Origin of the sequence: Lentzea sp. NPDC005914 (assembly GCF_040629405.1) — a bacterium.
GTDB lineage: Bacteria > Actinomycetota > Actinomycetes > Mycobacteriales > Pseudonocardiaceae > Lentzea.
Window position 1 is genome coordinate 167,319 of record NZ_JBEXVQ010000008.1, and the last position, 114,808, is coordinate 282,126.

111 protein-coding genes (2 of these 111 only partly in view) are annotated in these 114,808 nt (G+C 68.0%); 64 read left to right on the forward strand and 47 right to left on the reverse strand.

Translation table 11 applies throughout. The annotated features are described in order from the left end of the window. The 3 genes in view from ABZ345_RS13910 to ABZ345_RS13920 are tightly spaced (at most 9 nt apart) and all read left to right on the forward strand, a layout consistent with a single transcriptional unit that may run on beyond the window. Window positions 1-705: the 3' portion of a hypothetical protein gene (locus ABZ345_RS13910; RefSeq protein WP_359847099.1), read on the forward strand. Its footprint begins 60 nt before the window's first position; only the last 705 of its 765 coding nucleotides appear in the window; its start codon lies off the left edge, out of view; its stop codon occupies window positions 703-705. A gap of 9 nt (window positions 706-714) precedes the next feature. Continuing rightward, entirely contained in the window at window positions 715-2,583 is a 1,869-nt protein-coding gene (locus ABZ345_RS13915) for a fumarate reductase/succinate dehydrogenase flavoprotein subunit (RefSeq protein WP_359847101.1), read from the forward strand. Next, window positions 2,580-3,326, forward strand: a complete 747-nt coding sequence (locus tag ABZ345_RS13920; protein ID WP_359847104.1) for a succinate dehydrogenase/fumarate reductase iron-sulfur subunit — start codon at window positions 2,580-2,582, stop codon at window positions 3,324-3,326. Before ABZ345_RS13915 ends, ABZ345_RS13920 begins: the two co-directional genes overlap by 4 nt. On the opposite strand, the gene ABZ345_RS13925 is transcribed toward ABZ345_RS13920, so the two are convergent. Further along, window positions 3,316-3,957: a response regulator transcription factor gene (locus ABZ345_RS13925; protein ID WP_359847107.1), complete on the reverse strand. Its 642-nt coding sequence runs from the start codon at window positions 3,955-3,957 to the stop codon at window positions 3,316-3,318. The two genes, ABZ345_RS13920 and ABZ345_RS13925, sit on opposite strands and share 11 nt — an antisense overlap. A 135-nt stretch (window positions 3,958-4,092) precedes the next feature. Here ABZ345_RS13925 and ABZ345_RS13930 point away from each other — a divergent pair, with 135 nt between their 5' ends. The 3 genes from ABZ345_RS13930 to ABZ345_RS13940 are packed head-to-tail and all read left to right on the forward strand — an operon-like array spanning window position 4,093 to window position 5,198. Then, window positions 4,093-4,371 carry a hypothetical protein gene (locus tag ABZ345_RS13930; RefSeq protein WP_359847110.1) on the forward strand — a complete coding sequence of 93 codons (279 nt, stop codon included), beginning with the start codon at window positions 4,093-4,095 and terminating at the stop codon, window positions 4,369-4,371. Between the two features lie 12 nt (window positions 4,372-4,383). After that, the gene (locus tag ABZ345_RS13935; protein WP_359847113.1) at window positions 4,384-4,749 is read left to right on the forward strand and encodes a hypothetical protein; all 366 of its coding nucleotides are present in this window, start codon (window positions 4,384-4,386) and stop codon (window positions 4,747-4,749) included. After that, a complete protein-coding gene (locus ABZ345_RS13940) occupies window positions 4,734-5,198 on the forward strand; it encodes a hypothetical protein (RefSeq protein WP_359847116.1) in 465 nt (154 codons plus the stop codon). The genes ABZ345_RS13935 and ABZ345_RS13940 overlap by 16 nt, the downstream gene beginning before the upstream one ends. 49 nt (window positions 5,199-5,247) lie before the next feature. Here the strand turns inward: ABZ345_RS13940 and ABZ345_RS13945 are convergent, their stop codons facing one another. The 4 genes from ABZ345_RS13945 to ABZ345_RS13960 form a co-directional block, all read right to left on the reverse strand. Next, the gene (locus ABZ345_RS13945) at window positions 5,248-6,117 is read right to left on the reverse strand and encodes an amino acid ABC transporter permease (protein ID WP_359847119.1); all 870 of its coding nucleotides are present in this window, start codon (window positions 6,115-6,117) and stop codon (window positions 5,248-5,250) included. Next, the gene (locus ABZ345_RS13950) at window positions 6,114-6,761 is read right to left on the reverse strand and encodes an amino acid ABC transporter permease (protein ID WP_359847123.1); all 648 of its coding nucleotides are present in this window, start codon (window positions 6,759-6,761) and stop codon (window positions 6,114-6,116) included. The genes ABZ345_RS13945 and ABZ345_RS13950 overlap by 4 nt, the downstream gene beginning before the upstream one ends. 76 nt (window positions 6,762-6,837) lie before the next feature. Next, window positions 6,838-7,731, reverse strand: a complete 894-nt coding sequence (locus tag ABZ345_RS13955; protein ID WP_359847126.1) for a glutamate ABC transporter substrate-binding protein — start codon at window positions 7,729-7,731, stop codon at window positions 6,838-6,840. 39 nt (window positions 7,732-7,770) lie between these two features. Continuing rightward, window positions 7,771-8,499 carry an amino acid ABC transporter ATP-binding protein gene (locus ABZ345_RS13960; RefSeq protein ID WP_359847524.1) on the reverse strand — a complete coding sequence of 243 codons (729 nt, stop codon included), beginning with the start codon at window positions 8,497-8,499 and terminating at the stop codon, window positions 7,771-7,773. A gap of 159 nt (window positions 8,500-8,658) precedes the next feature. Between ABZ345_RS13960 and ABZ345_RS13965 the strand changes: the two genes are divergently transcribed. Both ABZ345_RS13965 and ABZ345_RS13970 read left to right on the forward strand, forming a co-directional pair. Then, entirely contained in the window at window positions 8,659-9,333 is a 675-nt protein-coding gene (locus tag ABZ345_RS13965) for a response regulator transcription factor (protein WP_359847129.1), read from the forward strand. A 66-nt stretch (window positions 9,334-9,399) separates the two neighbouring features. After that, on the forward strand, window positions 9,400-10,785 hold the full coding sequence (locus tag ABZ345_RS13970) for a HAMP domain-containing sensor histidine kinase (RefSeq protein WP_359847131.1): 1,386 nt from the start codon (window positions 9,400-9,402) through the stop codon (window positions 10,783-10,785). 188 nt (window positions 10,786-10,973) lie between these two features. Here ABZ345_RS13970 and ABZ345_RS13975 read toward each other — a convergent pair whose 3' ends face one another. Next, a complete protein-coding gene (locus tag ABZ345_RS13975) occupies window positions 10,974-11,864 on the reverse strand; it encodes a TAXI family TRAP transporter solute-binding subunit (protein ID WP_359847134.1) in 891 nt (296 codons plus the stop codon). 81 nt (window positions 11,865-11,945) lie between these two features. On the opposite strand from ABZ345_RS13975, the gene miaB reads away from it, so the two are divergent. Genes miaB through ABZ345_RS13990 form a run of 3 tightly spaced genes read left to right on the forward strand, consistent with a single transcriptional unit; the run spans window position 11,946 to window position 14,723 of the window. Further along, window positions 11,946-13,412: a tRNA (N6-isopentenyl adenosine(37)-C2)-methylthiotransferase MiaB gene (miaB, locus tag ABZ345_RS13980; protein WP_359847137.1), complete on the forward strand. Its 1,467-nt coding sequence runs from the start codon at window positions 11,946-11,948 to the stop codon at window positions 13,410-13,412. Beyond that, a complete protein-coding gene (locus tag ABZ345_RS13985) occupies window positions 13,409-13,876 on the forward strand; it encodes a hypothetical protein (protein WP_359847140.1) in 468 nt (155 codons plus the stop codon). The genes miaB and ABZ345_RS13985 overlap by 4 nt, the downstream gene beginning before the upstream one ends. Window positions 13,877-13,934: 58 nt before the next feature. Then, window positions 13,935-14,723 (forward strand): ricin-type beta-trefoil lectin domain protein, encoded by a 789-nt coding sequence (locus ABZ345_RS13990; protein ID WP_359847143.1) that lies wholly within the window; start codon window positions 13,935-13,937, stop codon window positions 14,721-14,723. Between the two features lie 56 nt (window positions 14,724-14,779). On the opposite strand, the gene ABZ345_RS13995 is transcribed toward ABZ345_RS13990, so the two are convergent. Continuing rightward, entirely contained in the window at window positions 14,780-16,141 is a 1,362-nt protein-coding gene (locus tag ABZ345_RS13995; protein WP_359847146.1) for a DUF349 domain-containing protein, read from the reverse strand. A gap of 170 nt (window positions 16,142-16,311) precedes the next feature. On the opposite strand from ABZ345_RS13995, the gene ABZ345_RS14000 reads away from it, so the two are divergent. From ABZ345_RS14000 to dapF, 3 genes are read left to right on the forward strand one after another with little or no spacing between them, the layout of a single operon-like run. Next, complete coding sequence (locus ABZ345_RS14000; RefSeq protein WP_359847149.1) at window positions 16,312-16,992, forward strand: hypothetical protein; 681 nt, start codon at window positions 16,312-16,314, stop codon at window positions 16,990-16,992. Beyond that, window positions 16,989-17,897, forward strand: a complete 909-nt coding sequence (gene miaA, locus ABZ345_RS14005) for a tRNA (adenosine(37)-N6)-dimethylallyltransferase MiaA (RefSeq protein WP_359847152.1) — start codon at window positions 16,989-16,991, stop codon at window positions 17,895-17,897. The genes ABZ345_RS14000 and miaA overlap by 4 nt, the downstream gene beginning before the upstream one ends. Further along, a complete protein-coding gene (gene dapF, locus ABZ345_RS14010) occupies window positions 17,885-18,694 on the forward strand; it encodes a diaminopimelate epimerase (protein WP_359847155.1) in 810 nt (269 codons plus the stop codon). The genes miaA and dapF overlap by 13 nt, the downstream gene beginning before the upstream one ends. Window positions 18,695-18,716: 22 nt before the next feature. Here dapF and ABZ345_RS14015 read toward each other — a convergent pair whose 3' ends face one another. Together ABZ345_RS14015 and ABZ345_RS14020 are read right to left on the reverse strand one after the other, a co-directional pair. Beyond that, window positions 18,717-19,598, reverse strand: a complete 882-nt coding sequence (locus ABZ345_RS14015) for an SMP-30/gluconolactonase/LRE family protein (RefSeq protein ID WP_359847158.1) — start codon at window positions 19,596-19,598, stop codon at window positions 18,717-18,719. Next, complete coding sequence (locus tag ABZ345_RS14020; RefSeq protein ID WP_359847161.1) at window positions 19,591-20,832, reverse strand: MFS transporter; 1,242 nt, start codon at window positions 20,830-20,832, stop codon at window positions 19,591-19,593. The genes ABZ345_RS14015 and ABZ345_RS14020 overlap by 8 nt, the downstream gene beginning before the upstream one ends. Before the next feature lie 54 nt (window positions 20,833-20,886). Here ABZ345_RS14020 and ABZ345_RS14025 point away from each other — a divergent pair, with 54 nt between their 5' ends. The 3 genes from ABZ345_RS14025 to ABZ345_RS14035 are packed head-to-tail and all read left to right on the forward strand — an operon-like array spanning window position 20,887 to window position 23,829. After that, window positions 20,887-21,387 (forward strand): helix-turn-helix domain-containing protein, encoded by a 501-nt coding sequence (locus tag ABZ345_RS14025; RefSeq protein ID WP_359847163.1) that lies wholly within the window; start codon window positions 20,887-20,889, stop codon window positions 21,385-21,387. A gap of 25 nt (window positions 21,388-21,412) precedes the next feature. Next, complete coding sequence (gene hflX / locus ABZ345_RS14030; RefSeq protein WP_359847166.1) at window positions 21,413-22,873, forward strand: GTPase HflX; 1,461 nt, start codon at window positions 21,413-21,415, stop codon at window positions 22,871-22,873. A 35-nt stretch (window positions 22,874-22,908) separates the two neighbouring features. Beyond that, window positions 22,909-23,829 carry a hypothetical protein gene (locus ABZ345_RS14035; protein WP_359847169.1) on the forward strand — a complete coding sequence of 307 codons (921 nt, stop codon included), beginning with the start codon at window positions 22,909-22,911 and terminating at the stop codon, window positions 23,827-23,829. 8 nt (window positions 23,830-23,837) lie between these two features. Here the strand turns inward: ABZ345_RS14035 and ABZ345_RS14040 are convergent, their stop codons facing one another. Both ABZ345_RS14040 and ABZ345_RS14045 read right to left on the reverse strand, forming a co-directional pair. Beyond that, window positions 23,838-24,455, reverse strand: coding sequence for a hypothetical protein (locus ABZ345_RS14040; protein WP_359847172.1), 618 nt, complete (start codon window positions 24,453-24,455; stop codon window positions 23,838-23,840). Between the two features lie 21 nt (window positions 24,456-24,476). Next, complete coding sequence (locus ABZ345_RS14045) at window positions 24,477-25,592, reverse strand: cytochrome P450 (protein WP_359847175.1); 1,116 nt, start codon at window positions 25,590-25,592, stop codon at window positions 24,477-24,479. A gap of 109 nt (window positions 25,593-25,701) precedes the next feature. On the opposite strand from ABZ345_RS14045, the gene ABZ345_RS14050 reads away from it, so the two are divergent. Next, on the forward strand, window positions 25,702-26,430 hold the full coding sequence (locus ABZ345_RS14050; RefSeq protein ID WP_359847179.1) for a helix-turn-helix domain-containing protein: 729 nt from the start codon (window positions 25,702-25,704) through the stop codon (window positions 26,428-26,430). Here ABZ345_RS14050 and lexA read toward each other — a convergent pair. Beyond that, entirely contained in the window at window positions 26,427-27,083 is a 657-nt protein-coding gene (lexA, locus tag ABZ345_RS14055) for a transcriptional repressor LexA (protein WP_359847527.1), read from the reverse strand. The two genes, ABZ345_RS14050 and lexA, sit on opposite strands and share 4 nt — an antisense overlap. Before the next feature lie 255 nt (window positions 27,084-27,338). Between lexA and ABZ345_RS14060 the strand changes: the two genes are divergently transcribed. The 3 genes from ABZ345_RS14060 (at window position 27,339) to ABZ345_RS14070 (ending at window position 31,234) form a co-directional block, all read left to right on the forward strand. Further along, on the forward strand, window positions 27,339-27,611 hold the full coding sequence (locus ABZ345_RS14060; RefSeq protein WP_359847181.1) for a hypothetical protein: 273 nt from the start codon (window positions 27,339-27,341) through the stop codon (window positions 27,609-27,611). 271 nt (window positions 27,612-27,882) lie between these two features. Further along, entirely contained in the window at window positions 27,883-28,353 is a 471-nt protein-coding gene (gene nrdR, locus ABZ345_RS14065; RefSeq protein ID WP_359847184.1) for a transcriptional regulator NrdR, read from the forward strand. Between the two features lie 64 nt (window positions 28,354-28,417). After that, entirely contained in the window at window positions 28,418-31,234 is a 2,817-nt protein-coding gene (locus tag ABZ345_RS14070) for a vitamin B12-dependent ribonucleotide reductase (protein WP_359847186.1), read from the forward strand. A gap of 58 nt (window positions 31,235-31,292) precedes the next feature. On the opposite strand, the gene ABZ345_RS14075 is transcribed toward ABZ345_RS14070, so the two are convergent. Beyond that, on the reverse strand, window positions 31,293-31,868 hold the full coding sequence (locus ABZ345_RS14075) for an HNH endonuclease signature motif containing protein (protein WP_359847189.1): 576 nt from the start codon (window positions 31,866-31,868) through the stop codon (window positions 31,293-31,295). A gap of 84 nt (window positions 31,869-31,952) precedes the next feature. On the opposite strand from ABZ345_RS14075, the gene ABZ345_RS14080 reads away from it, so the two are divergent. Continuing rightward, a complete protein-coding gene (locus ABZ345_RS14080) occupies window positions 31,953-32,504 on the forward strand; it encodes a hypothetical protein (protein ID WP_359847192.1) in 552 nt (183 codons plus the stop codon). On the opposite strand, the gene ABZ345_RS14085 is transcribed toward ABZ345_RS14080, so the two are convergent. After that, complete coding sequence (locus ABZ345_RS14085) at window positions 32,479-33,279, reverse strand: LysR substrate-binding domain-containing protein (protein WP_359847195.1); 801 nt, start codon at window positions 33,277-33,279, stop codon at window positions 32,479-32,481. The genes ABZ345_RS14080 and ABZ345_RS14085 overlap by 26 nt on opposite strands. A 70-nt stretch (window positions 33,280-33,349) precedes the next feature. Here ABZ345_RS14085 and ABZ345_RS14090 point away from each other — a divergent pair, with 70 nt between their 5' ends. Beyond that, complete coding sequence (locus ABZ345_RS14090) at window positions 33,350-34,027, forward strand: SDR family oxidoreductase (RefSeq protein WP_359847197.1); 678 nt, start codon at window positions 33,350-33,352, stop codon at window positions 34,025-34,027. Window positions 34,028-34,060: 33 nt separating this feature from the next. Continuing rightward, complete coding sequence (locus ABZ345_RS14095; protein ID WP_359847200.1) at window positions 34,061-34,942, forward strand: ADP-ribosylglycohydrolase family protein; 882 nt, start codon at window positions 34,061-34,063, stop codon at window positions 34,940-34,942. Here ABZ345_RS14095 and ABZ345_RS14100 read toward each other — a convergent pair. After that, entirely contained in the window at window positions 34,939-35,397 is a 459-nt protein-coding gene (locus ABZ345_RS14100) for a CGNR zinc finger domain-containing protein (protein ID WP_359847202.1), read from the reverse strand. The two genes, ABZ345_RS14095 and ABZ345_RS14100, sit on opposite strands and share 4 nt — an antisense overlap. A 45-nt stretch (window positions 35,398-35,442) precedes the next feature. Between ABZ345_RS14100 and ABZ345_RS14105 the strand changes: the two genes are divergently transcribed. Genes ABZ345_RS14105 through ABZ345_RS14120 form a run of 4 tightly spaced genes read left to right on the forward strand, consistent with a single transcriptional unit; the run spans window position 35,443 to window position 40,323 of the window. Beyond that, window positions 35,443-36,279, forward strand: coding sequence for an alpha/beta hydrolase (locus tag ABZ345_RS14105; protein WP_359847204.1), 837 nt, complete (start codon window positions 35,443-35,445; stop codon window positions 36,277-36,279). A 51-nt stretch (window positions 36,280-36,330) separates the two neighbouring features. Continuing rightward, entirely contained in the window at window positions 36,331-38,817 is a 2,487-nt protein-coding gene (locus tag ABZ345_RS14110; RefSeq protein WP_359847207.1) for a PEP/pyruvate-binding domain-containing protein, read from the forward strand. Next, window positions 38,817-39,656: a tetrahydrofolate dehydrogenase/cyclohydrolase catalytic domain-containing protein gene (locus ABZ345_RS14115; RefSeq protein WP_359847210.1), complete on the forward strand. Its 840-nt coding sequence runs from the start codon at window positions 38,817-38,819 to the stop codon at window positions 39,654-39,656. The genes ABZ345_RS14110 and ABZ345_RS14115 overlap by 1 nt, the downstream gene beginning before the upstream one ends. A gap of 10 nt (window positions 39,657-39,666) precedes the next feature. Then, on the forward strand, window positions 39,667-40,323 hold the full coding sequence (locus tag ABZ345_RS14120) for an EcsC family protein (RefSeq protein ID WP_359847213.1): 657 nt from the start codon (window positions 39,667-39,669) through the stop codon (window positions 40,321-40,323). Here the strand turns inward: ABZ345_RS14120 and ABZ345_RS14125 are convergent. Further along, a complete protein-coding gene (locus ABZ345_RS14125) occupies window positions 40,320-41,078 on the reverse strand; it encodes a DUF4239 domain-containing protein (RefSeq protein ID WP_359847216.1) in 759 nt (252 codons plus the stop codon). The genes ABZ345_RS14120 and ABZ345_RS14125 overlap by 4 nt on opposite strands. Window positions 41,079-41,379: 301 nt before the next feature. On the opposite strand from ABZ345_RS14125, the gene ABZ345_RS14130 reads away from it, so the two are divergent. From ABZ345_RS14130 to ABZ345_RS14145, 4 genes are all read left to right on the forward strand, one after another. Continuing rightward, window positions 41,380-42,360 carry a hypothetical protein gene (locus ABZ345_RS14130; RefSeq protein WP_359847219.1) on the forward strand — a complete coding sequence of 327 codons (981 nt, stop codon included), beginning with the start codon at window positions 41,380-41,382 and terminating at the stop codon, window positions 42,358-42,360. A 187-nt stretch (window positions 42,361-42,547) separates the two neighbouring features. Beyond that, a complete protein-coding gene (locus ABZ345_RS14135; RefSeq protein WP_359847222.1) occupies window positions 42,548-42,730 on the forward strand; it encodes a hypothetical protein in 183 nt (60 codons plus the stop codon). Window positions 42,731-42,873: 143 nt separating this feature from the next. Next, on the forward strand, window positions 42,874-43,302 hold the full coding sequence (locus ABZ345_RS14140) for a CBS domain-containing protein (RefSeq protein ID WP_359847225.1): 429 nt from the start codon (window positions 42,874-42,876) through the stop codon (window positions 43,300-43,302). Window positions 43,303-43,329: 27 nt separating this feature from the next. Then, window positions 43,330-44,283: an MBL fold metallo-hydrolase gene (locus tag ABZ345_RS14145; RefSeq protein ID WP_359847228.1), complete on the forward strand. Its 954-nt coding sequence runs from the start codon at window positions 43,330-43,332 to the stop codon at window positions 44,281-44,283. Between the two features lie 105 nt (window positions 44,284-44,388). Here the strand turns inward: ABZ345_RS14145 and ABZ345_RS14150 are convergent, their stop codons facing one another. Both ABZ345_RS14150 and ABZ345_RS14155 read right to left on the reverse strand, forming a co-directional pair. Next, complete coding sequence (locus tag ABZ345_RS14150; protein ID WP_359847231.1) at window positions 44,389-44,925, reverse strand: SRPBCC domain-containing protein; 537 nt, start codon at window positions 44,923-44,925, stop codon at window positions 44,389-44,391. Beyond that, a complete protein-coding gene (locus tag ABZ345_RS14155; protein ID WP_359847234.1) occupies window positions 44,918-45,265 on the reverse strand; it encodes a metalloregulator ArsR/SmtB family transcription factor in 348 nt (115 codons plus the stop codon). The genes ABZ345_RS14150 and ABZ345_RS14155 overlap by 8 nt, the downstream gene beginning before the upstream one ends. Window positions 45,266-45,447: 182 nt before the next feature. Between ABZ345_RS14155 and ABZ345_RS14160 the strand changes: the two genes are divergently transcribed. Genes ABZ345_RS14160 through ABZ345_RS14170 form a run of 3 tightly spaced genes read left to right on the forward strand, consistent with a single transcriptional unit; the run spans window position 45,448 to window position 47,814 of the window. Further along, window positions 45,448-46,218: a Tat pathway signal sequence domain protein gene (locus ABZ345_RS14160; protein ID WP_359847237.1), complete on the forward strand. Its 771-nt coding sequence runs from the start codon at window positions 45,448-45,450 to the stop codon at window positions 46,216-46,218. Beyond that, entirely contained in the window at window positions 46,218-47,183 is a 966-nt protein-coding gene (locus ABZ345_RS14165) for a DUF3500 domain-containing protein (protein ID WP_359847240.1), read from the forward strand. The genes ABZ345_RS14160 and ABZ345_RS14165 overlap by 1 nt, the downstream gene beginning before the upstream one ends. Continuing rightward, window positions 47,161-47,814, forward strand: coding sequence for an endonuclease V (locus ABZ345_RS14170; RefSeq protein ID WP_359847242.1), 654 nt, complete (start codon window positions 47,161-47,163; stop codon window positions 47,812-47,814). The genes ABZ345_RS14165 and ABZ345_RS14170 overlap by 23 nt, the downstream gene beginning before the upstream one ends. Here ABZ345_RS14170 and lspA read toward each other — a convergent pair. From lspA to ABZ345_RS14195, 5 genes are all read right to left on the reverse strand, one after another. Beyond that, a complete protein-coding gene (gene lspA, locus ABZ345_RS14175; protein ID WP_359847245.1) occupies window positions 47,786-48,271 on the reverse strand; it encodes a signal peptidase II in 486 nt (161 codons plus the stop codon). The two genes, ABZ345_RS14170 and lspA, sit on opposite strands and share 29 nt — an antisense overlap. 63 nt (window positions 48,272-48,334) lie before the next feature. Beyond that, window positions 48,335-48,808, reverse strand: coding sequence for a hypothetical protein (locus ABZ345_RS14180; RefSeq protein WP_359847248.1), 474 nt, complete (start codon window positions 48,806-48,808; stop codon window positions 48,335-48,337). Window positions 48,809-48,841: 33 nt separating this feature from the next. Then, the gene (locus tag ABZ345_RS14185; RefSeq protein WP_359847251.1) at window positions 48,842-51,838 is read right to left on the reverse strand and encodes a glycoside hydrolase family 38 C-terminal domain-containing protein; all 2,997 of its coding nucleotides are present in this window, start codon (window positions 51,836-51,838) and stop codon (window positions 48,842-48,844) included. Next, complete coding sequence (locus ABZ345_RS14190) at window positions 51,828-53,123, reverse strand: 6-phospho-beta-glucosidase (protein ID WP_359847254.1); 1,296 nt, start codon at window positions 53,121-53,123, stop codon at window positions 51,828-51,830. Before ABZ345_RS14190 ends, ABZ345_RS14185 begins: the two co-directional genes overlap by 11 nt. After that, window positions 53,120-53,893, reverse strand: a complete 774-nt coding sequence (locus ABZ345_RS14195; protein WP_359847257.1) for a DeoR/GlpR family DNA-binding transcription regulator — start codon at window positions 53,891-53,893, stop codon at window positions 53,120-53,122. Before ABZ345_RS14195 ends, ABZ345_RS14190 begins: the two co-directional genes overlap by 4 nt. A 99-nt stretch (window positions 53,894-53,992) precedes the next feature. Between ABZ345_RS14195 and ABZ345_RS14200 the strand changes: the two genes are divergently transcribed. The 6 genes from ABZ345_RS14200 to ABZ345_RS14225 all read left to right on the forward strand — a co-directional run bounded on the left by ABZ345_RS14200 (window position 53,993) and on the right by ABZ345_RS14225 (window position 59,853). After that, entirely contained in the window at window positions 53,993-54,292 is a 300-nt protein-coding gene (locus tag ABZ345_RS14200) for a hypothetical protein (RefSeq protein ID WP_359847260.1), read from the forward strand. A 2-nt stretch (window positions 54,293-54,294) separates the two neighbouring features. Beyond that, entirely contained in the window at window positions 54,295-54,867 is a 573-nt protein-coding gene (locus tag ABZ345_RS14205; RefSeq protein ID WP_359847263.1) for a PfkB family carbohydrate kinase, read from the forward strand. Then, window positions 54,864-56,069 carry an extracellular solute-binding protein gene (locus ABZ345_RS14210; protein WP_359847266.1) on the forward strand — a complete coding sequence of 402 codons (1,206 nt, stop codon included), beginning with the start codon at window positions 54,864-54,866 and terminating at the stop codon, window positions 56,067-56,069. Before ABZ345_RS14205 ends, ABZ345_RS14210 begins: the two co-directional genes overlap by 4 nt. A gap of 13 nt (window positions 56,070-56,082) precedes the next feature. Next, complete coding sequence (locus ABZ345_RS14215) at window positions 56,083-56,949, forward strand: sugar ABC transporter permease (protein ID WP_359847269.1); 867 nt, start codon at window positions 56,083-56,085, stop codon at window positions 56,947-56,949. Continuing rightward, a complete protein-coding gene (locus ABZ345_RS14220; RefSeq protein ID WP_359847272.1) occupies window positions 56,946-57,749 on the forward strand; it encodes a carbohydrate ABC transporter permease in 804 nt (267 codons plus the stop codon). The genes ABZ345_RS14215 and ABZ345_RS14220 overlap by 4 nt, the downstream gene beginning before the upstream one ends. Before the next feature lie 85 nt (window positions 57,750-57,834). Next, complete coding sequence (locus ABZ345_RS14225) at window positions 57,835-59,853, forward strand: helicase (protein ID WP_359847274.1); 2,019 nt, start codon at window positions 57,835-57,837, stop codon at window positions 59,851-59,853. Here ABZ345_RS14225 and cutA read toward each other — a convergent pair. After that, window positions 59,836-60,150 carry a divalent-cation tolerance protein CutA gene (gene cutA, locus ABZ345_RS14230; protein WP_359847277.1) on the reverse strand — a complete coding sequence of 105 codons (315 nt, stop codon included), beginning with the start codon at window positions 60,148-60,150 and terminating at the stop codon, window positions 59,836-59,838. The genes ABZ345_RS14225 and cutA overlap by 18 nt on opposite strands. After that, the gene (gene add, locus ABZ345_RS14235; protein WP_359847280.1) at window positions 60,147-61,148 is read right to left on the reverse strand and encodes an adenosine deaminase; all 1,002 of its coding nucleotides are present in this window, start codon (window positions 61,146-61,148) and stop codon (window positions 60,147-60,149) included. The genes cutA and add overlap by 4 nt, the downstream gene beginning before the upstream one ends. A 107-nt stretch (window positions 61,149-61,255) precedes the next feature. Between add and ABZ345_RS14240 the strand changes: the two genes are divergently transcribed. After that, window positions 61,256-63,055 carry a Xaa-Pro dipeptidyl-peptidase gene (locus ABZ345_RS14240; protein WP_359847283.1) on the forward strand — a complete coding sequence of 600 codons (1,800 nt, stop codon included), beginning with the start codon at window positions 61,256-61,258 and terminating at the stop codon, window positions 63,053-63,055. Window positions 63,056-63,238: 183 nt separating this feature from the next. Further along, a complete protein-coding gene (locus tag ABZ345_RS14245; protein ID WP_359847285.1) occupies window positions 63,239-64,282 on the forward strand; it encodes a DUF4192 domain-containing protein in 1,044 nt (347 codons plus the stop codon). On the opposite strand, the gene ABZ345_RS14250 is transcribed toward ABZ345_RS14245, so the two are convergent. From ABZ345_RS14250 to ABZ345_RS14265, 4 genes are read right to left on the reverse strand one after another with little or no spacing between them, the layout of a single operon-like run. Beyond that, complete coding sequence (locus tag ABZ345_RS14250) at window positions 64,252-66,255, reverse strand: S9 family peptidase (protein WP_359847287.1); 2,004 nt, start codon at window positions 66,253-66,255, stop codon at window positions 64,252-64,254. The genes ABZ345_RS14245 and ABZ345_RS14250 overlap by 31 nt on opposite strands. Window positions 66,256-66,261: 6 nt before the next feature. Then, entirely contained in the window at window positions 66,262-67,224 is a 963-nt protein-coding gene (galE, locus tag ABZ345_RS14255; protein ID WP_359847290.1) for a UDP-glucose 4-epimerase GalE, read from the reverse strand. A gap of 36 nt (window positions 67,225-67,260) precedes the next feature. Beyond that, entirely contained in the window at window positions 67,261-68,436 is a 1,176-nt protein-coding gene (gene galK / locus ABZ345_RS14260; RefSeq protein ID WP_359847292.1) for a galactokinase, read from the reverse strand. Next, window positions 68,433-69,128 carry an iron dependent repressor, metal binding and dimerization domain protein gene (locus ABZ345_RS14265; protein ID WP_359847295.1) on the reverse strand — a complete coding sequence of 232 codons (696 nt, stop codon included), beginning with the start codon at window positions 69,126-69,128 and terminating at the stop codon, window positions 68,433-68,435. The genes galK and ABZ345_RS14265 overlap by 4 nt, the downstream gene beginning before the upstream one ends. A 78-nt stretch (window positions 69,129-69,206) precedes the next feature. On the opposite strand from ABZ345_RS14265, the gene ABZ345_RS14270 reads away from it, so the two are divergent. Further along, window positions 69,207-70,058, forward strand: coding sequence for a sulfurtransferase (locus ABZ345_RS14270; protein WP_359847297.1), 852 nt, complete (start codon window positions 69,207-69,209; stop codon window positions 70,056-70,058). A gap of 61 nt (window positions 70,059-70,119) precedes the next feature. Here ABZ345_RS14270 and ABZ345_RS14275 read toward each other — a convergent pair whose 3' ends face one another. After that, on the reverse strand, window positions 70,120-70,725 hold the full coding sequence (locus ABZ345_RS14275; protein ID WP_359847300.1) for a hypothetical protein: 606 nt from the start codon (window positions 70,723-70,725) through the stop codon (window positions 70,120-70,122). A 169-nt stretch (window positions 70,726-70,894) separates the two neighbouring features. Here ABZ345_RS14275 and ABZ345_RS14280 point away from each other — a divergent pair, with 169 nt between their 5' ends. From ABZ345_RS14280 to ABZ345_RS14305, 6 genes are all read left to right on the forward strand, one after another. After that, window positions 70,895-72,067, forward strand: a complete 1,173-nt coding sequence (locus ABZ345_RS14280) for an acetoin utilization protein AcuC (protein ID WP_359847302.1) — start codon at window positions 70,895-70,897, stop codon at window positions 72,065-72,067. Window positions 72,068-72,073: 6 nt separating this feature from the next. After that, window positions 72,074-74,701 (forward strand): GNAT family N-acetyltransferase, encoded by a 2,628-nt coding sequence (locus ABZ345_RS14285; RefSeq protein ID WP_359847305.1) that lies wholly within the window; start codon window positions 72,074-72,076, stop codon window positions 74,699-74,701. Window positions 74,702-74,848: 147 nt separating this feature from the next. Next, a complete protein-coding gene (locus tag ABZ345_RS14290) occupies window positions 74,849-75,682 on the forward strand; it encodes a glutamate ABC transporter substrate-binding protein (protein ID WP_359847308.1) in 834 nt (277 codons plus the stop codon). 31 nt (window positions 75,683-75,713) lie between these two features. Further along, window positions 75,714-76,481: a GntR family transcriptional regulator gene (locus ABZ345_RS14295; protein WP_359847311.1), complete on the forward strand. Its 768-nt coding sequence runs from the start codon at window positions 75,714-75,716 to the stop codon at window positions 76,479-76,481. A 33-nt stretch (window positions 76,482-76,514) separates the two neighbouring features. Continuing rightward, a complete protein-coding gene (locus tag ABZ345_RS14300) occupies window positions 76,515-80,057 on the forward strand; it encodes a hypothetical protein (RefSeq protein WP_359847313.1) in 3,543 nt (1,180 codons plus the stop codon). A 152-nt stretch (window positions 80,058-80,209) separates the two neighbouring features. Then, window positions 80,210-80,551, forward strand: coding sequence for a hypothetical protein (locus ABZ345_RS14305; RefSeq protein ID WP_112263431.1), 342 nt, complete (start codon window positions 80,210-80,212; stop codon window positions 80,549-80,551). A gap of 72 nt (window positions 80,552-80,623) precedes the next feature. Here ABZ345_RS14305 and ABZ345_RS14310 read toward each other — a convergent pair whose 3' ends face one another. From ABZ345_RS14310 to ABZ345_RS14325, 4 genes are all read right to left on the reverse strand, one after another. Continuing rightward, on the reverse strand, window positions 80,624-81,184 hold the full coding sequence (locus ABZ345_RS14310) for a hypothetical protein (protein ID WP_359847316.1): 561 nt from the start codon (window positions 81,182-81,184) through the stop codon (window positions 80,624-80,626). Continuing rightward, window positions 81,177-81,761 (reverse strand): hypothetical protein, encoded by a 585-nt coding sequence (locus tag ABZ345_RS14315; RefSeq protein ID WP_359847319.1) that lies wholly within the window; start codon window positions 81,759-81,761, stop codon window positions 81,177-81,179. The genes ABZ345_RS14310 and ABZ345_RS14315 overlap by 8 nt, the downstream gene beginning before the upstream one ends. Before the next feature lie 69 nt (window positions 81,762-81,830). Continuing rightward, window positions 81,831-83,009 (reverse strand): RtcB family protein, encoded by a 1,179-nt coding sequence (locus ABZ345_RS14320; protein WP_359847321.1) that lies wholly within the window; start codon window positions 83,007-83,009, stop codon window positions 81,831-81,833. 10 nt (window positions 83,010-83,019) lie between these two features. Next, complete coding sequence (locus tag ABZ345_RS14325) at window positions 83,020-83,718, reverse strand: hypothetical protein (protein WP_359847324.1); 699 nt, start codon at window positions 83,716-83,718, stop codon at window positions 83,020-83,022. A gap of 154 nt (window positions 83,719-83,872) precedes the next feature. Between ABZ345_RS14325 and ABZ345_RS14330 the strand changes: the two genes are divergently transcribed. Next, window positions 83,873-85,192, forward strand: coding sequence for an NAD(P)-binding domain-containing protein (locus ABZ345_RS14330; protein ID WP_359847327.1), 1,320 nt, complete (start codon window positions 83,873-83,875; stop codon window positions 85,190-85,192). Between the two features lie 213 nt (window positions 85,193-85,405). Beyond that, window positions 85,406-85,960, forward strand: coding sequence for a chloramphenicol phosphotransferase CPT (gene cpt / locus ABZ345_RS14335; RefSeq protein ID WP_359847330.1), 555 nt, complete (start codon window positions 85,406-85,408; stop codon window positions 85,958-85,960). Here cpt and ABZ345_RS14340 read toward each other — a convergent pair. The 5 genes from ABZ345_RS14340 to ABZ345_RS14360 form a co-directional block, all read right to left on the reverse strand. After that, window positions 85,935-86,762, reverse strand: a complete 828-nt coding sequence (locus tag ABZ345_RS14340) for a radical SAM protein (RefSeq protein ID WP_359847333.1) — start codon at window positions 86,760-86,762, stop codon at window positions 85,935-85,937. The genes cpt and ABZ345_RS14340 overlap by 26 nt on opposite strands. Window positions 86,763-86,976: 214 nt before the next feature. Beyond that, complete coding sequence (locus ABZ345_RS14345; RefSeq protein WP_359847335.1) at window positions 86,977-87,345, reverse strand: heavy metal-responsive transcriptional regulator; 369 nt, start codon at window positions 87,343-87,345, stop codon at window positions 86,977-86,979. A gap of 96 nt (window positions 87,346-87,441) precedes the next feature. After that, window positions 87,442-88,944 (reverse strand): aldehyde dehydrogenase (NADP(+)), encoded by a 1,503-nt coding sequence (locus tag ABZ345_RS14350; protein WP_359847338.1) that lies wholly within the window; start codon window positions 88,942-88,944, stop codon window positions 87,442-87,444. After that, entirely contained in the window at window positions 88,941-89,768 is an 828-nt protein-coding gene (locus ABZ345_RS14355; RefSeq protein ID WP_359847341.1) for an NAD(P)-dependent oxidoreductase, read from the reverse strand. The genes ABZ345_RS14350 and ABZ345_RS14355 overlap by 4 nt, the downstream gene beginning before the upstream one ends. Before the next feature lie 44 nt (window positions 89,769-89,812). Beyond that, the gene (locus ABZ345_RS14360) at window positions 89,813-90,601 is read right to left on the reverse strand and encodes an IclR family transcriptional regulator (protein WP_359847344.1); all 789 of its coding nucleotides are present in this window, start codon (window positions 90,599-90,601) and stop codon (window positions 89,813-89,815) included. A gap of 175 nt (window positions 90,602-90,776) precedes the next feature. Here ABZ345_RS14360 and ABZ345_RS14365 point away from each other — a divergent pair, with 175 nt between their 5' ends. The 9 genes from ABZ345_RS14365 to ABZ345_RS14405 all read left to right on the forward strand — a co-directional run bounded on the left by ABZ345_RS14365 (window position 90,777) and on the right by ABZ345_RS14405 (window position 99,184). Next, window positions 90,777-92,054, forward strand: coding sequence for a sugar ABC transporter substrate-binding protein (locus ABZ345_RS14365; protein ID WP_359847347.1), 1,278 nt, complete (start codon window positions 90,777-90,779; stop codon window positions 92,052-92,054). Window positions 92,055-92,131: 77 nt separating this feature from the next. Then, window positions 92,132-93,022 carry a sugar ABC transporter permease gene (locus tag ABZ345_RS14370; RefSeq protein WP_359847350.1) on the forward strand — a complete coding sequence of 297 codons (891 nt, stop codon included), beginning with the start codon at window positions 92,132-92,134 and terminating at the stop codon, window positions 93,020-93,022. Continuing rightward, a complete protein-coding gene (locus ABZ345_RS14375) occupies window positions 93,019-93,900 on the forward strand; it encodes a carbohydrate ABC transporter permease (protein ID WP_359847353.1) in 882 nt (293 codons plus the stop codon). Before ABZ345_RS14370 ends, ABZ345_RS14375 begins: the two co-directional genes overlap by 4 nt. A 9-nt stretch (window positions 93,901-93,909) precedes the next feature. Next, window positions 93,910-94,812 carry a 5-dehydro-4-deoxyglucarate dehydratase gene (locus ABZ345_RS14380; protein WP_359847356.1) on the forward strand — a complete coding sequence of 301 codons (903 nt, stop codon included), beginning with the start codon at window positions 93,910-93,912 and terminating at the stop codon, window positions 94,810-94,812. Then, window positions 94,809-96,068, forward strand: coding sequence for a glucarate dehydratase family protein (locus ABZ345_RS14385; RefSeq protein WP_359847358.1), 1,260 nt, complete (start codon window positions 94,809-94,811; stop codon window positions 96,066-96,068). Before ABZ345_RS14380 ends, ABZ345_RS14385 begins: the two co-directional genes overlap by 4 nt. Then, window positions 96,065-97,192, forward strand: a complete 1,128-nt coding sequence (locus tag ABZ345_RS14390; RefSeq protein ID WP_359847361.1) for a hypothetical protein — start codon at window positions 96,065-96,067, stop codon at window positions 97,190-97,192. Before ABZ345_RS14385 ends, ABZ345_RS14390 begins: the two co-directional genes overlap by 4 nt. 107 nt (window positions 97,193-97,299) lie before the next feature. Continuing rightward, window positions 97,300-97,737: a hypothetical protein gene (locus tag ABZ345_RS14395; protein ID WP_359847363.1), complete on the forward strand. Its 438-nt coding sequence runs from the start codon at window positions 97,300-97,302 to the stop codon at window positions 97,735-97,737. Between the two features lie 98 nt (window positions 97,738-97,835). Beyond that, complete coding sequence (locus ABZ345_RS14400) at window positions 97,836-98,369, forward strand: hypothetical protein (RefSeq protein WP_359847366.1); 534 nt, start codon at window positions 97,836-97,838, stop codon at window positions 98,367-98,369. Window positions 98,370-98,386: 17 nt separating this feature from the next. Beyond that, complete coding sequence (locus ABZ345_RS14405; protein WP_359847369.1) at window positions 98,387-99,184, forward strand: alpha/beta hydrolase; 798 nt, start codon at window positions 98,387-98,389, stop codon at window positions 99,182-99,184. On the opposite strand, the gene ABZ345_RS14410 is transcribed toward ABZ345_RS14405, so the two are convergent. The 6 genes from ABZ345_RS14410 to ABZ345_RS14435 form a co-directional block, all read right to left on the reverse strand. Beyond that, window positions 99,134-99,526: a glyoxalase gene (locus ABZ345_RS14410; RefSeq protein ID WP_359847371.1), complete on the reverse strand. Its 393-nt coding sequence runs from the start codon at window positions 99,524-99,526 to the stop codon at window positions 99,134-99,136. The genes ABZ345_RS14405 and ABZ345_RS14410 overlap by 51 nt on opposite strands. A 234-nt stretch (window positions 99,527-99,760) precedes the next feature. Then, the gene (locus ABZ345_RS14415; protein ID WP_359847530.1) at window positions 99,761-101,416 is read right to left on the reverse strand and encodes a fumarate hydratase; all 1,656 of its coding nucleotides are present in this window, start codon (window positions 101,414-101,416) and stop codon (window positions 99,761-99,763) included. Between the two features lie 328 nt (window positions 101,417-101,744). Beyond that, window positions 101,745-102,734: a sigma-70 family RNA polymerase sigma factor gene (locus ABZ345_RS14420; protein WP_359847374.1), complete on the reverse strand. Its 990-nt coding sequence runs from the start codon at window positions 102,732-102,734 to the stop codon at window positions 101,745-101,747. A 267-nt stretch (window positions 102,735-103,001) separates the two neighbouring features. After that, complete coding sequence (gene dtd / locus ABZ345_RS14425; protein ID WP_359847377.1) at window positions 103,002-103,427, reverse strand: D-aminoacyl-tRNA deacylase; 426 nt, start codon at window positions 103,425-103,427, stop codon at window positions 103,002-103,004. After that, window positions 103,424-104,878 carry a methyltransferase gene (locus tag ABZ345_RS14430; protein WP_359847380.1) on the reverse strand — a complete coding sequence of 485 codons (1,455 nt, stop codon included), beginning with the start codon at window positions 104,876-104,878 and terminating at the stop codon, window positions 103,424-103,426. Before ABZ345_RS14430 ends, dtd begins: the two co-directional genes overlap by 4 nt. Window positions 104,879-104,903: 25 nt before the next feature. Next, window positions 104,904-106,391, reverse strand: coding sequence for a helix-turn-helix domain-containing protein (locus tag ABZ345_RS14435; RefSeq protein WP_359847382.1), 1,488 nt, complete (start codon window positions 106,389-106,391; stop codon window positions 104,904-104,906). Window positions 106,392-106,445: 54 nt separating this feature from the next. Between ABZ345_RS14435 and ABZ345_RS14440 the strand changes: the two genes are divergently transcribed. Beyond that, entirely contained in the window at window positions 106,446-106,781 is a 336-nt protein-coding gene (locus ABZ345_RS14440; protein WP_359847385.1) for a DUF3099 domain-containing protein, read from the forward strand. Between the two features lie 4 nt (window positions 106,782-106,785). Here the strand turns inward: ABZ345_RS14440 and ABZ345_RS14445 are convergent, their stop codons facing one another. Beyond that, a complete protein-coding gene (locus tag ABZ345_RS14445) occupies window positions 106,786-107,664 on the reverse strand; it encodes a carbohydrate kinase family protein (protein ID WP_359847388.1) in 879 nt (292 codons plus the stop codon). Beyond that, window positions 107,661-108,563 carry a pseudouridine-5'-phosphate glycosidase gene (locus tag ABZ345_RS14450; RefSeq protein ID WP_359847391.1) on the reverse strand — a complete coding sequence of 301 codons (903 nt, stop codon included), beginning with the start codon at window positions 108,561-108,563 and terminating at the stop codon, window positions 107,661-107,663. Before ABZ345_RS14450 ends, ABZ345_RS14445 begins: the two co-directional genes overlap by 4 nt. Before the next feature lie 31 nt (window positions 108,564-108,594). Here ABZ345_RS14450 and ABZ345_RS14455 point away from each other — a divergent pair, with 31 nt between their 5' ends. Together ABZ345_RS14455 and ABZ345_RS14460 are read left to right on the forward strand one after the other, a co-directional pair. Beyond that, window positions 108,595-108,840, forward strand: a complete 246-nt coding sequence (locus tag ABZ345_RS14455) for a DUF3039 domain-containing protein (RefSeq protein WP_045316583.1) — start codon at window positions 108,595-108,597, stop codon at window positions 108,838-108,840. A gap of 433 nt (window positions 108,841-109,273) precedes the next feature. Next, window positions 109,274-114,808: the 5' portion of an RHS repeat-associated core domain-containing protein gene (locus ABZ345_RS14460; RefSeq protein WP_359847394.1), read on the forward strand. It continues 3,363 nt past the right edge of the window; only the first 5,535 of its 8,898 coding nucleotides appear in the window; the start codon lies at window positions 109,274-109,276; the stop codon falls past the right edge of the window.

Here is a 114,808-nt window from a genome sequence, read left to right on the forward strand (position 1 = left end):
CTGACGACATTCGTCGGCCTGCTGCTCATCTCGATCTACGCGGCGTTCCGCACGTTCCAGGGGGACTACTACTGGGTCGACCAGTACCACTACCTCACACCGATGTACTCGCCGTGCCTCACCGAGGAGTGCCTCCCCGCGGCATCCCACTTCGGTCAGTGGTTCCCGGCGCTGCCCGGCTTCCTCACCCCGCCGGTGATCATCATCCCGTTCCTGCTGGGCTTCCGGATCACCTGCTACTACTACCGCAAGGCCTACTACCGGGCCGCCTGGGCGTCACCGCCCGCGTGCGCCGTGGCCGAGCCGCACAGCAAGTACACCGGTGAGACGAAGTTCCCGCTGATCGCGCAGAACCTGCACCGCTACTTCTTCTACGCGGCCTCGATCCTGCTGCTGATCAACATCTACGACGCGGTCCTCGCGTTCGGCACCGGCGTCGGCCTGGGCAACATCATCCTGCTGGCCAACGTCGCGCTGCTCGGCGCGTACACCCTGTCCTGCCACTCGTGCCGCCACATCGCGGGCGGGCGGCTCAAGCACTTCTCCAAACACCCGGTCCGGTACTGGATGTGGACGCAGATCTCGAAGCTGAACAACCGGCACATGCTGCTCGCGTGGGCCTCGCTGATCTTCGTCTGCCTCACCGACCTGTACGTCGCGCTGGTCGCCTCGGGAACGATCTCCGACCTCCGCTTCATCAACTAAGGAGTGGTTTTGCCCGAGCTGGAAAGGCATTCGTTCGACGTTCTCGTGATCGGCGCGGGTGGTGCCGGTCTGCGAGCCGCGATCGAGGCCCGTGAGCACGGCCTGCGCGTCGCCGTTCTCTGCAAGTCGTTGTTCGGCAAGGCCCACACGGTGATGGCCGAGGGTGGCATCGCCGCCGCCATGGGCAACGTGAACTCGAGCGACAGCTGGCAGGTGCACTTCCGCGACACGATGCGCGGCGGCAAGTTCCTCAACAACTGGCGGATGGCCGAACTGCACGCGCAGGAGGCACCGCAACGGGTCTGGGAGCTCGAGACCTACGGCGCGTTGTTCGACCGCACGAAGGACGGCCGGATCTCGCAGCGCAACTTCGGTGGTCACGAGTACCCGCGTCTCGCACACGTGGGCGACCGCACCGGGCTCGAACTGATCCGCACGCTGCAGCAGAAGATCGTGTCGTTGCAGCAGGAGGACTTCAAGGAGTTCGGCGACTACGAGGAACGCCTGCGCGTGTTCCAGGAGTTCACCGTCACCGACCTCGTGAAGGACGGCGACCGGATCGCCGGCGCGTTCGGCTACTGGCGCGAGTCCGGCCGGTTCGTGATGTTCGAGGCACCGGCGGTGATCCTCGCGACCGGTGGCATCGGCAAGTCGTTCAAGGTCACCTCGAACTCCTGGGAGTACACCGGTGACGGCCACGCGCTGGCACTACGCGCGGGCGCCTCGCTGATCAACATGGAGTTCATCCAGTTCCACCCCACCGGGATGGTCTGGCCGCCCTCGGTCAAAGGCATCCTCGTTACCGAGTCCGTGCGCGGTGACGGTGGTGTGCTGCGCAACTCCGACGGCAAGCGGTTCATGTTCGACTACATCCCCGAGGTGTTCAAGGACAAGTACGCCGACAACGAGGAGGAGGGCGACCGCTGGTACACCGACCAGGCCAACAACCGTCGCCCACCGGAGCTGCTGCCGCGTGACGAGGTCGCGCGCGCGATCAACTCCGAGGTGAAGGCCGGGCGCGGGTCACCCCACGGCGGCGTTTTCCTCGACGTGTCGACGCGTCTGCCCGCCGAGGAGATCCGCAAGCGGCTGCCGTCCATGCACCACCAGTTCAAGGAACTGGCCGACGTGGACATCACCGCGCAGCCGATGGAGGTCGGCCCGACCTGTCACTACGTGATGGGTGGCGTCGAGGTCGACCCGGACACCGGATCCTCTTCCGTGGCAGGGCTTTACGCCGCCGGTGAGGTGTCCGGTGGCATGCACGGCTCGAACCGCCTGGGCGGGAACTCGTTGTCGGACCTGCTCGTGTTCGGGCGGCGAGCCGGGGCCGGCGCCGCGGAATACGTGCGAGCGCTCGAATCGAGGCCGACGGTCTCGGAAGCCATTGTCACCGAAGCGCGGGCCACCGCTTTGGCGCCGTTCCAGCAGGAAGGCGGCGAGAACCCGTACACGCTGCACATGGAGCTGCAGCAGTCGATGAACGACCTGGTCGGCATCATCCGGCGTGCGGGCGAGATGGAAGAAGCGTTGCAGCGCCTGGAGAAGCTCAAGGAACGGGCCCAGTTGCTCACGGTCGAGGGGCACCAGCAGTTCAACCCGGGCTGGCACCTCGCACTCGACCTGCGCAACATGCTGCTGGTGTCGGAATGCGTGGCGAAGGCCGCGTTGCTGCGGACCGAGTCGCGCGGCGGGCACACCCGCGACGACCACCCGGGAATGGACGCGGAGTGGCGGCGGAAGCTCTTGGTGTGCAACGTGGACGGTGACGGTGTGAGCGTCGAGGAGAAGCCGCAGATCCCGATCCGGCACGACCTGCTGGACCTGTTCGACCGCAGCGAGCTGGAGAAGTACCTCACGGCCGAGGAGTTGTCATGAGCTACCAGGGGAAGTTCCGGGTGTGGCGCGGTGACGACTCCGGCGGTGCGCTGGAGGACTTCACCGTCGAGGTCAACGAGGGTGAGGTCGTGCTCGACATCATCCACCGGCTGCAGGCCACGCAGGCACCGGACCTCGCGGTGCGGTGGAACTGCAAGGCGGGCAAGTGCGGCTCGTGCTCCGCGGAGATCAACGGCCGCCCGCGCCTGCTGTGCATGACCCGGATGTCGACCTTCCAGGAGGGGGAGACGATCACGGTCACGCCGATGCGGACGTTCCCGATCATCCGCGACCTCGTGACCGACGTGTCCTTCAACTACACCAAGGCGCGCGAGGTTCCGTCGTTCGCGCCGCCGAAGGACCTGGCGCCGGGCGAGTACCGGATGCAGCAGGTCGACGTCGAGCGCTCGCAGGAGTTCCGCAAGTGCATCGAGTGCTTCCTGTGCCAGAACACCTGCCACGTGGTGCGTGACCACGAGGAGAACAAGGAGGCGTTCTCTGGCCCGAGGTTCCTCATGCGGGTCGCCGAACTGGAGATGCACCCGCTCGACACCGCCGACCGCGTCGACCAGGCGCAGGAGGAGCACGGGCTCGGGCTCTGCAACATCACCAAGTGCTGCAGCGAGGTGTGCCCCGAGCACATCCACATCACCGACAACGCGCTCATCCCGATGAAGGAGCGCGTGGCGGACCGCAAGTACGACCCGATCGTCTGGCTGGGCAACAAGCTGTTCAAGCGGTAGAAGCCTGAGGCACGACCAGCCGGGACTCGTAGGCCATCACGACGGCCTGAGCCCGGCTGGTCAGCCGCAGCTTCGTCATCACGCGGTTGAGGTGCGTCTTCACGGTGCCCTCGGTGACCGTCAGCCTGGACGCGATGGCGGCGTTCGTGAGGCCGGTGCCGACGAGCCGCAGCACCTCGCGTTCGCGGCCGGTGAGCTCGTCCAGGCTCACGGAACCCCACGGCGACACCGCGGTGTCACCCCGCAGATACGCCTCGACGAGCCGGCGCATGACCGTGGGACTGAACTGCATCTCGCCCGACGCCACCGCGCTGATCGCGGCCAGCAGCCGGGCGGGCTCCGACTCCTTCAGCACGAACCCGGCGGCACCCAGGCGCAACGCCTCGTGGACGTACACGTCGAGGTCGAAGGTCGTCAGCACCAGCACCCGTGCGGACGTCGCGGCGCGTTTGAGCGCCACGAGCCCGGGCAGGCGGATGTCGAGCAGGATCACGTCCGGCTGGGACGACTCGGCCAGCCGCACGGCGGTGTCCGCGTCGGCTGCCTCGCCGACGACGGTCAGGTCAGGTGAAACGTTGAGCAACGCGACCAGGCCCGCTCTGAACAACGGCTGGTCGTCGACTACGAGCACGCGCGCCACAATGCCCCTCACTCATGTGACGTCACCGCGGTAGATCCCCCCAACCGGGAGCGTACCGCGAAAGTTGACGGTAGATCCACTGTTCGTGCGACGACCCGGTTCTTCCCCGTCGATACGTTCCGCTGCATGCGCACCGCATCGGCCGACCTGCTCGCCGTCCGCACGATCACCGCCGACGGCTCGGACGTCTACCTGCGTGTCACGGCCAGTCCCGTCGACCTGGAGATCCGCTGGTTGCGCGAGGGCGACCTCCGGGTGGCGGGCAGTCCCGTGCTGTTCCCGGCGGGGGACAGGGCTCGCCGGCGCATCGGGACGAACTTCCGCGCGGGCACCACGTTCTACCTCGCGACTGCGGGCAGTGATCAGGACTGGTGCGGTGTCGTCGACTGGAACGTCTACTCCTGAGGGGAACTCCTGATGAAACGTGCACTCGTAGGTCTGCTCGCCGTGGGCTTCGCGATGCTGTCGGCCGCGCCCGCGCAGGCGGCGTCGACCACGATCACGGTGCCGTTCAAGCACAACCAGATCACGTGGTTCACGACCGCGCGCACGATCACCGTCGCGGGCTCCGACATCGACGCCCAGGTCGCTTACGGCGGCATCATGCAGCTCGCCTGGTACAAGTGCGGCGACCGCAACACGCGGGGCGCGTTCGTGCGGATGGAGGAGACCCGCAAGCACGTGGGCACGAACTTCAGGGCGGGCACCAAGTTCTGCCTCGCGTCGAACAGCCCGTACACGGAGGGCACCGTCGGAGGAACGCTGTGGTGGAGCGGCAACTGATCGCACTGCTCGCGGTGGTTCTGGTGTCCGGTTGTGCGGCACCACCAGCACAACCGGCGTTCGTCGATCAGCAGCAGTACGCGAAAGCCATGCGGGACAGCGCTTCGAATCTCACCTGGCCGGACGGCCGCAGGCCGGACCTCGACGTGCTCGCGGAGAAGTCCGGGCCGGGACCGGACAAGGCACCCGCGGGTAGCGAGCGGATCGTCCTCGAGATGACCAACTCGTGCGCCTGGTACCTCGGCTGGGACGACGCGCGCAAACGCGGCGACCAGGCGGCCGAGAGCAAGGCGCTGAAGGTGATGGACGAGGTGCTGCCGAAGTTCTCACCGGAGGACCCGGACGGGCAGCGCTACGCCCGCCAAGCGGCCGCGAAGGCCAAGGCGGGGGACGGCTCGCTGGCCGCGGACTACGTGGCGAACAACTGCGATTCGGTGCTCTGGAAGTGAGAACGGGGCGTGTCCGATGTGGACACGCCCCGTTCTGTTCCGATCCTGGTCAGCCGGCGGCCGACGCATCCATGAGGACGGGCTTTTCCACGTCGTCCGTGTGGATGACCTTCTTGTTGCGGCGGTTGCGCTTCTCCAGGTAGGTCGCGAGCCACGTCAGCAACAGGCACAGTCCGATGTAGATCGCGGCGACCACGATCATCACCGAGATGATCGGACGGCCGAAGTTCACCGCGTCACCACCGATGCGCGTGCCCCACCGCAGCAGCTCCTCGTACGTGATCAGGAAGCCGAGCGCGGTGTCCTTCAGCAGTACGACGAGCTGGCTGATGATGGTCGGCAGCATCGCCCGCAACGCCTGCGGCAGCAGGACGAACGTCATCACCTGCGTCTTGCGCATGCCCAGCGCGTACGCGGCCTCGCTCTGCCCCTTCGGCAACGAGTTGATGCCCGCGCGGAAGATCTCCGCGAGCACCGAGCCGTTGTAGAGCATCAGGCTGATCACGACCGCCGTGAACGCGCTCAGCTTCACCCCGGCCACGGGAAGGCCGTAGTAGAAGAAGAACATCATGATCACGAGCGGGATCGCGCGGAAGACCTCGACGATCACCGCCGCCGGCACGCGCAGCCACGCGTGGTCGGACAGCCGGGCCGCCGCGAAGATCGCGCCGAACGCGAGGGCCAGCACCGCGCCGACGGCGAACGCGCTGAGCGTGTTGCCGATCGCGTCGACCAGGGAGAGCTGGATCTGCTTGTAGTTGATCCAGTCGAGCCGGCGGGAGGAGAACTGGTCGGTGGCGATGAAGCGCATGACCACGTACACCAGCGCGGCGAGCACCGCGGCGATGCCGATGACGGCCATGATCTTGTGACGTGCGTTGGCCTTCGGGCCGGGGACGTCGAACAGCACCATGCTCATCGGGCCACGCTCCACCGCTTCTCGAAGATCTGCTGCACGTACGTCAGCGGCATGACCAGGATGACGAACCCGAGAGCGACCCACAGGAGTCCGAGCAGGACGTTCTCACCCTGCTCCGCCAGCGACTCGCGGATGTTGCCCGCCTGGACGACGGCGAAGCCGGACGCGACCGTCGTGTTCTTCAGCAACGCGATCATGGTGCTCGTCATGGGCGGCACCACCGAGCGCAACGCCTGCGGCAGCACCACGTTGCCCAGCATCTGCGTGAACGTGAGACCCAGCGCGCGGGACGCCTCGGCCTGGCCGACCGGCACGGTGTTGATGCCCGACCGCACGACCTCGCAGACGAAAGCCGCCGTGTAGAGCGACAACGCCACCACGGCCGCGGTGTAGTTGTCGATCTTGAGGATCTCCAGCAGCGGGTAGGCGAAGACGAAGAACACGAACACCAGCGTCAACGGCGTGTTGCGCAGGACCGTCACGTAGAGCGTGCCGATCGCCCGGAACACCGGCACCGGGCTGACCCGCAACGCCGCGAGCAGCGTGCCCAGCAGCAGCGACAGCACCGCGGCGATCGCGAAGAGTTGAAGTGTCTGCCCGAACAGGCGCAGGAACAGTTCTAGGTTGTTGGTGAGGACGCTCATCGGCTTCCTTGTCGTCCGCTTTCAAAGGAACGGCCGGTGGACCCACGTGGGATCCACCGGCCACGTGAGGAGACCGTCAGTACCGGTCGATCTTCGGCTTCTCCGCGGACGAACCCGACTTGCCCAGGGTGCCGTCGTAGATCTTCTGCCACGTGCCGTCGTCCAGCGACGCCTGCAGGATGTCGTTCACCTTGCCGCGCAGGGCCGTGTCCTCCTTGGGCAGGCCGATGCCGTACGGCTCGCTGGAGAACGTCTTGCCGACGACCTTCAGCTTGCCGTCCTCGGCGGCCGCGTAGCCCTTGAGGATCGCGTCGTCCGTGGTGACCGCGTCGACCTCGCCGTTGAGCAGCTTGGTGACGCACTGCGAGTAGCCCTGGAACTCCTCGACGCTGCCGCCCGGCTCGGTCAGCTTCTCGTCGCGGACGCGCTTGGCCGGCGTCGACCCGGTGACCGAGCAGACCTTCTTGCCCTTGAGGGTGTCCTTGCCGGTGATGTCGGTGTTGTCCTTCTTCACCAGCAGGTCCTGACCGGCGACGAAGTACGGACCGGCGAAGCCGACCTTCTCCTTGCGGCCCGCGTTGATCGTGTACGTGCCGACGTAGTAGTCGACGTCGCCGTTGATCAGCGCCTGCTCACGCGCGGCGGACTGGATCGTCTTGAACTGGATCTTCTCGGGGTCGAAGCCCAGCTTCGCGGAGATCAGGCGCGCGATGTCGATGTCGAAACCGCTGTACTTGTTCGTGGTCGGGTCCTTGTAGCCCAGGCCCGGCTGGTCTTCCTTGACACCGACGACGAGCGTGCCGCGCGTCTTGATCTTCTCGAACGTGGGCGAGCCGTCGACCTTGACGTCCTTGGCGACCTCGAACAGGCCGGCGGGCGTGCCCGAGTCGGTCGGGGTGCCCTCCTTGCCACACGCGGTCAGGGCCAGTGCGCCCGTCAGCAGCACCGCCGCAAGGGTGCGAACCCTCATCGTCCTTCTCCTGCCATTCGTTCGAAAGTGGGCTGACTTCTAGTGAGTCAGGATCTTGCCAAGGAAGTCCTTCGCGCGGTTGGACTTCGGGGCCGAGAAGAACGATTCGGGCGTGGAGTCCTCGACGACCTCGCCGTCGGACATGAAGATCACCCGGTCCGCGGCCTTGCGGGCGAAGCCCATCTCGTGCGTGACGACGAGCATCGTCATCCCGTCCTTGGCCAGGCCCGTCATGACGTCCAGGACCTCCTGGACCATCTCGGGGTCGAGCGCGGACGTGGGCTCGTCGAACAGCATCACCTTGGGCTTCATCGCGAGCGCGCGGGCGATCGCCGCACGCTGCTGCTGCCCACCTGAGAGCTGGGCCGGGAACTTCTCCGCCTGGTTGGCGATCCCGACGCGCTCCAGCAGCTCCATCGCGGTCTTGCGCGCTTCGGCCGCCTGGGTCTTGCGCACCTTCACCGGAGCGAGCATCACGTTCTCGACGATGGTTTTGTGTGCGAAAAGGTTGAAGGACTGGAACACCATGCCGACATCGGCGCGAAGGCGGGCCAGTTCCTTTCCTTCGGCGGGAAGTGGCTGCCCGTCGACCTCGATGAGACCGGAATCAATCGGTTCGAGACGGTTGATGGTCCGGCACAGAGTCGACTTACCGGAACCCGACGGCCCCAGCACGACCACGACCTGCCCCTTCGGGACCTCCAGCTGCACGTTCTTGAGCACGTGAAGCGGTCCGAAGAACTTGTCCACACCCGCCACACGAATCATCGGCGGGGCAGAGGCGGCAGTCATCCAGTCCTCCATTTGGGGTCGTCGGCGTTGGCGGAAACCTAGGTGTCCGCCACCACACCAGTCCAGGACATTGAGCAAGACTTAGGGTCTCAACTCTGTCACAGGCAGACATCGGTTGCCCGGGAGGTAGCGAAAGTGCGCGTGCTGCTCGTCGAGGACGACGACAGGGTCGCCGAGGCCTTGGTCCCAGCCCTGACCAGGAGGGGTTTCCACGTGGACCGGCAGGCCACGGGCCGCGGCACGCTCGACCGCCTCACCGGCGTCGACGTGGTGCTGCTCGACCTCGGCCTGCCCGACATGGACGGCGTGACGCTGTGCCGCGCCATTCGCGCGGCCTCGGACGTCGCGATCATCGTCGTGTCGGCCAGAGGGGAGATCGACGACAGGATCCTCGGGCTGCACGCCGGGGCCGACGACTACCTGGTCAAGCCCTACGACGTGGGTGAGCTCGTGGCCCGCGTGCACGCCGTCCGCCGTCGTCGCGGCGCCGATCCCGTCGGGGTGGGAGCGGTGTCCACGGAGGTGTTCGAGACCGGCGACGTGCGCGTCGACCTGGGACGCCACGAAGTCACCGTGGCGGGTGACGCCGTCGCCCTTTCGCGCAAGGAGTTCCAGGTGCTCGCGCTCGTGATGGCCGCGGGTGGCGCGGTGTGCACGCGGGAGCGGATCCTCGCCGAGGTGTGGGGCCGGACGTGGTCCGGCGCGAACCGCACACTGGACGTGCACGTCGCCACGTTGCGGACGAAGCTGGGCCGGCCGGCCCTGCTGGAGACCGTGCGCGGCGTCGGATACCGGCTGGGGCAGGTGTGATCTCGAATGGGTGATCTTGCGAGTGATCTTGCGGCGGCGTGTCGCCGTGGGGTGAGGTGACGGCTCGTGAGGTCTCGACTGCTGGGCGTCGTGCTCGCCCTGATCGTGCTGGTGCTCGTCGGTCTCGGCGTGCCGCTGGGACGGGGTGTGGCGGCCGCGGAACAGCAGGAGATGTTCCTCGACCGCCTCACCGACACCAGCCGGTTCGCGTCGCTGGCGCAGCGGCCGCTGATCGACGACAAACCGATCCTGCTGCGGGCCGAACTGGAGCGGTACACCGAGCTCTACGACATCGGCGTGGCCGTGGTCGCCCGCGACGCGCCGACGGTCCCGCTCATCGCCTCGCGCAACGACCTGGCGCTCGGCGACAGCGCCGTGCAGGACCTCGTGAGCAAGGCCCTGGCCGGGCGCCTGCCGGTCGCGCCGCCGTTGTTCATGCCTTGGAGTGACACCAGACTGGTGCTCGCCGAGCCCGTTCTGGTCGACGGCGAGGTGCGCGGTGCGGTGATCACGTTCTCGCCGACGACCAAGACGCGGTTCGAGGTGCTGGCGTGGTGGGGTTTGCTGCTCGCGGCGTCGCTTCTGGTGCTGGCCCTGGCGGTGCTGCTGGCGTTGCCGGTGGTGCGGTGGACGTTGCGTCCGGTGCAGGCGCTGGACGACGCGACCGGGAAGCTCCTCGCCGCGGTGGTGTCCGGCCGGCCGGTGCCGCCGGTGGGGGCGGAGAGCGGGCCGCCCGAACTCCGGCAGCTCTCGCGGTCGTTCGACCAGATGGCCGCGAACGTGAGCGATGTGCTTGCCGCGCAACGGGCTTTCGTCGCCGACGCGTCACACCAGCTGCGCAACCCGTTGACCGCGCTGAAACTCCGGCTGTCCAATCTGGAGGGTCACGTCGACGCCGAGGCGGAGGTGCACCAGGTCGAGGCGCTGGGCGAGACGGACCGGCTGAACCGGATCCTCGACGAGCTGCTCGCGATGGCCCGCGCGGAGTCCAGCTCCGTCGACCCGGTGCCGGTCGACGTCGACAAGTCCGTGGCCGCGCGGCTGTCGGCGTGGAACGCGGCCGCGACGGCGAAGGAAGTCCACCTCGTGCTCGACGGTGAACGCGTCGGCATGGCCCTCGCGCCGCCGCGTGGCGTCGAGACGATCCTCGACGCGCTGCTGGACAACGCGTTGAAGTTCACCGCCGAGGGCACGCTGGTCGTCGTCGATGTGCGCAAGGACAACGGCGTCGTGCGGCTGTCGGTCGCGGACCACGGGCCCGGGTTGCAGCCCGACGAGCTCGAGCGGGCGACCGACAGGTTCTGGCGCAGTCCGGCCCATCAGAACGTGGCCGGGTCCGGGCTCGGGCTGTCGATCGTGCGCCTGGTCGTCGAGCGCGTCGACGGCGTCGTCCGCCTGGAGTCGCCCGAGGACGGCGGTCTCAAGGTCGTGATCGAACTGCCGGCCGTCTGATATTCGATATATCGCAGCCAGTATCCAATATATCGCCGAGCGTACTCAATATGTCGCGACCCGGTATCCAGTATGCCGCCGCGCGATATCCAATATATTGGACGGCGATATCCGGTATATTGCGTGCCGATATCCACTGTATCGGCAGGTGATATATGGGATATCGGGTATTGGATATCGGGCGGAAGCTAGACCTTGGCGTCGCGGTAGTAGCGCATGGCGCCGTTGTGCAGCGGCACGGGCGATGTCTCGATCGCGGACCGCTGCTCGATCGTCCGCGCCGCCGAGTGGGCCTTCACCAGCTCGGGCTGGCCCTCGAACAGCTGCCGCACGAGCGCCTCGGCCACGTCGTCGGGCATCGACTCCGTGACGAGCAGGAAGTTGCGCACGACGAGCGTGATGACCGGCCCGGACTGCAGGTTGTAGGTCGAGGCGGGCAGTGTCGCGGACCCGTACACGGGATATTGCCCGCGGAAGGGGCCCAACTCGTCCCTCAGGTCGAGCATCCGCACGCCGAGCTCTTTGGTGAGCTGCGTGATGCGCGTCGTCGGCAGCCCGCCCGACCAGAAGAACGCGTCGAGCTTGCCCTCGGTCATCCACTGGGCGGACTTCTCGAGGTCGAGGTTCAGCCTCTGCGGTGTGACGTGCAGGGAGTCCAGCATCCGGTTCGCGATGATCTCGACGCCCGACTCCTGCCCGCCGACCGACACGCGCAGTCCCGACAGTTCGCTGAGCTTCTTCACCGGCAGGTCGGCGCGCACGATGACCTGCAGGTAGTCGTCGTGCATGCGGGCCAGCGCGCGCAACCGGGAGGAGCCCTCCACCTCCTCGAGCGCGTCCGCCTGGGAGAAGCCGACCTGGGCCTGGTTGTTGACCAGCCGGGTGACGTTGTCCTTGGACCCGGCCGTCGCCACGACCTGGGGCCGCACGATGCCGAGCCGCCCGCTCCAGATGTCCGCGAGGCCGTTGCCGAGCCGGTAGTAGACGCCGCCCTCGCTGCCCGTGGCCATCGTGATCTTGACGTCGTCCAGGGTGCTGCTGCAGCCCGTCAGGACCGTTGCGGCGGTCAACAAGCTCACGGCGGCATGCATTCGTCCCAGCACCTGCGCATCGTGCCACGGGGGCGTTCTACGCTTGCACCCGACGAAAGGTTGGTTGCAGTGACCCGCAGTTACCAGATTCGCACGTTCGGTTGTCAAATGAACGTGCACGACTCCGAGCGGCTCGCCGGTCTGCTCGAGGATGCCGGTTACGCGCGGGCCGCCGAGGACGAGCAGGCCGACGTCGTCGTCTTCAACACCTGCGCGGTCCGCGAGAACGCCGACAACAAGCTGTACGGCACGCTCGGCCACCTCGCCCCGCAGAAGACCGCGAAGCCCGGCATGCAGATCGCCGTCGGCGGCTGCCTCGCTCAGAAGGACCGCAGCGAGATCGTCCGCCGCGCCCCGTGGGTCGACGTCGTGTTCGGCACGCACAACATCGGCTCGCTGCCGGTGCTGCTCGAACGCGCGCGCCACAACGAGGAGGCGCAGGTCGAGATCCTCGAATCGCTGGAGACGTTCCCCTCGTCCCTGCCGGCCACCCGCGACTCCGCCTACTCGGGCTGGGTGTCGATCTCGGTGGGCTGCAACAACACCTGCACGTTCTGCATCGTCCCGTCCCTGCGCGGCAAGGAGAAGGACCGCCGGCCCGGCGACGTCCTCGCCGAGGTCCAGACGCTGGTGGACGAGGGCGTGCTGGAGGTGACGCTGCTCGGCCAGAACGTCAACTCCTACGGCGTCGAGTTCGGCGACAGGCTGGCGTTCGGCAAGCTCCTGCGCGCCTGCGGTGAGATCGACGGCCTCGAGCGCGTGCGCTTCACCTCGCCGCACCCCAAGGACTTCACCGACGACGTCATCGCCGCCATGGCCGAGACGCCGAACGTGTGCCACCAGCTGCACATGCCGCTGCAGTCCGGTTCGGACCGCATGCTCAAGGAGATGCGGCGCTCGTACCGCACCGAGAAGTACCTGGGCATCATCGAGAAGGTGCGCGCCGCGATGCCGGACGCCGCGATCACCACGGACATCATCGTCGGCTTCCCCGGTGAGACCGAGGAGGACTTCCAGGGCACGCTCGACGTGGTGCGCAAGGCCAGGTTCTCGTCCGCCTTCACGTTCCAGTACTCCAAGCGCCCCGGCACCCCGGCCGCCGACCTGCCGGACCAGCTGCCGAAAGCCGTTGTGCAGGAACGGTTCGACCGTCTCGTCGCGCTGCAGAACGAGATCACCCACCAGCTCAACATCGAACAGGTGGGCCGCACGGTCGAGGTCCTCGTCGCGACCGGCGAGGGCAAGCGCGACGCCGAGACGCACCGGATGAGCGGCCGCGCCCGCGACGGACGCCTCGTGCACTTCACGCCCGGCGCCACGGCTCCGCGTCCCGGCGACGTCGTCGAGACCGTCGTGACGTACGCGGCCCCGCACTACCTCGTCGCGGACGGCGAACCGCTGACCTGGCGCCGCACCAAGGCAGGTGACCGTTCCGAGGCGGGCATCAAGCCCAAGACCGCGGGCGTCGGCCTCGGCCTGCCGTCGTTCGGTGCTCCGGCGCCGCTGCCCGCCGTGTCCGGGTGCGCGGCCCAGTGAGCGAAGAGGAGTACCTGCGCAAGGAGATCGACGCGGTGGAGCAGCAGGCGGCCAAGCGCATCGATCCCGGCACCGGCGCGTTGACGATCTCGATCGCGGTGCTGGCGTTGCTGGTGTCTCTGGTGTTGCCGTGGGTCGGTGAGACCACGGGGCTGAGCGTCGTGCTGGGTGAGTCGCCGAGTTTCGTGCCCCGGCTGTTCTCGTTCTTCGCGTTCGGCATCGGCGTCATCGGCTCCGGCATCACGCTCGCGGTGCGCCGCTGGGGTCTGGCGTGGGTGTGCACGCTGGGCCTGTTCGCGGGCTCGGTGACGGGTGTGCTGTCGATCTGGACGCAGCAGACGACGACGAGCAACAAGGCGATCGGACCCGGTCCCGGCGCCGGTCTGATCATCGCCGTGATCGCGGTGATCGTGCTGCTGGTGAAGTGGGTGAGGATCGCGGCTTCCCGGCCGCCCCAGCTGTAATGAACAAGAGCACCTTCCCGATTCCTTTCTCGTCAAATGGGAGTCGAGGTGCACTGGGATGGCCGACGCCACGAACACGACCCAAAACGTCGACGGTGGTGCCGCTCAGATCGGCAACGTCGGCCGCGACGTCAACATCACCTTCGCGCCGAAGCGTTCGTTGCTGCTCCGGATCGCCGCGGTAGCTCTCGCCGTGGTGGTCGCTCTGCTCGTGGTCGTCTCGAACCTGGGCAGCGGCACCAAACCCGCCGGTGTGCTGGCGGCGTCGTCGACTCCGCCACTCGCCTCGACGCTCTCGTCCGCGGAGACGACTTCCGTCCCGGTGACGACCCAGCCGCCCGTTGTGCCCAAGGCTCAGCCGCCGAAGCCGCTCCCGCCGACGGTCCCGCAACAACCCGCGGTCCAGCAGCAGCCGGCGGCCACGAAGCCGGCGAACGACGGACCGGGCTACCTGCTGCCGTCCGGAAACGATCAGAAGGCGATCGACTTCTACGACAACCAGTTCCACGACGCGGTCGTGTGGGACCGGCATCCGCCGGGCACGAACCCCAGCTACCAGCCCCACTGGGTGCGCGAGTTCTCCGAGGGCGTCTTCCGCATCCGCAACGAGCAGGTGAACCGCTGCCTGGAGCCGGTGAACGACCCCGAACGCGGTGACCACGTGGTCGCGAACGTCTGCTCGGGCACCGAAGCGCAGCTGTGGCGCGCGCAGACCACCCAGTACGCGAGCGTGAAGTTCGGCGGCTGCCTCAGCGTCGCGAACAACGGCACGTACGACAACGGCAGCTGGCTCTACATCACGAACTGCACCGGCACCCCGGACCAGCACTGGCGCCTCGTCGCCTGAACACGCGGAAGGCCTCCTCTCCCCGGCGCGGGGAGAGGAGGCCTTCGACGTCGGAACTAGCGGGTCGCCAGCGCCTGCTCGGCGGCGGCGAGCCACTCACGCCACTGCGCGGCCTGGGCCTCGGCCTGCTCGGTGCGGCGCTTGTCGCCCGCGGCACGAGCCTTCGCCGCCTGCGCCTCGAACTGCTCCACGCGCTCGCGGAACTGCGCCACACGCGCCTCGGCCTCGGGGTCGGAGCGACGCCACTGCGCGTCGACCGCGCCGCGGACCCTCTCCTCGATCGTGCGCAGCTTGCCCTCGAGCTCGCGGATGCGCTCGCGCGGCACCTTGCCGATCGCGTCCCAGCGCTCCTGGATCTTGTAGAGGGCGTTGCGCGCCGCCTCGAGGTCGGTCGACGGGTCGATGCCCTCGGCCTCGGCGAGCAGCTCCTCCTTCAGCTTCGCGTTCGCCGAGAACTCGGCGTCACGCTCGCTGAAAGCCTCGGAACGCTTCTGGAAGAACGCGTCCTGCGCGGCGCGGAACCTCTGCCACAGCGCGTCGTCGGCCTCCTTGGGCGCACGCCCGGCGGCCTTCCACTCGACCATCAGCTCCTTGTAGCGACCGGCCGTGGGGCCCCAGTCGTCGGAGTCGATGAGCTTCTCGGCCTCTTCGACGAGCGCCTGCTTGGAGGTCTTCGCGACCGAACGCTGACGGTCGAGGTCCGCGAAGTGCGAGCCGCGACGGCGGTTGAACGCGTCGCGGGCCTTCGAGAACCGGCGCCACAGCTGCTCGTCGGTCTTGCGGTCGACGCCGCGGATGGTCTTCCACTCGTCGAGGATCTGGCGCAGCCGGTCGCCCGCGACCTTCCACTGGGTCGACTCGTTCGCGATCGACTCGGCCTCGTCGACCAGCGCCTGCTTGCGCGCGACGGACTGGGCGCGGGCGGCCTCCTTGGCCTCCTTCGCCTTCTCCATGCCCGCCTCGGCCCGCTCCAGCACGTGCTCGACACGGGCGGCCAGCGCCTTGAGGTCGCCGACGACGGCGGCCTCGGCCAGCTGCTCCTTGACGTGCTTCGCGCTGGTCATGGCGTGCTTCGGGTCGCCGGCGCCGGACGCGAGCCGCGACACGAGCAGCTCGACCTCGGTGCGCAGGTCGTCGAACCGGCGCGCGAAGTGCGCGAGGCCCTCGACCGGCTCGCCCGCCTGCCACGACCCGACAGCGCGCTCGCCGTCGTCGGTCTTCACGTACACGGTGCCGTCGGCGTCAACGCGCCCCCAGCGGTCAGGGTGGTCCGACGCCACGGGGACGGCCGGAGGCGTCGCCTGCGGTGCGGTCTCCTTCGGCGTTTCCTCGACTCCACCCTCGGCCGCGACCTCGGCTGCACCCTCCGCGGGGGCGGCCTCCGTCACGACGTCCGGTGTGCTGTCCTGCTCCGACATCGCCGGTTCCTCCCATCTGACGCCCGTGCCTGCCACGGGCGCCCCGCCACTGGCGGGGCCGATGCAATACGGGCGCTGGAGGGTCTCCCGTCCCCAGTTCCCCGCGCGCATTCAAACAGGTCAGAGCTCGACTCGGTACTGGGAGTCCACGATAGGTAGCCTGGTTCGTCGTGATCACCCGTGCCGCGGTGGTGCCGCACCCACCTCTTCTGGTGCCAGAACTGGTCGCGGGAGCCGCCGCCGAAACCGAGTCCGTGCGCGCCGCAACCCTTGCCGCAGCAGGAAAACTGCCCGGTCCATGGGTTGCTGTCGCGGTGGACGACAGCGGGCCGGCCACGGTGGTGCCGCCGCTCTCCGGAACTTTTCTCGGATATGGCGTCGACATACCCGTGACACTCGGGGGTGACACGGTCCCGGACCCCCGAATTCCGTTGCCAGTGCTAATCACCGCGTGGCTCCGGGAACAGTGCGCAGTCGAAGTGTCACGCGTTGAGCTCATACCTCGTGATCTGGCCCCATCCGAATGTGTCTCGTTTGGACAACAAATCGCCGCCGAGTCGGCCGGCCTGCTGATTCTGGGCGACGGTTCGACCCGTCACGGCCCGCGCTCGCCGGGCTCTGACGACGCGCGTTCGGGACCGTTCGACGCGCACGTTCACACTCTGCTGGCCGCCGCTGACGCGTCCGGCCTGCTCGACCTCGACGTCGAACTCGCCCGTGAGCTGGGCGCGCAGGGCCGTGCGGCGTGGCAGGTCCTCGCCGGCGTGCCCGGACCGTGGCGCTGCTCCAGTGCCGAGTTCTTCGCACCGTTCGGCGTGGGCTACCACGTCGCAGTCTGGGAGCGCCCTTGATCACGCCCATCGCTGTCGTCGGACCCACCGCGACCGGCAAGTCCGACCTCGCCGTCGCGCTGGCGGAGCGGTTCGGGGGAGAGGTCGTCAACGCCGACGCCATGCAGCTCTACCGCGGCATGGACATCGGCACGGCGAAGATGAGCGTGGCGGAGCGCCGTGGCATCCCGCATCACCTGCTCGACGTCCTCTCCGTCACCGAGACCGCGTCCGTCGCGGCCTACCAGCGGGAGACGCGCGCGGTCATCGAACGGCTGCTCGCCTCGGGCCGTCCGCCGATCCTCGTGGGCGGTTCGGGGTTGTACGTGCAGGCGGTGCTCGACGACCTGAAGTTCCCCGGCACTGACGACGCCGTGCGGGAGCGTTTCGAGGCGGAGCTGGCGTCGGTCGGCCCCGAGGTGCTGCACCAGCGGCTGCAGACGCTCGACCCGGCCGCCGCGATCGCGATCCTGCCCTCCAACGGACGCCGCATCGTGCGCGCGCTGGAGGTCATCGAGCTCACCGGTCAGCCGTTCTCCGCGAACCTCCCCAAGCCAGGGCCCGCCCGCTACGACACCGTCCAGATCGGCGTCGACCGCGAGGTGTCCGAACTGGACTCGCGGGTCGACCGGCGCGTGGACGTGATGTTCTCGTCCGGCCTGGAGGCCGAGGTGCGCGCTCTGGTCCGGATCGGCCTGCGCGACGGCAAGACGGCCTCGCGCGCACTGGGCTACCAGCAGGTGCTGTCCGCAATGGACGGAGCCTGCACGATCGACTTCGCGGCCGAGGAGACCAAACGCGCCACCCGCCGGTTCGTGCGCAGGCAGCGGTCGTGGTTCCGGCGTGACCAGCGCATCACCTGGCTCGACGGTGCTCGGCCGGATCTTTTGACGGCCGCCGGTAACCTGGTCCCGTGGAGTTCGTGAAGGGGCACGGCACGGAGAACGACTTCGTCATCCTGCCCGACCTAGATGACCAGCTGGACCTGACTCCGGCGCGCGTCCAGGCGCTGTGCGACCGGCAGCGCGGCCTGGGCGCGGACGGCGTGCTGCGCGTCGTGCGGGTCGAGGGCAAGTGGTTCATGGACTACCGCAACGCCGACGGCTCCATCGCCGAGATGTGCGGCAACGGCCTGCGCGTCTTCGCCCGCTACCTCGTCGACGCGGGCCACCAGCCGCAGGGTTCCTTCGTCGTGGGCACGCGGGCGGGGGACCGCACGGTCATCACGCACCCGGACGGCTCCGTCACGAACGACATGGGCCCCGCGCGCGTCACCGGCACGTCCATCGCGGCGGTCGACGGCCAGGGCATCGGCGGCTTCGCGGTCGACGTCGGCAATCCGCACCTCGCGTGCGTCGTCGACACCCCGGTCGACGGCTTCGACCTCACCGTGCCGCCCGGCTTCGACCCGGTGATCTTCCCGCACGGCGTCAACGTCGAGCTGATCAACGTCCTCGACGCCGACTCTCCCCGTGGCGGCGCTCTCAAGATGCGCGTCTACGAGCGCGGCGTCGGCGAGACCCGTTCCTGCGGCACCGGCACCGTCGCGTCCGTCGCCTCGTGGCTCGCGGGCCAGGGCCGCACCACCGGCTCGGCGACCGTCGATGTCCTCGGCGGCCAGGTCTTCGTCACGATCGAGTTGACGACCTCGACGCTCACCGGACCCGCCGTGCTCGTCGCGCGCGGCGAGCTCGACAAGTCCTGGTGGGACGCCCTCGCGTAACTGATATATCGCTTCCGATATATCAGTTGAGGTCGTAGACCTCGACCTTCCCGAGCCGCTCGGGCTTGACCACGTCCGGGTGCGAATCCGGTGCCGTCAGACACACCAGCTTGTCGTCGACGACGGCGACGGCGAAGCACGTCTGCGTCGTCTCGACCCGGTGCGTGATCTTGCCGCCCTCGGTCACCCGGAACGCCGCCGCCTGCAACGCCGGCGCCACCCACACGCCGTCCCCGTCTCCCGCGATCCCGTCCGGCGCGATGCCGAACTCCTTCACATCGGCCCACAACCTGCGGTTTTGCAACGATCCGTTTCGGTCGACCGAAAACGAAGTCAGCTTGAATGCAACGGTCTCGGCGATGACCAATATATTGCCGCTCTCGGACTCGCCGGACGGATCGGGCAGGAGCGCCATGCCGTTCGGGAACTTGAGGTCTTCGGCGACGACGCTGACGGCTCCGTCTGGCTGGACGAGGGCGAGCGCGGCGCCCGGCGGGTCGAAGTCCGGTTCGAGGAGCCGGGGGATGCCGACCTCGGTGATGAGGCCGTGCAGATCGAAGCCGAAGTTGCCGACATACGCGCGACCCTCGCCGTCGACGAGCATGTCGTTGGCGTGATAGGTCGCGATATCCGATATATCAGCGTGGAGGACCAGGTCCGTGCCCTCGAGGCGGCGGACGGTGTGGTCGAGCATCGACACGACGAGCATGCGGCCGTCAGGAAGCCAGCCGAGGCCCGAAGGCTGGCCGTCGAAGGCGACGACGAGCTCGTCCTCACCCGTGGCGAGGTCGAGCGCGTGCACCTCGCCCGCGTAGAAGTCGGAGTAGTAGAGGCGTCCGTCGGGGCCGCGTCGCGGTCCCTCGCCGAAGTGAAGACCGTCCCGCAGCACCCGCGTATCAGCCATGGGCGTCGACGCTAGCTTCGGTCGGCAGGTCACGCATCGTCCGCAACGGTGAGAACAACACCCACAACATTCCCAGGATCGAGCCGACCAGCGAGACCCACAGCGTCGGCACGATGCCGATCCAGGTGCCGAGCCCGCCGCCCAGCAGCGCGCCCAGCGGCGTCGAACCCCACACCACCCAGCGGATCGAGGCGTTCATCCGGCCGAGCAGGTGATCAGGGCAGATCGCCTGTCGATAGCTCACCTGGCCGACGTTGTAGACGACGATCCCGAACACGCACACCGCCGAGCCGGCCATCGGCAGCACCAGGCCCCACCCGTCCGACACGAACGGCAGCGTCAGGGTGAACGGCCAGGTCAGCATCGGGATGAGCCAGATCATCCTGGCCTGCCCGACCAGCAGCCCGATCCGGTACGCGAACGCCGCGCCGAGCACGCCGCCGACACCGCCCGCGCTGAGCAGCAGGCCGGCCGTTCCCTCGCTGAGCCCCACGACGTTCAGCAGGAAGAGGATCATCACGGCGTTCTGGATGCCGTGGAAGAAGTTCGACGTGCCGGTGCAGGCCACGATCATGCGCAGCGTGGTGTTGCCGAAGACGAACCGCAGTCCCTCGCCGATCTCGCGACGCAGGTGCGGGTCGGGGTGGCGTTCCGGCGCCGGTTCCACCGTCTTGATCCGGAGCAGGAAGAACGCCGAGCTCAGGTAGCCCACGCCGGTCGCCAGGACACCGTTGGCCGCGCCGAGGAACTGCGCCGCGTAGCCACCGATCGCGGGCCCGGACACCTCCGCGACCGACAGGCTGGCCTGCAGCTTCGAGTTGCCCTCGACGAGCTGGCCGCGTCCGACGAGCGACGGCAGGTACGACTGGTAGGCGACGTCGAAGAACACCGTGCACACGCCCACGGCGAGACTCACCGCGATCAGTTGCGGCAGCGTGAGCAGATCCAGCCACCACGCGACGGGCACGCTCAGCAGCAGTGCGGCGCGCGAGACGTCCATCGCGATCATCAACGGTTTGCGGCGCATCCGGTCGACCCACACGCCCGCGGGCAGGCCGATCAGCAGGAACGCCATCATGCTCGCCGCGGCCAGCAGACCCATCTCGAACGGTGTCGCGTTCAGCACACCCGCCGCGAGCAGCGGGATGACCGTCATGCCGACGTTCGCGCCGAACTGGCTGATGGTGTCGCCCATCCAGAGCCTGCGGAAGTCGGGGTGCCCCCAAAGCGCCATGTCGACGAGTCTGCGCTGAGTGATTGGAAACTGTCAATCACTTAGACTGGGCGCGTGGCACTCTCCCGCAAGCGACGGCCCGCGACGAAAGAAGAAGCCGCAGCTCTCAGCTCCGACCTGCGGCTGCGGATGATCCGCCTGACGTTCGACCGGCCGCTGACCAACAAGGAGCTGGCGCAGCGGCTCGGCAAGGACCCGGCCACGACGCTGCACCACGTGCGCAAGCTCGTGGCCGCCGGGTTCCTCGAGGCCATGCCGCCCCGCGCGGGCAACCGGGGTGCCAAAGAGATCCCCTATCGGTCGACAGGACTGTCCTGGCAGCTCGACAACAGTGAAAATATGGTCGCCGTCGGTGAGGCGATGCTGCACGCTTTCCTCGGCGAGGTTGCCGACATCGGGCTCAGTGACGTGGATCAGAGCCGCCTGGTCGTCACCGTCGACCCCGAGGAACTAAAGCAGCGGCTCGCTTCGTTGATGGATGAGCTGGCCGCGCAACCGGTCAGACCGGAAGTTCCCCGTGTGGCGATCTACCTCGCGGTGTATCCGGGGGACTGAAGGTCCATGGGACGATGAAGGGCAAATGACGGAAAACATCCAGAGCACAGAGTTCGACCCCGAGTTCGACTCGACGTGGGAAGAGGAAGACTTCTCGACGGGTGACTACGAACGCGTCGAACGTGCCGCGTTGCGTCGTGTCGCCGGGTTGTCGACCGAGCTCGAGGACATCACCGAGGTCGAGTACCGGCAGCTTCGCCTGGAGCGGGTCGTGCTCGTCGGGGTGTGGACCGAGGGCACGGCAGCGGACTCCGAGGCGTCCCTCGCCGAGCTGGCCCGCCTCGCCGAGACCGCGGGTTCCGAGGTGCTCGAAGGCGTGGTGCAGCGGCGTGACAAGCCGGACCCCGCGACGTACATCGGTTCCGGCAAGGTGGCCGAGCTGCGGGACGTGGTGCAGGCGACCGGCGCGGACACGGTGATCTGCGACGGCGAGCTCTCGCCCGGCCAGCTGCGTCAGCTGGAGGAGAGGCTGAAGGTCAAGGTCATCGACCGGACCGCGCTCATCCTGGACATCTTCGCGCAGCACGCGCGGTCCAAGGAGGGCAAGGCCCAGGTCGAGCTGGCCCAGCTGCAGTACCTGATGCCCCGCCTGCGCGGCTGGGGTGAGACGTTGTCGCGCCAGGCCGGTGGTCGTGCCGGTGGCGGCAACGGCGGTGTGGGTCTGCGCGGTCCCGGTGAAACCAAGATCGAGACCGACCGGCGCCGGATCCGCGACCGCATCTCGAAGCTCCGCCGTGAGCTCGCCGCGATCAAGGTGATCCGCGAGACCAAGCGCAGCCGCCGCGTCGCGAACGAGATCCCGAGCGTCGCCATCGCGGGCTACACGAACGCGGGCAAGTCCTCGCTGCTCAACGCGCTGACCGACGCCGGCGTCCTGGTGGAGGACGCGCTGTTCGCCACTCTCGACCCGACGACGCGCCGCTCGCTGACGCCGGAGGGCCTGCCGTACACGCTGACGGACACGGTCGGCTTCGTCCGCCACCTGCCGCATCAGCTGGTCGAGGCGTTCCGCTCGACGCTGGAGGAGGTCGGCCAGGCCGACCTGCTCGTGCACGTGGTCGACGGCTCCGACAGCATGCCGGAGAAGCAGGTCACCGCCGTGCGCGAGGTCCTCGCCGAGATCAACGAGAAGAACGACACGCCGATGCCGCGCGAGCTGCTCGTCGTGAACAAGATCGACGCGGTGGGCGACCTGGGCCTGGCCCGGCTGCGGCACCTGTTCCCGGACGCGTCGTTCGTGTCGGCGCACGCAGGCCTCGGCATCGAAGAGCTCCGGGCCCGCATCGCTGAGCTGATGCCCCGTCCCGAGGTCGTGGTCGAGGCTCTAGTCCCGTACGCACGTGGCGAGGTTGTCGCGCGCGTGCACCGCGACGGCGAGGTGCTGTCCGAGAAGCACACGGAGTCGGGCACGCTGCTCAGCGCCCGCGTGCGCCCGGATCTCGCCGGAGTGCTCGAACCGTTCGCGACGAACGGAACGCCTGCTTGATCCCGCCTCCGCCGGTGGACGTGTGCCCGGTAGCAATGCAAGAGCTTTCCGGGCTCACGTCCGACGGCACCCAGTTGTTCGCCGTCAACGACAGCGACAACGGCACGCTGCGCATCCAGGTCATGGGCCGTGACTGCGTCATCAAACGCACCATCACCGCGCCCGTCGACCCGTTCGACGTCGAGGACCTGGCGATGACGCCGGACGGCACCCTCTGGGCCTGCGACACCGGCGACAACAACAAGTCCCGCTCCACGGTCGCCCTGCACAAGGTCTCACCAACGGGTGCCGTGGAGCGGTACCGCCTCACCTACCCGGACGGCCACCACGACGCCGAGGCCCTCCTCCTCGACAAGTCCGGTATCCCGTACATCGTCACCAAGGAACCTCTCGGCTCCGCACTGGTATATCGCCCCACAGCCCCACTCCAAACCGATATATCAGTCCCGTTGGAGCAGGTCGCCCGCGTCTCGCTGTCGACGACAGACACCCCGGGCGGCCCCCTGGAAGGCACCCTCGACTCGCGCCTGGTGACCGGCGCCGCCTCCACCGCCGACGGCTCCGTCATCGCCCTGCGCACCTACACGGACGCCTACCTCTACCCGGTCCGAGACGGCGACATCGTCAAGGCCCTCGCCGGCGACCCGGTCCGCGTCCCGCTGGCCAACGAACCCCAGGGCGAGGCCATCGCCTTCGACCCGGACGGCACCCTGCTCTCCGCCTCCGAAGGCGTGAACACTCCGATCCGCGCGGTACCGGGCGCCGCCGCACTGGCCCAGCCCCCCGCGCCGACCACGACAACGCCTCCGCCACCCGCGGCCGACCAGCCCCAGGCTGCACCGCCGTCATCGTCGAGCTCCTGGCAGAACTGGCCTCTCGCCCTGACGCTCGGCGGCGTCGTCCTGATCGCCGCCCTAGTCATCGGCCTCCGCCTGCGTCTGCGCCGCCGAGCCTGACCGGCTGATCAGCCGGCGCCAGGTGAGGTTCCGGCGAAGGCCTCCTCGACCTGCCTCGCCGCAGCTCTCACCGCTCCGCGCTGGCTCAGATACGCGTAGGCGACGGCGGCCAGCAGCAGAGTCGTCAACTGTCGGTGAGACCGTTCACCCTTGCGGATGCGCGATTGCCAGATGATCAACGGAAGACCTGACCACCGCGCGATCTCCCTCTCCAGTCCGATCTGATATCCCACCAGGTTCCGCACCGTGTTGTTCAGATAGAGGCCGTGAAGGATCACGATCGACACGGCCAGCGGCAACCACATCAACAGGTAGCCCCTGCCGCCACCAACGGCGACGGTCGCGGCAAGTGCGATCACCGTGCCACCAGTGGCGAAGATGCGATCGCCGGAGATCATCACGGCCGTGGTGCGGCCGGCGACGTCCCGGCACTCGTCGACCAACCAGTCCACGATCTGGGCTTCGGTGAACGGTGAGGTCTCGCCAGACTCTTTGGCCACGAACAGCAGATTCCCACAACGCCGCTCCACCTTCAGCCTGCTGACCTGCAGCTTAGCAATGTGTCTTTGGACGACGTCGTCAAAAGACTCATTGCTAAGGCGGTGAAGAGCAGCGACCAGACGCACTGATATATCGGTTGCGAGTGGTCAGTCCCAGGCGACGGGCAGGCGTTCCAGGCCGCCGATCACGAGGCTCGCGCGGCGGGGGAGCTCGCTTTCGGGGACGGCCAGGCGGAGCTTCGGGAAGCGGGTGAAGAGGCCAGGGAAGGCGATCTTCAGCTCGATCCGGGCCAGGTGCTGGCCGATGCACTGGTGGATGCCGTGGCCGAACGCGAGGTGCCCCGCCGCGCCGCGAGCGAGGTCGAGGACGTCCGGGTCGGCGTAGCGGGCGGGGTCGTGGTTCGCGGAGCCCAACTCGACGAAGACGGTGTCGCCTTCGCGCACGAGGGTGCCTTCGATCTCGACATCCGCTAGAGCGGTGCGGGCCGTCGCGGGCGTCAGACTGATATATCGCAGCAGCTCTTCGACGGCGGCGTCGGGATTGGCGAGCATCGCGTCCACCCGTGCCGGCGAGCGCATGAGTTCGAGTGTGCCGAGCGACAGCATGTTCGTCGTCGTGTCGAGGCCTCCGCCGAGCAACATCATGCCCATCGTGGCCATCTCGTCGTCGGTGAGAGCTCCCTCCGAACTCTCGGCCTCCGCGCTGACCAGATCACCGAGCACGTCGTCGGTCGGGTGCGCGCGCTTTGCCGCGACCATTTCCAGCATGAACTGCTGAAGACGTTCGAACGCGGCGAACATCGCCTCGGTCTCCTCGCCGCTGAAACCGGTGAGGAACATGGCGTCCTGCTGGAACTCCGCGCGTCTCTCGTACGGGACACCGAGCAACTCGCAGATCATCAGGCCCGGCACCGGCACCGCGAAGTGCTCGACCAGGTCCGCGGGCGAGCCCTGGGCCTCGAACGAGTCCAGGTGCGAGGCGGTGATCGCTTCGAGGCGTTCGGCGAGCACGCGCATCCGCCGGACGGTGAACTGGCCTGTGAGCTTGGCGCGGTAGCGGGTGTGGCCGGGCGGGTCGTGGTCGGCGAACGCTCCGGGCGGTGACGGCGGCGCGTCGCCGGGGCTGCCGGGAACGAACGGGTTGTGCATCAAATCCGGGCGGATGCTGAAGCGGCTGTCGGCGAGCACGGCACGCACGGTGGCATGGTCGTGCGCTCGCCAGCCGACGTGCCCGTCCGGGTACGTCATCGGGCTGAGTGGCATTGCCTCCCCCTTGCAACGAGGTCTTTCCCCTCCTTGCAAGCTAAAAACGTTTGCGGACGAAGTCAAAAGACTCATTGCAATGGCCTGGAGGGCAAGGCACGATGCAGTAGTGCCTGGTAAGCGGCTAGATGAAGAGGAACGCCAGCTCATCGCCCAGTTCCTGTGGGACGGGCTGGGGTACTCCGAAATCGGGAGGCGGTTGCAAAGGCCTGCCTCGACGATCCAGCGGGAGGTGGCCCGCAACGGGGGCCACAACAACTATCGGCCGGGGGCCGCGCACCGTGCCGCGGCAGAGCGGGCGATGCGCCGGATGCCCGCGGTGGACGACCTCGACATCGACGAAGAGGCCTACTCGTTCGACCGGAGACCCGGGAAGGTGCAGGAGTTTCACCTGCGGTTGGTCGGGGTGTTCCGGCAGACCGGGCTCACGCTCACGGCGGCGCGGATCCTCGCCGAGATCTTCATGACCGACAAGGGCAGCCTGACGGCGACCGAGCTGGTGCTGAGGCTGTCGGTCAGTCCGGGCACGATCTCGCGGTCGACGAGCTACCTGGAGGAGCTGGACCTGGTGCGCGGTGAGCGCGATGGCAAGCGGATGCGCTACTTCCTGGACGACGACCTCTGGTACCGGGCGTGGCTGTCCAGCGCCGAGCGCAACTCCGTGTGGGCGCACACCGCACTGGACGGGTCCGAGATATTCGGACCCGACACGCCAGTGGGTGCGCGCCTCAAGGACATGGGCCAGTTCTTCGCGTTCGTCGTCGTGGACATGGAGTCCACGCAGAAGAAGTGGCTCGACTTCTTCGAGAAGAAGAAAAAGAGCCCGAGGAGAAGTTAGGGGAGACGCCTGAGCACGGTGACGACCTTGCCGAGGATGGTGGCCTCGTCGCCGTTGATCGGCTGGTAGGCCGTGTTGTGCGGCATCAGCCACACGTGGCCGTCCTTGCGCTTGAACGTCTTGACGGTCGCCTCGCCGTCGATCATGGCGGCGACGATCTCGCCCTGGTCCGCGGTCGGCTGCTTGCGGATCACGACCCAGTCGCCGTCGGTGATGGCGGCGTCGATCATCGAGTCACCGACGACGCGCAGCAGGAACAGCTCGCCCTCGCCGACGATCTCGCGTGGCAGTGGGAACACGTCCTCGATCGACTCCTCCGCCAGGATCGGTCCACCGGCCGCGATCCGGCCGACCATCGGCACGTACGCGGGGGTCGGCTTGGACATCGGGTCGAGTCCGGGGTCGATCTCGGGGGGCAGCATGCCCACCGCGCGGGGACGGTTCGCGTCGCGGCGCAGGAAGCCCTTCCGCTCCAGCGCGCGCAGCTGGTACGCCACCGAGGAGGTCGAGGTCAGGCCGACGGCCTCACCGATCTCACGCACGCTCGGCGGGTAGCCGAATCGGTCGACCCAGTCGCGGATCACATCGAGCACCTTGCGCTGCCGCAAAGTCAGGCCGGCGTTTCCCGCGATCTCGCTCACCTCTGTCGTCACAAGAGCGGGGTCCGGTTCGATCGTCTTGCCTGCCACGGTCGCTGTCCTCCTCGCCGCCCCCAGTTCGAATGGGATTCCGGCCTCCGTCGATCTTCGTGGTCGACGGTAGTCGTGTTTGCTGCACAGATCAAACACCTGTTCGAGGTATTTGGGCGCGTGTTGTGGCGTTCGGCGAGTCGGTCTGGTAGAAATTCGCACGGACGTTCGATCGAACCCCTGTTCGATCATGGTGGTTGACCTGCGATGGAGGTCGTCATGGCGGTACTCGTCGAGAAGCGGTTGCGCGTTGCGGAAGACGCGGACGTCGCAGCGGGACGTCCACTCCGTTCGGGTCCCCGCGTCATGCCGAGGCGCCCGGCGACCAAGCCGCGGCCGGTCGCGGTGCCGACGTCGCGCGAGTCGAGCTCGTGCGAGGTCCGGCCGAAGCGCGAGTCGACGCTCGAGCTCGTCGCCGTCGGCGTGCTGAGCGCCCTGACGGTCATCGCTCTCGGTGTGCTCTACCTCCAGCAGGTGGGGGTCACGCCGTAGGGCCGCCCCTACATCTTGTGTTTCCGTGCCCGCGGTGACGTGAACTCAGCGTCATGCGCGGGCATCGTTGTGTAATCACCCCTGATCGCTGACGGTTCCTCCAACTGAGTGACACGCGACGCGCCGTGTCGAGTTGCGTCGGCGTCCGCTGCGATCTAGGTTCTACCCCTACATCTAGTGGTTACACCGTTGTAAGTAGTCCACAGGTTGTGGGTAACCCGACCAGTGTGGCTGCTGCGATGGGTGCTGCGCTGGGAAGGGGTGAGTTGACGTGCGGTGTCCGTTCTGCCGCCATTCGGACTCGCGGGTGGTGGACTCCCGTGAGGTCGACGAGGGTCAGGTGATCCGTCGCCGTCGCTCCTGCAACAGCTGCAGCCGAAGGTTCACCACGGTCGAAGAAGCGGTTCTCGCCGTGGTCAAGCGCTCCGGGGTGACGGAGCCTTTCAGCCGCGACAAGGTCGTCGTCGGCGTGCGCAGGGCGTGCCAGGGCCGCCCGGTCGACGAGGACGCGTTCCAGCAGCTCGCCCAGCGAGTGGAAGAGTCGATCCGGTCGACGGGATGTGCGGAAATCGCCAGTCACGAGGTGGGCCTCGCCATTCTCGGCCCCCTGCGTGAGCTCGACGAGGTCGCTTATCTGCGCTTCGCGAGCGTTTACAGGTCCTTCTCGTCCGTCGAGGACTTCGAGAAGGAAATTCTTGATCTTCGCACTGCCAGAGCCGAGGAAGTACCGGCCGAGCAGTGATCCGCGTGCACTAAAGCGCGTGCCCACACCATCTTTCTAAGCACCAGTACGAGGGAGATCCACCGTGACCGAGACCGTCGGCGGCTCAGCCAAGAAGACAGCCGCACGGGCGGCTGCGAAGCCTGCCGCGCTGAAGGTCCAGCGCGTCTACACCACCGAAGGCCGCCACCCCTATGACGAGGTCACCTGGGAGCGCCGCGACGTCGTCATGACGAACTGGCGTGACGGCTCGGTGAACTTCGAGCAGCGCGGTGTCGAGTTCCCCGAGTTCTGGTCGGTGAACGCCACCAACATCGTCACCAGCAAGTACTTCCGCGGTGCCGTCGGCAGCGACAAGCGCGAGAAGTCGCTGCGCCAGCTGATCGACCGCGTCGTGAAGACGTACGTGGGTGCCGGCAAGGAGCACGGCTACTTCGCGAACGAGGCCGACGCCGAGATCTTCGAGCACGAGCTCACCTACATGCTTCTGCACCAGGTGTTCAGCTTCAACTCGCCGGTGTGGTTCAACGTCGGCACCAGCTCGCCGCAGCAGGTCAGCGCGTGCTTCATCCTCGCGGTCGACGACACGATGGAGTCGATCCTGAACTGGTACCGCGAGGAGGGCCTGATCTTCAAGGGCGGCTCCGGTGCCGGCCTGAACCTCTCGCGCATCCGTTCCTCCAAGGAGCTGCTGTCCTCCGGCGGCACCGCGTCCGGCCCGGTGTCGTTCATGCGCGGCGCCGACGCGTCCGCGGGCACCATCAAGTCCGGTGGCGCGACCCGTCGTGCCGCGAAGATGGTCGTGCTCGACGTCGACCACCCGGACGTCGAGGAGTTCATCGAGACCAAGGCGAAGGAAGAGAACAAGATCCGCGCGCTGCGCGACGCCGGGTTCGACATGGACCTCGGTGGCGCGGACATCGTGTCGGTGCAGTACCAGAACGCGAACAACTCGATCCGCGTGTCCGACGAGTTCATGCACGCCTACGAGGGCGGCAACGACTTCGGCCTGCGCGCCCGCCAGACCGGTGAGGTCATCGAGAGCGTCGACGCCAAGGGCCTGTTCACCAAGCTCGCGAAGGCCGCGTGGGAGTGCGCCGACCCCGGCATCCAGTACGACGACACGATCAACGACTGGCACACCTGCCCCGAGTCGGGCCGCATCACCGCGTCGAACCCGTGCTCGGAGTACATGCACCTGGACAACTCCAGCTGCAACCTCGCGTCGCTGAACCTGATGAAGTTCCTCGGTGACGACGGCAAGTTCGACGCCGTCACGTTCGCCAAGGCCGTCGAGCTGATCATCACCGCGATGGACATCTCGATCTGCTTCGCGGACTTCCCGACCGAGCCGATCGCGGACACCACCCGCAAGTTCCGCCAGCTCGGCATCGGCTACGCCAACCTCGGCGCGCTGCTGATGGCGACCGGCCACGCGTACGACTCCGAGGGCGGCCGCGCGCTCGCGGCGACCATCACGTCGTTGATGACGGGTGTGTCGTACCGCCGTTCCGCGGAGCTCGCGGGCATCGTCGGCGCCTACGACGGCTACAAGCGCAACGAGACGGCGCACCAGCGCGTCATGCGCAAGCACGCCGCCGCCAACGACCTGATCCGCACGTACCACGCGAACGACTCGTCGGTGCACAAGGTCGCGACCGAGGCGTGGCAGCAGGCGCTGGAGATCGGCGCGAAGAACGGCTGGCGCAACGCCCAGGCGTCCGTGCTGGCGCCGACCGGCACCATCGGCCTGATGATGGACTGCGACACCACCGGTATCGAGCCGGACCTGGCGCTGGTCAAGTTCAAGAAGCTCGTCGGCGGCGGCTCGATGCAGATCGTCAACCAGACGGTGCCGCGCGCGCTGAAGTCGTTGGGGTACCAGGACGAGCAGATCGAGGCGATCGTCGAGTTCATCGGCGAGCACGGCCACGTCGTGGACGCGCCGGGCCTGCGTCGTGAGCACTACGAGGTCTTCGACTGCGCGATGGGCGAGCGTTCCATCGCGCCCATGGGCCACGTGCGGATGATGGCGGCCGCGCAGCCGTTCCTGTCCGGCGCGATCTCCAAGACGGTCAACATGCCGGAGACGGCGACGATCGAGGACGTCGAGGAGATCTACTACCAGGGCTGGAAGCTCGGCCTGAAGGCGCTCGCGATCTACCGCGACAACTGCAAGGTCGGCCAGCCGCTGTCGGCGGGCAAGGGCGCGAACAAGGGCGCCGAGGCCAAGACCGAGACCCTCGTCGAGTACCGCCCGGTCCGCAAGCGCCTGCCGAAGAAGCGCCCGTCGCAGACCGTGTCGTTCACGGTCGGTGGCGCCGAGGGCTACCTGCACGCCGGTTCGTACCCCGACAACGGCCTGGGCGAGATCTTCGTCAAGCTGGGCAAGCAGGGTTCGACGCTGGCCGGTGTGATGGACGCGTTCTCGATGTCCATCTCGGTGGGTCTGCAGTACGGCATCCCGCTGGAGTTCTACGTCTCGAAGTTCCAGAACCTGCGCTTCGAGCCGGCGGGCATGACGGACGACCCGGACGTGCGGATCGCGACCTCCGTGCTGGACTACCTGTTCCGCCGCTTGGCTTTGGACTACCTGTCCTACGACAAGCGCGCGCAGCTCGGCATCTTCACCGCCGACGAGCGTTCGGCGCAGGTGGCCAACGACTACGGCACGCCTTCGTCCGATGTGGACCTCGAGGGTCTGCGCGGCTCGGTGGAGGCGGCTCCGGCTCAGGTCGACGCCGCTGCCCCGAAGCAGGTCGGCAGCTCGACCGAGCTGTTGGAGCTGCACCTGGGCAAGGCCGCTGACGCGCCGCTGTGCATGACGTGTGGCACGAAGATGCGTCCCGCCGGGTCCTGCTACCTGTGCGAGGGCTGCGGCAGCACGTCCGGCTGCAGCTGATCTGAAGTGATGTGATGGATGGGCGGTTCCGCGGAGCCGCCCATCCGTCGTTTCCGGCTCACCGCGTCGCGGCTCGGCGCCCCCGAGGTCGCCCTGTGGACGGCTGCGCTGCTGGTCCGGCCGCGTCCGGCAGTGTGATCCCGTGGCGTTGAGCCAGTTTCTTCTCGACCTCCGCGATCATGCAGGCGATGGTCGACGGGTTGAGGCGGCTTTCCCCGACGTCGCCGATGGTCTTCGCGAACTCGTCGGCAGCCAGATCGCGGCATTCCGCGGCCAGATCACCTGCGTCCGTGAAGCACGCCAGCGGTTTCCGGCCGAAGATGATCTCGAACTCCTCCCAGCCGCGGATCGTCCAGTACGTGTCGTAGGACTCGGTGCGCGTCGCCCGCAGCCATCGCCACAGGTACCGGGGATCCTGGTGGCTGGGCGCCTCGCGACTGCATCGGCCGCACAGCAGCACCAGGTTGTCGGCCCTGTCGGCACCGCCCAGTGACGCCGGCACGATATGGCACCTCTCCAGCCCGGACTTGTATCCGCAGCGCCAGCACCGTTCGTGGGCCTCACTCCAGTCGACGGCCAGGTCGATCTCGTGCTCGACCCAGTACGCGACGATCTGCTCGTTGGTGACGCGCATGTGTCCTCCCCAGCTGAGTTGACCTTCCTGTCGGTGACGAAGGCGATTGCGTTTCACCTCCGCGCAACTGATAGAACAACCGGAATGCGCTCGTTCGACGACTTACGCGGTTACCTGCTCGGTCAGCTCAACGCCGCCGTCCGCCGTCCCGGCATGTACGGGGGCGAGCCGGTGATCCTCACGCTGCTCGACGCGCTGGCGTTCGCCGACGACCGCACGGACAGGTGGCAGACCGAGCTCGACGCACTGGTGGCGCGCGGGGCGGCCAACGCGGCGATGGTGAGCGGTGCCGTGCACGACGTGCTCGGTCATCGCAGTGAGGACGTCATGGCGTCGGTGTACGCGGATCTCGCGCATCGGCAGGGGTGGCTCAGCCTGGACGCGGACAGCTGGATTCCCGGTGTGCTGGGCGAACGGGACTGCGTGCTCGACGACGTGATCGGGGAGTACGGCGAGCCGCCGTTGTGGTTGGGCGGCACCAATCCGAAGTACTCGAAGACACTCGGCTATCCGGACAGGTCGGGGTCACTCGTGTTCTTCCACTTCATGCCGGAGTTGCGGCTGATGGCGACGCGGCGTGGCGACGGCGGGTTCCGCGACAGCTTCGTCTTCACACCTGCTGGACAATCGCGATAGCTATCTCTGCGAACTCGGCGATCAACGGCGTGGTGCGATGTTCGGCCCACGCCAGCGCCACCTCGTTCGGCGTGATGTCCTCGATCGGCACGTGCACCAGGTCGTCGCGCGAGTAGAACACCGCAGTCGACAACGGCAGCACGGCCACCCCGCCGTGCATCGCGACGTGCTCCAGTTTCTCCTCCACGGACCGGAATCCCGGCGGGTCGGTGTGCTGCACGCGCCGCTCGCCGGACAGGTCCGTCTCCAGCACGCTTTCCTTGCCCGCCAACCGATGCGTCGCCGGCACCACGGCCACGCGCGGCTCGGTGAACAGCGGCGTCAGGCGCAGCCCGGCCTCGGCGACCGGCAGGCGCACGTAACTCACGTCCGCGCGCCCGTCGTGGATCACCTCGACCTGGTCCTCCCACGTCGTGCGCAGGACGTCGACCCGCAGGCCGGGATGCCGCGACGCCAGCAGCCGCACCGCGGGCGTCACGATCAGGCCCGGCATGAACCCGACGGTGAACGTGTCCGCGGCGCCCACCCGCCGCAGCAGCGCCGACGCCTGCGCGAGCAACGGGCGTGCGTCGGCCAGCAGTCGCTCACCGGCCGGGGTCAGCGTCGTGCCCTTCGACGAGCGGTCGAACAGCCGCACCTTCAGCTCTGCCTCGAACGCGCGGATCTGCCGCGACAGCACGGGCTGTGCGATGTGCAGGGCTTCGGCGGCGCGGCCGAAGTTCAGCAGCTCCGCGACCGCCACGAAGTACCGCAGCTTCCGCAGGTCCAGGTCCATACCCCCAGGGTATGACAGACGACCGGACAGGTCTTGGACCCGGCGCCGGCCGGGAGCGCACGCTGGAACCATGAACTCCACACTGGACGGACAGCGCGTCGCGATCCTCGGCGGCTCCTCGGGAATCGGCCTCGCCACGGCGAAAGCAGCCCAGCGGGAAGGCGCGCAGGTCACGATCGTCTCGCGCAAACCCCAGCCTCAGCACGGAATCGAGATCCACGCGGCTGATCTAACCGATCCCGTGGCCATCGCGGACGCGTTCGCGGCCATCGGCGAGATCGACCACCTCGTGTACACGGCCGGGGAGCCGCTCGAACTGATGACCCTCGACGACCTCGACCGGGACCGCGCGAGAACTTTCTTCGGCCTCAGGTACTTCAGCGTCCTCGACGCCGTCAAAGCCGCGCGGGTCACCACCTCGATCACCCTCACCACGGGCATCGCGAAGGACCGGCCGGGACCGGGCTGGGCGATCGCGGCGAGCATCTGCGGCGCCGTCGAGGCGCTCACCAAGGCACTCGCGGTCGAGCTGGCGCCGTTACGGGTCAACGCGGTGAGCCCCGGCGTGGTGCGCAGCCCGCTGTGGGGGCCCGACGCCGAGCAGCTCTACTCCGATGTCGGCAGGACGCTGCCCCTGCAACGGGTCGGTGAGGTCGAGGAGATCGCCCACGCCTACCTGTACCTGATGACGCAGCCTTGGACGACCGGAACGATCCTCACGGTCGACGGTGGCACCGTGCTCGCCTGAAATCCGTTGCGAGGCCGGGTAAAATGGCAGGTGATGCACATAGTTCTGCATGATCGTGCGCGCCTGGACCTCGCATACGCCTCGCTGGACGGGCTCTCCGTCGGCGACGCTCTGGGCGCACAGTTCTTCATGGTCGGCCGCTCGCTGCCCGACCTCGTGGCCGGCAAGCCGCCACGAGGGCCCTGGGAGTGGACCGACGACACCGAAATGGCCTGCAACCTCGTCGCCGAGCTTCGTGATCACGGTGACATCGACCAGAACCGGCTCGCGGCGACGTTCGCCGATCGCTGCGAGCCCTATCGCGGTTACGGCGCGGGGGCTTTCACCATCCTGCGCAAGATTCGCCAGGGCACGCCGTGGAAAGAGGCGGCCGGCAGCGCGTTCGACGGTCAGGGTTCGTGCGGCAACGGCGCCGCGATGCGGATCGCCCCGCTCGGCGCCTACTTCGCCGACGACCCGAAAACCCTGACCACGAAAGCGATCCACGCCAGCGAGGTCACTCACCAGCACTCGGAGGGCATCGCGGGCGGAGTCGCCGTCGCACACGCCTCGGCCATCGCGGCGAAAGCGCGCCTGACGGGCACCGAGCAGGACCTGCTCGGCGGTGTGCTCGACCACCTCGAAGGGAACTCCTTCGTGCGCAAGGGAATCGAGAAGGCGCGCAAGATCGCCACCGCCGACGAAGCCGCCTACGTCCTGGGCAACGGTTCCCGCGTCACGGCGCAGGACACCGTGCCGTTCACGCTGTGGGTCGCGGCGCACCACCTCGGCGACTACCGCAAAGCCGTCACGACCTGCGTCCAGGCCGGGGGAGACGTCGACACGACGGCCGCGATCGTCGGCGGCATCGTCGCCACGCCACCACCGGAATGGGTCGCGGAACGCGAAGAGCTCCCGGACTGGGTGAGCCGCTAGTCCTTGTGCCGCTGGTAGTACCGCGCCACCCGCACCCGGTTCCCGCACGTCGCGGGATCACACCACCGGCGTCGCGGGTGCGCGGGCACGAACAGCAGCCGGCACCCCGGCGCCTCGCACGTCTTCACCTTCCGCACGGCCGGTGACGCCAGCAACTCCGCCGCCGCGCTCGCCAGCACCGCGAGCCCCCGGGCGACCTCGTCACCCTCCCGTGAGCGCGAGACCACCACGGCATCGGACCACGTCAGCACCTCGAACGACGGGGCGCCGCGCAACGCCGCGTTCAACGGCGCCAGATCCGGCTCCAGGCCGTCGCGTGCCGCGAGCACCGCCGCCTCGACGTGCCCGCGCAGCTCTCTGAACGCCTCCGACCAGGGCAAATCCTGCGACGACAACCACTCCTCCAAGCGGTCGTCCTCGGCCGTCAGCGTGTTGACGTAGTCGATCGCGAGCACGGACTAACTGTACATCACCTCGATTACCCGTTAGCCTAATGCGTCATGACGAGAAAGACGCATGTGACGAAGCATCGGTTCGCCGACGTCGACGGGATCAAGGTCTTCTACCGGGAGGCCGGCGACGCGGACGCGCCCAAGCTCCTGCTGTTGCACGGCTTCCCGTCCGCGTCGCACCAGTACGCGCGGCTCATCGAGGAGCTCAAGGACGACTTCCACATCGTGGCGCCCGACAACCCCGGCGCCGGCCACAGCGACGCGCCCGAGCGGCCCTACACGTTCGACTTCCTCGCCGGCACCATCGAGAAGTTCCTGCAGGCAGTCAACTTCACCGGCTTCTCCATGTACGTCTTCGACTTCGGCGCCCCGGTCGGCTTCCGCATCGCGACCCGCCACCCCGAGTGGATCAAGGGCCTGATCGTCCAGAACGGCAACGCCTACGAGGACGGGCTCTCCGGCCTCGCCAAGGGCTTCGTCGCCAACCGCGATCCGCAGGCCGCCCGCGACCTGCTCGCGCTGGAGTACACGAAGTTCGGCTACCTCGAAGGCGCACGCGACCCCGAGGCGATCTCGCCCGACACCTGGACCCTCGACCAGCACTACCTCGACCTGCGCCCACAGCCTCAGGTCGACCTCTTCCTCGACTACCACACCAACGTCGCCCAGTACCCGCAATGGCAGGCCTACCTGCGCGAGCACCAGCCGCCGACGTTGATCACCTGGGGCCGCGGCGACCCGTTCTTCATCGAGCCCGGCGCCAAGGCGTACCTGCGCGACCTGCCCGGCGCGCTGCTGCACCTGTTCGACACCGGCCACTTCGCGCTGGAGGAGGACCTGGCCGAGATCACCGCGCTGATCAGGGGGTTTACCCCGGCCGTGTGATTTATTCATCACGTGTTGAGTTTTTGGCCGGACGCTCGTAACCTCAGCGTCATGGACGACTACTGCGTGGATTTCGGAGCCATCGACGGCACGATGCTCGCGATCGTGGGCGGCAAGGCGGCGAACCTCGGTGAGCTCACGAGGGCCGGCCTGCCGGTGCCACAGGGCTTCTGCGTGACGACGGACGCCTACCGCGCCGTCGCGGTGGCCGACGAGCTGGCGAGCACGACTCCGGAGAACGCCCGCAGGACGTTGCTCGAAACCGCTGTGCCGCAGCAGATCAGGGACGCGATCGTCGCCGAGTACCGCAAGCTCGGGGAGAACGTCCCGGTGGCCGTGCGGTCCAGCGCCACGGCCGAGGACCTGCCGTTCGCGAGCTTCGCGGGCCAGCAGGACACGTTCCTCAACATCGTGGGCGAGGACGCGGTGGTCGACGCCGTACGCCGTTGCTGGGCCTCGCTGTGGACCGACCGCGCCGTCAGCTACCGCGAGACGAACGGCATCGACCACACCACCACGTACCTCGCGGTTGTGGTGCAACGGATGGTGCAATCCGCGGTGTCCGGCGTGATGTTCACGGCGAACCCGGTCACCGGCAAGCGCGACCAGATCGTCATCGACGCGAGCCCCGGCCTCGGCGAAGCGGTGGTGTCGGGCGCGGTCAACCCCGACCACTTCGTCGTCGACGGCAACGAGATCGTGGAGAAGCGCCTGGGCGACAAGAAGTTCCTCATCCGTTCGCTGCCCGGCGGCGGCACCGAGCACGTCGAGGTCGGCGAGAACGACGACCAGTGCCTGACCGACGGGCAGATCCACGCGCTCGCCGTTCTCGGCCGCAAGGTGCAGCAGCACTACGGTTCGCCGCAGGACACCGAGTGGGCGATCGACGACGACGGCGAGCTCCACCTCACCCAGGCGCGGCCGATCACGACGCTGTTCCCGTTGCCGGACAACCCCGACGGCGGGGCGCACGTCTACTTCTGCTTCAGCCTCGCGCAAGGCCTCGAACGCCCGATCACACCGATGGGCCGGGCGGCGTTCCGAGAGATCTCCAAGTCAGCCTTCGAGATCGTGATCGGCGATCCCGCGAGTCGATCCTATGTGGAGAACGGCGAGCGCATCTTCTTCGACGTCACCAAGGTTCTGCAGAGCCGAGTCGGCCGCGAGTTCGTCACGCGGTTGCTCGGCGTGATGGAGGCGCGCTCGTCCGAGGTGCTGCGCGGCCTGTTCGACGACCCGCGGTTCGCGATCAGGAACTCCTCGCCGACGCCTGCTCTCAAGCGCGTACTGCGGCTCGCACGCCGGTTCCACGTGCCGGTGGTCGTGGGGAAGGCGCTGGTGAACCCGGAGAAGGCCGTGCGCAACGCGTTGCTGATGGAGCGCGACATCCTGGAGAAGTCCGCGAACCTCTCGATCGAACAGGCGCTGCAGCAGTGCGTCATCCCAGTGCTGCCCAGGCTGGCCCCGACCGCGCTGGTCGGTTTCGCGATGCTCGGTCTGGTGAGCAAGGTCGTGAAGACGAAGCCGGGTGAGCTGCAGACCGTTCTGCGCGGCCTGCCGAACAACATCACCACCGAGATGGACATGGCGATGTGGGACCTCGCGCAGGAGATCAGGCGCGATCCCGTTGCGCTGCGGCAGTTCCAGAACGGCGAACGCCCCGCCGCCCTCGACCGCTTCCTCGCGAGGTGGGGCCACCGGGCGGTCGCGGAGATCGACCTCGGCCTGCCCCGGTGGTCCGACGACCCGGCGTACGTCACCGGCGTGGTGCGGAACTTCCTGCGCCTGGACGACGACAACGCCGCACCGGACGCGGTGTTCGCCCGCGGCGCCGCCGAAGCCGAGGCGATGATCGAGACCCTCGCCCACCGGGCCTGGGGACGCGGCTGGTTCGTGCGCTTCGCGTTGCGCCGCACCAGGTTGCTCGCCGGCCTGCGCGAGTACCCGAAGTACCTGGTCATCACGCTGTTCGGCGCGCTGCGGAAGCGGATCGCCGACCTCGGCGCCGAACTGGCGGACCAGGGCAGGCTCGCCCAGGCCGACGACGTGTACTTCCTCGACTTCGAGGAAATGCGCTCCGCGGAAGGCGATCTGCGTTCGATCGTGACGGCGCGCCGCGAGGTCTACGACCGGGAGATGCGGCGCAGGCACATCCCGCGCGTGCTGATGTCGGACGGCACCGACGCCGAGGCCGTGCACCACGGCGGCCCGGTGGAAGGCGACCTCGTCGGCACCCCGGCGTCGGCGGGCACGATCACCGGCATCGCGCGCGTCGTGATGGACCCGGTCGGCGCACACCTCGAGCCCGGCGAGATCCTCGTCGCGCCGTCGACGGATCCGGGCTGGACGCCGTTGTTCCTGACGGCGGGCGGGCTCGTGATGGAGATGGGCGGCTCGAACTCGCACGGCGCGGTGGTCGCCCGGGAGTACGGAATCCCCGCGGTGGTAGGGGTTCGGGAGGCTGTGACGCGGATCAGGACCGGTGAGCGGATCACCGTGGACGGCAGCACGGGCGCGGTCACTACACTCGAGAACTGATGACGAACCTGATGCCAGGAACCGAGCTCGCGCGCGACATCGTGCGGCGAGCGTCCGAGAAAGCCGCCGACTACACCAAACGAACAGGACGGAAACCCTGTCTGGCCACGGTGATCGTCGGTGAAGACCCGGCATCGGTCACGTACGTGCGGATGAAGCAAAACCGCAGCCACAAGGCGGGACTCGAGTCCCGCCACGTGGCACTCCCGGAAGCGACGACGACCGACGAGCTCGTGGCGAAGATCCGCGAACTGTCCGACGACGCAGACGTGCACGGCATCCTGTTGCAGCACCCGGTGCCGGGCCACATCGACGAGCGCGCGGCGTTCGAGGCGATCGCCCCGCACAAGGACGTCGACGGCGTCACGATGCACTCGTTCGCCGGGATGTCCTTCGGGCACACCGAGTTCGTGTCCTGCACACCCGGCGGCATCATCCGCCTGCTCGACGCGTACGACGTGGACATCGCGGGCAAGCACGCGGTCGTCATCGGCCGCAGCCCGATCCTCGGCAAGCCCGCCGCGATGCTGCTCCTCGCCAGGGACGCCACCGTCACGATCTGCCACTCGAAGACCGCCGGCCTGCCGGAAATCGTGCGCTCGGCGGACATCGTGGTCGCCGCGGTGGGCAGGCCCAGGTTCGTGCGGGGTGACTGGATCAAGCCCGGCGCCGTCGTGATCGACGCCGGCTACAACGAGGGCAACGTCGGTGACGTCGACTTCGACGCGGCCGTCCACGCGGGCCTGATCACGCCCGTGCCAGGGGGAGTGGGTCCCACGACGATCGCGGTTCTGCTGGAACAGACCGTAGACGCCGCGTGGCGCCACCTGGACGCGTAATCTCGGGTTTGTGGCTGAGTCCAAAGGTGAGCTGAACAAGGTCCAGCAGGGCATCGCCGACTACCTGCTCCGTGCCGGCGTGGACGGGTTCGGCCCGTTCAAGAGCGCACGCGAAGCCGCGTCCGACGCGCTCGCCAAGAAGGGCAGCGAGGCCGACGCGGTCAAGCACCTCATCCGCACCCACGTGGCGCTGGCCGGCGCCCAGGGCTTCGTCACGAACCTCGGCGGCCTGATCACGCTGCCGATCTCGTTGCCGTCCAACATCGCGGCCGCCTACGTCATCCAGACGCACCTCATCGCGTCCATCGCGTCGTTGCGCGGCCACGACGTCGACAGCGAAGAGGTGCAGACGGCCATCCTGCTGTGCCTGCTCGGCAACGCCGGAACCGAGCTGTTCAAAAAGGTCGGCATCAAGCAGTTCACCAGGAAGGCCGCCTCGGCGCTTATTACAAAATACGGTACAAAGAAACTCGGCACCCTCGCCGCCAAGGGCGTTCCGGTGCTGGGCGGCGTCATCGGCGGTGGCGTCGACGCCGTCTCTACCAGAGCGGTCGGCGCATTCGCAAATCGCTACTTCGCCCACACGGACGTATTGCCGAAGGTTATCGACGGCGAGGTGCTGTCCGTGGAGATCGACGAAGCGGACGGAATGACCGATTCGCGCTAGCTCAGCCGGTCCAGTGCGGAGCTGAACGCGTCCGGCGGGATGTTCACCCCGCCGCTGAACGGGTTCTGCAGCTGGTAGATCGCGAACAGCAGCAGAACCAGCGTCGAGCTCAGCGTGACCGTGATCAGCAGCTGTGAGACCAGGTTCGGCCCGCCGAACAGGTACGGGAACAGCAGCGACAGCCCGGTGCCGATCAGCAGCGCGAGCCACACGACCGGGTTGACCCCGTTGCCCGCCGCGTCCAGCCGCTCCTGCCTGGCCTGGTAGACCTCCCACAGCTGGTTCGCCGCCTCGGTCTTGCGGTCCTCCTGCCAGTCCCCGTCCGGCGTCGCCGTCGCGATCGTCTCCTTGAGCTGGTTCAACGTGGCCCAGCCCTTGTTGCCGACCTCCTCGCCCTCGCGCATGTGCGGCCACTCGTCGTCCACGACGGTCGTGGCGTAGTCGCGGATCAGCTGTTCCACCTTGGTCTTGGCGGGCTCCGGCAGGGAGTCCGACGACCAGTTGACGGCAACGAGCGCGTTGGCCTCCCTCTGCACCTGCTCCTCGGCGTTGTTGGACGCGTCGAACAGGGAGATGAGGATGAAAGCGGCCAGAACGGCGTGCAGGCCGGCCACGATGCTGAAGACCGATCCGCCGGCGCCGAGGTTCTTCTCGCCGACTTCCTCCGAGCCGAACCGACGTGCGATGACGACCAGGACGGTTGACAGGACGGCCGCACCGAGAACCCAGAGCAGGCCGGTGACGTAAATGCTCAATTCGGCTCCTTTCTGGTGTGGAATTAGACCACGGTCTACTGTGACGGTCCACGGGGGCCGGTACAGCACGGTCTGGTTAACGAGTAATGGTCAGGTGGGAATGCGCGGCAACAGCAGTGATACCCGGTTGTCGTATTGGGCTGCTCCATTCCGGTGGCGGCGGGATTTGCTTGCGTTGAGCACCATCTCGTCCCTGTTGGTGCTTTCCGCGCCGTTCACCAGCGCCGTTGCTCATGCCGCACCGCAGAACTGTGACGCATTTCAAGTTCGTTCATCCCATCGTGGCGAACTGTCGACGTTCGTGAAACTGGACGTTTCATCCGGTGGGGTGACGGAGATCGCCCGCCTGGACTACGCGGTGAACGCGCTGGGGTACTCACCGGCGTTGGGCCGTCTGGTTGGTCTCACCTCCAAGGGGCACCACTCGTGGAAGAACCCGTCGCACGTCGTCCTGATCGACCAGAAGGGTGCGGTCAGCGACCTCGGACCCGTTGACGCGCAGTGGTTCCGCACCGACGACGTGTCCGCCGGCGCGGTCGTCGGCACGACCTTTTACGTGCGCGACAACGCCCGCCTGCACGCGATCGACATCGACCCGGACAGCGCCTCGTACCTCAAGATCGTGCGGACCGTCGTGCTGGACTGGCCGGCGCTCGCGCTGGACGACTTCACCGCCAACCCGGTGAACGGCAAGCTGACCGGTGTGTCGGCGGCGGGCAGGGGGTCCGGCGAGGTCGTGTCGTTCGACCCGGCCTCCGGACGCGTGCTGAGCCAGACGGAGATCAAGGACCTGCCCGGCACGTCCACGTACGGCGCCGTCGTGATCGACTCCGCGGGCACGATCTTCGCCACCAACAACGGTTACAAGGGCCGCAGCCGCTTCTACCGGATCACCGACACCGCCGTGGAGCTGTCGGCGGGCCCGGAGATGGGCATGATCGACGGGGCGGGATGCCTGCCGAACCCGATGCCGCCGCGCGCCGAACCTCCCGCGCCTCGCCCCGAGGTGCCGCCGCTCCCTCAGCCTCCCGCGCGGAAACCGCCGGCCGCGGTACCGGCTCCCGCTCCCGCGGTGCCGCCGGCTGTGGTGACGACGCCGCCGCCTTCCCTTGCGCCGCAACCGGTTCCGGTGCGGACCGCGCGCCAGATACAGGACCCTCGCAGGGACCTGTCGCTGAAGGCCGAGAGCACGCCGCTGACGAAGTCCCGCAAGTGGGCGATCGTCACCATCATCCTGGTGATGCTGGGCGCCGGCGCGGCCGCTGCCCGGGCCCGCGGATAAATCAGTTGGCGTGATCCGGCGGCGTCGCTACCGTTGCGGCATGTTCATCATCTGATGGAACCCCGCGGCGCTCTTGACGCTGCCCTCGCGACGCTGCTCGCGTTCGGTGACCCTTTCGCGGGTCCTTCTCCCACGGCTCGACCTTCGCCGTGTCCTTTGCACGCCCTCGTCATGAGGAGGCTTTCGCATGCCTGCCACCACCCCGCCAGACCCGGCCACCACCCCGGAAGAGCCCGCGAACCGCGCCGCGCGTCGTGCGCAGAAGCGGGCCAAGCACGACCAGAACCCGCACTTCCAGCTGCCACAGCAGCGAGTGCCGGTGGTCCAGCCGCGCCAGTTCGCGACCCGTCGCCGCGGAGGATCCGCGTAGCTGACGCCGAACCAGGCGCGACACCGCGGGGGACGCATTCGATCGAATGCGTCCCCTGCTCTCTTCGTGCGCTTGATCTCCCGTTCTGTCCGGATCCGATCTAGCCTGAGGTGCTACCGGACCGACAGGATCGGAGGCGCCAGATGAGGATCGCTGACGTTTTGCGCACCAAGGGATCGGCGGTCGCGACGATCGACCCCGACGCATCGGTCGCGGAGCTGCTCAGAACGCTCGCCGAACACAACGTCGGCGCGATCGTGGTCGTCGGGAAGTCCGGCGTCGCGGGGATCGTGTCCGAGCGAGACGTCGTGCGCCGTCTGCACGAAGTCGGCGCTGACCTGCTGTCTTCACCCGTGTCGGCGATCATGACCGCCGACGTGTTCACCTGCTCGCCATCGGACACAGTGGACAGCCTCACGGTCGTCATGACCGAACGGCGCTTCCGCCACGTGCCCGTTCTGTCCGACGGGCAGCTGGTCGGCATCGTCAGCATCGGCGACGTCGTGAAGAGCCGAATAGGACAGCTGGAGCAGTCGCAGGACCAGCTGCAGGCCTACATCGCCCAGGGCTGACCGTCCGGCGTGACTACGCTTGATCGGGTGAATCCTTCTGCTGGCCAGCCCGAACTGGCTCCCGAGATGGTGGAAGTCGCGCCGGGCGTCCACGCCTACATCCAGCCCGACGGGTCCTGGATGATCAACAACACCGGCGTGGTCGTCGGCTCCGACGACTCGCTGCTGCTCGTGGACACCACGTCCACCGAGGCGCGCAACCGCGCGTTGTTCGCCTCGGTGGCGTCGGTGTGCTCGCCAGAATCTACTTTTGGTCCTCGTTACGTCATCAACACCCACCACCACGGCGACCACACCTACGGCAACTGGCTGGTGCCGCCGTCGACCGTGATCGTCGGCCACGACGCCTGCCGCGAAGAGGTGCTCGCCGCGGGCCTGCTCGCCGCCCAGGTGCTGACCGGCCCGGACTACGGCCACATCGAGGTGCGCCCGCCGTCCCTCACCTACACCTCGTCCCTGACGCTGCATCTCGGCACGCGCGTCGTCGAGCTCCACCACCCCGGCCCGGCCCACACCCGCGGCGACACCGTCGTGTGGCTCCCCGCCGAACGCGTCCTCTTCACCGGCGACCTGGTCTTCGCGGGCGGCCAGCCGTTCCTCGCCGAGGGCAGCATCACCGGCTACCAGTCCGCCCTCGAGTTCCTCCGCTCGTTCGACGCCGCGGTCGTCGTGCCCGGTCACGGTCCGCTACTGCGCGGCGCCGAAATCAACCGCGTCCTCGACGACCTGGCCGCCTACACGACCTATCTCTCGTCGCTCGCATCCTCCGGCCACGCCGCCGGCAAGCCGCCCCTGGAAGTCGCCCGCGAGGCGGGGGAGTCCCGCTTCTCGGCCTGGCAGGAGTCCGAACGCCTGGTCGGCAACCTCCACCGCGCCTACCACGAACTCGACGGCAAGCCCCTGTCCGAACGCCTCGAACTCCCTCGCGTCTGGATGGACATGATGGAGCTCCACGGCGGCCCCATCGCCTGCCACGCCTAGCCGCAACCAATATATCGGTCCGCCAACCACCCCTGACCTGCCGCTTAGCAATGACTCTTTGGACGACGTCGTCCAAAGAGTCATTGCTAAGACAGGTTTCACGTTCTAGACGGCTCGGTCGACGCCGGGCGGCTCGGGGACGTTCTCGGACTTGGTGCCCGACGGCAACGCCCACATGAAGGCGCGCATCATGGCGTACTGGAACTTCAGGCCAGTGCCGACGTCGCCGGACTCGACGACCTGCTTGAGCGCGGCGAGGATGCCCTTCCAGGTCGTGTCGACCTTGTCGAGGCGCTTGACGTCCGCGGGCCAACCGGAGTTACGCAGCGTGACGCGCGTGCCGCCGTCGACCTCTTCCAGCTCCCACGAAACGACTGTCCACGGGTCGTCGCGCATGGTGAGCCGTTGCGTGTGGGAGAGCAGCCGCGGCGGGTCGACCTCGACGACGCGGCCGACGACGAAGACCCGCTTGCCGTCGGTCGACCGGTAGTACAGCGGTGCGCCCGGCTCGAGCGCCGAGTCGAGGACGGCGTCCATCATGGCGCGCTGCTTGCCGTCGAGTTTGGTGATCTCCGCCCACACCTTCTCGATGGGCGCGGCGATCACGATGCTGTGCAACAGCTCGGTGCCTGGTTCAGCCAACGTCCTCATCCTCCTGTTCGGCACTCTCGACCGTGTGCTTCAGCCCGACGAGCGCCGCTGCCCAGTTCTGCTCGTAATGCGCGACCCACCGCTGGTGGATCTGCTGGATGGGCACGGGATTCAGGTGGTTGACCCGCTTCCGGCCCCGCGGCTCCACGAGCACCAGATCGGCCTCGCGGAGCACACCGAGGTGCTGCATGACGACGTGCCGGCTCGTCTCGAGCGCCTCCACCAGCTCGCCCGTGGTGCGCGGGCCGGTGCGCAGGACGTCGAGGATCGCGCGCCGCAGCGGATTCGCGAGGGCGCGCCAGACGGCGTCGTCATCATGTGGCATCTTCATTACGTAAGATTTTTAACACCTAATCCTGCGGCTGTCGAGCGCTGGTCACAAGTCGAGACCTCCCACGGCCCGACCCAGAAGATTGACTCTGAAGTCAGCCAATGATGTGATCACGCCCGCACCCGAGATGGTGCAGACCTTTTCCCTAAATCCGCCGCCATGGATGTTGGGGAGGAACGAGCGTGGAGATCTCTCGGCGTTCGGCGTTGATCGGTGGGGCGGCGGCAGTGCCGCTGCTCGCGGCCGGGTCCGGGTTCGCGCAGGCGGCCACCTGGAAGCTCAAGTGGAGTCCGCAGGCGAACAAGGACGGGCTCGGCGCCTTCGAGGGCGTCGAGGACGACCGGGCCGGCTCGCATCCAGGCACCAAGCACATCTACGTGTCGGGCAGCGACTACCGGTTCGACATGCACACCCGCGACCGGGACACGTCGACCGACCGGCAGCGCAACGAGGTCCGCGGCATGAAGGCGGGCGGTCAGAACCTCGAGATCGACAACGGTGAGACGTGGAAGTGGACCTACTCCATGTTCATCCCGAGCTCGCTGAAGTCGACGACGTCGTTCACTCACATCATGCAGACGAAGATGCCCGGCCTCGGCTCCGCGCCCGTGACGGTCATGTCGCTGCGCCGCACCGGCGGTGTGCAGAAGATCGAGTTCAAGATCACCGAGGGCAACGTGCTCGTCGGCGACGTCGACCTCGAACCACTGCACAACAAGTGGATCGACACCGAGGTGGAGATCAAGGTCGGCAACGGCACCGGGCGCGTCCGCTGGGTCGTGCGCGAGGGCGGCCGGACGGTGCTTGACGCGACGAAGAACAACGTCGACACGTGGCTCGACGACCGCTTGCGCCCGAAGTGGGGCATCTACCGCTCGCTCGGCGACACCTCGGGCTCACTGCAGAACTGCTACCTGCTGCTCCGCAACCTCAAGGCCTATAAGTTCGAATGATGCTGCACGACGTCACTGACGCCACGCACCAATATATTAGCCTGCTCGCCGGTGACCAGCGCGAACACGGTATTCGCGCGGTCACCGACGACGACCTGAGACACCGCTGGGCGTATACACCCGGTACACGAGCCGGCCTCGTGCTGGGCGAGCTGCGGCGTGACCAGCGCAAGGCTGTACACGGAATGCTGGCGACCGTCCTCAGTCCACATGCCTACGCGCAAGCGGCGGCGGTGATGGCGCTCGAAGACGTGCTCGACCACCGCGAGGGCGGCCACCGCGACCGGCACAGCGGTGACTTCTGGACGGTGCTCTTCGGCACGCCCGGCAGCGACGAACCGTGGGGCTGGCGTGTCGAGGGGCACCACCTGTCGGTGAACGTCGTCGTCGCCGACGGCCGTGTCTCGGCGACGCCGTTCTTCCTCGGCGCGAACCCGGCCCGCGTCACCTATCGCGGCCACGTCGTCGGCCAGCCGCTGCGCCTCGAAGAGGAACTCGCCCGCGAGCTCCTCGACCGCATGGGCCCGACCGCGCGCCGCCTGGCCGTCATGTCGGACACCGCGCCGCACGACATCCGCAGCGGCAACTCCCCGCGCGTCAGCCCGTCCGAACCGGTCGGCGTGACACCGGCGCAGCTGGGCAAGCCGGCGGGGGAGCTGCTCGTCGACCTCGTCCGCTTCTACCTGGACCGGCTCGCGTTCGAGCTCGCCGACGACGAGTTCGCGCGTATCGACCCGGACCGCCTGCACTTCTCGTGGGAGGGCTCGCTGCGCCGCGGCGAGGGCCACTACTACCGCATCCAGGGTCCGGAACTGCTCATCGAGTACGACAACACGGCCAACGAGGCCAACCACGTCCACACCGTCTGGCGTCGCCATTCGGGTGACTTCGGCGACGACCTCCTCGCCGCCCACTACGACGCGTCACGGCACACTGTCGCCCGTGGAGTGGCCCAGAACGGTTGAAGACGCCGTCGCGTTGCAAGAGCGCCTGCGCACCCAGGTGATCACCGACAGTGCCCCTGACCTGCGTGTAGACACCGTCGCAGGCCTCGACGTCGGCTACCGTAGCAATGACACGGTTGCGGGCGTCTGCGTGGTGTTCGACGCAAAGACGCTGGTCGTCCTCGACGAGGTGGTCGTCGAGGACACGGCGGACTTCCCATATATTGCCGGGCTCTTCGCGTTCCGGGAGATGCCGGTGCTGCTGCGGGCGCTCGATCAGGTGAAGGTCGCGCCGGACCTGTTGGTCGCGGACGGTCAGGGGCTCGCACACCCGCGCAGGTTCGGTCTGGCGTGCCATCTCGGTGTGCACACGGGCATTCCGAGCATCGGGGTCGCCAAGAACGCGATGGGCGAGTTCGAGCAGCCGGGCCACGCTCGCGGGTCGGTGAGCGACCTCGTCATGGACGGCGAGGTCGTCGGAAGGGCGTTGCGGACGCAGGACGGCGTGAAGCCGGTGTTCGTGTCCGTCGGCCACAAGATCGACCTGGACCGGGCGTGCGCCGAGGTACTGCGGCTCGCCCCGCGCTATCGCCTGCCTGAGACCACCCGCCGCGCGGACACGCTCACGAAGCAGGCTGCTTCGTCGGCGTGAAGCTCAGCAGCACGAGCAAGATCGCGCCGCAGACCAGCGCGATGTCCGCGACGTTGCCGACGAACCAGCCGTTGTAGTCGAGGAAGTCGACGACGTGCCCGCGCGCGAAACCCGGCGGCCGGAACAGCCGGTCGAGCAGGTGCGTCGTCGCGCCGCCCAGCATCAACGCGAGCGCGGCCGCCCGGAGCTTGGTCTGCGGCTGCAGGCCGTACCGCGCGAGCAGCACGACGGCGACGCCCGCGACGATGGTGAAGATCCACGTCGACCCCGCACCGATCGAGAACGCGGCGCCGGGGTTGTAGAGGAGCCTGAGCTGCAGGAACTCCCCGAGCACGGGAATGGGCGCGCGGCCGGTCAGCGCGCTCTCGGCCCAGTACTTCGTGGCCTGGTCCAGCAGCAGCACGAACACGGCGATGCCCATCACGAGCGGCACGCGGCGAGAGGTGGTGGTGTCCATTTGCGGACGAGCGTAGTTAAGGACACCATCGCTCGGCATCAGGCCCCACGGATCAGACCGCGCTCACGTCCTGTGCGCTGAACGCCTCGACGTCGTCGACATCAACCGCGGCGAGGAACTCCTCCTCCAGCGTCGCTGACCGTTCGTCGGTGTCGTAGTCGTTGCAGATGCGCCACCGTCCGTCCGTGCGTCGCGCATATATGTGGAAGCGGCGTAGAACGTGCGCACGTCGCCGTCGGCGCGCTTCGAAACGATCTTGAAGAAGCCTCGCTCGCTCGCGAGGTCGTTCGATGCGATGCGTTCGACGAACCGAAAGGAGATGGCCACCGAGTTGCTGCGGTCCGCGAGCCCGGCGAACCACTTCTCGGTCTGGTCGCAGTAGTCGGCGAACCCGAACACCTGCTTGGTCTGGCCGCCTGCGCGGATCAGCTCGGGCGCGTGCAGGTCCAGGAAGGCCGCCGCGTCCAGCGTCGAGTAAGCCAGCTTGAACGGATGCCAGATGTCGTCGTTGAGCTGCCGCAACAGGTCGGTGTCCACGCTGCCGAAGCTAGCGCGGACACCGCCTGGACCTCACTCGGTTATTTCGCGGCGTTCCATTCTCAGGGTCAGAATTTGGAACGGCCGCAGCTCGATGTCCTCCAGCGACACGGTCCGTTGCGGTCGCTCGAGCAGATCTGTCACCTGCGCGCGTACGCACTCGAAACCAGGCGTCAGCGTGAACCGCGCCCGTCCGCCGAGGCACTCGTACAGCCGGACGACGACGTCACCGGACCTGTCGTCGGCGAGCTTCACCGACTCGACCGCGACGGCATCGGAGTCGATGGACACCAACGGCCGGAGGTCGGCCGAGCCAGGCAATACGCGCAACGGCAGGTTCAGCGCGTAGCCCTCCGCGAGAGTGTCGCCGATGCTCGCGCCAGGCAGCAGTGCATAACGGAACCGGTGCATCCCTTGGTCCGCGTACGGGTCTGGGATGTGCGGCGCGCGCACGAGACTCAACCGCACGACGGACGCACGTCCGTGCCGTGTGATGTCGTGGCCGTAGGTGGAGTCGTTGAGCACGCCGACGCCGAAGCCCGGTTCGGCGACGTGGACCCACCTGTGCGCGTACACCTCGAACCGCGCGGCGTCCCAGCTGGTGTTGGTGTGGGTCGGGCGGTGGACGTGCCCGAACTGGATCTCCGCGGCGGATCGTTCGGCGTGGACGTCCAGCGGGAACGCCGCTTTGAGGATCTTCTCCGACTCGTGCCAGTCGATCTCGGTGTCGACGTCGATGCGCTTTGATCCGGCGTTGAGCGAGATCAGCTGCGTGACCTTCGAGCGGCCGAACGAGCGGACGACTCTGACCGTGGCGCGCAGAGGACCGTGGTCTTCGAACGTCACCTCGTCGGCGTCGACGAGGTCGGTGTGCTTGCGCTGGTAGTGCGCGTCGATGTCCCAGGCGTCCCAGTAGTTCGGGAAGTCGGGGTGGAGCTGGAGCAGATTGCCCGGCCCGGCCAGGGTTTCGCGGCCATCGGTGATGACCGACGTCATCAGGCCGTTCTCGTCGAACTCGACGCGCACCAGGCCGTTGTCGAGCACACGGCCGTTGATGGTGACCGGGTTCTTGGGTTCGCCTTCGGTGCCGATGCCGGACGCGGGTGCGGTTGCGAAGATCGGCTTGCCGTCCTGGAGGACGACTTCGGCGCGGTCGCGGGGGCTCGTGTTGAACACGCCGCCGCCGAGCGACTCCTGGGCTTGACGCGTGATCTTGGTGAGGCGTTCCGCGACGTCGGCGTAGGTCTGCTCGGCCTCCTGATGCACCCACGCGATGGAGTTGCCTGGGAGGATGTCGTGGAACTGGTGCAGCAGCACGGTTTTCCATAGCCCGTCGAGGTCGTCGTACGGGTAGTCGTGTCCGTTGTGGACCGCGGCGGTGGCGGCCCACAGTTCGGCCTCTCGCAGCAGGTGTTCGCTGCGACGGTTGCCGGCCTTGGTGCGCGACTGCGTGGTGTAGGTGGCGCGGTGCAGTTCCAGGTACAGCTCGCCCGACCACACCGGCGCGTCCGGGTACTCGGCCTGAGCCTTGCGGAAGAACTCGTGCGGTGGCTCGATCTCGACCTTGGGGGAGCCTTCGAGGTTCCTGAGGCGGCGGGCGCGTTCGACCATGTCCCTGGTGGGGCCGCCACCGCCGTCGCCGAAGCCGAACGGCAGCAGCGACCGGGTGCCGCGGCCCTTCTCGGCGTAGTTGCGGACGGCGTGGGAGAGCTCCTTGCCGAGGATCTCCGCGTTGTAGGTGTCGACGGGCGGGAAGTGCGTGAAGACGCGGCTGCCGTCGATGCCCTCCCACCAGAACGTGTGGTGCGGCAGCTTGTTCGTCTGATTCCACGACAGCTTCTGGGTGAGAAACCACTTCGCGCCCGCGAGGGTGGCGAGCTGCGGGAACGCTGCCGTGTAGCCGAACGAGTCGGGCAGCCAGACCTCCTCGCACTCGATGCCGAACTCGTCGAGGAAGAAGCGCTTGCCGTGGGTCAGCTGCCGGGCGAGGGCTTCGCCGCCGGGGAGGTTCGCGTCGGACTCGACCCACATGCCGCCGACCGGGCGCCACTGGCCGTTCTTCGCGGCCTGCTGGATGCGTTCGTAGATCTTCGGCTGGTTCTCCTTGACCCACGCGTATTGCTGGGCTTGGGAGGCGGCGAACACGAACTCCGGGTACTGGGTGGCGAGCCAGGTGACGTTCGCGAAGCTGCGGGAAGCCTTGCGCACCGTCTCTCGCAGCGGCCACAGCCAGGCGGAGTCGATGTGGGCGTGACCGATCGCCGACAACGTGTGCGCGCTCGCGTGAGCCGGCCTGCTCAGGACGTCGACGAGTTCGTCGCGCGCCTGCTGTGCCGTGGTCGGCACGTCATGCGGGTCGAGGGCGTCGAGCGACCGTTCGATGGCGCGCAGGATCTCGTGGCGGCGCGGGTCGTCGAGGGACAGCTCCAGCATCAGGTCCCGGAGCACCTCAAGGTCGAGGCTCAGGTGCCAGACGGTCTCGTTCAGCACCGCGAGTTCAGCCTTGTCCAGCCGGTACATCAGGGCCGGCGGCGCGGTCTTCTTGTCGCCGAACGGGGTGGGCTGGAAGTCGTGCTTGAGAATGTCCGGGTTCGCCGCCGCCTCGATGAGGAACTCGACTGATATATCGGATACGGGAACATGCTTGTTGCGCGGTGCGACGCCCTTGATGGGCGTTCCATCCAGCTTGTATACAAGCGCTTCGGCCTGGTTGCCTGGCCAGGCGTCCTCGAACCCGAGGTCGAAGACGGCCTCGACGTGCTCGCCGCTCCACTCAGGTGGCACGGTCGCCTTCACCCGGAACCACGTCGTCGACCACGGCGCGCCCCACCAGTCGCCGATCTTGAACGGCTCCCATGCGGCGTCTTCCATCGCCTGCGCGAACGGGATCGGCTCATCCGGCACCCGCCACATCTCGACGGTGAACGGCACAGCCGATTGATATCCAGGCGACTGATATATCGCCGGGATGACGCGGGTCGTCAACGCCCGCGACAGCCGGTCCTCGACGAGCCGCCGGTCATCGTGCACGGAAGACTCCAGACAGGAACGGGTGGGTGTCGACGATCTTGCGAGCCACGCTGACGGAGTCGACGAGCGGATGCAGCGCCAAGGCCTTCACCGCGTGTGCGCGTTCGCCGCTGATCGCCGCCTGGATGGTGGCGCGTTCGACGGCCTTGAGCGCCGTGACGAGTCCGACGCCGTCGTCGGGCACCTGGCTGACCGCGACGGGCCGCGCGCCGTTGGCGTCGACGAGACTCGGCACCTCGACGATGGCGTCGGCGTCCAGGCATGACAACGTTGTCTTGTTCGGCACGTTGAGGATCAGCGTCGTGCATTTGTCGGACGCGATGGCGTGCATCAGATCGAGCGCTACCTGCTCGTAGCCGCCGCCATCGAGGTCGTCGGTGTCGCGTTCGTCGTCGCGCGTTTCGGCCATGTACGTCTGCTCCCGTTCGAGACGGGTTCGCTCCCAGCTCTCCAACGACGGTGCCGCGTAGAACTGCTTCTGCTGCTCCAGCAGGAACGCCCCGCGTGACGCGCCGGACTCCACCGCCTCGCGCGTGAAGTAGTAGTAGTGCAGGTACTCGTTCGGGATGGCGCCCAACGTCCGCAGCCACTCCGCCCCGAAGAGCTTGCCCTCCTCGAACGACTCCAGCCGTTCGGCGTCGGCGAGCAGGTCAGGCAGCATGTCGTGCCCGTGCACGTGAACGCCTCGCAGCCAGCCGAGGTGGTTCAGCCCGGCGTAGTCGAGCCACGCGTCCTCAAGATCGGCACCGACGGCGCGCGCCACTCGCCGGCCGAGCCCGACGGGGGAGTCGCAGATGCCGATGACGCGGTTGCCGAGGTGGGCCGACATCGCCTCGGTGACCATGCCGGCGGGGTTGGTGAAGTTGATAACCCACGCGTCGGGCGCGTGAACTGATATACGACGTGCGATGTCGAGCGCGACAGGCACGGTACGCAGCCCGTATGCAACGCCACCCGCGCCGACCGTCTCCTGCCCGAGCACGCCGCACGCCGCCGCGACGCTCTCGTCGGCCGCGCGACCATCGAGCCCGCCGACCCGGATTGCCGAGAACACGAAATCCGCGCCCCGCAGTGCCTCGTCGAGATCGGTCGACGTCGTCACGGTGGGCGCATCCGATATATCAGTCGCGAGCTCGGCCAGGACGCCGCCGACGGCCGCGAGCCGAGCGGCGTCGAGGTCGTGCAGCACGACCTCGGTGACACGGCCGGGCGACCGATCGGCGAGCAACGCGCGGTATACCAGCGGTACGCGGAAGCCGCCGCCGCCGAGGATGACCAGCTTCATGCCGTAACCACGTCCACTTCGGCCTCCTGCAGTGCGAGCCGCGTCGCCGGATCGGCCGACGCGGTCGTGACGACGACGTCGAGGTCGTCGGGTCCGCAAACGCGTGCGACGCCCACGCCGGGGAACTTCCCGCCGTCAGCGACGAGCACGACCTGGTCCGCGGCCTTGATCATGGCGCGCTTGAGCGGCACCTCGACGAGCGTCGTGTCCATGACGGCGCCGTCGCCCCGCACCCCGCTGGTGCCCAGGAACAGCCGGCCCGCGTGGACCTGCCGCAGGTTGTCCTCGGTGAGGAACCCGACCAGTGAGTGGTAGCGCCGCCGCACCATGCCGCCGAGCAGGACGAGCTCGATGTCGGCGTCGTCGCGCAGTTCGTCGTACACGGCGAGGTTGCTCGTGATGACGGTGATCCGCTTGCCGTGGAGGTGGTGGGCGAGCCGATGCATCGTCGTGCCGATGTCGAGCAGCACGGTCTCGCCGTCCTGAACCATGACGGCGGCTGCGCGCGCGACGGCGTCCTTGTCCTCGGCGCGCTCAGTGGCCACTTCGGCGAACGGATCGTCAACGTCCTCACTGTCGATGTCACCGCTGCTCAGCGTCATCGCCCCGCCGTACACACGGGTCAGCTTGCCGTCGGCATCGAGCTGTTCGAGGTCGCGCCGAATCGTCGCCTGGCTGACGCCGAGCTTGTCGGCGAGCGAGCGCACCTCGCTCGGCCCGTCCGCGCGCAGAGTGCGCAGGATCTGCTCGCGTCTGCTCTGGGGAAGCATGCCGCCACCGTACAACCAAAGTCGCGCAGACTTGAGCACACTATTGCCAACTTGTGCATGCCTGGCGCACGCTCTTGCGCAACCTTGGAAGGGGGCAGCGTGTGCCATGTCGGGGATGACAACGATGTCTACCTGTCCGGACTGCTCTTCTACGACCTGGTCTTCACCGGATTGCCCAAGCCGCCGAGACCGGGCGAGGAGCTCTGGACCGGCGGCATGGCGAGCGGACCAGGCGGTATCGCTAACTTCGCCGTCGCTCTCGCCCGCCTCGGCACCCGGCCGGTGCTGGCTGCAGCGTTCGGCGACGACGCCCACGGCACCCTCTGCTGGACTTCCTCACGAACGAAGGCGTCGACCTCACCTGGTCCCGTCGCTTTGCGGACTGGGCGACGCCGGTGACGGTGGCGTTGTCGTATGACGACGACCGCGCCCTCGTCACCCATGGCACGCCGCCGCCCGCGTTGCACACGACCGCACCTTCGACGAAGGCGTCGATCGTGCACCTCGATCCCGTCGCCGATATATCAGTTTCGGATCTTCCGGGGCTGGTCTTCGCCGACGTCGGCTGGGATCCGACGCACCAGTGGCGGCCGGAACTGCTGCGCCAACTTGAGCACTGTCATGCGTTCATGCCCAACGAGGTGGAGGCGATGGCTTACACGCGCACCGATACATCGTGGAACGCACTGAAGAAGCTTGCCGACGTCGTCCCGATCGCGGTCGTCACAAGAGGTGCACGGGGTGCACTGGCAGTGGACAACGTGACCGGCGAGCACGCCGAGGTTGACGGAGTCAACGTCGACAGCGTCGACAGCACTGGCGCCGGTGACGTGTTCGGCGCGGCGTTCGTCCACGCGACGTTGACCGGTATGCCGTTGAGCGAGCGCCTCCAGTTCGCCAACAAGGCCGCCGCGATCTCGGTGCAAAGGCCCGGCGGTGCGACAGCCGCTCCGACCCTGAGTGAACTCTCATGAACAGGCGGGCGTTCCTCGCGCTGATGGGCCTGGCCGCGGCAGGGTGCGCGGCCGAGTCCCGCGACGGCATGACGTTGTGGATGTGGTCGGGCGGTCTGAGCGAGAAGTCGCTTGAAGAGGCCACGACCAGGTTCCCCGGACTGCGACCGCTCAAGGCCGGCGCGCAGTTCAAGGCGAAGCTGATGACGAACCTCGCCGGCAAGTCCCACGTCCCCGACATCACCGGTCTCAAAGGCGAGGACATCTCCGCGTTCTTCCCGAACGCCGACGAGTTCGTCGACCTTCAGACGCTCGGCGCGGACAAGCTCAAACCGGGGTACCTCGATTGGAAGTGGAAGCAGGGCATCACCGCGGAAGGCCGCATGATCGGCTTCCCGATCGACACCGGCCCCACCGGCCTCTACTACCGCCAGGACGTCTTCGACCGCCACGGCGTCAAAGCCGAGAGCATCCGCACATGGGAGGACTACTTCGACGCCGGCGTCGTGCTGAAGCCGAACGCGTCGATGATCCTCAACCTTCGCCTCGTATACAACATGGCGATGGCGCAGTCGAAGCGCCAGCTCGTCGACGAGAACAAGCAATATATCGGTGGCGACGACCACGTCCGGCACGCCTGGGACCTGGCCATCAAGGCGCACCGGCTCGGCGTCAACGCCGCCATGCAGGACGGCAGCCCCGACGTCAACGCCGCCCTCACCACCGGCGAGGTCGCGAGCATGATCGGTGCGTCCTGGGCGGCCGCCGACCTGAAGTCCGGCGCACCGGACTCGAAGGGGCTCTGGCGCGTCGCCTCGACTCCCGGCGGCGCGGCGAACTGGGGCGGCTCGTTCCTCAGCATCACCAAGTACTGCCGCGAACCCGCGAAGGCGTTCGAGATCGTCACCTGGCTGCTCACCCCGGAGCAGCAGGTACGCGGCTTCCTCGAGCTCGGCCTGTTCCCGTCCACACCGGACGCGTTCGCAAGCCCTGATCTGCGGCAGCCGGACGACTTCTTCGGTGGCCAGGTCATCGTCGACACGTTCGCGGAGTCGGCGAAACAGGTGCCGGTCGCGTACATGAGCCCGTGGGAGCCACGGCTCGCGCAGCTGTTCTACGACGAGCTCGCCAACGTCGAAACCGTTGGCAAACCACCCGAGGAGGCGTGGCGCGACGTGCAGCACAAGGCCCGCAGGATTGCCGACCACGTGGGGCTGACATGAGGAGGTGCCGGCTGTGAGGAAGTACCTGCCGCAGTACCTCGCGATCTCGCCGTTCTTCCTGCTGTTCGGCGTGTTCGGGCTGTTCCCGATGGTGTTCCTCGCCTACCTCGCGTTCCACACGTGGGACGGCATCGGCGAGATGAAGTTCGTTGGCCTCGACCAGTTCAAGTTCCTGGTGACCGACGACATCTTCTGGCTCTCTCTCGTGAACACCCTCGAGATATGGGTGATGTCAACGGTGCCGACGCTGTTCCTCGGCCTGGTGATCGCCTACGTGTTGCACTCGTCGGTGCGGTTCACGACCTTCTATCGGATCGCGTACTTCGTGCCGAGCGTGACGTCGCTCGTAGCCGTCGCGATCGTGTTCGGCTCGATCTTCAGCAGCCACTTCGGCCTGCTCAACGCCGTCCTGGAGTGGATCGGCGGCGGCGCCGTACCGTGGCTGACGAGCGAGTGGGGCATCAAGGTCGCGATCTCGGCGCTGATCGTGTGGCAGTGGACCGGCTACAACGCGATCATCTATCTCGCCGGGCTGCAGGCCATTCCGGGCGACGTGTTCGACGCGGCCACTGTGGACGGTGCGAGTCGCTGGCAGACGTTGTGGCGCATCGTGATCCCGATGATGAAGCCGGTGATCCTCTTCACCGTGATCGCGTCGACGATCGGTGGGCTGCAGACGTTCACCGAGGCCCAGATCCTCGTCGGCGAGGAGGGCGGCCCGGGACAGTCCGGCCTGACGATGGTGCTCTACCTCTACCAGCAGGCGTTCAAGCACAACGACTTCGGCTACGGCGCGACGATCGGCGTCGGGCTGTTCGTGGTCATCCTGCTGTTCTCGCTCATCAACTGGAGGCTCGTGCAGCGAGGGGAGAGGCCGTGAAGCGCCACGTCGTGCTGGTCCTGGGCGTGCTGGTGTCGCTGTTCCCGTTCTACTGGATGGTCGTCATGGCGACCAATACGACGGAGAACATCCTCAAGTTCCCGCCCGCGCTGACACCGGGCGGCGAGCTGCTCGTGAACGCCGGCAAGGTGTTCGAGGAGATCGACTTCTTCGGGTCGATGCTGAACACCGTGCTCGCGGCCGTCGGCGCCACGGTTCTGGTGCTGGTCTTCGACTCGCTGGCGGCATTCACGTTCGCCAAGTTCCGCTTTCCCGGCCGCAATGCGCTGTTCGTGCTGCTTCTCGGCACGATGATGATCCCGCCGCAGCTCTCGGCCATCCCGCAGTTCGTCGTGATGGCGCAGCTCGGCTGGGTCGGGTCGTTGAAAGCGTTGATCGTGCCCGCGGTGATCAACGCGTTCGGCATCTTCTGGATGCGTCAGTACATTTCAGGTGCGGTGCACGACGAATTGCTGGAGGCGTCGCGGCTCGACGGCTGCGGATTCTTCCGACAGTACTGGCACGTCGGACTGCCGGTGGTGCGTCCGGCGCTCGCGTTCCTCGGGATCTTCACGTTCATCAGCGTGTGGAACGACTACCTGTGGCCGCTCGTCGTCCTCGTCGACCCGGACCAGGTGACGCTGCAGGTGGCGTTGGGCCAGCTCAACCGCACACACGACACCGACTACGGCATGCTGATGGCGGGGACTGTGCTCGCGGTGATCCCGCTGCTGATCGTCTTCCTCATCGGCGCACGCAATTTCATCGCAGATCTCGCAAAGGGTGCCGTGCGCGGCTGAACTGTGATACAAAGAATGGCTTTGTATTTTCGGAATGAATTTTCCGGGAAGACAGAACTATTGTATCACAGGGGGCAAGGTGTTGGTGAGCGAACAGGCACGGATCACCTCTCTGTATGAAAAGCTCGATCTGGAACGGAACAAAGCGGCCGCTGACCTTGCGGCCGCGCTGCGGGACGTCACCACCCAGAGGTTGGACCGCGAAGCCGCCGTGAACGTGCTGACCAGGGAGGTCGGGAAGTACCGCGCGGCGGAGACGGGTCTGGTCTTCGGCCGGATCGACTCGGAAAAAGGCGAGTGCGCCTACATCGGACGCGTCGGCTTGTTCGACGACGAGTTCGAACCGCTGCTGCTGGACTGGCGGGCGCCGGCGGCACGGCCGTTCTACACCGCGACCGCCGCGAACCCGGAAGGCCTGGTGCTGCGGCGCCACTTCCGCGTCCGCGACCGGGAGCTGCGCGACTTCCACGACGACGAGCTGCTGAGTGACACGACGGCACTGCTCGACGCCCTCAACGCGCCGCGGACCGCGACGATGCGCGACATCGTCTCGACCATCCAGGCCGAGCAGGACGAGATCATCCGATACTCGGGTCCCGGCGTGCTGGTGATCGAGGGTGGCCCCGGCACCGGCAAGACCGCCGTGGCCCTGCATCGCGTGGCATACCTGCTGTATACGCGTCGTGAACGCCTGTCGCGGCACGGTGTGCTGATCGTCGGCCCCAACACCGGTTTCCTGCGCTACGTCGGCGACGTCCTGCCGTCGCTGGGGGAGACCGACGTCGCGTTCGGGACACCCGGCGAGCTCTATCCCGGCGTCATTGCGGACGTCGAGGACACACCGTCGTTGCAACGGCTGAAAGGCGATATATCAGTTCTGGACCTGCTGGCCGTCGCCGTCGCCGACCGGCAGGAGCTTCCCGACGAGCCCATCGAGATCGAGCTGGAGGACGTCGTTGTCCCGCTCGACGCGCACGTCGCCGCCGTTGCGCGTGAGAAGACGCGCTACTACGGGCTGCCGCACAACGCCGCCCGCAAGTACTTCTTCCTCGCGCTCGCCGAGGAGCTTGTCGCGCCGGCGTTGCGGCTGATCGGCGTCGACTGGCCGGAGATCGAGGAGGACGTGCGCCACGAACTCCGCCACAGCACCACGTTGCGCGACGCCGTCGACAGGTTGTGGCCGCAGCTCACCCCGGAGCAGCTGCTCGCCGACCTGTACAGGGGCCGGTGCTTCCGGATCGGCGTGCCCGAGCTGTACCGGGAGGACGCCGACGCGTGGACGGTGTCCGACGTGCCGTTGCTCGACGAGCTCGCCGAACTGCTCGGGTCAGATGGCGCTGCTGAGCGTGCCGCACGACGTGAGGAGGAGGAACAGCTCCAATACGCACGCGGCGTCATGGACGTCCTGTCGATCGACGAACGCGCGGACGACGACGAGTACATCGTCACCGACTTCGTCAACGCGGATGTACTAGCCGTCCGGCACGAGGAGCGTGACCACCGCTCTCTTGCCGAACGAGCCGCCGACGACCGCACGTGGACTTACGGCCACGTCGTCGTCGACGAAGCGCAGGAACTGTCCGCAATGGACTGGCGCGTGCTGCTGCGCCGGTGCCCCAACAGGTCGATGACCGTCGTCGGCGACCTGGCCCAACGCCAGGCGGCAGGCGGCGTGCGGAGCTGGGGTTCGGTGTTCGACCGGTTCACCTACCGTCGGCTGGAGGTCAACTACCGCACGCCCGGCGAGATCATGGCCGTCGCCACCCCGGTCCTGAAGCTCGTCGACCCCGACGCGTCCGCGCCCGTGTCGGTGCGCAGGACCGGCGTCCGCCCGTGGGCCCGCCGCGTCACTGATATATCGGCGGCGGTGCGCGACGAGCTCGACGCGCACGCCGTTGCACGCAGTGGACGCACGATCGCTGTCATCGGTGGCGACTGGATGCAGCCGCGCGCGTCGAAGGGGCTGGAGTTCGACGTCGTCCTCGTCGTCGAACCGCAACGCATGTCGCCCAGCGAGCTGTACGTGGCGCTGACGAGGGCGACGCAACAGCTCGGCGTTTTGCACACCGAGCCGTTGCCGCGTCACCTACGAGGTCTCCTCTGAGACCCACGCGAGGTAATCGTCGTTGCCCCCGATCACGGGGGTGACGACGACCTCGGGCACGTCATAGGTGTGATGCGCCTTGATATGCGCGACGAGTTCGTCGGCGCGGATGGCGGACGTCTTCACGACGCACTGCCATTCCGCGTCGACGCGCACCTCGCCGTCCCACCGGTAGACGCTGCGAATCGGCGCGATCTGGACGCACGCGCCGAGCCGTGCCTCGACGATGCCCTTCGCCAACGACTCCGCGGCCTCGGCTGAGTCGACCGTCGTCGTCACCACACACGCACCGGTCATAGGGCGTCGATCTCCTTCAGCAGCTGGTCTTTCAGCTCGGCCGGCGCGAACGACGCCCGCACCGCCGCCCGCGCGAGTCCGGCGAGCTCGTCGCGGCCGAACCCGAACCTCTCGTGACACACCAGGTACTCGTGGTCGAGGTCGGTGTGGAACATGCCGGGGTCGTCGGTGCTGATCGCCACCGGCACCCCGGCCTCCACGAGCCGCGGCAGATGATGCTCGTCCAGCGACTTCACCGCGCCGGTGCGAATGTTCGACGTCGGACACACCTCGACGACGACGCCCTCGTCGGCGAGGTGGCGCAGCAACTCGGGATCCTGCACCGCGCTCACGCCGTGCCCGATCCGTTCGGCGCGCAGATCGTGCACCGCGGCCCAGATCTCGCTAGGCGGCGTCGTCTCACCGGCGTGGGGCACCATGTGCAGCCCGGCGTCGCGCGCCATCGCGAACGCCTCTCGGAATTTCGCCCGCGGCGAGTCCGACTCGAACCCGCCCAGCCCGAACCCGACCAGCCCCTCAGACCGGTACTCGGACGCGAACCGCGCACTCGTCATGCCCCAGTCGCGGTCCCAGATGCCAGGGATGTCGAAGATCCACTGCAGCGCCACGCCGTGCACGGCGAGCGCTTCCTCGCGGCCCGCCGCCAGTGCTTCGACGAGTTCATCGGGGGCGATGCCGGCCCGCAGATGACTCGTCGCGCTGATAGTCAGCTCTGCATATCGGATATTGGTTCGCGCCGCGTCGCGGGCGTATCCGACGACGAGAGTGCGGACGTCCTCGCCGGTCGTGACGAGGTCATTGACGACGCCGTACACGTTGATGAAATGCCGGAAGTCCGTGAACTCGTAGAACTTGCGCAACGTGGCCTCGTCGGTCGGCACCGGCCCGCCGGGGTGATTACGCGCGAGTGCGAGAACCGTGTCGAGAGAGGCCGCGCCCACGAGGTGGACGTGCAGCTCGGCCTTCGGCAGTGCGTGGACGAAGTCGGAAATGTGCACGGCCCATGCTCTCAGGTCAAGAGCCGTTCGACGGGTGACATGTCTTGCAGTCAAGGGGAAGGGTGCAGGGCGAATCCCTGTACCTGGCCTTGCATTGGGGGTGCCTCGTGAGGGGCGCACGAAGAGTCGCACTGCTGACAGCGGTGCTTGTCCTGCCATTCCTGCCGACGACCGCCCAAGCCGCCGAGGGACCGGTGTTCAAGGACGGCGAGGCGCAACCCGTCTTCGACCCGAAGGACGTGGTGAAGGAGAGCCTCTGGGTCCGGGCTCCGGTCGACAGCGACCGCGACGGCAAGGACGACGAGGTCTACACCGAGGTCGTCCGTCCGCGCGCCACCGAACGCGGCCTCAAGGTCCCGGTCGTCTACATGGTCAGCCCGTACTTCTCGGGCGGCAACGACGTCGCGAACCACAACGTCGACGTCGAGCTGTACGTGCCCGACAAGCGCGACGGCCGTTTGCTGAAAGCCTCCTCCGACGAACGCGTCACCGCGGCCCTCGGCCCGAACCCGATCACGTCGGCCCGTTACGAGGCCTACTTCATCGCGCGCGGGTACGCCGTCGTCTACGCGGAATCGCTCGGCACCGGCAAGTCAACGGGCTGTCCGACGACGGGCGACGTCAACGAGACGATCGGTGCGCGTGTCGTCGTCGACTGGCTCAACGGTCGTGCGTCCGCGCGGACGGCAACGGGCGAAGCCATCAAGGCGTCGTGGTCGACCGGAAAGACCGGCATGATGGGCGTCTCCTACAACGGAACGCTGCCCAACGCCGTCGCTTCCACGGGTGTGCGCGGTCTGGAAGCCATCGTGCCTATCGCGGCGATCTCCAGCTGGTACGACTACTACCGCGCCGACGGTGCCGTGGTCGCGCCTGGCACGTTCCAGGGCGAGGACGCCGACGTGCTCGCCGAGTACGTCTACACGCGCGCGGACAGGGAAATCTGCAAGCCGATCATCGCCGAGATCGCCAAGGACCAGGACCGCATCACCGGTGACTACAACAGGTTCTGGGACAAGCGGAACTACCTGAACGACGTCGGCAAGGTCCGCGCGGCCGTGCTCGCGGTGCACGGGCTCAACGACTCCAACGTCAAGATGACGCACGTCGAGCAGTGGTACTCGGCGTTGAAGAAGGTCGGTGTGCCGCACAAGATCTGGCTGCACCAGTCCGGGCACACGGACCCCGACACGCTGCGTTCGGTGGAGTGGCGGCGCACGCTGAACCGCTGGTTCACGCAGTACCTGTGGGGTCACCGCAACGGCATCGACAAGGAGCCGCGCGCGACGCTGCAGCGCGAGGACAAGACGTGGGTCGACGAGAAGGACTGGCCGGCTCCCGGCACGTCCGACGTGCGGCTGCGGCTGTCCCCCGGTGGTTCGGCGAAGGGCGGTCTCGGAATCCGGCCTGGTCACGGCGTGGAGAAGCTGACCGACGACGCGACGAAGACGGCGGAGTCGTTGATCGACCAGGCGTCCTCGCCCAACCGGCTGTCGTACGCCACGGAGCCGACGCAGAAGCCGGTGCGGCTGTCCGGAAAGTCGACCGCGCACCTGCGGATCGCCTTCGACAGGCCCGCGGCGAACGTGACGACGCTGCTCGTCGACCGGGCCCCGGACGGCAAGTCATACGTCATCACCCGCGGTTCGACCGATCCGCAGAACCGGGAGCGGCCGGACAGGACGTCGCCGATCAAGCCGGGCAAGTTCTACGACGTCGACGTGCCGATCGTGCCGGACGACTACGTTCTGCCGGCCGGGCACCGGCTCGAGTTCGTGCTGATCTCCAGCGACTACGACTACACGCTGCGCCCGAAGCCGGGTGCGGGCCTTTCGCTGGACCTCGCCTGCACGTCGGTCGAGCTGCCGGTCGTCGGTGGCTGGCGCGCGGTGTTCCAGGCGTTCTGACCGTGATGCCGCGCTTCGGTTGCTGATCGCCTGGGAACCGAAGCGCGGCAACCTACCACCCACCCCCGACAAAACCCCGCTCCCGAGCGGCCCAAGATCTCAACCTGTCCACAACCGCTGAGTTGTCCACAACCTCCCGTCCACCCCGGCTTCCCACCCGTCCCCACCCACCACAGTGGGCCCATGCCCACAACCCTCCCGAAACCGATCCGAGTCCGCGGCGCCGGCGACCTCTACGCCGCGATCCCGCACCTGATGGGGTTCCACCCGGCCGACTCGCTCGTCGTGCTGGTGCTCAAGGACAACGTGATCAGCATGACCATGCGGGTCGATCTGCCGCGTGCACGACATAGAGGAATGCTTGCAGCACAACTGGAAGCGCCGCTGCTCGAACACGAAGCGACCGAGGTGATCGTCGCGGTCGTGTGCCCGCCGTCCGAGCACATGCCCGAGCAACTGCCGCACGAACCACTGGTGGCCGCGCTCAGGAACAAACTGGGCGGCGCGGGCATCGAGGTCATCGAGGCCGTGTGGCTGCCGTCGTGCCAGAAGGACGCACCATGGCTCTGCTACCTCGACATCGACTGCTACGGAACGCTTCCGGACCCCCAAGCGTCCGCTGTCGCCGCCGCGTCAGCGCACGAGGGCCAGGTGACATTCGACTCGCGCGCGGCCATGGCCGCGATCGCCGCGCTCGACCCACCCGAGGCGCTGGAACGCAGATCCGCCTTGCTCGACGAGCTCATGACGAGTTCCAGCGAACCTGATCCGGGTCTCGAACTGCACCGGGTGCGCGACGCGATCGACGCCGTGGCGGACCGCAAAGGACCGTTGCCGGACGCGGAGATCGTCGCCTTGGCCAGAGCCTTGGCCATGCCCGAGGTGCGGGACGCGAGCATGGCGTTCGCGGCCCAGGCCAGGTCCAGACTGGCCGAACGCCTGTGGCTCGAGCTCACCAGGTCGTGCCCGGCCCCGGAACGCGCGGAGCCCGCGTGCCTGCTCGCGTTCTACGCCTACCAGCGCGGTGACGGCGGGATCGCGTCCATCGCACTCGACGCCGCCGAGGACGCATGTCCCGGGCACGTGCTGACCAAACTCCTGCGTAGCGCTGTCAGTGCCGCGTTCCCGCCGGCGGAGATGCGGGCGCTGTCCAAGGAATACGCCGACAACGCCCGCAGATTGCTCCGCAGCTGCGTTCAGAGCAGTTCCGGCCGCTCCCAGTCCTGATCCAGGACGTGCTCGGCTAGGAAAGCCCACACCGTCTCGTACCAGACTCGAGAGTTCCCGGGGGTGAGGATCCAGTGGTTTTCGGTTGGGAAGTAAAGGTATTTCGCATTGACCCCGTGTCGGACGAGGTCGAAGTACAGCCGATGCCCCTCGCCGATGGGAACCCGGTAGTCCTTGTCCCCGTGGATCACGAGCATCGGGGTCTTGATGTCCGCGACCCGCAGGTGCGGGGAATTGGCCCGGATCCGCTCCGGCCGGGTGAGGGGGTCGCCCATCTCCCGCATCCAGAAGTAGGAGCTGTCGGTGCCGCCGGAGAACGCGTCGAGGTGCCACAACGAAGCGTGGGTGACGATCGCGCGGAACCTGTCCGTCTGGGTGGCGATCCAGTTGGCCATGTAGCCGCCGAACGACCCGCCCATCGCCGCGGTCCGGGAGGCGTCGATGTCAGCCCGCTCGACCGCGGCGTCCGTGATGGCCATGAGGTCGGTGTAGGGCTCGGCACCCCAGCGCCCCCAGCCGGCCTCGATGAAGTCCGGTCCGTACCCGGTGGACAAGGCGGGGTCGGGCAGCAGGATGGCGTAGCCCTGGGCGGCCATCAGCCACGGGTTCCAGCGCCAGGTCCAGCCGTTCCAGCTCATGACCGGACCGCCGTGAACCCACAGCACCAGCGGGGCGGGGGAGTCGGCGGAGGCACCTTCCGGCAGCACCAGCCAGGAGCGGACGGTCCTGCCGTCGGCGACGACCGTGGAGATCTCCGTGAGAGTGCCGGGCACCGAGGCGATGGCGCCGGGCGCACGCAGCCGTTCTGGGTCCTGGTCGGCTCCGGTGGTGGCGAACCGCACGGGCTGTGGCGGATGGTCGACCGAGTTGCGCAGTGCGTACAACGTCTTGCTGTCCGGGCTCACGACCACGTCGCTGTAGTAACCCGAGATCGTGAGCTTCGTGATCTCGCCGGTGGTGAGGTCCAGTCGCCACACGGGCTGGTGCCCGAGGTGGCTCGCGGTGAAGAAGACCGCGGACCCGTCCGGGCTCACCACCGGGTGGTCCGGCTCCTCCTGGAAGCCGGGCGCCAGTGGCGTGATCGACTCGTCGGCCAGGTCGATGCGCACCAGGTCGCGCCGGTACGGGGTGTCCGCTGTGGACTCGCGGAACCGGATGGCGATCACGGCGGCGCCGTCGGGCGTGAAAGCGGCGTCGAAGAAGGAGAAACCCACCTCGGAGGCGATAGCGCGCGACGAGCTGCCGTCCGTGGCCACGAGCCGCAGTTCGGTCCTGCGGCCGTAGGAGGCGCTGACGTCGACGCCGTGGCCGTGGACGGCCCACTTCCCGTCCGGGCTGAGCGCGATGTCCTCGTCGCTGAACCTGCTTTCGGCGTCCTCGCTGAGGGTGGTGACCTTCTCGGTGGCGACGTCCGTGAGAGGAGCCGCGAACAGGCGCGGGTAGCTGGGGCCGAGGTCCGAGTCCCAGTACCTGATCGGGTACGACTCGTGCAGGATCGCCGTCACGCCGGCGTCCTCGCGAGCTTTGCGCTTGGCGTCGTCCTGGTCGCCGAACTCCGTGAAGCGGTACGCCGACGATGTGAACAGCACCGTCTCGCCCGCGATGCGGACCTGACCGACTCCGCCTCCCGGCCGCAGGACCTCGGCGGCCTCACCGCGGAGCGGCAGACGCCACAGCGCCTTCTTCTCCTTGGTCTCGCCCGGCTTCGCGAGCGGGTCCGGGCGCGCCGACAGGAACAACAGCGACCCGTCCGGTGCGAAGACGGGGGAGGAGTCCCCCTTGGCGGAACGGGTGAGCCGCGCGGCGTCCCGTTCGCCGGTGGGGTCGACCTCCCAGAGAGCGCCCTGCCACGTCTTGCCGTCGGGGGCGAGCGTGGAGACGACGGTGACGAGCCGCGTGCCGTCCGGGGACAGCGCGAGCGACGTGAGCCTCGGTGTGGCGTTGTAGCTCTCGAAGGAGGCGAAGTCGGTCATCCCGGATCAGGCTCCGTGCCGGGCGCGGGTGAACTCCCACGCGTCGCGGACGATGCCGGTGAGGTCGGCTCGCTCGGGCTTCCAGCCCAGCTCCGTGCGGGCCCGCTCGGCGGAGGCGACGAGGACGGCCGGGTCGCCGGCGCGCCTGGGGGCGACGACGGCGGGGATCGGGTGGCCGGTGACCTCCCGGCAGGTGTCGATGACCTGCTTCACGGAGAAGCCGGTGCCGTTGCCGAGGTTGTAGATCCGGTGCTCGCCGGGGGTGGCGTGCTCGAGCGCCAGGAGGTGAGCGTCGGCGAGGTCCGTGACGTGGATGTAGTCGCGGATGCAGGTGCCGTCCTCGGTGGGCCAGTCCTCGCCGAAGATCGAGATGTGCTCCCGTTGCCCCAGCGCGACCTGCAGGACGAGCGGGATGAGGTGCGTCTCGGTCGCGTGACGCTCGCCGATGCTGCCGTAGGCGCCGGCGACGTTGAAGTACCGCAGGCTCGTCGCCGCCAGGCCGTGCGCGGCGGCGTACGACGTGATCGCGTGGTCGATGGCCAGCTTGGTGGCGCCGTAGGTGTTGGTGGGCGCGGTCGGCGCGGTCTCGGGGATCGGCACCTCCCGCGGCTCGCCGTACGTCGCGGCAGTCGAGGAGAAGACGAGCTTCGGCGTGCCGTGATCCTTCATCGCATCGAGCAGATGAATCGCAGTAAGGACGTTGCCCGTCCAATACTTGCCGGGGTTCTGCATGGACTCGCCCACGAGGGACTTCGCCGCAAAGTGCAGGACGCCGTCGAACCCTTCTGCGAGGACGTCACCGATCACCTCGGCGATGTCGCCCTGGATGAAGCGCGCTCCCGCGGGGACGGCGTCCTCGTGCCCGGTGGAGAGATCGTCGAGGACGACGACTTCATGTCCGGCTTCGAGCAGCCTGGCAGCGCACACGCTGCCGACGTATCCGGCCCCGCCCGTGACGAGCAGCTTCACCACAGTCCTCGCATTCCTGGTCAAGATGGTCGGTCGCTACCGGTCCCTGCCCGCGCCCGCGGACGGGACCGCCGTGAAGAGCCTCGGCCGCGCGAGCGAGCGCGAGGCAAAGCCGGCGAGCACCCGGCGTTCGACCTCGTCGCTTCGCTCGACTGGTACGAGAGCGATCGCCGAGCCGCCGAAGCCGCCGCCGATCATGCGGGCGCCGAGCGCCCCGGCCGCCATCGCGGAGTCGACGGCGACGTCGAGCTCCAGGCAGGAGACCCGGTAGTCGTCCCGCAGGCTCGCGTGCGAAGCGGAGACGAGGGGGCCGATGTCGGCGAGCCTGCCCGCGCGGAGCAGCTCGACGGTGCGCAGGACCCTGTCGTTCTCGGTCACGACGTGCCGCACCAGCGGACGCAGCTCTTCGGGCAGCCGGACGAGCGTGTCGTCGAGTTCGGCGATGTCGACGTCGCGCAGCGCGGAGACACCGAGGATGTCCGCGGCGCGCTCGCAGCCGGCCCGCCGGGCGCCGTAGCCGCCGTCGACGTGGGAGTGGCTGGCGCGGGTGTCGACGACCAGCACCTCGAGCCCGCTGGCAGCCGCGTCGAACGGGATCTGTTCCGACTTGCCGGAGCGCACGTCGTAAAACAGGGCGTGCGCCTCGACACAGCACAGCGATGCCGTCTGATCCAGGATGCCTGTCGGCGCGCCGACGAAGTCGTTCTCGGAGTGCTGTACCCAGCGAGCGATGTCGGGCCGCTCGGCGTCGACGCCGGCGAGCCCCAGCAGGGCGAGGGCGACGGCGCACTCCAGAGCGTGCGAGGAGGAGAGACCGGCCCCGGCGGGCACGTCGCCCGCGAGGACGAGGTCCGCCCCGCCGCCGACGTCGATCCCCTGCTCGCGCAGGGCCCAGGCGACGCCACTGGGGTACGCGGCCCACCCCTTGACGGTGCCCGGGACTAGGTCGGCGACCACGGCCGGGTCCGCGTCCTGCACCCCGCCGTCGTCGCCGAGCGTGCTGACGGTCAGCACGCCGTCGGCACGGGACGACGCCGCGACCGCGATGCGGTGGGGCAAAGCGAACGGCAGTACATAGCCGTCGTTGTAGTCGGTGTGCTCACCGATGAGGTTGACGCGGCCCGGTGCCGACCAGACCCCTTCGGGAGTGCGCCCATGCAGGCGCTGGAACGCCTCGGCCGCCTTCTCCGCCGGCGCGGACGCCTGGGTCACCGGGCGAGCACCAGGACGGCGTGGGCGACCGCGGGGTCGAGTTCTGCCACGTTGCCGTTGCCGCCGCGCACCTGGACGACCTTGGCGCCACCGAGCGCCTCGACCTGCACGGTGCCGCCCGGCACCACGCCGGCGTCCTTCAGTTCGGCCATGAGGTCCGGGTCGAGCTGCACGTGTTCGGCGATGCGGCGCACCTCGACGCGGCCACCGCCGCGTCGGGCCACCTCGTCCACGCGCACCAGGTCCGCCTCGGCGGGCGGGGCGGGCTCGCCGTCACCCAGCTTGTCGAGGCCGGGGATCGGATTGCCGTAGGGCGAGGTGGTCGGGTTGCCGAGCAGCTTGATGAGCTTGCGTTCGACCGCCTCGCTCATCACGTGCTCCCAGCGGCATGCCTCGCTGTGCACGTGCTCCCACTCGAGCCCGATGATGTCCACGAGGAGGCGCTCGGCGAGCCTGTGCTTGCGCATGACGGCGATCGCGAGGTTGCGGCCCTGCTCGGTGAGCTCGAGGTGGCGGTCCTCCGCCACGACGACCAGGCCGTCGCGCTCCATGCGGCCGACGGTCTGGCTCACCGTCGGTCCACTTTGGCCGAGACGCTCCGCGATGCGGGCGCGCAGAGGCACGACGCCCTCTTCTTCGAGCTCGTAGATCGTGCGGAGATACATCTCCGTGGTGTCGATGAGGTCGTTCACACCCGCTCCCCTTCGTATGGTGTCGATGGTAGTCGTGCCGGGGGACACAGGTGTCCGCGCGGGTGCAGGATGTGAGTCGTGCATCCCTTGATCACTCCTGAGGCCCTCTCCGACGCGCTGAGTGCGCGGCCGGCCACCGTCGTGCTGGACGTCCGGTGGCGTCTCGGTGGACCACCCGGACGCCAAGACTACGAGGTCAGCCACGTGCCCGGCGCGGTGTACGTCGATCTGGACACCGAGCTGTCCTCCCCGCCGGGCGTTGGGGGCAGGCATCCGCTGCCAGATCCGGAGCTGTTGCAGGAGGTGCTGCGCCGCGCGGGCGTGCGCGAGGGCGGGCGGGTCGTGGCGTACGACGCGGGGGATGGCTCGGTCGCCGCGCGGGTCTGGTGGCTGCTGCGGTGGGCGGGCTATGGCGAGGTCGCGGTGCTGGACGGCGGGTTCGCCGCGTGGGAGGCGGCGGGCTTGCCGGTGACGGCGGATGTGCCTGTGCCCCTAACGGGTGATGCCGCCGGGGACGTGGTGGTGCGGCCGGGGCAGATGCCCGTCCTGGAAGCGGACGAGGCGGCGGCGCTCGCGCAGGAGGGCGTGCTGCTCGACGCGCGGGCGGCAGCGCGCTACCGCGGCGAGACCGAGCCGGTGGACCCCAAGGCCGGGCACATTCCGGGTGCGCTCAACGCGCCTACGACTGGGCACGTGGGCGCTGATGGGCGGTGGCTTGGCGCGGCCGAGCTGGCACGGCGGTTCGAGGGCATCGGCGTGTCGGGCGACGGGCCTGTTGGCGCCTACTGCGGGTCTGGTGTGACCGCTTCGTCCGTCGTGCTGGCGCTGGAGGTTGCCGGGATCACGTCGGCCGAGAAGCCGGCGGCGTTGTATGCCGGGTCGTGGTCCAACTGGTGCGCGTTGGACCGGGAGGTCGCGACCGGAGGCTGACCCGACCAGCGGCTGATGCGACTGGCGATGGGCGGCTTGCCGGTCGTGTCTGGTGGCGTGGTCAGGCCTTGGGGATGCGGTCGAAGCCTTGGGTGGCGAGTTTCAGGGCTGCGGCGCAGGTGTCCAAGTCGTCGATTGCCAGGACGCTGACCGAGAAGGCCGAGGTGATGGCTGACGGGTCGTCGGTCAGCATCACGGTCACCTGGCAGTCCTCTTTGGAGGCGCTCACCTGCCAGGCGGTGTTGCCGCCGATCTCGATCTGCTTCTTCTCGCCGTCCTGGTCCGCCACGTCGGGGACCGTGACCATCTGGGTGATGACGGTCGAGGGGCCGGTGGTGGTGTGGATGCAGCCGCCGTCGGCTGAGGACTTGCCGCCGGTGGCGGCTTCGATGTCCGCGGCTTTGAGCACGCCGCAAGTTTCGAGGCCGGTGGTCTTCTTCTTGGTGGTGATCTTGACGTCGCTCTGTTGTTTGGGGGTGGTGGGGTCCGCCGGCTTGGAGGCCGAGGTGCTGCTGGAGGGCTTCTTCGAGGTCGAGGGTGGGGTGGCTGGGGCCTCGGCTGCGTTGGGGTCGGCTGTGGCTGAGCCCTTGACCTGTTCGCTGCAGCCTGTGAGGGCGGCTAGGGGCAGGATCAGCGCTAGGAGGATGGCCGCTGGTCGCAGGTGCATGTCGCCTCTGACCCCTGTTCGGTGGGAATGGTTCCGCGTGGGCGTGAGCCGGAGAGTGTGCCGAAGGGTGCGACTGTAGGCGGCGTTCGGGGCTGGGGTGTGGGGGCAGGCGGGGTGGCGGCCAAGACGTGATCACCCGTTGGGCCGATCGGTGGGTAGGTTGCTGGCCATGGGTAAGCCAGCCGCTGTTGTCTGGGATCGGTCTTTCCTGGGGTACGACCTCGGTGGCGACCATCCGCTGAATCCTGTTCGGCTCGACCTGACGGTGAGGCTCGCCACGGCGCTCGGGGTGCTCGAGGGTGTTGAGTTGCGGGTGCCGCAGGCGGCCAGCGACGAAGAGATCGAGCTGGTGCATCGGCCTGGCTATTTGAGCGCTGTGCAGGCGGCGCCGACGGCGGGGTGGGATGTCGGGCACGGGCTGGGGACGCCGGACAACCCGGTGTTCGAGCGGATGCACGAGGCTTCGGCGTTGGTGGTCGGTGGGTCGTTGGCGGCGGCTCGGGCCATTGCGTCGGGTGAGGCGGATCGGGCGGTCAACATCGCTGGTGGGTTGCACCACGCGATGCCGGACAGTGCGGCTGGGTTCTGCGTTTACAACGACTGTGCGGTGGCCATTGAGTGGTTGTTGCGCAACGGGGTGGAGCGCATCGCGTACGTGGATGTCGACGTGCATCACGGGGACGGGGTGCAGACGGCGTTCTGGGACGACCCGCGGGTGTTGACGGTGTCGTTGCATCAGCATCCGATGAGCCTGTGGCCGGGGACCGGGTGGGCCGGCGAGGTCGGTGGCAAGGGGGTCGAGGGGAGTGCGGTCAACGTCGCGCTGCCCGCGGGGACGAAGGACGGGGCGTGGTTGCGGGCGTTTCACGCGACGGTGCCGGCGTTGGTGAAGGCGTTCCGGCCGCAGGTGCTGGTCACGCAATGCGGTGTGGACACGCACAAGGAGGATCCGCTCGCGGACCTGGCGTTGAGCGTGGACGGGCATCGGGCGATCTATCAGGCGTTCCGGGAGTTGGTGAACGAGCACGGGTTCAAGTGGCTGGCGCTCGGGGGTGGCGGGTACGAGCTGCTCAGGGTCGTGCCGCGGTCGTGGACGCACCTGCTGGCGACGGTGCTGGACCGCGATGTGGACCCGAACAGGCCGTTGCCCGCTGACTGGGTCGCGCATGCGACACGCCTCGCACCCGGGTGGCCCTTGCCTGCGTCGATGACCGATGAGTGCGACCCTGTGCACCAGCCGTGGGGCGGCGACACGGAGGAGCCGGTGGACAAGGCGATCCGCGACACGCGTCGTGCGGTGTTCCCGTTGCACGGACTTGATCCCGACGACCCCAGGGACTGACCCCAGGTGCAAGAAGTTGCGAGAGATCCGTTCGACTTTCCCCGGCAGTGGGAGGCGGACGTCGTCCTCAGCGACGGCGGCACCGTCCACCTGCGACCGATCACGCCGGACGACGCCGAGAGGCTGAGGGAGTTCCACGGGAGGCTGTCCGAGCGGACGCGGTACTTCCGCTACTTCGGGCCCTACCCGCGGATCCCGCAGCGCGACCTCGAGCGGTTCAGCACGGTCGACCACCACGACCGGGTGGCGCTCATCGCGTTGCTCGGCGACGACATCGTCGCGGTCGGCAGGTTCGACCGGCTGCATGAAGGCGAGTCGGCCGAGGTCGCGTTCGTCGTCGAGGACGGCCACCAGGGGCGCGGGCTGGGCAGCATCCTGCTCGAGCACCTCGCGGCGGCCGCGAAGGAGGTCGGGCTCGCGCGGTTCGAGGCCGAGGTGCTCGCGGAGAACGGGCAGATGGTCCGGGTGTTCCGCGACGCCGGCTACCAGGTCAGCAGGGCGTTCGAGGACGGTGTGCTGCACCTCGAGTTCGCGATCGACCCCACCGACGAGTCCGTCGCCGTCGCCAGGGCCCGCGAACAGGCCGCCGAGGCCCGCAGCGTGCACAACCTGCTGCACCCGAGAAGTGTCGCCGTCATCGGCGCGTCCACCGACCCGACCAAGATCGGGCACGCGGTCCTCAAGAACCTCCTCGAAGCCGACTTCAACGGGCCCGTCTACCCGGTCAACGCCGAGCACCGCGCCGTCAGGGGCGTGCGGGCGTATCCGACCGTGCTCGACATCCCCGACGACGTCGACCTCGCCGTCGTCGCCGTCCCCGCGGCCAGCGTCGACGAGGTCATGGACGCGTGCCTGGCCAAAGGCGTGAAGGCGCTCGTCGTCGTCAGCAGTGGCTACGGCGAGACGGGGCCGGACGGGCTGTCAGCCGAACGCAGGCTCGCGGCCGAGGCGAGAGCGCACGGCATGCGCGTCGTCGGTCCCAACGCGCTCGGCGTCATCAACCTCGACCCCAAAGTCAGGCTCAACGCCAGCCTCGCCCCGAAGCTGCCCGCGAGAGGCCGCGCGGGCTTCTTCTGCCAATCCGGCGCCCTGGGCACCGCCATTCTCGCCAACGCCGCCGGATGGGGCCTCGGGCTGTCCACGTTCGTCTCGGCGGGCAACCGCGCCGACGTCTCCGGCAACGACCTCCTGCAGTACTGGGAGACCGACCCCGCGACCGACGTCGTCCTGCTCTACCTGGAGTCCTTCGGCAATCCGCGCAAGTTCGCCAGGCTCGCGCGACGACTCGGCCGCACCAAGCCGATCGTCGCGGTCAAGTCCGGCCGGCACGCCGTCGTCCCCGGCCTCGCCGCCACCGCCGCCAAGGTCGACGAGGCGAGCGTCCAGGCGTTGTTCGAGCAGGCCGGCGTCATCAGGGTCGACTCGCTGGCCCAACTGTTCGACACCGCGCTCCTGCTCGCCCACCAGCCGCTGCCCAGGGGCAAGCGCGTCGCCGTCGTCGGCAACTCCACCGCCATCGGCCTGCTCGCCGCCGACACCCTCCTCGCCCAGGACCTCGACCTCGCGGACGCCCCCGTCGACGTCGGCGCCCAGGCCACGCCGGAGGAGTTCGCGAAGGCCGTCCAGGAAGCCCTCAACCGCCCCGACACCGATGCCCTCGTCGTCGTGTTCGTGCCACCGATCGCAGTCCCCGGCACGGCCTATGCCCGCGCACTCAAGGAAGCCGCGCACGGCACCAAGCCGATCGTCTCCACGTTCCTCGCGGTCGAAGGCATTCCGGACGAGCTCAAAATGCCCGGACGAGGCTCGATTCCCAGCTACGCCAGCCCGGAACGCGCCGTTCTCGCATTGGCCCGCGTCATCCGCTACGCCCGCTGGCGTGCCGCGCCCCAAGGCCACTTCACGCGGCCGGAAGGCATCGACGCCGAGCGAGCCCGATCCATTGTGGACAACACCGAGAGCGAACGACTGCTTGATGACCACAAAGCCGTCGAACTGCTGAACTGCTACGGAATCGACGTCGTCCCGTTCCGCATCGCCCACAGCGCCGAGGAAGCAGCCGAGGCCGCCGACGAACTCGGCTACCCGGTCGCGATGAAAGCCACCACCGAACGCCTCCGCCACCGCACGGACCTCGTCGGCGTCAGACTGGACATCGCGCAACAAGAATCGGTCAAGGCGGCATACCACGACCTCGCCGCCCTGAGTGGCAAACCGGGCGTGTACGTGCAACGCATGGCGCCCAAGGGAGTCAGCTGCGTCCTGGGCCTGCAGGACGACCCGAGCTTCGGCACGCTGGTCTGGTTCGGACTGTCGGGTCTCGTCAGCGACCTCCTCGGCGACCGTGCCTACCGGGCAGTACCCCTCACCGACACCGACGCCGCGGCACTCGTCGCGGCACCGAAAGCCGCACCGCTGCTGACGGGGTACCGCGGCGACGAACCCGCGGACCTGAAAGCACTTCAGGAACTGGTACTCCGTTTGGCGGCACTGGCGGAGGACCTTCCGGAGGTCCGTTCGCTCAAGCTGGAACCCGTTCTAGCTTCTGCCGCAGGTGCTTTCGTCAGCAGCGCGCGCATCGTCATCGGCCCACCACCGTCCCTGCACGACGCCGGTCCGCGCCGCCTGCGCTGATCTGTACGCCTCAACGATTCTGTCGTCTCATTCGCTCCGGGGTATGGACATGCGTCCGATCGCCGCCTAGGTTTCCGGCATCGCCCCGCAGCGTCACCCCGTGATGCGCCGGCGCATGCCCGTGAAACCATGTTGTAAGAGGGACGAATGACGCCGAGAGCACTCCTCCGCCTGCTGGCGACAACAAGTGCGGCCGTGTTGCTCATCTCCTCGTGCGCGAGCGGCGACGAGAACACGATCGCCGGCCGGGCCAGCAAGAACGACCGCCTGACCATCGCCGTCTCGTACGACCAGCCCGGTATGGCGGTGCGCAGACTCGACGGCAGCTACCGCGGGTTCGACGTCGACGTCGCCAAGTTCATCGCGAACGAGTTCGGCGTCAAAGAGCAGAACATCACCTGGAGAGAAGCGCAGCCCGGCAACCGGGAGACGCTCCTGACCAGCGGCGAGGCCGATCTCGTGGTCTCCACCTACTCGATCACGGACAAGCGCAAGGAACTGATCGACTTCGTCGGCCCGTACTTCGTCGCAGGCCAGGACCTGCTGGTGCGCATGAACGAGAACCGCATCGACGGCCCGAAGTCGCTCAACGCCAGCCTTCGCCTGTGCTCCACCGCGGGCTCCACCTCCGCCGCGTACGTGCGCGACCAGTTCGCGAACGACGTGAAGATGGTCGAGTACGCCAAGTTCAGCGACTGCGTGACGGCGCTGCTCGCCCAGAACGTCGACGCCGTCACCACCGACGACGTCCTGCTCGCGGGGTACGCCGCCCAGAACCCCGAGCTGCTGCGGGTCGTCGGCGACCCGTTCAGCAAGGAGGAGTACGGCGTCGGCCTGCACCGCAACGACCCGACCAGCAAGGCCAAGGTCCAGTCGGCGCTGCAGAAGATGATCGACACGGGCGCCTGGCGCAAGTCGCTGGAGGCCAACATCGGATCTTCCGGCTACAAGATCCCCGATCCGCCGAAGCTGGCCCCCTGATCACACAGCGGGTGACGTATGCTCACGCCACGTGAACCGAGTGCCGCCGCACCGCGCTGATCGACCCGTTCGCGCGGGCATCCCAGAACACGGCCGAGTCCCGCGCTACTACGCGGTCAAGGCCGAGCTGTTCGACCTCGTCGAGAACCTCGGCGAAGGTACCGTCCTGCCGTCCGAACGCGAGCTCGCCGAACGGTTCTCCGTCTCGCGCGTCACGCTCCGCCAGGCCGTCAGCGAACTGGTGCTCGAAGGCAAGCTCATCCGCCGCCAGGGCAGCGGCACGTTCGTCGCGCCACCGAAGCTCGTTCAGCCGTTGTCGCTGGTCAGCTACACCGAGGGCATGCGCCGCCAGGGTGTCGAGCCGACCCGCACGGTGATCACGATCGAGGAGCTCAGCGCCGACGACGGGCTCGCCCGCGACCTGATGCTCGAGCCGGGCGACCCGGTCGTGCACCTCGAACGCGTCCTGCTCGCCGACGACGAGCGCATCGGCCTCGAGTCGACGTACCTGAGCAGCCGCCGCTTCCCCGAGCTCAGGGAGAAGCTCGACCCCGCCGGGTCGCTCTACGCGTGCCTCACCGAACGGCTCGGCGTGCGTTTCGCCGAGGCCGAGGAACGCGTCGAGACGGTGCTCGCCACGCCCCGCGAGGCACTGCTGATCGGCACGAACCCCGCGCTGCCGATGCTGCTGCTGCACCGCGTCTCCTACGACGTGGACGGCCACCCGATCGAACGCGCCCGGTCGCTGTACCGAGGCGACAGGTTCAGCTTCGTCGCCCGTTTGCACGCGGATCGTTAGGAACAGAACCAGCCCCGGTAGCGTCTGAGGATCATGGCGCTGGAACCGGAGATCGGGCTCGTCGGCAGGGACGACATCACCGCGTTGGTGGAGTCGTTGGTGGAGCGCCGCAAAAGGCACACGTTGCCGGTGATCGTCGCGTTCGGCCCCGGTGGCAGCGGCAAGACGTCGCTGCTGGACCACGTCCACCGGCGCTACCGCGACGCGCCCGTGGCCAGGGTCGACCTCGACAAGGCCGGTTCCCGCTCGTGCAAGGACATTCTCGACGTCGCCGCCGAGCAGCTGCGCTCCTATCGGCACGCCGAGTTCGGACGTGTGCGGTTACCCCGCTACGACCTCGCCCGGCTGGCGCTGTTCCCGGCCATGGGCGGAGACGTCGGTGACGACCCGCACCACCGCGCGCGTGAGCTCGCCGCGAAGCAGATGACCCGGCTCGTCGCGGTCGCCGACGCCGCCGAGGTCGTCGAGATGCTGCCACCCGCGCAGGGCCTCGGGAAGGTGCTGAGGCCGCTTCTGCTGTGGCTCATCGGACTCGCGGTCGTCGCGCCGCGGCCGTTGCGGTGGTTGCTCGGCGGGCCACGGGTCGCGAGCGCGTTGCGGTGGTTCGAGAACCACGTCGGACGCCCGAAGTTCGATGCCGCGCTCGTGCACATGTGGAGCCTCCACCGGGCCGGCGACACGCTCGCGATCGACCGGCTGCTCGTCGCCGCGTTCCTCGCCGACATCACGGCCGCCTACCGGTTCCGCCGCTACCGCAGGATGAACAGCCTGCTGCTGCTCGACGGCGCCGACCTCCTCGACGGCATCGACTCCTACCTGCCGCCGAAACGCCCACGGCCCGCCGCGCGAGCCACCGACTTCCTGAGCCTGCTCGCCGAACGACGCGTCCAGGAACCGCACGTGCCGCTGCTCGTGATCGCCACCAAGCAGTCCGCGCCGTCCCTGCCAGACTCGACGGTGTTCAAGCCGGTACGTCTCGAACCGTTCACCCTGGCGCAGACGCGGCAGTTCCTCGCCGAGTGGAACCGCGTCCGCAACAGCACGGTCGAGTCCGAGGCGCTCGTCGAGGAACTGCACGAGGTCACGCACGGCCATCCGCTCGCGGTCCGGCTCGCCATCCAACTCGTGCAGTTCGTGTTCGCGCGCGACCAGGTGCTGCCGTCGGTGCGCTCGGTGTTCGACGAACGGCTGCCGGTCGACGAGACCACGACGTTCCAGGACGCCACGGTCGGCGACTACCTGCTTCTCCGTTTCTTCCAACGGATTCCGGGTGCGGAGGAAATGCCCGAACGCGAGGCCGCTCGCGAGATCTTCGCCCGCCTCGCCGCCCCGCGCCTGCTCGACAGGCACGTGATCCGCGCGCTGCTGCCGTCGACCTGGTCGGCGGAGAACATGCGCGGTCTGCTGGCACAGCTCAGCTTCGTGAGCACACAGGGCGACAGCTTCGTGCTGCACCCGTTGTTGCGCGACTTGCTGGCGCGCAGGCTTCGTGAGGTCCCGGAGGGCCAGCCGTTCTCGCACACGAACGTCCACCGGTTGCTGAAAGATCGTTACGACAGCCTCGGGCAACGCGAAGACGCGCTCTATCACGCACTCGCGCTCGGCGAAGTCCACCTCGTCGCGCATCGGCTGCGCCCGCACGTCGACGAACGCAGTGACCGCTGGATCGCCGAGCTCGCGGCCATCGCCGAGGCGCCGATGCCGCCGGGCGAAGGCGAACCGGAGTTCGAGGACCAGCCCATCACGTGGTGGGAACGTCTTCGCACCGGAACGAAACGCAACCTCCACCGCCGCTACGACCGCGTGGTGCGGCCGGAGACCGGTCAGCTGGAGGACGCCGTCATCGCGACCTGGGAACTGCGCTCGCGCAGCCGGATCGTGCGGCCGACGGTCGAGATGTACGACCGGGTGTTGCGCACCCACCAAGATCTTCACGGCGCCGAGGAACGCCTGACCGCCTACCGCACAACGAAACGCGCGCTCGAACACAACACACCAGCGTCGCCACCGGGGCCGTTGCCGCGCTCGTCCACCGTCGCCCGCTTCCCGTACCCGCGACGCTGGCCCGGCCGCAACGCCTTGCGACGCGTGGCCGTCTACCTCGTCGTGACGCTGCTTGTGTTGTACGGAGCGGCTTTCTACCTCCAGACGAGCAACAACTGCCTGCGCTACGGCCTCTACGAGCCAGCCCAGCTCGTCGAGGACCTCTCCGGCAAACGACCGCGTCTGTCCAAGATGGATGGTGTGCAGTGCGTTGGCCTGAGCGAGAAATCGGGCCGGTTCGCCTACGGTGACCCGACGCTGCAGAACAACGACGACGCCGAGGTCGAGGAGCTCGCGAAGCTCATCGCCGAGGAGAACGACCGCGCCGCCAAGGTGAAGGACCGCGACGTCGTCACCATCGTCGTCGCCACGATGCTCAGCTCCACCGAGCGGGTGAAGCGCGACCTGTCCGCCGGGGTGAACGAGCTGCGCGGCGCGTACCTGGCCCAGCGCGACTGGAACCAGCTCGACGGGCTCGGCCGCAACCCGTTGGTGCGTCTCGTTCTCGCGAACTTCGGGGGCGAGTCCAAGTATGCGGAGAAGGTCGCCGACGAGATCCGCAGGTACGCCGAGCGCGACCCGAAGGTGGTCGCCGTGACGGGTCTCGGGCAGAGTCGGGGTACCACGTTGTCGGCGCTGGGCATCCTGGGGCCGTCGAAGGACCACCCGAACGGCATCCCGATGGTCGGGTCGTCGTTGTCGTCGACGAACTTCAGCAACAAGCCCTACTTCTTCCGCGTCGCACCGGCCAACGACCGCCAGGCTCAGGTCGCCGCCCGGATCATCGAGCGCACCGAAGCGTTGCGGGGTCGTCCACTGCACCTCTTGCAGAGCACCGGGGACGAGTACAGCTCGGATCTCGCGGAGGGGTTCGTGGACGTGCTCAGTCCGGAAGTGCACAACTACGACGAGACAGCGAACACGGTGGCTGCGCAGCTCGGCAAACTGGTGGCGGACATCTGCCAGAAATCACCGAACGCGCTCATCCTCTACACCGGCCGCACGGCGGAGGTCGGCGGGCTGCTCACCGAGCTGAGCCACAGCAACTGCACCGACCCGGTCGTGTTCGGCGGGGACGACCTCACCCAGCTCGAGACGACGAACTACACCGATCTGGAAGACATCAAACGATTCGCCGACGGCAGGCTCTACTTCACGACGTTCGCGTGGACTCCCGGCCGTGAGCCGATTCCCCAGCCGACGCAACAGTTCTTCACCACGTACGAGGGCGCGCAGAAGCGACATGCGAGGAAGGCTTTTCTTTCGGGCCCCAACGGACACATTCTTCTTGCTTATGACGCCGTCAGCGTCGTCGCGCGTTCAACTGCTGTTGGGGCGTCACGAGAAGACGTTTTCGAGCGGCTGCGCACTTTGAGTGACTTCCCCGGCGCGTCCGGGAGGCTGACGTTCGCCCGCCCCGGCGCCAGCGGCCTGTCCGGCGCGGACCCGGCCGACAAGCTGGTCGTGGGCCAGATCGTCAAGCTGGACAACGGGTTTCTCGTGTCTCGATACGTCACGCACGAGGGCGCGTAGCGGTTCGGCGAAGTGACTGCGGGTCACCGGACCTCGTTTGCGCGCAGGAAGATACCGCCCGTTCGCACTCGTTTCCCGCTCAAGTCGCGGAGGTACTGTTGGTAGTACGAACTCAGGATGTCCGCAAGGGTGCGGAGGAGCGGGGGTGTGCCGTGTCCTTCAAGGCGGAGTTCCTCGCTGAACTCGAGGACTGCCTGCGCGGCTACGGCGCGGTCCCGGTCAGCAATCACGACGCACTCGCGTTGTTCATCGAGTTCGTGCGTGCTCTTCCGGAGAGCGACCAGAGGCTTCGCTGCCTCGAAGGCGTCGACCAGGGTTCCGGGTCGTTCTGGAACAACCCGGCGGTGTGGTGGGAGCAGGTGCCGCGGTTCGGGGCGGGCCTTGCGCGATGCGGGTCGGCGGAGTGCCGCAAGTTGCTGGACGACATGCTCGACGAGGCCATCAGCGACGAGATCGACGTGCTGGAGATGGAAATTCGCGAGCTGCCCAGTTAGGCGAGCTGCTCACTTAGAACATGCCTGCCGGCGCCGCCACCTGTTACGGCCACGGCGCCGGGGCTTCAACACCTATTTGACGGCAACGAGCGACTTGAACAATTCCCGATAGCGGTGGAGAGCCAGTCGCAGGTCCTCGGTCTGTGGATCACCGTTTCCCTCGAGCTGCTTCGCCAGTGAACGGTGACGGGTGGTGAGCTCCTCGATCGCCCGCGTCACGAGGTCGTCTGCCTTGCGCACGGCCGCTTTCGGGTCGTCGACGAACTCGTACTGGACGTTCTGCCACTCGTCCTCGAGCCTGCTGGACTGCCGCTGGTCGGTCCGCTGCTGCTCGGTCCGCTGGTGCTCGCCGCGCTGGTACTCGCTGCGCTCAGCCCGCTGTTCGTTGCGCTGCTCCGCACGGTTTTCGTCGCGCTGCTCAAGGCGCTGCTCGGCACGCGGATCGTTGCGCTGTTCGGCGCGCGGGTCAGTGCGCTGCTCGGCACGCGGGTCGTTGCGCTGCTCGGTGCGCTGGGCCTGCTGCTGAGGCAAGCGGTCCGTCTGCGGCGTGCGCTCTTCCGCCTGCCGCTCAGTCTGCTGCGGCCGGGCCGGGGTCGGCGTGGGAACCGCTGCGTGGGTGGGTGTCTCAGACATCCGTCTTCTCCTTCCGCACGGTTTCACGGTCCTTGTGCGGAGCCGCACCGTGTTCGAGCAGATCGGTGAACAGCTCGCGGTAATGCACCATCGCGGTGCGCAGGTCCTCGGTGCTCGCCTCGCCGATCTCCTGGCGTTCGGAGATGTCGTGCGCCTTGCGGTAGTGCTCGAGAGTCCGAGCGTGTTCCACCGACAGGACGCTCAGCTGCGCCTCGTAACCCTCTGTGGGGTAGCCGCGCTCGGACATCAGATCGGTGACCAGGCGGTCGGCGTCCGCGATCGCGGTGTCCGGCGAGTCGACGAACTTCGCCTGCACGTTCGCCCAGTGCCGTCGGTAACTCTCCTGCGCCGTATCGGAAAGCGGCTTCAGGTCGAACTCGCTGTGACGGTGTTCCCGCTCGGCGAGCTCCTTCTCCGCGGCCGTTCTGCTGTCACTGTCAGAGACCGCGCGGTCGTACTCAGGGCCGAAGCGGTCGCGCAGCTTCTTGCGCTGCATGGCGGGCCTCAGCACGAACGCGAGGACCACCAGCACCACGAGGACCGCGACCACCAGGCCGATGATGGCGCCCGTAGACATGGAAAACCTCCAAGACAGGCAAACTTCTCTGCTGTCCTGGAGGCTTCCCACTGCGCTCAAGAGAAAACATCAACCCTTGATACAAACCACCTGCTTGAGCTTGGCGACGATCTCGACGAGGTCGGACTGGTTCGCCATGACGGTGTCGATGTCCTTGTAGGCGCCCGGAATCTCGTCCACCACACCGGAGTCCTTGCGGCACTCGACACCACTTGTCTGGTCGGCGAGATCCTGCGTGGTGAAGGTCTTGCGGGCCTTGTTGCGCGACATCCTCCGGCCGGCGCCGTGCGACGCCGACTCGAACGAGTCCGGGTTCCCGAGACCGCGCACGATGTACGAGCCGGTGCCCATCGAGCCCGGGATGATGCCCAGCTCGCCGCGTCCGGCCCGGATCGCGCCCTTGCGGGTCACCAGCACGTCCTCACCGAAGTGCGTCTCCTCGGCCACGTAGTTGTGGTGGCACGAGATCGGCTCCTCGAACAGGACGTGCGGGAAGTCGGCGCGCAGCACGTCGCAGACCAAACGCAGCATGACCGAGCGGTTACGCCGCGCGTAGTCCTGCGCCCAGTACAGGTCGTGCCGGTACGCCGCCATCTCCGGCGTGCCCGCGAGGAACACGGCGAGGTCCGGGTCCGGCAGCTCGGCGTTGTGCGCGAGCGTGCGCGCCACCGAGATGTGGTGCTGCGCAAGCTCGTTGCCGATCCCGCGCGACCCGGAGTGCAGCATGACCCACACGTTCTGGTCGGTGTCCAGGCAGACCTCGAGGAAGTGGTTCCCGCCGCCGAGAGTGCCCATCTGGTGCAACGCCTTGTCAGCACGCGCCTTCACGGCGGGCGTCAGGTCGTCGAACTTCCTCCAGAACGGGGCCCAGTCGGACGCGTCCCTGTCGGTGAACGCGGTCGCCTTGTGCTGACCGAAGCCGACGGGGATCTTGGCCTCCATGCGCGACCGCAGCCCGCGCAGAGTCGCCGGAAGGTCGCCGGCCGTGAGCGAGGTGCGGACGGCGGTCATGCCGCAGCCGATGTCCACGCCGACGGCCGCGGGGGAGACGGCGTCGCGCAACGCGATCACCGATCCCACCGTGGCGCCCTTTCCGTAGTGCACGTCCGGCATCACGGCGATGTGCTTGACGGCCCACGGCAGCGCGGAGATGTTCTGAAGCTGTTGCATGGCGAACTCCTCGACCTCGTCCGGTCGAGTCCACATGCGGATGTCCACGTTCTTGCCGCGGACGAGGTTTGCTGCCATGTCCACGAGGTTAAGCCGCGTTTTGTTCGTTCCACAAAGGAGTTTTCTGAGGAGTTTCAAGGGAAGTTGCCTCCGCGCCCACGAACTCCCAGGCGCCCCTGCGGACCTTGGCCCTGCTCATGTCGCCGCCGAGGTTCGTGACGAACGCGCGCACCGTCGGGAGGTCGTTGACGTCCGCGATGAGGATCGCCTTGTTCTGCAGCGTGACGCTGCCGCCGCCGAGCTTCTCCCGCGCGACCGCGTCCTTGAGGAGGCCTTCGCGGACCTGCGTTGCGGTGATGCCGTCGACCTCGACCTGGACGGCGTCGACCTTCGGCGAGTTCGCGGGCAGGAAGCGGAACGTCAGCACCGACTCCTGCCGGAACTGCTTGCTGATCGTGGAGGCGGTGTGGCGCAGGCTCTCCTCGCCGAGGGTGACGTCGAACTTGCGGGAGCGTTCGAACGTCGTCTGCTGCAGGGTGCTCGACCAGAACACGCCGTCGAGCAGCGTGGAGCGGGTGGTGAGGCCGCCGTTGGCGTGCACGATGCCGCGGACCTCGCGGTCGAACCTGACCAGCTTGTCCTGCAGGCGAGGATCGCCGGGGTCCGTGATGATCGCGGTGTTGTTGGTCGCGAAGATCTCCGGGCACGACAGCGGTGCGCCCGCCGCCGTGCCCGTGGAGACCGTGATCGCCAGTACCGACGTGACTGCCACGAGAAGCTTTCGCATGGGGCACAACGTATTGCTCCTAGGCGCGGTGGGCATACCCAGTTCCGCTGAGTGGGCCGCGGCTCGGGGCCGAGCGGATCTGACAATTCCGCCCGATTCAGGTTCGTGCGCCGGGTGATTGACAGCCGGTTTGAACATGAAAATACTTCAGGCCATGGATCGCGTGTGCGTCATCGGAGCGGGCTCTTCCGGCATCGCCGCCTGTCAGGTGCTCAGCGCCCGCGGCATCGAGTACGACTGCTATGAGACCGGATCCGAGATCGGCGGCAACTGGCGCTATCTCAACGACAACGGCATGTCGTCGGCCTATCGGTCGCTCCACATCAACACCTCGCGGCAGATGATGGAGTTCAAGTCCTTCCCGATGTCCACCCGGCTGCCGGCCTACCCGTCGCACTTCCAGATCGCCGAGTACTTCGACGACTTCGTGAAGCACCACGGGTTCCGCGACCGCATCCGATTCCGGACCGAGGTCGTTTCGGTTTCCGTCGCTTCCGGTGGCTATTCGGTCACCACGCGCGATCGCGACACAGGTGCTGAAACTTCTGTTTCGTACCGTTCGGTCATCGTCGCCAGCGGGCACCACTGGTCGCCGCGTTTGCCCGAACCCGCCTTTCCCGGTTCGTTCGACGGCGAGGAGTTGCACGCGCACTTCTACAAGACGCCGGAACGTTTCGCGGACAAGAAAGTGCTGGTTCTCGGCATCGGGAATTCGGCCTGCGACATCGCGGTCGAGTCGTCCCGCGTCTCTTCCCGGACTTTCCTGGCCATGCGACGCGGCGCGCACATCATGCCCAAGTACCTGTTCGGCATGCCGACCGATCACCTGACGACGTCGCCGCTCGCCCGGTTCGCGCCCGCATGGATGCAGGCGCTGTCCCTGCGGGCGATGCTGCGGCTGTCCCGGGGGAAGCTCTCCTCCTACGGGTTGCCGGAGCCTTCGCACGGGATCCTCGCGGCGCACCCGACCGTGTCCGACGATCTGCTGACCCGGCTCGGGCACGGGGACATCACCGTGAAGCCGAACATCACGCGGCTGGACGGATCCGGGGTCGTCTTCGCGGACGGCAGCCGGGAGGACGTCGACGTCATCGTCTACTGCACCGGCTACAAGGTCGACTTCCCGTTCCTGGACCCCGCCGCGTTCCCTGCCGTGTCCTCCGCGGACAACGAGGTGTCGCTCTACCGGCGGGTCGTGGATCCGGCTCATCCCGGGCTGTACTTCCTCGGGTTGATCCAGCCTCTGGGAGCGATCATGCCGCTGGCCGAGGCCCAGTCGGAGTGGATCGCCGACCTGGTGTCCGGGCGCGCCGTGCTGCCGCCGGTGCCGGAGATGAAGGCGGAGATCACCTCCTACCGGGAGTCGCTGCGGAGCCGGTACGTGAAGTCGAAGCGGCACACGCTGGAGGTCGACTTCCTCGGGTACCAGCGCGAGCTCGCGGAGGAACGCCGAGCCGGCGCCGCACGCCGCTGACACCCCGCCCAACTGATATATCGGCTGGCCCGTTCCCTGTTGTCCCTGCTCAGCGGGGCCTTTGCAATGAGTCTTTTGACGACGCCCGCAAACGTTTTTTGCATCCGGGCGGAGGGAACGGCGGATGGCAACGGGCGGCGGACGGCGGCAACGGCGCGGAAGGCGGCGGGGAAAAGGATCGTGGGCGGGGTGCGGGCTGGGTACGGTCGGCGCGTGCCGAGTGCTCAGGTGATCGTTCTCAACGGCGGGTCCAGCTCCGGCAAGTCGGGGATCGCGCGGTGTCTGCAGGCCGTGCTGCCCGAGGCGTGGCTGGTGATCGGGGTCGACACGTTGATCGACGTGATGCCGCCGCGGTTGCAGCTCGGAGCCGAGGGGATCGGGTTCGCCGACGACGGGGAGGTGACCGTCGGGGCGGAGTTCCGGTTGCTGGAGGACGCCTGGATGGAGGGGGTCGCCGCGATGGTTCGCGCTGGGGCGCGGGTGGTCGTGGACGACGTGTTCCTCGGTGGGGTCGAGTCGCGGCAGCGGTGGGAGAAGGTGTTGCACGGGCTCGAGGTGTTGTGGGTGGGCGTGAGGTGTGACGCCGCTGTCGCCGCGGGCCGGGAGGTCGCCCGCGGCGATCGGGTCGCCGGAATGGCCGCGGTGCAGGCTGAACTGGTGCATCGCGGGATGAGCTACGACGTGGAGGTCGACACCACCCGTACCGAGGCGGTCGAGTGCGCCGAGGTGATCGCCGGGTGGGTCACGAGCGTGGAGGATCGTCGTTAGGGGCGCACGAGCCGCCGCCTTGGGGCCAGCAGGAACGGCCCGCGGCCGCCGGTGACGCGGCAAGAGACGCGACCCGCACGGTCGACAGGATCGTTCCAAGATCCGTATCCAATATATTGCCCAGCGAGATCCAGCGGGCGAACACGCACGGCCACACCTCGCCGGTGGGGGAGATGGCCACGGCACCGTGACCGCAGCGGCCGCACAGCTGGTCAGGCGCGGGTGAAGCGTTTGCGCCGCGGCCCACGCCGCGCAGGCGGTCGACACCGACCGAAGAGACGCCGAGCGACGCGAGTTCGGCCTGGGCGGCGCGTGTGCGCTGGCGGCCGATCGAGTCGGAAGAGCTGACGTCTATGACACCGGCGCGCAGCGGGATGTCGCGGGTCAGGGCCTCGGCGATGTTGGCTCGTGTGCGGGCGTGACTGCCGCGGCGGCCCGTGATGGCCTCGTGCTGGGCGGCGGTGTCGGAGTAGTAGCTCGTCGCCAGGCGGACTCCGGGACGGGAGAAGGCGTCCCAGAGACGCGGGCCGATGTGGACGAGATTGCTGAAGACCTCGACCTCGACTCCGGCGTCCAGAACGTGGCTGACTAACGACGGTAAATCGGGATGCAATGTCGGTTCGCCGCCGATGAACTGAACCGATCGCGCGCCGAGTTCGGCGACGTGGTCGATGACGCGGAACCAATCGGATGTTCGAAGCACGCCCTCTGTACCGAGCGGCCCGGAGTCCGCGTAGCAGTGCGTGCAGCTCAGTTGACATTTGCCGGTGATCTCGAGCCATGCGAAACGCAGGTCGGTCATGTCCCGCTCCCCTGGACGTCGCCGTGCGATGACCATCTTGCCCTGGCGAGTCGCGAATGGAGCTGGAGAATTCGTTTAAACATCGGGCTGCTGTTGGAGTGGTGACATGTTCCCGACACGAATCCGGCGGGCGCCTCGCCGGATTGGTGTGAACCGACCAATCAATCGTCGGTCAGCAGCACTCGCAACACGTGCAGCATCCGTCCACTTCCGATCACCTCCCCTCCGGCGGGCACAGCGGTGAACAGTCGGTCCCGACCATGTCCACCAGGTCCGAACGGAGTCGCGCGAGCCTGTCCATCTCCGCGTCGATCTCGGCGATGTGCCGGCGCAGCAGCTGCTCGGCCGGTTCGCACGGGCACTCGCCGGTGTCGCGCACGGCGAGCAACGACGAGATCTCGCGCAACGTCAGGCCGAGGCGCTGGCAGTCGCGGATGAACAGGATCCGGTCGGCGGCCGACGACGGGTACTGCCGATAACCCGACGCCGTGCGCGGCGGCGGCGCGAGCAGGCCCGCGCGCTCGTAGTACCGGACGGTGTCGGGCCGGACCCCGACCTGACGTGCGAGCTCGGCGACTCTCATGCACCCAACGCTAAACCTGTGAGCGCACTCCAAAGTCAAGTGCGCAAAAAAGCGGGGCTGCCGACGTCACGTCAGCAGCCCCGCCCGCAAAACCGGTCAGTCGACCACGAGCACACCGTCCACACGGCGCGGAATGCCCAGCGGGTTCGCGTCCTGCAGCTCAGGAGGCAGCAACTCGTCCGGCCACGACTGGTACGTCACCGGCGCGATCCACCGGCGGATCGACGTCGCACCCACCGACGTGTGCAGAGGGTTCGTCGTCGACGGCCACGGGCCGCCGTGGTGCTGGCCCCACGCCACCGCGACACCGGTCGGCCACGCGTTGAAGATCAACCGGCCCGCGACGTGCCGCAGGATCTCCGCGATAGCACCGGCCTCCGCGTGGTCCGACTCGGCCGCGTGCACCGTGCCGGTCAGCGTGCCCGGTAGCTTCGCGAGCACCGAGTGCAGCTCCGACGGCTCCGAGTACGTCACGATCAGCGCGGCCGGGCCGAAGTGCTCCTCGGTCAGCTTCTCGAGGTTCTCCTCGAACACCTTCACCGACGTGGAGAACAGCAGCGGCGCCACCGCCCACGCCTCGTCCGGGCGGACACCGGAGGACACCACGGAAGCGAGGTCCGACGCGGCCAGCGCGTCCGTGCCCGCCTTGTAGGAGTCGCACATCCGCTCGTTCAGCATCGCGCCGCCGGACGAAGCCGCGACGGCCTCACCCAACGCCGGCACGATCGACTCCGGCGCGAACACCAGACCGGGGTTCGTGCAGAACTGCCCGACGCCCATCGTCAGCGACTGAGCGAAACCGGCCGCGATGTCCGCGGTGGCCGCACCGGGCAGGATCACCGTCGGGTTCACGCTGCCGAGCTCGCCGTAGAACGGGATCGGGTCCGGCCGGCCCTGCGCCAGGTCGAACAACGCCCGCCCGCCACCGGTCGACCCGGTGAAGCCGACCGCGCGCACCGCCGGGTGCTTCACCAGCGCGACACCGGACTCGGTGCCGAACACGATGCCGAACACACCTTCGGGCGCACCGGCGTCGCGAAGAGCGTCGATCACCACCCGCGCGGTCTCGCGCGACGTCGACGGGTGCGCCGAATGTGCTTTCACCACAACGGAACAACCGGACGCCAGCGCGGAAGCCGTGTCACCACCGGCCACCGAGAACGCGAATGGGAAGTTCGACGCGGAGAACACCGCGACCGTCCCCAGTGGACGGAGAACGCGCCGCAGCACGGGCCGCGGCGGGATGATGTCCGGGTTCGCCGTGTCCAAAGTGGCCTCGACGTAGCTGCCCTCGCGCAACACCTCCGCGAACAACCGCAGCTGGTTCGTCGTGCGCTTCAGCTCGGTCGTCAGCCGCGGCACACCCAGCGCCGTCTCACCGTCGGCCGTCTCGACGAGCAACGACGACTCGGCGTCCAGCGCGTCCGCGACCTTCTCCAGCACGACAGCGCGATCCGCTGCCGGAACGACCGACCACGCCGAGAACGCAGTGGCCGCGGCCGTGGCGATCCGGTCCACCTCGCTGTCGGGGGTCTTCGCAACCGGTTCGCCGAACGGCTCACCGGTGCGCGGGTTGTATCCCTGCACGACGTGGCTCAACGCCCTGCCTCCTTGACTGCCGTGTCGAAATCGGGGCCGCACCAGGCCCCGCCCACGTACTTCGCCGCGTACGACGAGGGATCGAGCTCACCGCCGTGCTGCTCCAGCACGGCGGCCGCGTACTCCTCGGAGTCGTCCTGCGGCTCGTACCCGATCGCGCGGGCCTCGTCCAGCGAGAACCAGCCGCGCTTGTTGTTCGAAACGCCCCACACGATCCGGAATCCCGGCGACGCGACCGAAAGGCACGCCTCGAACAGCCGCGCACCGTCGTCCGGCGACATCCACGTCGACAGCATCCGCACGTCCCGCGGCTTCTCGAAGCACGAGCCGATGCGGACCGCGATCACGTCCATGCCGTAGCGGTCGGCGTAGAGCGAGCCCAACGCCTCCAGCGCCACCTTGGACACACCGTAATAGGTGTCCGGACGCGGGAAGAGGTAATCACCCGCCTCGCCGTTGGCCCGCTCGACGTACCCCACCGCGTGGTTCGAGCTGGCCAGAACGACCCTGCGGACACCGGCGCGCCGGGCGGCTTCCAGCAGCGTGTGCGTGCCGTCGATGTTCACCGTCAGGATCTTGTCCCACGCCTCCTCGAGGCTGTGGCCGCCGAGGTGGATCACGGCGTCGACGTCCTTCATCGCGGCTTCCATCGCGGCCATGTCGGTCACCGACGCCTGGACGAGCTCGACGTTCTCGCCGTCAGCGGCCGCGGGTAGCTCCGCGATGTCCAGCAGCCGCAGGACACGGCCCTGGGCCGCAAGGCGAGAACGCATGAGCGTTCCCACCCCGCCACCGGCGCCGGTGATCAGGATGCGTGCGGTCACGGGTTGGACCCCTCCGTCTTGTGCAGATGTTTCAGTAAACCTTTTCACCTACCGAACTGGCGGAGAAGCTCGGTAATCGTCCGGGCGGCGTCAAGCAGAGCGGCGACGACCTGCCGCTCGTGCTCGGGGTCCAGTCTGCCCAGTGGGACCGAGCAACTCATAGCGTCCAGAACGGGGTTCCTGTAGGGCAAAGCCACCGCGAAACAGCCCAGTCCCGGCGTGTTTTCCTCGCGTTCGTGGGCATAACCGACATTTCGGAACCCTGCGAGCTGCTCGTGCAACGCAGCCCGGTCAGTCACGGTGTTGGGGGTCAGCGGGGCCAGTTCATCGGGGAGGATCAGGTCGACCTCCTCCGGCGTGCGCGTCGAGAGCACGGCCTTGCCCAGTGACGTCGAGTGCGCGGGGAGCCGGCGGCCGACGCGCGAGACGACGCGCAGGTGGTGTTCGGACTCGCGGCTCGCCAGATAGACGACGTCGGCACCGTCCAAACGGGCGAGGTGCACCGTCTCGTTGATGTCCTGCCGCACCTGCTCCATCACGCGGATCGCCGCGCGCACCACCGGGTCGTGGTCCAGATAGGACGTACCGACGAGCAGTGCGCGCACGCCGATGCCGTACGTGCCGCGGTCCGAGTCGACCTCCACCCAGCCGCGCGCCACCAGCGTCTGGAGCAGCATGTACAGGCTCGACTTGGGGTAGCTGAGCTCGCGATGAAGCTCCGTCAGCGTCAGCCTGCGGTCGGACGCGGAGAGCACTTCGAGCAGCTCCACCGTCCGGTCGGCGGACTTCACCGCACCCGGACGAGTAGTGCCCTTGTCGATCGGCGACGCCACGTGGCCTCCTCGGCCGTTCTCTGGAAACCCGTACGCAACACGCCCTTGACACGTTGCTGTGCTGATTCTTACAGTCCTGCACCAGGTTCACAAGTACGACCGCGGTTCACATACGTGAAAATGAAGGGCTCCGACGATGCGCCGTAGAACTGCCGCGACAATCGCCACACTCAGCGTGGTCGCATTGCTTGCTGGTTGCGGAAGTTCGAACACGCCTACGTCGACCAAGGACCCGAACAAGCCCCTCGAGGTGTGGACCCGCTCGACGGAGGCGACGGCGAAGGTCTACGAGAAGATCTTCAAGTCCTTCTCGGACAAGACCGGCGTCAAGGTGGACTACAAGCCGATCTTCAACGACTTCGACAAGCAGGTGCAGCAGCGCGCCGCGTCGAAGGACCTGCCCGACGTCGTCATCACCGACACCGGCTCGCTGGGCAACTTCGTCAAGCAGGGCTGGACGACCGAGGTCAAGCGCGAGGACATCGCGGGCGGCGGCGACATCGTCGACCGCGCCTGGAACAACGGCAAGGGCGCGGACGGCAAGTACTACGCCATCCCGTACTCCACTCAGGCGATGGTCACGCTGATCCGCAAGGACTGGCGCGAGAAGCTCGGCAAGCCGATCCCCACGACGTGGGAAGAGTTGGACGATCTCGCGCGTGCGTTCACCCGTAACGACCCTGACGGCAACGGGCAGAACGACACCTACGGCATGCTCGTCCCCGGAACGGTCGACCGCGGCTACCTCGCGTGGTGGGCGGCCAGCTACATCTGGCAGGGCGGCGGCGACATCCTCGACGAGGAGGGCAACGGCAAGTTCTCCGTCGGCATCGACTCGCCCGAGTCGACCAAGGCGATCGAACGCCTGCGCAAGCTCTTCTGCGAGGACAAGGTCATGCAGCCGGGCTCGCTGACGCTGGGCACGAACGACGCGCACCCGCTGTTCGAGGCGGGCAAGAGCGGCATCTACCTGACCGGTCCGTACATGATCGGCCGCTTCGACAAGTCGGTCGGCAAGGACAAGTACGAGGTCATCGCGTCCCCTCGCGGCCCGGCCGGTGCCACGGTCCTGGGCGAGGGCGAGGACGTCTACCTGATGGCCGGCTCCGCGAAGACGGCCGACCAGAAGAAGCTCGCCGAGTACCTGATCACGCCCGAGGCGCAGCAGGCCGGCATGAAGGGCGACCCGCAGCCGGTGGTCCGCCTGCCCGTCAACAAGAACGTCGACGTCAACGCGACCTACAACGACCCGCGCTGGGCGACCGTGGCGGGCGTGTACAAGAGCGAGGCGCGGCCGTTCCCCAGCGTTCCGAACTTCACGCCCTTCCGCCAGAAGACCTCGGAGACCCTGAACTCGATCTTCGCCAAGTGCCCCGCCGACTCGTCGGCCGAGCTCAAGACACTGGCGGAGGCGCTGAAGAAGGAACTTGACAACCAGAAGGCGTCGCAGTGACGGCAGTTCGGCATCACAGCGACACCCAAGACGTGGGCTCGACGGCTAGTGGCGGCGGTGCCGTCGAAACCCACCCCGTGAGGCGGCGCCGCCGGCGCCGCCTCACGGGAGCCACCTTCATCCCGTGGCTGTTCCTGCTTCCCGCCGCAGTGATCTTCCTGGTCTTCAAGTTCATCCCGATGGCCGAGGGAATCCGGCTCTCGCTGTTCGAGGTCCGGCCTTTCCTCGGCGACATCTTCGTCGGCTTCAAGAACTACGCCGCGATCCTGCAGGACGAGAAGTTCCTGACGGCGTCGTGGCACACGCTGGTCCTGGCCGGTGGGCAGACGCTCGGTGCGATGCTCATCGGCTTCTTCCTGGCACTGCTGCTGGAGGGCCACTCCAAGTCGCTGTGGTTCGTCCGGTCCGCCGTGTTCCTGCCGGTGGTCGCCGCGACCGCGGTCATCGGTGAGATCTGGCGCCTCATCTTCTACCCGGCGCCGGAAGGGTTCCTGAACGACCTCATCTCGTGGGTCGGCCTGGGTCCGTGGGAGTACATCAGCAGCCCGGACACCTCGCTGGTGTCGGTCATGTTCGTCGGCATCTGGAAGCACGCGCCGTACGACATGGTGCTCATCCTCGCCGGGCTCGCCGGCATCGACCGCCAGCAGTACGAGGCCGCGGCCATCGACGGAGCCTCGACGCCGCAGCGGATCTGGAACGTGACGCTGCCGGCGTTGCGGCCGGTCATCACGATTCTCCTGACGCTGGCGGCGATCCGCGGCCTGCGCGTGTTCACCGAGGTCTACGTCCTGACCGGCGGTGGTCCCGCGGGATCGACCGACGTCTGGATGACACGCGTGTACACAACGGCGTTCGAACAGTCCGAAGCCGGTCTCGCATCCGCTGGCTCGGTGCTGTTGTTCCTGGTTACCTTGATTTTGACGGTCAGCGTGCAGTGGTACCGCCGCAGGAGGGAGGCGCGATGAGCAGCATCAACTCCAGCCGCTTCGACAGCGCCATCGGCTGGTCCACCCGTCCGGACGCGTGGGTCGGCAAGGCCGTCCGGGTCCTTCTGAGCGCCCTCGCTGTAATCCTTTTCTGCGGCCCGTTGCTGGTCATCTTCTCCGGCGCGTTCGACCACAACCCGGATCCGACCAAGCTCTCGGTCGTCCCCGACAACCCGTCGCTGATCAACTTCAAGGTGGCGGGCGAGAACAAGATCTGGCACTACCTGGCGAACTCGCTGTTCATCGCCGGAGGTGCCTTGCTGTTGCAGCTGGCGGTGAGCGTGTTCGCCGCCTACGCGTTGGCGCGCAAGAAGTTCCGCGGTCAGGCCATCGCGTTGTTGGTCATCCTTGCCACGATGATGTTGCCGGAGGAGGTCATCGCGATCCCGCTGTCGCTGGTGATCGGAGACCTACCGCTGGTGCACGTGAGTCTCAAGGGCACCCTGCTGGGCGTCATCCTCCCCCTGGGGGCGTGGGGTTTCTCCATCTTCGTCATGACGGAGTTCATGAGGGAGATCCCCGCCGAACTGGAGGAAGCGGCCAAAGTGGACGGTGCCGGGGAGCTGCGTCTGTTCGCGCAGATCATCCTCCCGCTGTGCAGGCCCGCGCTCGGCGTCATCGCCGTGTTCGGCTTCAACATGATTTGGGAGCAGTACCTGCTCCCCCTGATCGTCGCCGCTGACCCCTCCGATTACACGCTCACGGTCGCACTTCTCGCGCTCAGATCCGATGATCAGGTCGGGACGGGCATCGTGCTGGCCGGAGCGTTGCTGGCGCTGGTACCGAGTCTCGTCGTGTACCTGTCGCTGCAGAAGTCCTTCCTGCGTGGGATCACCACCGGAGCGATCAAGGGATGAGTGTCTGGTATGCAACTCGATGGTGTGCTGTTCTTTCCGGTGACCCCGTTCGACACCGAGGGGAACATCGCGTTCGACGTGCTGGCTGAGCACGTCAAGCACGGTGTCTCCGCCGGCCCGGGCGCGGTGTTCGCCGCCTGCGGCACCGGCGAGTTCCACGCGTTGGGGCTGGAGGAGTTCGAGCGCGCGGTGTCGGTGGCGGTCGAGGCGACCGCGGGCAAGGTGCCGGTGTTCGCCGGCGCGGGCGGCTCGGTCGTGGCGACCAAGCAGTTCGTGCAGGCGGCGGAACGCGCCGGCGCGCAGGGCATTCTGCTGCTGCCGCCGTACCTCGTGACCAACCCGGCCGCCGGACTCGTGCGGTACGTGACCGAGGTCGCGGGCGCCACCGAGCTGCCGATCATCGTGTACCAGCGCAACAACGCGCGGTTCACGCCGGACACCGCCGTCGAGGTGGCGCGGATCCCGAACGTCGTGGGCTTCAAGGACGGCATCGGCGACCTCGACCAGATGCAGCGGATCGTGCTCTCTGTGCGTGCGGGCATCGACAAGCCGTTCCAGTTCTTCAACGGCCTGCCGACCGCGGAGATGACGCAGCTCGCGTACCGGGGGATCGGTGTCGAGCTGTACTCGTCTGCGGTGTTCTGCTTCGCGCCGGAGATCTCGCTGGGCTTCTACAACGCCGTGCAGGCGGGCGACACCGAGCTGGTGAACCGTTTCCTCTACGAGTTCTACAAGCCGCTGGTCGAGCTGCGCGACAAGGTTCCCGGCTATGCCGTCGCCCTGGTGAAGGCCGCGGTGCGCGCGAACGGGCTCGACGTCGGCGGTGTGCGGCCGCCGCTGATCGACCCGTCCGACGAGCACCTGGCCGCTCTGGACAAGATCATCGCCGCGGGCAAGGCTCTGCTGGCATGAAGATCACCGAGATCGTCCTGACTCCGATCGCGTTCCGGGACCCGCCGCTGCTCAACGCGGCCGGCGTGCACGAGCCGTGGGCCCTCCGCACGATCGTCGAGGTGCACACCGACGAGGGCATTTCGGGGCTGGGGGAGACCTACGGCGACCTCGGGCACCTCGAGCGCTCGCGGTCCGTTGTGGACTCCCTGATCGGCCTGGACGTCTTCGCGCTGAACGAGATGCATGCTCGGGTCGCCGCTCTGCTCGGTGGCAAGGCGGCACCGGACAAGCACGGGCTGACCGGGAAGATCACGGCGGAGAGCGCTGTCGACCGGGTGTACTCGCCGTTCGAGGTGGCGTGCCTGGACATCCAGGGCAAGGCTCTCGGGCGTCCGGTGCACGACCTGCTGGGCGGCGCTGTCCGTTCTTCGGTGCCGTACTCCGCCTACCTGTTCTACAAGTGGGACGGGCACCCCGGCGCCGAGCCCGACGAGTGGGGCGAGGCGGTCGACCCCGCCGGGATCGTGGCGCAGGCTTCGAAGATGATCTCCGAGTACGGGTTCGGGTCGATCAAGCTCAAGGGCGGTGTCTTCCCGCCGGAGCAGGAGATCGAGGCGATCCGGGCGTTGCGCGAGGCGTTCCCGGACCACCCGCTGCGGCTGGACCCGAACGCGGCGTGGTCGACAGCGACGTCGCTGAAGGTCGCGGCGGAGCTGGACGGCGTGCTGGAGTACCTGGAGGACCCGACTCCGGAGATCTCCGGCATGGCGGAAGTGGCTGCGAAGGCGCCGATGCCGTTGGCCACCAACATGTGCGTGGTCGCCTTTGAGCATCTGAAGCCGTCGGTGGAGCAGGACGCGGTGCAGGTGCTGCTGTCCGATCACCACTACTGGGGTGGTCTGCAGCGGTCGCGTCAGCTGGGCACGATCTGCCAGACGTTCGGGATCGGGCTGTCGATGCACTCGAACTCGCACCTCGGTATCTCGCTGGCTGCCATGACGCATCTGGCCGCTGCCACGCCGAACCTGAACTACGCGTGCGACACGCACTACCCGTGGAACGCGGCTGACGAGGTCGTGGAGCCTGGTGTGCTGTCCTTTGTGGATGGTGCAGTGCCGGTGCCGTTGTCGCCTGGTCTTGGTGTTTCCCTGGACCGCGATGCGCTGGCGCGTCTGGCGGAGAACTACGTTCGCTGCGGCATCACCGCGCGTGACGACACGGGCTACATGCAGAAGTTCGACCCCAGTTACGAGAGGAAGCGTCCCCGGTGGTGAAGTCGGTTGTCCACGCCTATCCGTGGGACCTGATCGGGGACCCTGAGGCCGTTGCGCGGTACCAGGGTCTCGGGGTGGACGCGATCGCCCTTGCCGCGTCGTACCACACCGTGCGGGCCGCGACACCGTTGCACCCGTCGCACCGGTTGGTCGACGCGCGGCACGCGGCATTTTATTTGCCGGTGCGTGCCGGCAACTACGGTCGGCTCGTGCCCGCGGAACCGTCCTGGATGGACGGTGCGGATTCGTTCGGTGAAGCGGCTGCTCTGGTTCGTGCGGCTGGGCTTCCCGTGTACGCGTGGACTGTTCTGACGCACAACTCGCGGCTGGGTGACCTGCACCCGGACGTGACGGTGGTGAACGCGTTCGGCGATCGCTACCCGTACGCGTTGTGCACCGCGCAGCCCGACGTCGTGGAGTACACGTCGGTGCTGGTGTCCGAGGTGCTGGAGCTCGGCGCGCCGGACGGGATCATCCTGGAGGCCGCCGGGCCGCTGGGGTTCGTCCACGGCGGGCACCACGAGAAGACCGACGGCACGGACTGGAACCCGGTGCAGCAGAAGCTGTTGTCACTGTGCTTCTGCTCTGCGTGCACCGCCCTGTACGCCGACCCGGATGCCCTGCGCGAAGCGGTCCGGGCCGGGGTTGATCGCGGTGCGTCCAGCGTTGAGGAAGCGTTGGGCGCGCTCGCGGAAGACGTTCAGGCTGTGCGCACCGGGATTGTCCGGTCGTTGCGGTCGCGGCTGGTCTCCGAGATTCGTGCTGTGGCGCCTTCGGTTCGGGTCGGCATGCACGTGACGGCGGATCCTTGGGGCACCGGGCCGTTCGCGACCGTTGCCGGGGGTCTGGGCGTGGATCTCGACGTGGTGACGACGATGTGCTGGCCTGGTCCCGAGGTCGCGGTGCCGGGCATCGAGGCGTTGCGCGCTGTTGCTCCGGACACGCGGATCGCCGCGTACGTGCTGGGGTTGCCGCCGAAGCCCGCGGACGGCGCCGCGTTGTCGAAGGAGTGGCTGACCTACCTCGACGCCGGTGTGGAGGAGTTCCACCTCTACCACGGCGGGCTGGCGTCGGCGGCTCGTCTGGAAGCGCTGCGCGAGGCGGTCGCGGCCGTTTCCCGGTAACTGTGAAGCTCCCAGGGGAAAGTGACTGCAACCCGCTGTGAGCGCGGTTCCGTCCTCTGACCATGAGGCACATTGGAACCGTAGTTGGCCCACTTGTAGGTGCAGGCGTGTTGCTGCTGGTGGTTTCCGCTTGCGGCAGTGCGCAACACGCGGGCACTGGGGCAGGTGGCGGTCCGACGTTGCCGACCGCCACCTCGCCCTCTGAAGTGCCTCCGGGTATCGCACCCGGAGAAGTGCCGCCGGACGGCAAACCGGTGACGAAGCTGGACACCAACGCTTTGTCGCCCGACTACCCGCACACCGTCTGGACACAGGGCGACGGCCGGACCGTCGGTGTCATCGCCCAGGAGGGCGGGTGCGGGAAGGCCAGCGCGTCCGTGCTGGAGCAGTCTGCCGACGCGGTGAAGATCGAGCTCGTCGAGACGACGCCGCTGACCAAGCAGATGTGCACCATGGACATCCGCTTCCCTCCGCTCACGGTGCAGCTCTCCGAGCCCCTTGGTGAGCGCACGGTCGTGTTGACGTCGCGGCAGGAACAGAAGTAGACCCCTCCCCCCACGGTGCCCGGTCGGCATCTGCCCCGCCGGCCGGGCATCTCCTACCGTCACCTGGCCCCTTGGACCGGTTTGCAAGGATGGTGCGCATGAGAAACGTCGTCGCTGCCGTTGCTCTCGCGGTTGCTGTCTCAGGTGCCCTGGCCGGGTGCTCGTCCGGCACGCAGTCCAACGCGCCCGGATCCTCCTCCGGCTCGTCCAGCGGCGCGCCGACGTCCGGCACGTCCGCGCCGGGTTCGACCGGCGCGAACCCCACGGCCCCGGTCCAGCCTCCGGTCTCGATCTCGGAGGAGAAGCCGGTCGTCCCGCCCAACGTCACGCCGGTCGCCAAGGACAAGGTCGACACGACATCGTTGTCAGACACCTACCGCGACGAGGCCTACGTCTTCGGCGACGGCCGCGACGTCGAGGTCTTCGGCGTGGGCGGCGGCTGCAAGGAGGCTCGCGCCGAGGTGTCCGGCCAGTCGGCCGACCTCGTCCAGATCACGCTGGTCACGATCACCAAGCAGCCTTCGGGCACGGTGTGCACCCAGGAGATCCGCCAGGTGCCGTTGACCGTTCGCTTGGACGCCCCTCTCGGCAACCGTCGCCTGGTTCTCGAGTCCCGTGAGGAAACCGGCTGAGGGCGGGAAACTGATATATGGATCTTGACCTGGGCGGTCGCGTACTCCGCGTGTACGACGTCGGCGACGGTGTACCGGTGTTCTGGCACCACGGCACACCCAACATCGGTCTGCCGCCCGAGCCGCTGTTCCGCCCAGGCGTTCGCTGGATCTCCTACGACCGCCCGGGCTACGGCGGCTCGACCTCGGTCGGCGATCGGCCGGTGGGATCAGCGGCAACTGATATATCGCATATCGCCGACGCCCTCGAGATCCCGCGTTTCTCGGTCTTCGGGCACTCCGGCGGCGCACCACACGCCCTCGCGTGCGCCGCCCTGCTGCCGGACCGCGTCACCGCCTGCGTCGCAGGCGCACCCCTCGCGCCCTTCGACGCCGACGGCCTCGACTGGTTCGCCGGCATGGTCGCGCCGGCAGAGGGATCGCTTCGGGCGGCCGCCGCGGGCCGCGAGGCGAAGGAGCAGTACGAAGCGTCCGGCGTCGAGTACGACATGGACTTCTCCGAAGCCGACCTCGCGACGGTGAACGGCCCGTGGTCGTGGTTCGGCAAGGTCGTCGGCCCCGCCCTGGCGAACGGCCCCGGCCCGCTGATCGACGACGACCTCGCCTACGTGACGCCGTGGGGCTTCGACCCGGCCTCCATCACCGCGCCGACCCTCCTGCTGCACGGCGACCGCGACGGCATCAACCCACCCACGCACAGCCAGTGGCTGGCCACCCGCATCCCCGACGCGGAGCTCCGCCTGACCCCGGGCGACGGCCACATATCAGTTCTGGATCATGCTGAATCGGCCCTCGACTGGCTCCTGGCCCGCTAGGAACTCGACCCGGTTTCCGACCCCGTCGAACGTGTGGAACCTGCGCCGCCCCGGGATCTCCGCCGGGTCCGCCCAGACGACCGGACACCCTGCCGCCGCCACTGCCTCGGCGACCTCGTCGACGTCGACGACGAACGCCGGGTGAGCTTTGCGCGCGGGCCGGAAGTCCGCCTCGACACCGACGTGCACCTCGCCACCACCCGGCACCTCGAACCAGCACCCGCCCCGAGCCGCGAGCAACGGCGGCTTGGGCAACTCGGTCCACCCCAGCACCCCGCCGTAGAACGCCCGCTGCTCGTCCTCCGCACCCGCCGGACACGCCACCTGCACGTGGTGAATCACCGCGACACCCCCGCTCGCTCCGAATACAGGACAAGCGTACTGCTAACCGTTCACCGATGTTATGTCAGACGCCCAGCCCACCCACCTGTGCCTTAGCAATGACTCTTTGGACGACGTCGTCAAAAGACTTGTTGCAAAGGTCGAGAAGCACGACAGCCGGGGCCAACCGATATATCAGTTGGCCCGGCTGTCGGGGTGTCGTGCGGCTAGCGGTTGGAGATCAACAGCTGGAGATCAACGGCGGAAGCTGATTTGCAGGGTCGGGGCGGACGTCTCGGCGAAGAAGTCATTGCCCTTGTCGTCGACGACGACGAAGGCGGGGAAGTCCTCGACCTCGATCTTCCAGACCGCTTCCATGCCGAGCTCGGGGTACTCGAGCACCTCGACCTTGCGGATGCAGTCCTGCGCCAGGCGGGCCGCCGGGCCGCCGATGGAGCCCAGGTAGAAGCCGCCGTGCGTGTTGCACGCCGAAGTGACCTGCTTGGAGCGGTTGCCCTTGGCGAGCATCACCAGCGAGCCGCCCGCGGCCTGGAACTGCTCGACGTAGGAGTCCATACGGCCAGCGGTGGTCGGTCCGAACGAGCCGGACGCGTAGCCCTCGGGCGTCTTGGCGGGGCCTGCGTAGTAGACCGGGTGGTCCTTGAGGTACTGCGGCATCTCCTCGCCGGCGTCGAGGCGTTCCTTGATCTTGGCGTGGGCGATGTCGCGGGCCACGACGAGCGGGCCGGTCAGCGAGACGCGGGTCTTCACCGGGAGCTTGGTGAGGACCTCGCGGATCTCCGCCATCGGGCGCGTGAGGTCGATGCGGACGACCTCGTCGGACAGGTCCTCGCCCTCGATCTCGGGCAGGAACTGGGCCGGGTCGCGCTCCAGTTGCTCCAGGAAAACGCCCTCGGGCGTGATGCGGGCCTTGGCCTGGCGGTCGGCCGAGCACGAGACCGCGACGCCGACCGGGAGGGACGCGCCGTGGCGGGGGAGGCGGATGACGCGCACGTCGTGGCAGAAGTACTTGCCGCCGAACTGGGCGCCGATGCCGAAGTTGCGGGTCAGCTCCAGGACCTGCTGTTCGAGGTCCTTGTCCCGGAACGCGTGGCCGGACGCCGAGCCCTCGGTGGGCAGGTTGTCGAGGTAGCGGGCCGAGGCGAGCTTCGCGACCTTGAGGTTCTGCTCGGCGGACAGGCCGCCGACGACGACCGCCAGGTGGTAGGGCGGGCACGCGGCGGTGCCCAGCGAGCGCAGCTTCTCGTCGAGGAACGACGCGAGGCGCTTCGGGTTCAGAACCGCCTTGGTCTCCTGGTAGAGGAACGTCTTGTTCGCGCTGCCGCCGCCCTTGGCCATGAACAGGAACTCGTAGACGGGCTCCTGGCCGGGCTTGTGGAAGACCTCGATCTGCGCGGGCAGGTTCGTGCCGGTGTTCTTCTCGTCCCAGAACGTCAGCGGCGCCATCTGCGAGTAGCGCAGGTTCAGCTCCTGGTAGGCCTCGAAGACGCCGCGGGCGAGAGCCTGCTCGTCGTCGCCGCCGGTCAGGACGGTCTCGGAGCGCTTGCCCATGATGATCGCCGTGCCGGTGTCCTGGCACATCGGCAGCACGCCGCCGGAGGAGATGGCCGCGTTGCGCAGCAGGTCCATCGCGACGAAGCGGTCGTTGCCCGACGCCTCGGGGTCGTCGATGATCTTGCGCAGCTGGGCGAGGTGCGACGGGCGCAGCAGGTGCTGGATGTCGCGGATGGCTTCCTTCGCGAGCAGCGTCAGCGTCTCGGGGGCGATCTCCAGGAACTTGCGGTCACCGGCCTCGATCAGCTTCACCCCGTCGGAGGTGAGGAGGCGGTACTCGGTCTCGGTGTCCTTCGCGAGCGGAAGGACATCGGTGTACTCGAAAGTGGTGGGCACGTCGTACACAACTCCAACGGTGTGCAGTTCGGATCAGAAAACCGTACCGCCATCAAAGGGAGGTGCTGATGTGATCCCCGACCACCGTGTTCTTCATGACTCACCACGATCTCGTGAGGGGCACGTCGGCGCCCGAACCCGCGGGGGTTCGGGGTCGTCCACCAGAAGGCGGAAAGCGGAAGGCCGCGGCAGCCCCCGGCTGCCGCGACCTTCCTTCGTGTGCGAAACCTGACTCACGTCGGGCGTCGCGTGGCTCTGGTAACGCCCGACCGTGCCGTGAGTTGAGTCACAAGTCAATACTGCCGGACGAGTGATGTCCGAACCGTGATTACGAGGCGTAGGCGCGCAGCTTCGCGGCGCGTTCGCCCTGGCGGAGCTTGGACATGACCTCGCGCTCGATCTGGCGCACCCGCTCGCGCGAGAGCCCGAACCGCTTGCCGATCTGGTCCAGCGTGCGGGGCTGACCGTCCTCGAGCCCGTAGCGCAGCCGGATCACGGCCTGCTCGCGCGGTTCGAGGGTCGACAGCACGCGGCGCAGGTCGTCCTGCAGCAGGCCGGAGATGACGGCGCTCTCGGCGTCGGTCGCGTCCGAGTCCTCGATGAAGTCACCGAGGGGAGCGTCCTCCTCCGTGCCGACCGGCATGTCCAGCGATACCGGGTCACGAGCGTGGTCGAGCAGGTCGGCGACCTTGTCGACGTTGAGGCCGGCTTCCTTCGCGAGCTCCTCGGTCGTCGCCTCGCGGCCGAGCGTCTGGTGCAGGTCGCGCTTGATCCGCGCGAGCTTGTTCACCTGCTCGACGAGGTGGACGGGGAGGCGGATGGTGCGGCCCTGGTCGGCCATGCCGCGGGTGATGGCCTGGCGGATCCACCACGTCGCGTAGGTCGAGAACTTGAAGCCCTTGGTGTAGTCGAACTTCTCGACCGCGCGGATGAGGCCCAGGTTGCCTTCCTGGATCAGGTCCAGCAGCGGCATGCCACGGCCCGTGTACCGCTTGGCCAGCGATACGACGAGGCGCAGGTTCGCCTTGAGCAGGTGATCCTTGGCCCGGCGACCGTCGCGGACGAGCTCCCCCATCTCATCGCGGCGGGTCGGCGTGAGGCGCTTGGCCGTCTCCAGGACGTGCTGCGCGAACACACCTGCCTCGATGCGCTTGGCGAGCTCCACCTCCTCCTCGGCGGTGAGCAGCGCGGTCTTGCCGATTCCGTTCAGGTAGACTCGAACGAGGTCGGCTGCTGGACCTTGGGCGTCGAGTTCGTGCTCGACGACGGCGGGCGTGTTCTCTCCGACTTCACGGTCGGAGATCCTCGTGACGGTCATGGATCTCCCTCCCCCTGCTGCGGGCGACGCTGCTGTCGGTCAGGCCTGCATCTCCTGATCGAACAGTCGCGCGTGGCGGTCAAGGCGGCGCGGCGCTGCGCCCTGGTTGCCGGTTGCGGCGGGCCCGCTCGGGATCCCATCGCTAGCTGGCTGATACCTGGGTAACGAACCCGATTCCGAATTCGTTCCCGACTTCCTGACTTGAAGACGTCGCCGCTGTCACACGCGTTGCGCGAGTAATCTGAGGATTGGCTGAGAACCGTTTAGTCACACCTCGATGAGCACGGTGAACGGGCCGTCGTTCACGCTCCGTACCTTCATCTCGGCTCTGAATCGTCCCGTTTCGACCTGAGCGCCCTTTTGGCGGAGTTCCTGCACGACGGCGTTCACCAAGGGTTCCGCGTGCTCGGGCCGGGCGGCCGCCGTCCAGGACGGACGGCGGCCCTTGCGCGTGTCCCCGTAGAGCGTGAACTGGCTGACGACCAGCAACGGAGCGCCGGTCGACTCGCATGACTGCTCGTCGTCGAGGATGCGCAGCCCGTGCAGCTTCTGCGCCATTTTGCGGGCGTGCTCGGCCGTGTCGTCGTGGGTGACTCCGAGCAGCACCAGCAATCCGGGCTCGTCGATCGCGCCGACGATCTCCCCTTCGACTTCCACGCTCGCTTCTGTGACGCGCGCCACAACTGCTTTCATACGGGAATCAACATTCCGTGCCGGATGAGATCACGAACGATCGGCAACGCGGCTTCTGCATCGATTTCTCCGTAAGCGAACTCGAGGAGTGCGAGCAGGTCCTCCAGCGGCAGCGCGCCGTTGCATCCGGCGATGAGCTTCGCGGTCGCCTCGTCGACCTCGTGCTGCCAACCCGGCCCGTCGGTGCGGTGCAGCCGGGCGACGACCTTGCGCCAGCCGTCCTCGCTCGGTTCGGAGACCTCTTCGAGCAGCACGGTGTCGGCGACCCGGAACCGCTGCCCCAGAAGGTCCGGGTTCGCGCGCAGCCACGCGACGTTGTCGAGCCACCGCGCCGCCTCCGGACCCAGCGGGTCGTCGTAGGCGTGGCGCAGGTCTTCACACACGACCTGAGAGTGCATCTCGTCAGTGCGCCTCAGCGTCACGTACCCGAAGCCGACGCCCACGACCTGGTTCTCCTCGAACCAGTCGAGCCACGCCGCGGCCTTCTGCTGCCCCTCGGGACTGCGCGGATCGACGCCGGCGTCCTTGAGCCACGTGCCCACGTACAGGGCGGGCTCGGCGATGTCGCGCTGCACGAACCACGCGTCGATCCCGCCGCGGGGCAGCCAGCCGGAGACGCGCTCCTCCCAGTCCTCACCCCTGCGGTGCACCCACGAGGCGAGCAGCTGGCCGACGCCGCCCTCGTTGAGGAACGCGGGCAGCTGGCGGATGACCAGGGCCGACGCGTCGTCGCCGCCGAGGCCGGAGTCGCGGTACACGTAATCCACGCGTGGCGGACCCACGACGAACGGCGGATTGCACACAACCTGGTCGAACCGCCGGTTGCGGACCGGGCCGAACCACTCGCCCTGCAGTGTCTCAACGTCGAGGTTGTTCATGCGGAACGTGCCCTGCGCGAGCTTCAGCGCGCGCTCGGACAGGTCGGTGGCGGTGATGCGCTCGGCGTGCGTGCTGGCGTGCAGCGCCTGGACGCCGCAGCCGGTGCCGAGGTCGAGGAGCGTGCCGACCGGGGTGCGCCTGGTGGCGCGGGCGAGGCTGATGGAGGCGTGGCCGACGCCGAGCACGTGGTCCTCGGGGACCGCTCCGCCGCGCAGGTCGGAGTCGAGGTCGGCGATGACCCACCAGTTGTCCTCGTACGGCCTGACGTCCAGTCCTGCCTTCAGATCTTTGGTCAAGATCTCGTTGGTGACGGCGTCGTCGATGTCGACTCCGTCGAGCGCCTTGCGGACGTCCTGTTCGGGCTCCTGGTCGCCCAGCAGGAACAGGCGGATCAACGTGCCGAGCGACCCGGCGTCCCTGCTGGCGCGGCGGGCGGGCTCGGGCTCACCGCGGCCGAGTGCGGCGTGAGCCTGAGGACCGAGGGCGTCGACGACGCCGTCCGCGGTGTAGCCGGAGTTCAGGAATGCCTCGCGCAGGCGGGCGCAGAGATCAACGGAAAGATCGGGGTGCACGGGTACAGATGTTTTCACGCCCCAGTTATTGCCGCGTGATGTGGAGGGCGATGGCCATCGCGAGGCGTTGTTCGGGGTCGTCGAGGGGGAGGGGCGTCACCTCCGCCATTTTCTGCATCCGGTACCGCAGCGTGTTCGGGTGGACGTTGAGCTCCCGCGCCGCCGCTCGCACGTCCCCCTGCGCCGCCAGCCACGCCTTCAACGTCATCGCATACTGCGTCCCGTATTCAGCGTCGTACCGCAATATATTGGATATCGGCCCGCGCGCAGGGAGACGGCCGGCCTCGGCGACGGCGGCGAGCCGATGCAGCAACACTCGTGCCCAGGCGTCGTCGTATACAACCGGTGCACCGGTGGAGAGCGCGAGGCATTCATCGGCTTCCTGCCGCGACGTCGGCAGCTGCGTGGCCTCCGCCGGTCCGCCGATCCCCGCCAGCACCGTCGCTTCCGCTGGAAGTTCTCGCACCAGTGAACGCACCCAGCCGACGGCGTCGTCGGCCGCCGGGATGACCGTGTAGAGGACGTTGCCGAACAACGCGCTGCGCCCTGGCCGCGACCAGCCGAACCCGGCCGTCGCCCGTTGGAACGCGAGCACCGCCGCCCCGTGCTCGCCCTCGCCCGCGTGCGCCTGCACCGCGATCACCCGCAGATCGGCCGACGGCAACCCGAGCCGCGCGACATCGGCGGACTCGGGATGGTCGAGCAGCCGGATCACCAGATCCGCCTCGGCCTGGCGTTCCAGATCCGTCGACGCCCGCGACCGCAACAGGTGCAACGCCGCCGTGCGCGCGCCGTCGACCAACGCGGCCGACCTCGCCGCGTCGACCGGCCCCGTCACCTCGACCCAGACAGACCCCAGCAGCTCACGACCTGCCCGCACAGCCGCGACGAGGCGGTTGCCCAGTTGCGGGGTCAGCTTGGGCACGAAGATCGGTTCGTCGGACGACGCGAGGTGGCTGAACACCCCGAACTCGTCGAGCGCGCGCCGGGCCTCTTCCGGGACGCGCCGGCCGAGGATCGTCTGCACCCGCACGGGGTCGACGTCCTCCTGCCGGTACGAGTAGGCCAGCACGCGGGACTGCTGGTCCTCGATCGTCACCGGCCCGCCGACCACGCCCGCGATCACGTCGGCCAGGCCGAACAGGTCGCCGGTGCGCGTGCCGCCGTTGACCAGCGTCTGCGTGACGTTCGCGAGCTGACTCCACGGCACCGACGGATCGACGAGCAACACCGCCGCGCCGGACTTCTTCGCGGCGGCGACGACACGTTCGTCGAGCGGCGGCTTGCCGTGCAACACCACCGCCGACGCCACCGTCGAGGACACCAGTCGCGCCGCGGCGGCCACCGAAGGCGTGCCGAGGCCGAGAAGAACATCGCCCGCGGCCGCCGGCGTGTTCTCCGCCGAATCGTGCAGGGCAACCCCGCGGAGTTCGGCGTCACGGCCTCTTGGCGCGCACGCCAGATGCGTGCCCAGACTGCCGAGCACGTCCACGAGGCGATCAAGGGCGACCACTCGCGGATGTTAACCGCCGACCGGGTGCCCCGAGCGTCACTCGGACGTGGGACCATGGAACACGGAGGTGGTGTCGTGAGCAGTCCCGATCGGAACGACACCCCGGTGTTGATCACCGAGGCGGCCCCGTCCTACGAGGAACAGCACGCCGCCCGGCGCCGCAAGTACGCGATCATGATGAGCCTGCGCTTCCCGTGTCTCATCCTCGCGGCCCTGTTCGCGCACACCTGGTGGCTCGCGCTGTTCTTCATCGTGCTGTCCGTGCCGCTGCCGTGGATGGCCGTCCTCATCGCGAACGACCGCCCGCCGCGCAAGTCGGAGAAGGCCAACCGCTACGAGGTCGAGCACCGGGCCATCGCGCCCAAGAGCACCACCGTCATCGACGGCTGACCTCTCAGCGAGGCGGCTGGGCGCCGACGACGCCGACGGCCCGGGACCCCGCGCGAACTCCGCCCAGCAGGGCGTCGCGCTTCGAGGCACCGGCGAGCCAGGCCGCCAGCAGCCCCGCGTCGAAGGCGTCACCGGCACCCGTCGAGTCGACGCACTCAGTGGTTTCAGCGGGGACTGAGATCAAATCTTCGTCGTCGATCCAGGAAGCACCGCCGGGGCCCGTCGTCACGACCACCGCGCCCACGTGCGTGAGGAGACTCTTGGCGGAGGACGGTTCGGCCGAGCCGGTCAGCGCCAGGAGCTCGTCGGCGTTCGGCATGAGGATGTCGACGCCGCGGACGTCCTCCAAGAAGGCCTCGGCGGAGTGGATCAGCACCGCTGCCTGGGGGTCCACCGACGTGGTCCAGCCCGCGTCACGGGCCGCTTGGAGAGCCGCCAGGCCTGCCGCGCGGGAGGTGGCGTCGAGCAGGACGTAGCCGGACAGGTGCAGGTGGCCGTCGGGCGCGGCGAGCAGTCCGGGGTCCAGGTCGGCAGGGGAGAAGCGGGCGTTCGCGCCTCGGTCGGGGAGCATCGAGCGCTGGCCGTCCTCGTCGACGAGGACGACCACGCAGCAGGTGGCGAGGTCAGGGTCGACGGCGAACGCGCACTGGACGCCCGCCGAGGTCAGCTCGGAGTGGACCTGACGGCCCGCCGAGTCCGCGCCGACCCTCGCGACCAGCACGGGGGACGCACCACACGCGGCCAGCCACACGGCGGTGTTCGCGCCGGCGCCGCCGGGCTCGATGGTCACCTTGGCGCGGACGTCACCGCCGTGCGCGATGGGCCCGCTGTGGCGGGCGACGACGTCCAGGCCGGCGTCGCCGACGACAACGACAGGCCTCACTGGGACAGCTCACCGAAAAGTGCCACGGCCACAGCGGCGGCGACCGAGACGTTGCTGACCACCAGTGCCTCGTTGGCGTCCAGGCTCACGCCGGCGCTGGCGGTGTGGAAGTGCTCCAGGAGCACCGGGGTGACGTCCTTGCCGCGCACGTCCTGGTCGACGAGCTTCTGCAGGCCCTCGGCGAGCAGGCGGTCGTGCAGGCCGGCGTCCATCTCGAAGTCGGCGGGGATCGGGTTCACCAGGAGCATGCCGCGCCCGCCCGCGGCGAACACGGCGGCGGCCTCGGCGGGGTTCTCGACGCGCCACGGCACCGAGTACTCCGACTCGCGGCGGTAGAAGGCCGGGAAAGCGGAGGTGCGGTAGCCGACGACGGGCACGGAGCGGGTCTCGAGGACCTCCAGGGTCGCGCCCATGTCCAGGATCGACTTCACGCCCGAGCAGACGATCATCACGGGCGTCGTGGCGACGACGTCGAGGTCGGCTGAGACGTCCCACGTCTCGCGCGCCCCCCGGTGCACGCCGCCGAGGCCGCCGGTTCCGAACACGCGGATGCCGGCCGAAGCGGCCAGTGCGGCGGTCGAGGCCACGGTCGTCGCGCCGCTGCGGCCCAGGGCGTAGGCGGGGCCGAGATCGCGCAACGACAGCTTCACCAGATCGCCCGCGGTGCACACGCGGTCCAGCTCGGACTGGGTGAGACCGATGTGCGGCACACCGTCGAGCACGGCGATCGTCGCGGGCACGGCGCCGGCCTCCCGCACGACCTTCTCCAGTCGCGCGCCGACGGCGAGGTTGCGCGGCGCGGGCAGGCCGTGGGACAGGATGGTGCTCTCAAGAGCGACGACGGGCCGGTTCTCGGCCAGTGCGGTGGCAACTTCTTCGGCGATGTGCAGCGTGGTCACGAGGGGACATCATCCCAGGTACCCTGGGCGAGTGAGCACCCAGACTCTCCCCGAGGTCGACGTACGGCCGGAAGGCACCGACCAGACCGGGGACGACGCCCCGAAGATGTTCCACTACGTGCGCAAGGCGAAGATCGCCGAGAGCGCCGTGATGGGAACGCACGTGGTCGCTCTGTGCGGCGAGGTCTTCCCGGTGACGAAGTCGCCGAAGCCTGGTTCGCCGGTGTGCCCTGACTGCAAGAAGATCTACGAGAACCTGCCCGCCGGCGGCGAGTAGCACCCTCCAGAACCTGACAGCCGCGCCCGGCGTCTCGAGCTCACTCGAGGCGCCGGGCGCGGCTGTTCGCGTTTCAGCGCTCACGTCTGTCAATTAAACTTTACTTGACAGTTCGCGCAGTCGAACGGCAGCATCGCGCTGTGCGACTGCAACCGGCCGGCCAGCTGTGGTCGGCACGGCCGGACCGGTCGGCGCCAGTACGCGCGAGCTGACCGGGAGGGTTCTCCACGGCGGGGATGGCGTCGGTCGCCCCCACCGTTTCGTGCAACTGTCACGCACGTGTGAGCGGGACGTGAGCTGCGTCCACTACTTTCGCGCCTGTTACATCCGAAGCGTGAATTTTCGCACGTTGACCTGCGAAAACGGGCCCTGACACGGTTCTCGCCGGATCTGGGGAAGGGTCCACCACAACCAAACACTCTGGGGGGAACGCGTGAGACACGCGTCGGTGTTTCGTGCTGCGCGCAGACCGCTGTGCCTGCTGCTAGTCCTGGTTGTCGCTCTGCCGTTCCTCGGCGGATCGCAGACTCCGTACGGCACCTTCGGAGCGCTCCCGCTCGGTGCCTCGACCTCCGCCCCTGAGCAACGCACCGGAACCGCGGACGGTTCCAGCCACGAGACCTCCGCGGAGTCCACCCGGATCAACCGCGATCTCCCCAAGCGCGACCAGCCGAGGCCGAAGAACGCGGTCGCCGACCGGCCTGACCCGCTGCCCGAGGTGAAGACCCCCTCGGAGGAGGACCGGAAGGTCACGCCGAAGGTCGAGAAGCCGGTTCTACCCGCGATCGACAAGGACGCCGTCGAGCGCCCGCAGGATCGCACCGAGACCACCAGGACGTTCGACAACCCGGACGGCAGCCGCACGCTGCGGTTGCACACCGGGCCGGCCAATGTGCGGCAGCCCGACGGTTCGTGGCTCCCCGTGGACCTGACCCTGGTTCCCTCCGGCGGCAGGCTGAAGCCGAAGGTCTCCCCGATCGGGCTCAGCCTCGGCGCCGGCAGCGCGGACGGCTCGCTCGTCCAGATCGACCTCGACGGCGACCACGGCATCAGCTACGGCATGCGTGACGTGACCGACGTGCGCGGTGAGGCCAGTGGCCCGCAGGTCACCTACCGCGGCGTCCGGCCGGGCACCGACCTGAGGCTCACCGCCACCGGCGGCGGGGTGAAGGAGGACCTGGTGCTCGCCTCCGCGGCGGCGCCGTCCTCCTACTCGTTCACGGTGAAGCTCAAGCGCCTCTCGCCGCGCGTCGACGTCCTCGGCGGAGTCGAGCTCGTGGACGGCGACAAGATCGTCGCGACCATCCCCGCCGGCGTCATGGACGACGCGGCCGGGGTGCGGTCGACCGGGGTGAAGTACGGCCTGGACAAGATCGCCGACGACACCTGGGTGCTGCGCGTCGACGCGGACCAGACTTGGCTGCGCGACCCCGCCCGCAAGTTCCCCGTGGTCCTCGACCCGACCACCGAGCGTCCGGAAACCGACGCCGACGCCATGTTCGTCCGCTCCAACGGCTTCGGCGGCGCCAACGGCGGACTCGAGGTCGGCCGTGTCGAGGGCAACCCGGTCTCCCGGACCTATCTGCACTTCAACGGTGCGCAGAACGCGTTGCGCAACCGCTACGTCGTCAGCGCCTCGCTGGCCGCCAGCAACGTCTACTCGACGAACTGCACGCCGCGGTCGGTCTCGGTCTTCGAGGTGACCCAGCCGTGGTCGTCGTCCATGAGGTGGCCGGGTGCCGCCGTCGGGCAGTCGCTGTCCGCGTCGACGTTCGCCTACGGCGGTGCGGCCGGCACCGCCTGCGCCAGCCCTCAGTGGGCGTACTTCGCACTCGACCCCGACTTGATGACGCGCTGGACGCACGGATCCGCGCTGGCACACGGTCTTTCGTTGCGCATGTCCGACGAGACGCTGCGCGAGGGTCGCCGTTTCGCTTCGGCCAGCACCGTGAACAAGCCGTACCTCGAGGTCCGGTACTCCCCGGAGGGGGCCTCCTACGAGGCCACCGGCGTGACGCTGCCGTCCAACGTCAAGGAGGGCAAGCTCAGCGTCAAGGTCACCAACATGGGCTCGTCGACGTGGTCTGCGGGCGGCGGTGTCCACTTCGGATTCATCATCAAGCAGGGCGCCCAGGAGGTCGCGCGCCGCAACGGTTACCGCGCCGACGTCGCTCCGATGGCGACGCACCAGTTCGTCGACCTGCCGGTCCCGGCGCTCGCCCCCGGCGACTACGACGTCTTCCTGACCATGTTCAACCCGGACGGCACGGACTTCCGGGACGCGCACGGCGTGCCGTACGGGCGGATGCCGATCACGGTCTTCAACCGCGCGCCCAGCACGAACTACCAGCAGCCCGGCACCGGCGCGACTGTCGAGTCGCTCCGGCCGACGCTGTACGCGGAGGGCGTCGACGCAGACAACTGGCCGGGGCGCGGTCTCACCTACAAGTTCAGGATCTGCACGGACGTCGCGCTCACGCAGGAGTGCCAGGAGACCCCGGAGTGGGGCGGCCAGTCGTTCTCGCCGCAGCTCACCCGCTGGAACAAGACCTACTTCTGGGGCGTCAAGACCTACGACACGGTCGACGAAACCCCGTTCTGGGCCAGTCCCGCACCGCTCGTCCTCACCACGCGCGTACCGCAGCCCGTGATCACCTCGCACCTCGCGGGCAGCCCGAACTCGGCACAGGGTCCCGGTCTGGACCCGAACATCGGCAACTACTCCACCGTCGCCACCGACGTGTCGATCGCGACGGCCGGGCCGGACCTGACGATCAGCCGCACCTACAACAGCCTCGACCCGCGCAAGGACACCGCGTTCGGCACGGGCTGGTCGTCCCGGCTGGACATGCGGCTCAAGTCCGATGACGACCACTCCGGCAACGTCGTGATCACCCACCCGACGGGCCGTCAGGTGCGGTACGGCCGCAACCCCGACGGCACCTTCGGCTCGCCCAGCGGCAGCACGGCGGATCTCGTCTACGTCCCGGCCACCGGCCTGTACACGTTGCGCGACACCACCGGCGCCCAGTGGCGGTTCGACGCGCTGGGCCGGCTCGCCACGATCGTGAACCCCGCGGGGCTCACGGAGTCTCTGAACTACGACACCAGCGACCGCGTCAAGACGATCACCAACAACACCAGCGGCCGGACGCTGACCGTTGCGTGGCAAGGCAACCACGTCTCGTCGGTCACCACGCAAGCGCCGGAGGCGAACAGTTCCGCGCTGGTCTGGACGTACACCTACACAGGAGACCGTCTCACGACGGTCTGCGTTCCCGGCACCACGCCGACCTGCACCACGATGGACTACGCGGACGGTTCGCACTACCGCAGCACAGTGCTCGACGACCGTCCGAAGACCTACTGGCGGCTCGGTGAGACCTCCGGCGACACGTTCGCCAACGTCACCGCGCGCAGCAACGGCCAGTACGCCGCCCAGCCGCACAACGTCGTGCTCGGAACCGCGGGCGCGTTGGAGGGCACGTCGGACCGGGCGGCGACGTTCGACGGCAACTCGAGTTACGTGACGTTGCCCGACAAGCTCACGTCCGAGTCCATGTCTCTCGCGGTCGAGCTGTGGTTCAAGACGACCTCTCAGGGCACCTTGCTGAGCTACGCCGACCAGGGCTTCCCGGCCGCGGCCGGCAAGTCGACCCCGGTGCTGTACGTCGGCACCGATGGCCTGCTGTACGGCGGTTTCTCCCGCCGGGACGCCGGCGGCCCGCGTCAGGTGGTCAGCACTCAGGCCGTCAACGACGACCAGTGGCACCACGTCGTGCTGTCCGCCGCGGTCGACGTCCAGACGCTGTACCTCGACGGGAAGAAGATCGGTGAGCCCCTCGCCGGTCTCATCGACCACAAGCAGCAGACGAAGCTCACCGTCGGCGCCGGGTCCGGCAAGGACTGGCCCGCTACCAACGGCGGAAACTTCCACTTCGCCGGCTCGATCGACGAGGCCGCGGTCTACCTGCACCCGCTCGGGTCTCTCGCCGTCGCGGAGCACCACGCGGCGAGGGGCAAGCTCGACCAGCTGACCACCGTCAAGCTGCCGCAGGACAGCAGGCAGTTCGCCAAGATCACCTACGACGACGTCAACGACAGGGTCGCCACGCTGCTCGACCACACCGGCCGGACCTGGTCGCTCGACACGCCGCGAATCGAGGGCGCGACCCGCACCGCGGTGCTGCGCGGCCCGAGCAACTTCGGTGACTGGACCTACTCGTTCGACCTGGACAACGGCGGCCGTCTGACCTCGGTCGCGCACGACGGCGCCACGTCGCGCAACGAGTACAACACCGCCGGATTCCTGTCCGCGACCGTCGACCCGAGCGGGCTGCGCACCGAGCAGACCACGGACGCCCGCGGCAACGTGCTCAGCAGCAAGACGTGCCGCGCGGCCGGTTCCTGCAACACCAGCTACTTCAGCTACCTCGAGTCGGCTGACCCGCTCGACCCCCGGCGGGACAAGCTGGAGTCCACTTCGGACGCTCGCTCGACCGACGCGGCGGACACCCGGTTCCGCACCAGCTACACCTACGACGCGGCGGGCAGGCTGACGGGAGTCTCCACTCCCGCTCCTGCCGGCGTGACCGTCCGGCCCAGCACGTCGGTCGCCTACGCCACCGGCAACGAGGACGCGGTCGGCGGCGGCAAGGTGCCGGCGGGCCTGCCGACCACGTCGACCGGCAAGCGCGGCCAGGTGACCTCGATCGGGTACTTCGCGAACGGTGACCAGGCCGAGGTCAACAGCCCGTCCGGGCTGAAGGTCCGGTTCGTCTACGACGCGCTCGGCAGGCAGAAGTCCATCACCAGTGGCAACGCCGGTGGCGGTGTCTTCGGCACCACGACCTACGAGTACACACCGCGGTCGAAGGTCTCGAAGACGACCGCGCCCGCCGTGCAGAACCCGATCACCGGCAAGACGCACCAGCAGGTGACGGAGTACCGCTACGACAACAACGACAACATTCTGGAGACCACGGTCTCCGACGTGCTCGCGGTCGCGGACGGAGGCACGCCGTCACGCACCACGAAGACGGCGTACGACGCGCAAGACCGGTTGGCGCGCATGGAGTTCCCGGACGGCGGAACGGAAACGCACGCCTACTCGGACAACGGACTCACCGAAACGGTGACCGATGTCAACGGCGTCGTGTGGACGTCGCAGTTCGAGGAGCGCGGATTGTTGTTGTCGCGCACCGCGACCGCTCCCGGTGCCGACCCGGAGGACCCCGGCGCGTCCGGTCTGGTGGTCGAGTCCCACGTGTACGACCCGGCGGGCAAGGTGCGCTCGTCGGACGACGCGATGGGCCGCAAGACCAGTTTCACCTACTACGACGACGGTCTACTCGCGACAACAACCCGCAACGGCTATCACGATCTCGACGGCAATGTGCGGGATGTGGTGCTGGAGGACCGCACGTACGACCCGGTGGGCAACGTCGCGGTGCTCGTCTCGACCGGCGGCCCGAAGACCACCCAGACGTTCGACGCGGCCGGCCTGCCGCTCACGTCGACGTTCGACCCGGACGGACTGCGGCGCGCGGTGACCTACACGCGTGACGCCGACGGCAACGCGATCAGGACCGAACGACGCGGTGCGGCCGACGACACCCGTGCCGAGGTCACCGCGTCCGAGTTCGACGCGAGCAACCAGGTGACGGCGGAACACGCCTACCTCAACGCGAACACCGCCTTCACCACGCGGTACGACCGCGACGAGCGCGGATTGCTGAGTTCCGTGACCGATCGCCGGCTGAACACGACGACGTTCACGTACGACGCGAAGGGCAACCAGGTCAGCGTGACCTCGCCCGCCGTGGAGGCGTGGGTCGGCGGCGTGCGGACGGCCGGCTTCGCGGGCACGAACACCGCGGGCCGCAACGCTTTCGGGGAGCAGACGCACACCCGTGACGCCGCTGGTTCGGTGTCGGTCACCGAGTACGACTCGATGGGCCGTACCACC

Bases quoted from the DNA above. Each gene is read 5' to 3' on its own strand.
- ABZ345_RS14300 (WP_359847313.1), top strand. From the start codon at position 76,515: ATGGCGCTGGAACCGGAGATCGGGCTCGTCGGCAGGGACGACATCACC.
- ABZ345_RS14135 (WP_359847222.1), top strand. From the start codon at position 42,548: ATGCCTGCCACCACCCCGCCAGACCCGGCCACCACCCCGGAAGAGCCC.
- ABZ345_RS14400 (WP_359847366.1), top strand. From the start codon at position 97,836: ATGAGAAACGTCGTCGCTGCCGTTGCTCTCGCGGTTGCTGTCTCAGGT.
- ABZ345_RS13945 (WP_359847119.1), bottom strand. From the start codon at position 6,117: ATGAGCATGGTGCTGTTCGACGTCCCCGGCCCGAAGGCCAACGCACGT.
- hflX (WP_359847166.1), top strand. From the start codon at position 21,413: ATGACGGAAAACATCCAGAGCACAGAGTTCGACCCCGAGTTCGACTCG.
- ABZ345_RS14195 (WP_359847257.1), bottom strand. From the start codon at position 53,893: ATGCTTCCCCAGAGCAGACGCGAGCAGATCCTGCGCACTCTGCGCGCG.
- ABZ345_RS14085 (WP_359847195.1), bottom strand. From the start codon at position 33,279: ATGGACCTGGACCTGCGGAAGCTGCGGTACTTCGTGGCGGTCGCGGAG.
- ABZ345_RS14310 (WP_359847316.1), bottom strand. From the start codon at position 81,184: ATGTCTGAGACACCCACCCACGCAGCGGTTCCCACGCCGACCCCGGCC.
- ABZ345_RS14340 (WP_359847333.1), bottom strand. From the start codon at position 86,762: ATGACCGACCTGCGTTTCGCATGGCTCGAGATCACCGGCAAATGTCAA.
- ABZ345_RS13990 (WP_359847143.1), top strand. From the start codon at position 13,935: ATGGCCGACGCCACGAACACGACCCAAAACGTCGACGGTGGTGCCGCT.
- ABZ345_RS14095 (WP_359847200.1), top strand. From the start codon at position 34,061: ATGCACATAGTTCTGCATGATCGTGCGCGCCTGGACCTCGCATACGCC.
- ABZ345_RS13960 (WP_359847524.1), bottom strand. From the start codon at position 8,499: ATGATTCGTGTGGCGGGTGTGGACAAGTTCTTCGGACCGCTTCACGTG.
- ABZ345_RS13930 (WP_359847110.1), top strand. From the start codon at position 4,093: ATGCGCACCGCATCGGCCGACCTGCTCGCCGTCCGCACGATCACCGCC.
- ABZ345_RS14210 (WP_359847266.1), top strand. From the start codon at position 54,864: ATGAACAGGCGGGCGTTCCTCGCGCTGATGGGCCTGGCCGCGGCAGGG.
- ABZ345_RS14325 (WP_359847324.1), bottom strand. From the start codon at position 83,718: ATGCGAAAGCTTCTCGTGGCAGTCACGTCGGTACTGGCGATCACGGTC.
- ABZ345_RS14115 (WP_359847210.1), top strand. From the start codon at position 38,817: ATGACGAACCTGATGCCAGGAACCGAGCTCGCGCGCGACATCGTGCGG.
- ABZ345_RS14275 (WP_359847300.1), bottom strand. From the start codon at position 70,725: ATGCACCTGCGACCAGCGGCCATCCTCCTAGCGCTGATCCTGCCCCTA.
- ABZ345_RS14165 (WP_359847240.1), top strand. From the start codon at position 46,218: ATGCTGCACGACGTCACTGACGCCACGCACCAATATATTAGCCTGCTC.
- lspA (WP_359847245.1), bottom strand. From the start codon at position 48,271: ATGGACACCACCACCTCTCGCCGCGTGCCGCTCGTGATGGGCATCGCC.
- ABZ345_RS13955 (WP_359847126.1), bottom strand. From the start codon at position 7,731: ATGAGGGTTCGCACCCTTGCGGCGGTGCTGCTGACGGGCGCACTGGCC.
- ABZ345_RS14250 (WP_359847287.1), bottom strand. From the start codon at position 66,255: ATGACCGACTTCGCCTCCTTCGAGAGCTACAACGCCACACCGAGGCTC.
- ABZ345_RS14080 (WP_359847192.1), top strand. From the start codon at position 31,953: ATGCGCTCGTTCGACGACTTACGCGGTTACCTGCTCGGTCAGCTCAAC.
- ABZ345_RS14385 (WP_359847358.1), top strand. From the start codon at position 94,809: ATGAAGATCACCGAGATCGTCCTGACTCCGATCGCGTTCCGGGACCCG.
- ABZ345_RS14060 (WP_359847181.1), top strand. From the start codon at position 27,339: ATGGCGGTACTCGTCGAGAAGCGGTTGCGCGTTGCGGAAGACGCGGAC.
- ABZ345_RS14020 (WP_359847161.1), bottom strand. From the start codon at position 20,832: ATGGCGCTTTGGGGGCACCCCGACTTCCGCAGGCTCTGGATGGGCGAC.
- ABZ345_RS14330 (WP_359847327.1), top strand. From the start codon at position 83,873: ATGGATCGCGTGTGCGTCATCGGAGCGGGCTCTTCCGGCATCGCCGCC.
- dtd (WP_359847377.1), bottom strand. From the start codon at position 103,427: ATGAAAGCAGTTGTGGCGCGCGTCACAGAAGCGAGCGTGGAAGTCGAA.
- ABZ345_RS13950 (WP_359847123.1), bottom strand. From the start codon at position 6,761: ATGAGCGTCCTCACCAACAACCTAGAACTGTTCCTGCGCCTGTTCGGG.
- ABZ345_RS14015 (WP_359847158.1), bottom strand. From the start codon at position 19,598: ATGGCTGATACGCGGGTGCTGCGGGACGGTCTTCACTTCGGCGAGGGA.
- ABZ345_RS14075 (WP_359847189.1), bottom strand. From the start codon at position 31,868: ATGCGCGTCACCAACGAGCAGATCGTCGCGTACTGGGTCGAGCACGAG.
- ABZ345_RS14090 (WP_359847197.1), top strand. From the start codon at position 33,350: ATGAACTCCACACTGGACGGACAGCGCGTCGCGATCCTCGGCGGCTCC.
- ABZ345_RS14140 (WP_359847225.1), top strand. From the start codon at position 42,874: ATGAGGATCGCTGACGTTTTGCGCACCAAGGGATCGGCGGTCGCGACG.
- ABZ345_RS14315 (WP_359847319.1), bottom strand. From the start codon at position 81,761: ATGTCTACGGGCGCCATCATCGGCCTGGTGGTCGCGGTCCTCGTGGTG.
- ABZ345_RS14320 (WP_359847321.1), bottom strand. From the start codon at position 83,009: ATGGCAGCAAACCTCGTCCGCGGCAAGAACGTGGACATCCGCATGTGG.
- ABZ345_RS14045 (WP_359847175.1), bottom strand. From the start codon at position 25,592: ATGCCACTCAGCCCGATGACGTACCCGGACGGGCACGTCGGCTGGCGA.
- ABZ345_RS14280 (WP_359847302.1), top strand. From the start codon at position 70,895: ATGGGTAAGCCAGCCGCTGTTGTCTGGGATCGGTCTTTCCTGGGGTAC.
- ABZ345_RS14110 (WP_359847207.1), top strand. From the start codon at position 36,331: ATGGACGACTACTGCGTGGATTTCGGAGCCATCGACGGCACGATGCTC.
- ABZ345_RS14105 (WP_359847204.1), top strand. From the start codon at position 35,443: ATGACGAGAAAGACGCATGTGACGAAGCATCGGTTCGCCGACGTCGAC.
- ABZ345_RS13920 (WP_359847104.1), top strand. From the start codon at position 2,580: ATGAGCTACCAGGGGAAGTTCCGGGTGTGGCGCGGTGACGACTCCGGC.
- ABZ345_RS14420 (WP_359847374.1), bottom strand. From the start codon at position 102,734: ATGACCGTCACGAGGATCTCCGACCGTGAAGTCGGAGAGAACACGCCC.
- ABZ345_RS14380 (WP_359847356.1), top strand. From the start codon at position 93,910: ATGCAACTCGATGGTGTGCTGTTCTTTCCGGTGACCCCGTTCGACACC.
- ABZ345_RS13995 (WP_359847146.1), bottom strand. From the start codon at position 16,141: ATGTCGGAGCAGGACAGCACACCGGACGTCGTGACGGAGGCCGCCCCC.
- ABZ345_RS14440 (WP_359847385.1), top strand. From the start codon at position 106,446: ATGGAACACGGAGGTGGTGTCGTGAGCAGTCCCGATCGGAACGACACC.
- cutA (WP_359847277.1), bottom strand. From the start codon at position 60,150: ATGACCGGTGCGTGTGTGGTGACGACGACGGTCGACTCAGCCGAGGCC.
- ABZ345_RS14290 (WP_359847308.1), top strand. From the start codon at position 74,849: ATGACGCCGAGAGCACTCCTCCGCCTGCTGGCGACAACAAGTGCGGCC.
- ABZ345_RS14405 (WP_359847369.1), top strand. From the start codon at position 98,387: ATGGATCTTGACCTGGGCGGTCGCGTACTCCGCGTGTACGACGTCGGC.
- ABZ345_RS14245 (WP_359847285.1), top strand. From the start codon at position 63,239: ATGCCCACAACCCTCCCGAAACCGATCCGAGTCCGCGGCGCCGGCGAC.
- ABZ345_RS14345 (WP_359847335.1), bottom strand. From the start codon at position 87,345: ATGAGAGTCGCCGAGCTCGCACGTCAGGTCGGGGTCCGGCCCGACACC.
- ABZ345_RS14155 (WP_359847234.1), bottom strand. From the start codon at position 45,265: ATGAAGATGCCACATGATGACGACGCCGTCTGGCGCGCCCTCGCGAAT.
- ABZ345_RS14190 (WP_359847254.1), bottom strand. From the start codon at position 53,123: ATGAAGCTGGTCATCCTCGGCGGCGGCGGCTTCCGCGTACCGCTGGTA.
- ABZ345_RS13935 (WP_359847113.1), top strand. From the start codon at position 4,384: ATGAAACGTGCACTCGTAGGTCTGCTCGCCGTGGGCTTCGCGATGCTG.
- ABZ345_RS14035 (WP_359847169.1), top strand. From the start codon at position 22,909: ATGCAAGAGCTTTCCGGGCTCACGTCCGACGGCACCCAGTTGTTCGCC.
- ABZ345_RS14375 (WP_359847353.1), top strand. From the start codon at position 93,019: ATGAGCAGCATCAACTCCAGCCGCTTCGACAGCGCCATCGGCTGGTCC.